Source organism: Herbaspirillum sp. Her2, assembly GCF_057961375.1.
In genome coordinates this window covers 1,769,784-1,885,126 of record NZ_CM176331.1, presented here as the reverse complement: position 1 = coordinate 1,885,126, position 115,343 = coordinate 1,769,784, and the positions used below count along the sequence as shown (strand labels likewise).

The 115,343-nt window shown below is 61.5% G+C and carries 97 protein-coding genes and 5 pseudogenes (1 of these 102 only partly in view); 58 read left to right on the top strand and 44 right to left on the bottom strand.

Annotated elements, in window-relative coordinates:
• Nucleotides 1-156 precede the first annotated feature (156 nt).
• From ACWHXP_RS08555 to ACWHXP_RS08545, 3 genes are all read left to right on the top strand, one after another.
• Nucleotides 157-429, top strand: coding sequence for a SemiSWEET family transporter (locus tag ACWHXP_RS08555; protein ID WP_489634009.1), 273 nt, complete (start codon nt 157-159; stop codon nt 427-429).
• 157 nt (nt 430-586) lie between these two features.
• Complete coding sequence (locus ACWHXP_RS08550) at nt 587-1,156, top strand: DUF4142 domain-containing protein (protein WP_121040376.1); 570 nt, start codon at nt 587-589, stop codon at nt 1,154-1,156.
• Nucleotides 1,157-1,298: 142 nt separating this feature from the next.
• Nucleotides 1,299-1,547, top strand: coding sequence for a hypothetical protein (locus tag ACWHXP_RS08545; RefSeq protein WP_121040142.1), 249 nt, complete (start codon nt 1,299-1,301; stop codon nt 1,545-1,547).
• Between the two features lie 385 nt (nt 1,548-1,932).
• Here the strand turns inward: ACWHXP_RS08545 and ACWHXP_RS08540 are convergent.
• From ACWHXP_RS08540 to ACWHXP_RS08525, 4 genes and pseudogenes are all read right to left on the bottom strand, one after another.
• Nucleotides 1,933-2,481 (bottom strand): annotated as a pseudogene (locus ACWHXP_RS08540) (type 1 glutamine amidotransferase domain-containing protein); the annotation flags it as partial.
• A 72-nt stretch (nt 2,482-2,553) separates the two neighbouring features.
• Nucleotides 2,554-2,772: a hypothetical protein gene (locus ACWHXP_RS08535; protein WP_121040144.1), complete on the bottom strand. Its 219-nt coding sequence runs from the start codon at nt 2,770-2,772 to the stop codon at nt 2,554-2,556.
• Nucleotides 2,773-2,919: 147 nt separating this feature from the next.
• Entirely contained in the window at nt 2,920-3,177 is a 258-nt protein-coding gene (locus ACWHXP_RS08530) for a hypothetical protein (protein ID WP_489634010.1), read from the bottom strand.
• A gap of 3 nt (nt 3,178-3,180) precedes the next feature.
• Complete coding sequence (locus ACWHXP_RS08525; protein WP_489634011.1) at nt 3,181-4,875, bottom strand: thiamine pyrophosphate-binding protein; 1,695 nt, start codon at nt 4,873-4,875, stop codon at nt 3,181-3,183.
• Nucleotides 4,876-5,104: 229 nt separating this feature from the next.
• On the opposite strand from ACWHXP_RS08525, the gene ku reads away from it, so the two are divergent.
• From ku to ACWHXP_RS08505, 4 genes are all read left to right on the top strand, one after another.
• Nucleotides 5,105-6,127, top strand: coding sequence for a non-homologous end joining protein Ku (gene ku / locus ACWHXP_RS08520; protein WP_489634012.1), 1,023 nt, complete (start codon nt 5,105-5,107; stop codon nt 6,125-6,127).
• On the top strand, nt 6,124-8,697 hold the full coding sequence (gene ligD, locus ACWHXP_RS08515) for a DNA ligase D (RefSeq protein ID WP_489634013.1): 2,574 nt from the start codon (nt 6,124-6,126) through the stop codon (nt 8,695-8,697). The genes ku and ligD overlap by 4 nt, the downstream gene beginning before the upstream one ends.
• Nucleotides 8,698-8,883: 186 nt before the next feature.
• Nucleotides 8,884-9,969, top strand: a complete 1,086-nt coding sequence (locus ACWHXP_RS08510; protein ID WP_489634014.1) for a nucleotide excision repair endonuclease — start codon at nt 8,884-8,886, stop codon at nt 9,967-9,969.
• A 106-nt stretch (nt 9,970-10,075) separates the two neighbouring features.
• Nucleotides 10,076-11,443, top strand: a complete 1,368-nt coding sequence (locus ACWHXP_RS08505; RefSeq protein ID WP_489634015.1) for a hypothetical protein — start codon at nt 10,076-10,078, stop codon at nt 11,441-11,443.
• Nucleotides 11,444-11,488: 45 nt separating this feature from the next.
• Here ACWHXP_RS08505 and ACWHXP_RS08500 read toward each other — a convergent pair whose 3' ends face one another.
• The 3 genes from ACWHXP_RS08500 to ACWHXP_RS08490 all read right to left on the bottom strand — a co-directional run bounded on the left by ACWHXP_RS08500 (nt 11,489) and on the right by ACWHXP_RS08490 (nt 13,068).
• Nucleotides 11,489-11,989: a hypothetical protein gene (locus ACWHXP_RS08500; protein WP_489634016.1), complete on the bottom strand. Its 501-nt coding sequence runs from the start codon at nt 11,987-11,989 to the stop codon at nt 11,489-11,491.
• An 83-nt stretch (nt 11,990-12,072) separates the two neighbouring features.
• Complete coding sequence (locus tag ACWHXP_RS08495) at nt 12,073-12,513, bottom strand: hypothetical protein (RefSeq protein ID WP_489634017.1); 441 nt, start codon at nt 12,511-12,513, stop codon at nt 12,073-12,075.
• A 69-nt stretch (nt 12,514-12,582) separates the two neighbouring features.
• Complete coding sequence (locus tag ACWHXP_RS08490) at nt 12,583-13,068, bottom strand: YncE family protein (protein WP_489634018.1); 486 nt, start codon at nt 13,066-13,068, stop codon at nt 12,583-12,585.
• Between the two features lie 549 nt (nt 13,069-13,617).
• On the opposite strand from ACWHXP_RS08490, the gene ACWHXP_RS08485 reads away from it, so the two are divergent.
• A protein-coding gene (locus tag ACWHXP_RS08485) for an IS3 family transposase (protein WP_489634019.1) occupies nt 13,618-14,717 on the top strand; the annotation gives its coding sequence in 2 pieces (ribosomal slippage) (nt 13,618-13,870 and nt 13,870-14,717; 1,101 coding nt in all).
• 4 nt (nt 14,718-14,721) lie between these two features.
• On the opposite strand, the gene ACWHXP_RS08480 is transcribed toward ACWHXP_RS08485, so the two are convergent.
• The 8 genes from ACWHXP_RS08480 to ACWHXP_RS08445 form a co-directional block, all read right to left on the bottom strand.
• Nucleotides 14,722-15,015: a hypothetical protein gene (locus ACWHXP_RS08480; RefSeq protein ID WP_489634020.1), complete on the bottom strand. Its 294-nt coding sequence runs from the start codon at nt 15,013-15,015 to the stop codon at nt 14,722-14,724.
• A 599-nt stretch (nt 15,016-15,614) separates the two neighbouring features.
• Nucleotides 15,615-17,801: a M23 family metallopeptidase gene (locus ACWHXP_RS08475; protein WP_489634021.1), complete on the bottom strand. Its 2,187-nt coding sequence runs from the start codon at nt 17,799-17,801 to the stop codon at nt 15,615-15,617.
• Between the two features lie 9 nt (nt 17,802-17,810).
• Complete coding sequence (locus tag ACWHXP_RS08470; protein ID WP_489634022.1) at nt 17,811-20,576, bottom strand: type VI secretion system Vgr family protein; 2,766 nt, start codon at nt 20,574-20,576, stop codon at nt 17,811-17,813.
• A gap of 290 nt (nt 20,577-20,866) precedes the next feature.
• Nucleotides 20,867-21,670 (bottom strand): transporter substrate-binding domain-containing protein, encoded by an 804-nt coding sequence (locus tag ACWHXP_RS08465; RefSeq protein ID WP_489634023.1) that lies wholly within the window; start codon nt 21,668-21,670, stop codon nt 20,867-20,869.
• A 60-nt stretch (nt 21,671-21,730) separates the two neighbouring features.
• Complete coding sequence (gene pdeM / locus ACWHXP_RS08460; RefSeq protein ID WP_489634024.1) at nt 21,731-22,387, bottom strand: ligase-associated DNA damage response endonuclease PdeM; 657 nt, start codon at nt 22,385-22,387, stop codon at nt 21,731-21,733.
• A complete protein-coding gene (locus ACWHXP_RS08455) occupies nt 22,384-24,942 on the bottom strand; it encodes a ligase-associated DNA damage response DEXH box helicase (RefSeq protein ID WP_489634025.1) in 2,559 nt (852 codons plus the stop codon). The genes pdeM and ACWHXP_RS08455 overlap by 4 nt, the downstream gene beginning before the upstream one ends.
• Complete coding sequence (locus tag ACWHXP_RS08450) at nt 24,923-26,626, bottom strand: ATP-dependent DNA ligase (RefSeq protein WP_489634026.1); 1,704 nt, start codon at nt 26,624-26,626, stop codon at nt 24,923-24,925. Before ACWHXP_RS08450 ends, ACWHXP_RS08455 begins: the two co-directional genes overlap by 20 nt.
• Nucleotides 26,619-27,689 carry a ligase-associated DNA damage response exonuclease gene (locus ACWHXP_RS08445; protein WP_489634027.1) on the bottom strand — a complete coding sequence of 357 codons (1,071 nt, stop codon included), beginning with the start codon at nt 27,687-27,689 and terminating at the stop codon, nt 26,619-26,621. Before ACWHXP_RS08445 ends, ACWHXP_RS08450 begins: the two co-directional genes overlap by 8 nt.
• 353 nt (nt 27,690-28,042) lie before the next feature.
• Here ACWHXP_RS08445 and ACWHXP_RS08440 point away from each other — a divergent pair, with 353 nt between their 5' ends.
• The 3 genes from ACWHXP_RS08440 to ACWHXP_RS08430 all read left to right on the top strand — a co-directional run bounded on the left by ACWHXP_RS08440 (nt 28,043) and on the right by ACWHXP_RS08430 (nt 30,580).
• Nucleotides 28,043-28,975, top strand: a complete 933-nt coding sequence (locus ACWHXP_RS08440) for an HDOD domain-containing protein (protein ID WP_121040171.1) — start codon at nt 28,043-28,045, stop codon at nt 28,973-28,975.
• Between the two features lie 522 nt (nt 28,976-29,497).
• Nucleotides 29,498-30,247, top strand: a complete 750-nt coding sequence (locus ACWHXP_RS08435) for a transporter (protein WP_051156555.1) — start codon at nt 29,498-29,500, stop codon at nt 30,245-30,247.
• Nucleotides 30,248-30,373: 126 nt separating this feature from the next.
• Nucleotides 30,374-30,580: a hypothetical protein gene (locus tag ACWHXP_RS08430; protein WP_039788137.1), complete on the top strand. Its 207-nt coding sequence runs from the start codon at nt 30,374-30,376 to the stop codon at nt 30,578-30,580.
• An 87-nt stretch (nt 30,581-30,667) separates the two neighbouring features.
• On the opposite strand, the gene prpF is transcribed toward ACWHXP_RS08430, so the two are convergent.
• From prpF to ACWHXP_RS08415, 3 genes are read right to left on the bottom strand one after another with little or no spacing between them, the layout of a single operon-like run.
• Nucleotides 30,668-31,858: a 2-methylaconitate cis-trans isomerase PrpF gene (prpF, locus tag ACWHXP_RS08425; RefSeq protein ID WP_209568978.1), complete on the bottom strand. Its 1,191-nt coding sequence runs from the start codon at nt 31,856-31,858 to the stop codon at nt 30,668-30,670.
• Nucleotides 31,855-34,476, bottom strand: a complete 2,622-nt coding sequence (acnD, locus tag ACWHXP_RS08420) for a Fe/S-dependent 2-methylisocitrate dehydratase AcnD (RefSeq protein WP_489634028.1) — start codon at nt 34,474-34,476, stop codon at nt 31,855-31,857. The genes prpF and acnD overlap by 4 nt, the downstream gene beginning before the upstream one ends.
• Before the next feature lie 53 nt (nt 34,477-34,529).
• A complete protein-coding gene (locus tag ACWHXP_RS08415; protein WP_134222347.1) occupies nt 34,530-35,252 on the bottom strand; it encodes a GntR family transcriptional regulator in 723 nt (240 codons plus the stop codon).
• A gap of 262 nt (nt 35,253-35,514) precedes the next feature.
• Between ACWHXP_RS08415 and ACWHXP_RS08410 the strand changes: the two genes are divergently transcribed.
• From ACWHXP_RS08410 to ACWHXP_RS08325, 18 genes are all read left to right on the top strand, one after another.
• A complete protein-coding gene (locus ACWHXP_RS08410; RefSeq protein WP_034332582.1) occupies nt 35,515-36,252 on the top strand; it encodes an IclR family transcriptional regulator in 738 nt (245 codons plus the stop codon).
• A gap of 138 nt (nt 36,253-36,390) precedes the next feature.
• Nucleotides 36,391-37,143 (top strand): glutamine ABC transporter substrate-binding protein, encoded by a 753-nt coding sequence (locus ACWHXP_RS08405; RefSeq protein WP_134136515.1) that lies wholly within the window; start codon nt 36,391-36,393, stop codon nt 37,141-37,143.
• A gap of 113 nt (nt 37,144-37,256) precedes the next feature.
• On the top strand, nt 37,257-37,922 hold the full coding sequence (locus ACWHXP_RS08400) for an amino acid ABC transporter permease (RefSeq protein ID WP_039788129.1): 666 nt from the start codon (nt 37,257-37,259) through the stop codon (nt 37,920-37,922).
• On the top strand, nt 37,922-38,695 hold the full coding sequence (locus ACWHXP_RS08395; protein ID WP_039788127.1) for an amino acid ABC transporter ATP-binding protein: 774 nt from the start codon (nt 37,922-37,924) through the stop codon (nt 38,693-38,695). The genes ACWHXP_RS08400 and ACWHXP_RS08395 overlap by 1 nt, the downstream gene beginning before the upstream one ends.
• Entirely contained in the window at nt 38,685-39,344 is a 660-nt protein-coding gene (locus ACWHXP_RS08390) for a HutD/Ves family protein (RefSeq protein ID WP_489634029.1), read from the top strand. The genes ACWHXP_RS08395 and ACWHXP_RS08390 overlap by 11 nt, the downstream gene beginning before the upstream one ends.
• Before the next feature lie 97 nt (nt 39,345-39,441).
• Nucleotides 39,442-40,908, top strand: a complete 1,467-nt coding sequence (locus tag ACWHXP_RS08385; protein ID WP_489634030.1) for a formimidoylglutamate deiminase — start codon at nt 39,442-39,444, stop codon at nt 40,906-40,908.
• 19 nt (nt 40,909-40,927) lie between these two features.
• Nucleotides 40,928-41,725 (top strand): N-formylglutamate deformylase, encoded by a 798-nt coding sequence (hutG, locus tag ACWHXP_RS08380; RefSeq protein ID WP_489634031.1) that lies wholly within the window; start codon nt 40,928-40,930, stop codon nt 41,723-41,725.
• Nucleotides 41,726-41,884: 159 nt separating this feature from the next.
• Nucleotides 41,885-42,322, top strand: a complete 438-nt coding sequence (locus tag ACWHXP_RS08375) for a universal stress protein (protein ID WP_039788122.1) — start codon at nt 41,885-41,887, stop codon at nt 42,320-42,322.
• A 223-nt stretch (nt 42,323-42,545) separates the two neighbouring features.
• Nucleotides 42,546-43,742, top strand: a complete 1,197-nt coding sequence (gene nhaA / locus ACWHXP_RS08370) for a Na+/H+ antiporter NhaA (RefSeq protein ID WP_209532807.1) — start codon at nt 42,546-42,548, stop codon at nt 43,740-43,742.
• A 491-nt stretch (nt 43,743-44,233) separates the two neighbouring features.
• Nucleotides 44,234-44,359, top strand: a complete 126-nt coding sequence (locus ACWHXP_RS08365; RefSeq protein WP_255475291.1) for a hypothetical protein — start codon at nt 44,234-44,236, stop codon at nt 44,357-44,359.
• Between the two features lie 427 nt (nt 44,360-44,786).
• Nucleotides 44,787-45,731 (top strand): sugar ABC transporter substrate-binding protein, encoded by a 945-nt coding sequence (locus tag ACWHXP_RS08360; RefSeq protein WP_039788120.1) that lies wholly within the window; start codon nt 44,787-44,789, stop codon nt 45,729-45,731.
• A gap of 92 nt (nt 45,732-45,823) precedes the next feature.
• Entirely contained in the window at nt 45,824-47,392 is a 1,569-nt protein-coding gene (locus ACWHXP_RS08355; RefSeq protein ID WP_134222354.1) for a sugar ABC transporter ATP-binding protein, read from the top strand.
• A 51-nt stretch (nt 47,393-47,443) separates the two neighbouring features.
• Nucleotides 47,444-48,430, top strand: coding sequence for an ABC transporter permease (locus ACWHXP_RS08350; RefSeq protein WP_121040189.1), 987 nt, complete (start codon nt 47,444-47,446; stop codon nt 48,428-48,430).
• Nucleotides 48,431-48,441: 11 nt separating this feature from the next.
• Nucleotides 48,442-49,455, top strand: a complete 1,014-nt coding sequence (locus tag ACWHXP_RS08345; RefSeq protein ID WP_121040191.1) for a LacI family DNA-binding transcriptional regulator — start codon at nt 48,442-48,444, stop codon at nt 49,453-49,455.
• Between the two features lie 36 nt (nt 49,456-49,491).
• Entirely contained in the window at nt 49,492-50,391 is a 900-nt protein-coding gene (rbsK, locus tag ACWHXP_RS08340) for a ribokinase (RefSeq protein WP_310157950.1), read from the top strand.
• A gap of 21 nt (nt 50,392-50,412) precedes the next feature.
• Complete coding sequence (rbsD, locus tag ACWHXP_RS08335) at nt 50,413-50,805, top strand: D-ribose pyranase (RefSeq protein ID WP_034341119.1); 393 nt, start codon at nt 50,413-50,415, stop codon at nt 50,803-50,805.
• Nucleotides 50,806-51,031: 226 nt separating this feature from the next.
• Entirely contained in the window at nt 51,032-52,777 is a 1,746-nt protein-coding gene (locus ACWHXP_RS08330; protein ID WP_489634032.1) for a methyl-accepting chemotaxis protein, read from the top strand.
• Between the two features lie 186 nt (nt 52,778-52,963).
• On the top strand, nt 52,964-54,976 hold the full coding sequence (locus tag ACWHXP_RS08325) for an AsmA family protein (protein ID WP_489634033.1): 2,013 nt from the start codon (nt 52,964-52,966) through the stop codon (nt 54,974-54,976).
• A gap of 12 nt (nt 54,977-54,988) precedes the next feature.
• Here the strand turns inward: ACWHXP_RS08325 and ACWHXP_RS08320 are convergent, their stop codons facing one another.
• A complete protein-coding gene (locus ACWHXP_RS08320) occupies nt 54,989-55,819 on the bottom strand; it encodes a VOC family protein (RefSeq protein WP_489634034.1) in 831 nt (276 codons plus the stop codon).
• Between the two features lie 236 nt (nt 55,820-56,055).
• Here ACWHXP_RS08320 and ACWHXP_RS08315 point away from each other — a divergent pair, with 236 nt between their 5' ends.
• Nucleotides 56,056-58,107: a response regulator gene (locus tag ACWHXP_RS08315; RefSeq protein ID WP_489634035.1), complete on the top strand. Its 2,052-nt coding sequence runs from the start codon at nt 56,056-56,058 to the stop codon at nt 58,105-58,107.
• Nucleotides 58,108-58,392: 285 nt separating this feature from the next.
• Nucleotides 58,393-58,806: a DUF2306 domain-containing protein gene (locus ACWHXP_RS08310; protein ID WP_209568972.1), complete on the top strand. Its 414-nt coding sequence runs from the start codon at nt 58,393-58,395 to the stop codon at nt 58,804-58,806.
• Between the two features lie 3 nt (nt 58,807-58,809).
• Here the strand turns inward: ACWHXP_RS08310 and ACWHXP_RS08305 are convergent, their stop codons facing one another.
• From ACWHXP_RS08305 to ACWHXP_RS08275, 7 genes are all read right to left on the bottom strand, one after another.
• Nucleotides 58,810-59,505, bottom strand: coding sequence for a VIT1/CCC1 transporter family protein (locus tag ACWHXP_RS08305; RefSeq protein ID WP_034341368.1), 696 nt, complete (start codon nt 59,503-59,505; stop codon nt 58,810-58,812).
• A gap of 424 nt (nt 59,506-59,929) precedes the next feature.
• Nucleotides 59,930-60,805, bottom strand: coding sequence for an MBL fold metallo-hydrolase (locus tag ACWHXP_RS08300; RefSeq protein ID WP_489634036.1), 876 nt, complete (start codon nt 60,803-60,805; stop codon nt 59,930-59,932).
• Nucleotides 60,806-60,892: 87 nt separating this feature from the next.
• Nucleotides 60,893-61,321, bottom strand: coding sequence for a YeeE/YedE family protein (locus tag ACWHXP_RS08295; protein ID WP_134222363.1), 429 nt, complete (start codon nt 61,319-61,321; stop codon nt 60,893-60,895).
• Nucleotides 61,318-61,767 carry a YeeE/YedE family protein gene (locus tag ACWHXP_RS08290; RefSeq protein ID WP_489625474.1) on the bottom strand — a complete coding sequence of 150 codons (450 nt, stop codon included), beginning with the start codon at nt 61,765-61,767 and terminating at the stop codon, nt 61,318-61,320. The genes ACWHXP_RS08295 and ACWHXP_RS08290 overlap by 4 nt, the downstream gene beginning before the upstream one ends.
• Nucleotides 61,768-61,769: 2 nt before the next feature.
• The gene (locus ACWHXP_RS08285; protein ID WP_121040210.1) at nt 61,770-62,087 is read right to left on the bottom strand and encodes an ArsR/SmtB family transcription factor; all 318 of its coding nucleotides are present in this window, start codon (nt 62,085-62,087) and stop codon (nt 61,770-61,772) included.
• Nucleotides 62,088-62,240: 153 nt separating this feature from the next.
• Nucleotides 62,241-62,456: a hypothetical protein gene (locus ACWHXP_RS08280; RefSeq protein WP_034329223.1), complete on the bottom strand. Its 216-nt coding sequence runs from the start codon at nt 62,454-62,456 to the stop codon at nt 62,241-62,243.
• Between the two features lie 202 nt (nt 62,457-62,658).
• Complete coding sequence (locus ACWHXP_RS08275; RefSeq protein ID WP_034329222.1) at nt 62,659-63,552, bottom strand: LysR family transcriptional regulator; 894 nt, start codon at nt 63,550-63,552, stop codon at nt 62,659-62,661.
• 98 nt (nt 63,553-63,650) lie between these two features.
• Here ACWHXP_RS08275 and ACWHXP_RS08270 point away from each other — a divergent pair, with 98 nt between their 5' ends.
• The 3 genes from ACWHXP_RS08270 to ACWHXP_RS08260 all read left to right on the top strand — a co-directional run bounded on the left by ACWHXP_RS08270 (nt 63,651) and on the right by ACWHXP_RS08260 (nt 68,623).
• Nucleotides 63,651-65,213: an NADH-quinone oxidoreductase subunit L gene (locus ACWHXP_RS08270; protein WP_489634037.1), complete on the top strand. Its 1,563-nt coding sequence runs from the start codon at nt 63,651-63,653 to the stop codon at nt 65,211-65,213.
• Between the two features lie 23 nt (nt 65,214-65,236).
• Nucleotides 65,237-67,756: a YbcC family protein gene (locus ACWHXP_RS08265; protein WP_489634038.1), complete on the top strand. Its 2,520-nt coding sequence runs from the start codon at nt 65,237-65,239 to the stop codon at nt 67,754-67,756.
• Between the two features lie 72 nt (nt 67,757-67,828).
• Nucleotides 67,829-68,623: an EAL domain-containing protein gene (locus ACWHXP_RS08260; protein WP_489625477.1), complete on the top strand. Its 795-nt coding sequence runs from the start codon at nt 67,829-67,831 to the stop codon at nt 68,621-68,623.
• Between the two features lie 77 nt (nt 68,624-68,700).
• Here ACWHXP_RS08260 and ACWHXP_RS08255 read toward each other — a convergent pair whose 3' ends face one another.
• Nucleotides 68,701-69,321 (bottom strand): carboxymuconolactone decarboxylase family protein, encoded by a 621-nt coding sequence (locus tag ACWHXP_RS08255; RefSeq protein ID WP_489634039.1) that lies wholly within the window; start codon nt 69,319-69,321, stop codon nt 68,701-68,703.
• A gap of 270 nt (nt 69,322-69,591) precedes the next feature.
• Here ACWHXP_RS08255 and ACWHXP_RS08250 point away from each other — a divergent pair, with 270 nt between their 5' ends.
• Nucleotides 69,592-69,960, top strand: coding sequence for a hypothetical protein (locus ACWHXP_RS08250; protein WP_039788085.1), 369 nt, complete (start codon nt 69,592-69,594; stop codon nt 69,958-69,960).
• A 25-nt stretch (nt 69,961-69,985) separates the two neighbouring features.
• Here the strand turns inward: ACWHXP_RS08250 and ACWHXP_RS08245 are convergent, their stop codons facing one another.
• Nucleotides 69,986-70,981 carry a site-specific integrase gene (locus tag ACWHXP_RS08245; RefSeq protein ID WP_121040226.1) on the bottom strand — a complete coding sequence of 332 codons (996 nt, stop codon included), beginning with the start codon at nt 70,979-70,981 and terminating at the stop codon, nt 69,986-69,988.
• A gap of 168 nt (nt 70,982-71,149) precedes the next feature.
• Between ACWHXP_RS08245 and ACWHXP_RS08240 the strand changes: the two genes are divergently transcribed.
• The 5 genes and pseudogenes from ACWHXP_RS08240 (at nt 71,150) to ACWHXP_RS08220 (ending at nt 76,086) form a co-directional block, all read left to right on the top strand.
• Nucleotides 71,150-72,211 (top strand): DNA-binding protein, encoded by a 1,062-nt coding sequence (locus tag ACWHXP_RS08240; RefSeq protein WP_489634040.1) that lies wholly within the window; start codon nt 71,150-71,152, stop codon nt 72,209-72,211.
• A 221-nt stretch (nt 72,212-72,432) separates the two neighbouring features.
• Nucleotides 72,433-73,266, top strand: a complete 834-nt coding sequence (locus ACWHXP_RS08235) for a MetQ/NlpA family ABC transporter substrate-binding protein (RefSeq protein WP_489634041.1) — start codon at nt 72,433-72,435, stop codon at nt 73,264-73,266.
• Nucleotides 73,267-73,416: 150 nt separating this feature from the next.
• Nucleotides 73,417-74,233: pseudogene (locus tag ACWHXP_RS08230) on the top strand (MetQ/NlpA family ABC transporter substrate-binding protein).
• Between the two features lie 31 nt (nt 74,234-74,264).
• Nucleotides 74,265-75,434, top strand: coding sequence for a methionine ABC transporter ATP-binding protein (locus tag ACWHXP_RS08225; RefSeq protein WP_489634042.1), 1,170 nt, complete (start codon nt 74,265-74,267; stop codon nt 75,432-75,434).
• Nucleotides 75,418-76,086 (top strand): methionine ABC transporter permease, encoded by a 669-nt coding sequence (locus ACWHXP_RS08220; RefSeq protein WP_489634043.1) that lies wholly within the window; start codon nt 75,418-75,420, stop codon nt 76,084-76,086. Before ACWHXP_RS08225 ends, ACWHXP_RS08220 begins: the two co-directional genes overlap by 17 nt.
• 310 nt (nt 76,087-76,396) lie before the next feature.
• On the opposite strand, the gene cydX is transcribed toward ACWHXP_RS08220, so the two are convergent.
• The 8 genes from cydX to ACWHXP_RS08180 all read right to left on the bottom strand — a co-directional run bounded on the left by cydX (nt 76,397) and on the right by ACWHXP_RS08180 (nt 83,366).
• Entirely contained in the window at nt 76,397-76,564 is a 168-nt protein-coding gene (gene cydX / locus ACWHXP_RS08215) for a cytochrome bd-I oxidase subunit CydX (protein WP_034334022.1), read from the bottom strand.
• A gap of 36 nt (nt 76,565-76,600) precedes the next feature.
• Complete coding sequence (gene cydB / locus ACWHXP_RS08210) at nt 76,601-77,740, bottom strand: cytochrome d ubiquinol oxidase subunit II (RefSeq protein WP_489634044.1); 1,140 nt, start codon at nt 77,738-77,740, stop codon at nt 76,601-76,603.
• A gap of 27 nt (nt 77,741-77,767) precedes the next feature.
• Nucleotides 77,768-79,390, bottom strand: coding sequence for a cytochrome ubiquinol oxidase subunit I (locus ACWHXP_RS08205; protein WP_489634045.1), 1,623 nt, complete (start codon nt 79,388-79,390; stop codon nt 77,768-77,770).
• A 3-nt stretch (nt 79,391-79,393) separates the two neighbouring features.
• On the bottom strand, nt 79,394-79,666 hold the full coding sequence (gene cydP / locus ACWHXP_RS08200) for a cytochrome oxidase putative small subunit CydP (RefSeq protein ID WP_489634046.1): 273 nt from the start codon (nt 79,664-79,666) through the stop codon (nt 79,394-79,396).
• A gap of 66 nt (nt 79,667-79,732) precedes the next feature.
• Nucleotides 79,733-80,527 (bottom strand): sulfite exporter TauE/SafE family protein, encoded by a 795-nt coding sequence (locus ACWHXP_RS08195; protein ID WP_489634047.1) that lies wholly within the window; start codon nt 80,525-80,527, stop codon nt 79,733-79,735.
• A gap of 10 nt (nt 80,528-80,537) precedes the next feature.
• Nucleotides 80,538-82,205, bottom strand: a complete 1,668-nt coding sequence (locus ACWHXP_RS08190) for a bifunctional protein tyrosine phosphatase family protein/NAD(P)/FAD-dependent oxidoreductase (protein WP_489634048.1) — start codon at nt 82,203-82,205, stop codon at nt 80,538-80,540.
• Between the two features lie 68 nt (nt 82,206-82,273).
• Complete coding sequence (locus ACWHXP_RS08185) at nt 82,274-82,468, bottom strand: YgaP family membrane protein (RefSeq protein ID WP_034337443.1); 195 nt, start codon at nt 82,466-82,468, stop codon at nt 82,274-82,276.
• A 22-nt stretch (nt 82,469-82,490) separates the two neighbouring features.
• Nucleotides 82,491-83,366 (bottom strand): MBL fold metallo-hydrolase, encoded by an 876-nt coding sequence (locus ACWHXP_RS08180; protein WP_489634049.1) that lies wholly within the window; start codon nt 83,364-83,366, stop codon nt 82,491-82,493.
• A gap of 373 nt (nt 83,367-83,739) precedes the next feature.
• On the opposite strand from ACWHXP_RS08180, the gene ACWHXP_RS08175 reads away from it, so the two are divergent.
• From ACWHXP_RS08175 to ACWHXP_RS08160, 4 genes are all read left to right on the top strand, one after another.
• The gene (locus ACWHXP_RS08175) at nt 83,740-84,978 is read left to right on the top strand and encodes a sigma-54 interaction domain-containing protein (protein ID WP_489635864.1); all 1,239 of its coding nucleotides are present in this window, start codon (nt 83,740-83,742) and stop codon (nt 84,976-84,978) included.
• A 307-nt stretch (nt 84,979-85,285) separates the two neighbouring features.
• A complete protein-coding gene (locus tag ACWHXP_RS08170) occupies nt 85,286-87,145 on the top strand; it encodes an IucA/IucC family protein (RefSeq protein WP_489634050.1) in 1,860 nt (619 codons plus the stop codon).
• Nucleotides 87,142-88,371 carry an MFS transporter gene (locus ACWHXP_RS08165; protein WP_209535904.1) on the top strand — a complete coding sequence of 410 codons (1,230 nt, stop codon included), beginning with the start codon at nt 87,142-87,144 and terminating at the stop codon, nt 88,369-88,371. Before ACWHXP_RS08170 ends, ACWHXP_RS08165 begins: the two co-directional genes overlap by 4 nt.
• 96 nt (nt 88,372-88,467) lie before the next feature.
• A complete protein-coding gene (locus ACWHXP_RS08160) occupies nt 88,468-90,570 on the top strand; it encodes a TonB-dependent receptor (RefSeq protein ID WP_489634051.1) in 2,103 nt (700 codons plus the stop codon).
• Between the two features lie 290 nt (nt 90,571-90,860).
• Here ACWHXP_RS08160 and ACWHXP_RS08155 read toward each other — a convergent pair whose 3' ends face one another.
• Complete coding sequence (locus ACWHXP_RS08155) at nt 90,861-91,769, bottom strand: LysR family transcriptional regulator (RefSeq protein WP_121045402.1); 909 nt, start codon at nt 91,767-91,769, stop codon at nt 90,861-90,863.
• A 123-nt stretch (nt 91,770-91,892) separates the two neighbouring features.
• Here ACWHXP_RS08155 and ACWHXP_RS08150 point away from each other — a divergent pair, with 123 nt between their 5' ends.
• From ACWHXP_RS08150 to ACWHXP_RS08130, 5 genes are all read left to right on the top strand, one after another.
• Nucleotides 91,893-92,390 carry a lactoylglutathione lyase family protein gene (locus ACWHXP_RS08150; RefSeq protein WP_489622859.1) on the top strand — a complete coding sequence of 166 codons (498 nt, stop codon included), beginning with the start codon at nt 91,893-91,895 and terminating at the stop codon, nt 92,388-92,390.
• Entirely contained in the window at nt 92,383-93,390 is a 1,008-nt protein-coding gene (locus ACWHXP_RS08145) for an alcohol dehydrogenase catalytic domain-containing protein (RefSeq protein WP_489622860.1), read from the top strand. The genes ACWHXP_RS08150 and ACWHXP_RS08145 overlap by 8 nt, the downstream gene beginning before the upstream one ends.
• A gap of 35 nt (nt 93,391-93,425) precedes the next feature.
• Complete coding sequence (locus ACWHXP_RS08140) at nt 93,426-94,808, top strand: MFS transporter (protein ID WP_489634052.1); 1,383 nt, start codon at nt 93,426-93,428, stop codon at nt 94,806-94,808.
• 377 nt (nt 94,809-95,185) lie between these two features.
• Nucleotides 95,186-97,459 carry a catecholate siderophore receptor Fiu gene (locus tag ACWHXP_RS08135; protein WP_489625557.1) on the top strand — a complete coding sequence of 758 codons (2,274 nt, stop codon included), beginning with the start codon at nt 95,186-95,188 and terminating at the stop codon, nt 97,457-97,459.
• A gap of 52 nt (nt 97,460-97,511) precedes the next feature.
• A complete protein-coding gene (locus ACWHXP_RS08130; RefSeq protein ID WP_489622862.1) occupies nt 97,512-98,198 on the top strand; it encodes a Fe2+-dependent dioxygenase in 687 nt (228 codons plus the stop codon).
• A 15-nt stretch (nt 98,199-98,213) separates the two neighbouring features.
• Here ACWHXP_RS08130 and ACWHXP_RS08125 read toward each other — a convergent pair.
• Both ACWHXP_RS08125 and ACWHXP_RS08120 read right to left on the bottom strand, forming a co-directional pair.
• Nucleotides 98,214-99,098: pseudogene (locus tag ACWHXP_RS08125) on the bottom strand (NAD(P)-dependent oxidoreductase); the annotation flags it as partial.
• 63 nt (nt 99,099-99,161) lie between these two features.
• Nucleotides 99,162-99,680: an SRPBCC family protein gene (locus tag ACWHXP_RS08120; RefSeq protein WP_489622863.1), complete on the bottom strand. Its 519-nt coding sequence runs from the start codon at nt 99,678-99,680 to the stop codon at nt 99,162-99,164.
• A 354-nt stretch (nt 99,681-100,034) separates the two neighbouring features.
• Between ACWHXP_RS08120 and ACWHXP_RS08115 the strand changes: the two are divergent.
• Nucleotides 100,035-100,366 (top strand): annotated as a pseudogene (locus ACWHXP_RS08115) (integrase core domain-containing protein); the annotation flags it as partial.
• A 127-nt stretch (nt 100,367-100,493) separates the two neighbouring features.
• On the opposite strand, the gene ACWHXP_RS08110 reads toward ACWHXP_RS08115, so the two are convergent.
• Nucleotides 100,494-101,324 (bottom strand): transporter substrate-binding domain-containing protein, encoded by an 831-nt coding sequence (locus ACWHXP_RS08110; RefSeq protein WP_489622864.1) that lies wholly within the window; start codon nt 101,322-101,324, stop codon nt 100,494-100,496.
• A gap of 298 nt (nt 101,325-101,622) precedes the next feature.
• Nucleotides 101,623-102,552, bottom strand: a complete 930-nt coding sequence (locus ACWHXP_RS08105; protein ID WP_489634053.1) for a LysR substrate-binding domain-containing protein — start codon at nt 102,550-102,552, stop codon at nt 101,623-101,625.
• Between the two features lie 100 nt (nt 102,553-102,652).
• Here ACWHXP_RS08105 and ACWHXP_RS08100 point away from each other — a divergent pair, with 100 nt between their 5' ends.
• The 5 genes and pseudogenes from ACWHXP_RS08100 (at nt 102,653) to ACWHXP_RS08080 (ending at nt 108,560) form a co-directional block, all read left to right on the top strand.
• Nucleotides 102,653-103,810, top strand: a complete 1,158-nt coding sequence (locus ACWHXP_RS08100; protein ID WP_489634054.1) for a trans-sulfuration enzyme family protein — start codon at nt 102,653-102,655, stop codon at nt 103,808-103,810.
• A gap of 63 nt (nt 103,811-103,873) precedes the next feature.
• The gene (locus tag ACWHXP_RS08095; RefSeq protein WP_034333493.1) at nt 103,874-104,524 is read left to right on the top strand and encodes an amino acid ABC transporter permease; all 651 of its coding nucleotides are present in this window, start codon (nt 103,874-103,876) and stop codon (nt 104,522-104,524) included.
• A pseudogene (locus tag ACWHXP_RS08090) lies at nt 104,521-105,292 on the top strand (amino acid ABC transporter ATP-binding protein). The gene ACWHXP_RS08095 and the pseudogene ACWHXP_RS08090 overlap by 4 nt, the downstream one beginning before the upstream one ends.
• A gap of 298 nt (nt 105,293-105,590) precedes the next feature.
• Nucleotides 105,591-106,349, top strand: a complete 759-nt coding sequence (locus ACWHXP_RS08085; protein WP_489634055.1) for a MotA/TolQ/ExbB proton channel family protein — start codon at nt 105,591-105,593, stop codon at nt 106,347-106,349.
• A gap of 54 nt (nt 106,350-106,403) precedes the next feature.
• Nucleotides 106,404-108,560: a TonB-dependent siderophore receptor gene (locus ACWHXP_RS08080; RefSeq protein WP_489634056.1), complete on the top strand. Its 2,157-nt coding sequence runs from the start codon at nt 106,404-106,406 to the stop codon at nt 108,558-108,560.
• 27 nt (nt 108,561-108,587) lie between these two features.
• Here ACWHXP_RS08080 and ACWHXP_RS08075 read toward each other — a convergent pair whose 3' ends face one another.
• The 3 genes from ACWHXP_RS08075 to ACWHXP_RS08065 all read right to left on the bottom strand — a co-directional run bounded on the left by ACWHXP_RS08075 (nt 108,588) and on the right by ACWHXP_RS08065 (nt 113,089).
• Complete coding sequence (locus ACWHXP_RS08075; RefSeq protein WP_489634057.1) at nt 108,588-110,174, bottom strand: tannase/feruloyl esterase family alpha/beta hydrolase; 1,587 nt, start codon at nt 110,172-110,174, stop codon at nt 108,588-108,590.
• A gap of 104 nt (nt 110,175-110,278) precedes the next feature.
• The gene (locus ACWHXP_RS08070; protein WP_489637768.1) at nt 110,279-110,689 is read right to left on the bottom strand and encodes an SMI1/KNR4 family protein; all 411 of its coding nucleotides are present in this window, start codon (nt 110,687-110,689) and stop codon (nt 110,279-110,281) included.
• A 261-nt stretch (nt 110,690-110,950) separates the two neighbouring features.
• Complete coding sequence (locus ACWHXP_RS08065; RefSeq protein ID WP_489634059.1) at nt 110,951-113,089, bottom strand: TonB-dependent receptor; 2,139 nt, start codon at nt 113,087-113,089, stop codon at nt 110,951-110,953.
• A 455-nt stretch (nt 113,090-113,544) separates the two neighbouring features.
• Between ACWHXP_RS08065 and ACWHXP_RS08060 the strand changes: the two genes are divergently transcribed.
• The 3 genes in view from ACWHXP_RS08060 to ACWHXP_RS08050 are tightly spaced (at most 58 nt apart) and all read left to right on the top strand, a layout consistent with a single transcriptional unit that may run on beyond the window.
• Entirely contained in the window at nt 113,545-114,147 is a 603-nt protein-coding gene (locus ACWHXP_RS08060; protein ID WP_489625558.1) for a GbsR/MarR family transcriptional regulator, read from the top strand.
• Between the two features lie 58 nt (nt 114,148-114,205).
• Nucleotides 114,206-114,388 (top strand): cytochrome oxidase putative small subunit CydP, encoded by a 183-nt coding sequence (cydP, locus tag ACWHXP_RS08055; protein ID WP_489622870.1) that lies wholly within the window; start codon nt 114,206-114,208, stop codon nt 114,386-114,388.
• Nucleotides 114,389-114,403: 15 nt separating this feature from the next.
• Nucleotides 114,404-115,343: the 5' portion of a cytochrome ubiquinol oxidase subunit I gene (locus ACWHXP_RS08050; RefSeq protein WP_489622871.1), read on the top strand. The gene runs 686 nt beyond the window's last position; only the first 940 of its 1,626 coding nucleotides appear in the window; the start codon lies at nt 114,404-114,406; its stop codon lies off the right edge, out of view.

Sequence of the window (115,343 nt, the reverse complement as noted above, 5' to 3'; positions counted from 1 at the left end):
GCAGGCCCGTGCGAATGCGCCGACCTGCGTTGCAGGGCTGCCGGGGAAACTTCCTACACCGCCTCGCGGCGCTGGCCGACTGTGGCCGCTGCCGGCTTGGTCCACCATCGGCACACCATTCGCTTGCCGGGCCTTCACGGGCTCATATCGACCATCATGTCCGATCAAATCACCGACCTCATCGGCTGGGGCGCGACCCTCATCCTTCTGTTCACCATTTCCTCCCAGGTCTATGAACAGTGGCGCAGCCGCTCCACCCAGGGGGTCTCGCACTGGCTCTTCGCGGGCCAACTGGTGGCTTCTACCGGCTTCGTCGCCTACAGCGTCCTGCAAGGGGACTGGGTGTTCGTGGTCTCCAATGTGTTCCTGCTCTTCACCGCATTGCTGGGCCAGGTGCTGTATCTGCGCAATCGCCGCCGACAGCAGTGAGTCACGAGAGAGCCAGGCGCCATGCGGCTCATCGATTCTTACATCGGTCATTGGCGCTGTCTGATGCAAGCCGCCGCGCTTCCTGACTACAGTGAAAACATGGCAGCCCCGAATGGGGCAGAAGCTGATCCATCATCCACACGACAAGGAGCCTTTCATGCAACGTACGCAGAATATTCAATCCCGCCCGCACACCTGTGCCAGCCGCCGCCTGATCGGGGCCGGCGTCCTGATGATCGCCGGGGCCGCCTTTTCCTTCAATGCAGCGGCCGAGTCCGTGAACAGCAAGGACAAGAGCTTCATGACCAACGCCGCCGAAGCCGGCCACGCTGAAATCGAAGCCAGCAAGATCGCGCTCGAAAAGAGCAGCAACCAGGCCGTCAAGGATTACGCCCAGAAAATGATCGACCAGCACACCACGGTGGATGAGCAACTCAAGCAACTGGCCTCGAGCAAGGATGTCACCCTGCCGGCCGAACCGAGCATGGCCCAGCGCGCCAAGATCGCCATCCTGGAGAAGCTCAAGGGCAATACCTTCGACAAGCGCTATGCCAGCATGATTGGCGTGTCCGCCCATGAAGATGCGGTCAAGCTGTTCCAGAAGTCGTCCAAGGAAGCCCAAGATCCGGATGTGAAGACTTTTGCCGCCAAGACGCTGCCGGGCCTGCAGGAACACCTGCAGATGGGCCGTGATCTGAAGAAAACCGTGGATGCCGCCAAGAAATAATCGTCATCCCTTCAGTCGATCAGCTCTGCAAATGAAATAAACCTTCCCTTGCGGCGTTGATCGACTAAGCTGTAGTCAGCTTCACTCCCGCCCCCTGTCATGCCGTCCCCCCCCTCACGCCCGTGTGCCCAGGAGACTTGCCATGAAACACTTCGCCCGCTCCGTCGAACAGCAGCAAGCCGGTCATTTCATGCCGCGTGTCACCAAGCTGGACAAGCACAAATACGTCGCCTACATCGATACCCGTATCGATGAACTCTGGCATATGGATTTGCTGGACCTCGGTGCGCAACCGGTGCGTATCTGCAAGAAACGTAAAGCGGCCGAGAAGGCTGCCCTGGCACTGCTCGCCGAAGCCATGCACAAGCATCAAGCGGAACAGAGGGGTTAGGCCGCCGATGGATGCCGGCCATTTGCCTGGCATCCTTGGTGGTGCCAATGCCGTCCGGCGTGGTCCGGGCGGCATGCTCGTTTTCAGGGCTGGCAGTTTTGGTCAATTCCTTCACGCAACAGGCGCGCGCTTCAGAGCCAACCCGTCGCCCGGCCATAAAAAATCGAGGGGCTAGCCCTCGATTTTCACTTTCCTTCATATCAGCCTGAAACCGTGCTTAACCATCGCTTTGCGCCGATTCGCCATGGGCGACCGCAAAGGCTTCGCTTTCATGGTTGGGCGGTGCGGCCGGGGCACTGCCTTTCTCCGACAATTGCGGTTTGGAGGAGCCGCCGGCAGAGATGGAGCCATCGCCTGCAGCGTCGGCGGGTTGCTGGCGCTGTTCACGGCGCTGCTGCTCATCCAGCAGTTTCATGAATTCATTGTTGAAGGCCGGGATATCGGCGGGTTTGCGCGAGGACACGAAGTTTTCGTCCCGCACCACTTCCTGGTCGACCCACTGGCCACCCGCATTCTTGAAGTCATCCTGCAAGCTGGGCCAGCTGGTCACGGTGCGCCCCTTGGCGATGCCCGCCGAGATCAGCAGCCAGCCGCCATGGCAGATGGAGGCGATGGGTTTTTCCGCATCATTGGCGGCGCGCACGAAATTGCGGGCTTCGGGTAGCAGGCGCATGGCGTCGCCATTGACCACGCCACCCGGCAGCAGCACGGCCGAATAATCAGCCGGATTGGCGCTATCCAGACTGCCATCGACACTGACCACTTCGCCCTTGTCTACGTGCTTGAAGCCCTGCACGCTGTCACTCTTGTCGGAGAGGATGTGGACCGTCGCGCCGGCGGCTTCCAGCGCCTTTTTCGGTTCCAGCAGTTCGGCCTGCTCGAAGCCATCGGTCACCAGCACGGCGACCTTCAATTGGTTGTAGCGATTGCTCATCATGGTTCTCCCTTCATCAAATAAAAAAGCGGCCGGCATGCACCGGCCGCCCAGGAATCGGGCGCAACTGGATCAGTTGGCCTTGGGGGTGTTTTCCTTGACCCGGTGGCTGTTCTGGTGATCGTCCTTGGCCTTGTCCATCTCGGGCGCCTTTTCGATGCGCGTGATGTTGGAGGTGGACACCGGATCGCTGCCGGGGAAGCTCATCTCATTGGCCTCATCCAGCGTTACTTCGGACGGCGTGTCGTACTGGTTGGGACGATGGTCCTTGCCGGTTTTGCTTTCGCTCATGCTGTTCTCCTTCTGGTCTGATGGAATAGGCTGGCAAGCGGTGCAGCCTGTGAGATGAAGCTTACTGCGCCTGCCGCTGCCCCCCTATAAGCGGGAGGCGCAACCGCACGTAAGAATGCGCGAGGAAGATTTCTCCCCGCGCAGATCTCACGGCCAGGGCGCTGGCGTCACGTCTTCAAACTGCGCTTGCTGCGCGCCGCTGGCGGGAATGCCGTCGGGTTTGCGGCCCGGGTGCAGCATGGTGCCAGTGAGCAGATCCAGTTCACGTTCGGCCGCAATGAACGCGCTGTCGTCCAGCGGCTGTTCCGCCACCGGCCAGTGCTCGATGGCCCAGCGCTTGTATTGCTCGAAACGCAGGCGCAGCTGCCTGGCGTACTCTTCTCGTTGTTGTTCGATGGCATCCATGGTTCATCCTCCTTGCATGGCAATCAGGCTTTCCTTGACCTTGGCCAGGCCGAATTTCCAGATCTGCTCCATCTTGATGTGCGGCATGACGGGCAGCTCCGACGGATCGATGAAAACATCCAGCACCGCCGGGCCAGGCGCGGCCAGCAGTTGCTGCAGGCTCTCCTGCAACTCTTCCGGGGCGCGCGCAGTGAAACCTTGGCCGCCACAGGCCCGGGCGAAGGCGGCAAAGTCGGCATTGGGGAATTCCGAGCCCTCGAAGGCAGGCATGCCGGCTTCTTCCATCTCCAGATGCACCAGGCCCCATTCACGGTTGTTGAAGACGATCACCTTCACCGGCAGCTTGTGCTCCACGCTGGTCATGAACTCACCCAGCAGCATGGTGAAGCCGCCGTCACCCACGCCCACGATCACCTGTCGTTCGCGGTCCAGTGCCTGGATGCCATTGGCCTGGCCAAGCGAAGTGCCGACCGCGGCATTGTTGAACGAGGCCAGCAGGCGCTGCTGGCCGCGCTGGCGGATCCAGTTGCCGCACCAGAGCGTGACCACGCCGGTATCGATGATGAAGCGGGCATCGTCGTCAGCCAGGTCGCTCAGGGCCCGGGCCACGCTTTGCGGCTTGATCTTCTTGTGATGGCGCTTGATCTCGGCGGCGCTGTCCAGCTTGCTGTTCCAGCGTTCACGATCGGCATTGGCTTTCTGCAGGAAACTGCCATCGGTCTTGCCGTCGACCTTTTCCAGCAAGGCTTGCACGGCCGGTCCGACCGAGCCGGTAATGCCCAGCGTGACCGGGGCGCGGCGGCCGAGTACGAAACCGCGTTCGTCAATCTGGATGATCTTGGCTTTGGTCGGCAGGAATTCCGAATACGGATAATCCGAGCCCAGCATCAGCATCACCTCTGCACCATGCAGGGCATCAGTGCCTGGCGCGCCGCCGATGAGGCCGACTCCGCCGATCCAGTGCGGATGGTCGTAAGCCACCAGATCCTTGCCTCGGAAGGTATGCATGACCGGAGCCTGCAGCTTGCTGGCCAGGGCCAGCACCTGGTCGATGGAACCGCGGCAGCCATTGCCGGCGAAGATGGCCACCGAGCCGGCGGCATTGATCAGTTCAGCCGCAGCGGCAATCTCGGCGGCCGGCGGGGCCAGTTCACTGCGCTCACGCAGCGTATGAATGCTGGGGACAGTGCCGCTGACCTTGGCGCCGATGATGTCTGCAGGAATGTTCAGGTGCGCTACGCCGCGCTGTGCATAGGCCTGGGCGATGGCCTGGTGGAACACGGCAGGGGCCTGTTCCGGGCTCGTGATGACCTGGCTGTAGGCAGCCACATCGCGGAACAGCATGTCGGGTGAATTTTCCTGCAAATAGTCGGTGCCGCGCTTGGCTGCGGGCACACCGCCTGAAATGGCCAGCACCGGCGCGTGGTCCTTGCGGGCTTCGTAGAGCCCGGCCACCAGGTGGTTGGCACCGGGGCCGGTGGTGCCGCAGCACACGGCCAGGCGGCCGGTCAGTTTGGCCTGGCCGGCGGCGGCCAGGGCGGCACCTTCTTCGTGGCGTACACCGATCCATTCGATGCGCTTGTCACGGCGGATGGCGTCGGTCAGGGGATTCAAGGCATCACCGACGACGCCAAAGATCTGGCGCACGCCGATCTCGTAGAGCGTGTCGATGAGGATGTCTGCAACGGTAGCGGGCATGGCGGCTCCTGGGAGGGGGAGGGAATCGCTCAAGAGTAAGTCCGGCAGTGCCGGGCCTGTATCGGCATGTGCGGTAAATCCATGTAGGAGAAGACCGGGCGGGAGGCAGCAAGGCGCGCCATGGCGGGCGGGAGCGGCACATTCCTACGCGGGCTTCATCGGCAGTCCGACTGCGCGGCGGCGGGGGCGATTTGATAATCGGCGCATCAGCGAACTTGCGGAGGAAGCGATGCGACGCGCACTGTGGAAGGGAGCCATCAGCTTCGGGCTGATCAATATCCCGGTCGAACTCTATACCGCCGAAAAACACGATGAGCTGGATTTCACCCTGCTCGACAAGCGCGACCTGTCCCCGGTGGGCTACAAGCGCTACAACAAGAAATCCGGGCGCGAAGTCCCCTGGGAAAACATCATCAAGGGCTACCAGTACGAGGAGGGCAAGTTCGTCCTCATGTCCGATGAAGATTTGCGCCAGGCCAATGTGGAGGCCACCCAGAGCATCGACATCCAGAGCTTCGTGGAGCGTGAGCAAGTCCCCATCCTCTACTACGAGCAGCCATATTTCCTGGCCCCGGCCAAGGGTGGCGACAAGGCCTACGCCTTGTTGCGCGAAACCCTGCTGGCCAGCGACAAGATGGCCATTGCCCAGATTGTCATCCGTACCCGGCAGCATCTGGCCGCCCTGATTCCCCAAGGCGACATGCTGCAACTGATCACCTTGCGCTATCCCAGCGAATTGCGGGCACCGGATGACTTGCCGGTGCCGTCACGCAAATCGAAGAAATCCGCCGTGACCAAGCAGGAAGTCGAGATGGCGCGGGCGCTGGTGGATCACATGTCTTCCGATTGGGAGCCCGGCCAGTTCCACGATACCTATCGTGATGACGTGCTGGCGCTCATCAAGAAGAAGATGATCAAGAGCCGCCAGACGCATGCGGTGGCCGAACCCGATGAGGCCGCTGCGCCAGCTACTTCGGGCGCGAAGGTGGTGGACCTGATGGCCTTGCTCAAGAGCAGTCTGGAGGGACGAGGCAAATCCAAGCCAGCCCCGAAAGACAAGGCTGAAGAAAGCACTGCCAAGGTCCACAAGATGGCCGACCGCAAGCCTGCTGCCAAACGCAGCAGCGCGGCCAAGAGCGAGTCCCGAACGGCGGCCCGCAGCAAGGCGTCGCCCCGTAGCAAGGCCGCCGGCAGCAAGAGTACGGCGCGCAGCGCGCCTGCGCGCGCCAACGCCAGGAGGGCGCAGGCATGAGCCGGACTTCTTCCGCACTGGCTCGTTACCATGCCAAGCGTGATTTCAGCATCACGCCCGAGCCGTCCGGCCAAGCTCAGTCTGCCCGGCGGCAGGGCAAGCAGGCCTCGCCGGAGGGCTTGCAGTTCTTCATCCAGCGCCATCATGCACGTCGGCTGCATTACGACTTCCGGCTGGAACTCGATGGCGTACTCAAGAGCTGGGCCGTTCCCAAGGGGCCGAGTCTGGATCCGCATGACAAGCGGCTCGCCGTGCGGGTCGAAGACCACCCTTTTGATTACGGCACGTTTGAAGGCGATATCCCGGCCCACCAGTACGGTGCCGGACATGTGGTGCTGTGGGATCGCGGCCAGTGGCAACCGCATGGCGATCCGCAGGCCGGGCTCAGGAAAGGCCATCTCAGCTTCCTGCTCACGGGTGAGAAACTGCAGGGCCGCTGGGCGCTGGTGCGCATGGGCAAGCCCGCCGAGGATGGCAAGGAGAATTGGCTGCTCATCAAGGAAGAAGATGACGCCGCCCGCACCGGTGCCGCCGCCGCCATCACCGACCTGCGCCCGGAAAGCGTGAAGGACCAGGGGGATACGCCCCCTGCTGGCAAGGCCATCGCGCCTTCGCCCGCGCAATCCACCAGCGACATGCCCGAACGCATGGAAGCGCAGTTGGCCACGCTCGCCGACAGCGCACCCCAGGGCGAGGAATGGCTTTCCGAACTGAAGTTCGACGGTTATCGCGGCCTGTGCCGCATCGAGAACGGCCGGGCTGCCATCCATACCCGGGAAGGACTGGACTGGAGCCATCGCTGGCCCATCCTGGTGGAGGCGCTGGCAAAGCTGCCGGTGGATCAGGCATGGATCGACGGCGAGGTGGTGGCACTGGATGCCGACGGCCATGTCAGTTTCGAGGCCCTGCAAAATCTGGTGCGCGGCGACCGCCAGCAGGCCAACGGCATCCGGCTGGCCCTGTACGCCTTCGACCTGCTGTACCTGAATGGCCATGACGTGCGCCAACTCCCGCTGCACCAGCGCAAGGAGCTGTTGCGCGACGTGATTCCGGGTGGCGATGAACAGGGCTTGCTGCTCTACAGCGAGCATATCGCCGGCCACGCAGATGAAGTATTTCGCCACGCGTGCCAGCACGGGATGGAAGGCATCGTGGTCAAGCGGGCCGATGCGCCCTATAGCGGGCGGCGCGACCGCAACTGGATCAAGGTCAAGTGCGAACATCGGCAGGAGTTCGTCATCGCGGGTTATACCGAGCCGGCCGGACAGCGCAGCGGCTTCGGGGCCATCCTGGTGGGTGTGCATGACGAGCAAGGACAACTGCAATATGCCGGCCGCGTGGGCACGGGCTTCGACGAACGCTTGCTGGGCAGCATGCTTAAGCAGTTCCGCCAGCGCGAACAGGACCAGCCTGCCTTCGTCAATCCGCCGACCGGGCAGCAGCGGCGTGGCGTGCACTGGCTGAAGCCGGAACTGGTGGCGGAGGTGAAATTCGCCCAGTGGACCAAGTCCGGCATCCTGCGTCACGGCAGCTTCGTAGCGCTGCGGGAGGACAAGGCACCGGAGGAGATCGTCAGGGAAACGCCGGGAAGCGCCTCTGATGAGGTCCATCCCGGGAACGCGGAAGCGAAGCCGAAAGCGCCCGCCCGCCGCAGCGAACAAGACCTGTCCAGGCCCGTGACGGTGGAGGGCGTCAAACTGACGCATCCCGGCAAGATCCTGTTCTCCGATACCGGCCTGACCAAGCTGGAACTGGCGCGCTACTACCAGAGCGTTGCGCCCTGGATCCTGCCCGAACTCAAGCAGCGCCCGCTATCCCTGGTGCGCTGCCCGGACGGCCATGCCGGGAAGTGCTTCTTCCAGAAACACACTGGCCAGGGCATGCCGGACGCCATCGAGACCATTGAAGTGCCGGAAGGCGAGGGCAAGGCACGCTACATGATGGTCAACGACGTTGCCGGACTGGTCGCCACCGTCCAGATGGGTGTCCTGGAGCTGCACGCTTGGGGGGCCACCGGGCGGGCGCTGGACAAGCCGGACCGGGTGGTGTTCGACCTCGATCCGGCACCTGATGTGCCCTGGGATACGGTGGTGGAGGGTGCGCAACTGGTACGGGGGCTGCTGGAGGAGCTTGGCCTGAGCTGTTTTTTGAAGACTTCCGGCGGCAAGGGCCTGCATGTCATGGTGCCAATTCGTCCGGAACACGACTGGGACGTCATCAAGGACTGGGCACACCGCCTGGCGGCGCATCTGGCGCGCCTGCTGCCGGATCGTTTCATCGCCCGCATGAGCAAGGCTGCACGCACTGGCAAGATCTTCATCGACTACCTGCGCAATGCGCCCGGTGCCACTACGGTTGTGGCGTATTCGGTGCGCGCCCGCGACGGCGCGCCGGTGTCGGTGCCGATCACCTGGGAAGAGCTGGAGCAGGGCGTGCAGGCCGACCATTTTCGGGTCTCCACCATGCGGAAAAGGCTGGAAAGCCTGTCCCACAGCGACCCTTGGGCCGATTTCCACAAGTCACCGCAGCGCCTGACGCGCGCCATGCTCGATGCCTTCGATCCGGCCTGAGCCGACCGGCAAGCTCAACAAGGAGGTGATGTCCTACACGCGGTTCATCTTCCTGCCGACTGTGGATGACAAGGGCAAACTTCATAATCCACTTTAACTTGATGGACGCGGCTAGCCGGTCCGTTTGCAACCTGACAGAGCACGCCCCGCCGTGACATGAACAACAAGAAGGATTTGGCCAGCGCCATGAATACCATCAGCCACCGCACTTCGCTGACCCAGCTGTTTACCCGCCCCTTGCAAGCCGTGATGCCGGGCCTGATGCCTCAGGCTCCCGCCGCGCTGCACGTTGCCCAGCCGCGCAAGTTGCCGGCGGCGCTGGTGGATCGCCTGCTGGAACAGGAAGGGCAGCGCGGCCTGCGCCACGCGGGCTTGCCCCGCGCCACCTTCAATGCACCGCAGCCGGCGGCCCATCGCGCTGCCACGTTCAGCTATCCGCTGCATATCGACCGCGCCAGCATTGAAGCCTTGCCCGCAGCCTGCGGCGTCTACATTTTGCGTGGTGTGAACGATCAGGCTTTGTACGTGGGCCGCAGCGTGAACCTGCGCAGCCGCGTGCTGGCCCATTTGCACAATCATGAAGAACAATTCCTGATCGGCCAGACCCGCCGCATCGAATGCCGTCGCACCGCCGGTGAGCTGGGCGCTGCCCTGCTGGAAAGCAGCCTGCTGCGTGATCTGCGTCCGTCGCACAACAAGAAGCAGCGCACCAAGCGTGGACTGTTCACCTTGCGCCTGAACGAGGTCGGCCAGCCGCAGGTGGCCCAGGTTGAGGAACGTGAATTCAGCCGTGCCGAGAATCTGTTCGGCATCTATACCAGCGAGCGTGCGGCGCAGGAAGCCCTGCAAAAGATGGTCGAGCGCCATGGCCTGTGCTCCATTGCCACCGGTCTGGAGCAGCCCGATGGCATCGGCATGGCCTGCTTCGGCCGCCAGATCCGCCGTTGCCGCGGTGCCTGCACCGGTGAAGAAACGCATGAACAGCACCAGCAGCGCCTGATGCAGGCGCTGGAAGACTTGCGCATCCTGCCTTGGCCTTACGCTGGCCCGATGGCCCTGGTAGAGCAGGGTGATGGCTGGCAGCAGGTGCATGTCATCGATCATTGGCGTTATCTGGGCTCGCTGGACCGGGACAACCGCCAACTGGCCAGCCGTCCGGCCGCCAGTCTCAAGGGTTTTGACCTGGACAGCTACAAGCTGATGATCCAGCCGTATCTGCTGGGCCAGTTGGAACTGCGTCCGCTGCCCGGGCTGCCGCTGGCGCAGGACTGAATTCGCATTGACTTGGGCCGGTCTTCCCGGCCCTTGCTGTTTTTGCCGGACCTGAAGTCCGCATCCCATTCCTCCCGCTTTTTCTGTATTGACTCCCTTCGATCCGATGCAACGACGATTCCCTCTCCCTGTCGCCGCCATCCTGCTGGCCGCTCCCTTCAGTCTGAACCCGGCCCATGCCGCTGATTCCGCAGGTTTCTGCAACACCGAGCAAACGCTGGACAAGGACCAGCTGGCTGCCACGCTGATCCGTACCTATCCCGTGAGTACCGCCTATCTGTCGGTCGGCAAGGAGCCAGCGCCGCTGAACTCGCCGCGTGCGCTGGTCGCCTGGCTGCTGCAAAAGCGCGCCACGGAAAAGTCAGGGGGACAGGCCTGCCAGGGCGACAGCTGCAACGTCGACCACATGGCGGCCGATGTGCAATCGCTGCTGGATGGCAAGGATGCCCGTTTCCAGCCGAGTGGCCGCAGCGATGTCATCGCCTTCTTCCGCGACAACAGCCGCGTGGCCTTGCGCTGCACGACGGCCGATGCCACTCCGCGGCTGGCCCATGCAGATGCCGCCTTGCGCATGGGCGTGGCACCGGCTCCTGCATCGACGCCAGCGGCCGCACCCGCCGCGCCAGCCACGGCGCAGGCTCAGGAGGCTCAGCAGGCGGGCTGGATGGACCATGTACGCATTCGCGGCAATCCTGACCAGCTTTCCATCGATCATCGCAACAAGGCGGCTTTCGCCTCGGTCGACCGGGCCAGGGTGTCGCTGGCCAATGACGATGTGGCGCAATCGCGTACCAATGATGTCGTGGTGTTTGCCGGGTATTCGCTGGACAAGCGGCCCATGGGCGAGCCGGGCAGCACCTATGAGGCGGTGCCTTATGTGGGCTTCAAGCAGAACCGGGTGACCACCTATGACACGGGCAATCCCGAGATCACCACGACGCGCACCAGCCAGGTCGGGATGCTGTCCGCCTTCCACTTCGCGCATGCGGATACGGCCAATACGGAGGATCTGACGGCGCGTCCCGACTACCTGGTCAACAATACCGACGGCAGCCGCCTGCTGACGGTCAACTTCACGCTTACGCCGGTCCGCCCGGGGGTGCTCAACGATTTCCTGCGCTGGAACAACGGGCTGGCGTTCAAGCCAATTCTGATCGGCCAGAGCCGTAACGGTATCTACATCAACCGGGGGGATCCGGATGTCTACGACCAGCACCGGGATTTCATCCGGCTGGGGGCACAGGCGGGGTTCACGCTGTCTTCCACCAATCCGGCCTTGCCATTTGATTTCACCACGACCTATACCGGGTTGAAGGCTTTGCAGGGCAATCGCAGCATTCATTACTGGAAGTCGGTGCTGACTTACAACTTCAACCAGAACGTGGGCCTGAGCCTGGATTTTTCGAACGGCTTGCTGCCCGATAGCGGGGATGCGGAACGCAAGTGGGGGTTGGGGGTGTCGAGCAAGTTCTGATGAGTGGACGCAGCGCTGACGGGGTCGGCGGCGCTGTCGCGATGCTTAATCGCATCCTGCGCCAAGCCCGTAGAGCAGCCATTTTCTCTGGTCGAGTCGGAGGCTGCGGCTTTCCACGCAGGCTTCGTCGGCAAAGAACATCACCTCAATTTGCTCATCGGTGACGGTTGTGGTGACTTGCCAGGCTTCACCGGCTTTCATCAGGTGATCGAGCAGCTCGTCGTCAACTTGAAGTACTTCTTGTATGTCCTCTTGGCCGCTTCCACTGTATTCGGCATTGACGTTGGGCGTGACATGTTGCTTGAGATAGGCCTTGCGGGCGGGGGTTTTGCTTGCGCAGAGCAAGGTCTCGATCAATTCATGCGCCTCGTGCGGCAGTTCGCGGCGCAGCTCTGAACGCTCAGGCGCTGTGCAGGCATTTTGATACGTTGTGCCTTGCACTTCCAGCGGTGGGAATGATTGTTCGACTTTTGTTGCGCTCGCAAGGAGCAGGGCCGTGGCGATGCCCAAAACGGTAGCCATGATCAGTAGAGCAGTTCTTTTCATGAAGGAAAGGCTGATTCAAAATATGCATTTATCAACGCTCCGGCATTCGCTTGAAGGCCGGGAGCTACAGCTGTGTGCTTAGGTCATTTTGATGCCACAAATTCACTGAGTACTTCTTTGATCTCGTCCTTGGTCAGATAGTCCGTGCTGAGGATCGTATCGAGATCCTTTCTGGTAAGGGGGCGATTCTTGAGAAGTTTCAGCAGCGCGTCCTGACGGAAAGGAGCTGCTTCTATCGGGGCGATCATGGTCGGATCCGGCAGGTTCTCCAGCGGCAGCGGCATGCGGTCGATGTTGACGTAGATCTTGTAGCGGGAAAATCCTTCAGGGAACGAGGTGTCGTAATAGAGCGTTGTGCCAACCGGTAAAAGTCCATTGGAAGCCTCCTTCGTGCCGAGTTGCAGCGGTGCGGCCAGGCGATGGATTTTTACGGTAGCGGGCTTCCAGACAAGGTAGCCGCAGAACAGCAAACTTGCGGCAGCGGCCCCGCCAAGGAAAGAAAGTATCGTGCCTGGTATTTTCATGATTCATAAATTTCTGAGCTTGAGCCTTTTGCGCCTCGACATCATGAGAGCAGCAGGAGTCGGTAATTGTTAGCCTGACTGCTTTCCGGGGAAAGGCGGGCAGGTCTCATCATCAAGTTTCATGTCGTAGATATACCCGACCACCTTCCCTTTGGCCAGATCCACGACTTCGTCATCGACGATCGCCATTGTTTGATCCTCGCTGAAACGGGCCTCATAAGGGCCACGCGTGCGCGTGAAGTGACCGACAGGCTTGCCCCGCCGGAGATCGATGACGTAGATCTTGTTGAATGGCGGGACGCCCATCGGTAGCTTGCGCTGGTCGATTCCCCAGACGATGGCGTGGGTCCGGGCGCAGTTGACGGCCCATTGATTCACCGGGATGTCCAGTTGGACGGCGACAGTGCGTCTGCCCGCTTCAAAGGCGAATTGGTTGCCGACAGCGCGGAAGGCACTGCGATGTTTGGGAGTTTCGGCTCCAGCGCTCGCAGGACAGCTGAAGAGTGCGAAAAGAAAGAGAGCTAGCGAATAGTGTGATGTCAGCATCGAGCGCATGGTTGGAGGTCTTGATTTCAATTGATCATGCGGTCACGGCGGAACAAGGCTGCGCAGATTTAAACTTCATGAAACGAGGCGGCAGCATACAGTTACAAGCGAATTCAGAATCATGCACTCTGTACCGACATGTTTGAGGAACCGATCGCTCCGTGCCGGAAATCGTATTGATATCTTTATTGTGCAATACGAACTTTTCCTAGCAATTGCTTGAAGCTTTGAAGTTCACCATAGTCCAAACACTGGGCGACGGTGACGCTCGTCTTTTCGTGGCCCTTGAATGCAGTGAAGCAACTCATGACATAACCTCTATCGTGCGGAGAAAAATATTCGATATCCTCTTCATTTATTGTCCAACCTCGCTCTGCGAGCGTCCGGATAGCTTTCCGCTTTGATACGGAATCAGGAGAAATAATCACTTCAAGCTTTGTTTGATTAAAAACGGGCTCTCCCGATTTAAAGCGAAATCCTGACTGTTTCAGCGACCTGAGACGAATTTTGTAGCCACCGGCTAAGTGAGTTCTTTATGCTAACGCCAAGGAGAACTCAATGAAGAAGCGATTTACGGACGAACAGATCATCAGCATCTTGCGAGAAGCAGAGAGCAAGGAGATTGCGACGGTAGATCTGTGCAAGCGCCACAACATTACTGAGCAGACCTTTTACCGCTGGAGAAACAAGTTTGGCGGTATGGATGTCTCGGACGCGCGGCGGCTCAGAGATCTTGAATCCGAGAATGACAAGCTCAAACGCATGGTGGCGGAACAGTTGCTGGTGATTGATGGCTTGAAGGAGTTAAGCCGAAAAAAATGATGACCTCCGCGGGCCGGCGCGAAGCGCTGGAAGTCCTTACTCGTCGGGGGCTGTCGCAACGCAAGGCATGTCGTTATCTGGAACTGAGCCGGCGGGTAGCGGGTTATCAGTTGCTACAACCTGAAAAGGATCGGAGCCTGACGCAGCAGCTGATCGCGGCATCGCAAGAGGTCCCTCGATTCGGCTATCGGCGTATGTCTGCCTGGCTGGCATTGGGCGAGTCCCGAGTGCGACGGCTCTGGAGCGCGCTAAAACTGGGCATTCCACGAAAGCGCCCTCGCAGGCGTCGATGCGGCAACGACATTCGGCTACCTGGAGCAACCAAGCCCAATTCGGTCTGGAGCTACGACTTTGTTCATGACCAGATGGTGGATGGACGCTCATTGAAGATGCTGTGCGTGATCGATGAATACACCAGGGAATGCCTGGCCATCGAAGTTGCTGCCAGTTTGCGCTCCCAGGATGTCATCCTGACGCTCTCGCGACTGATGCGGTTACATGGAAAGCCAGCCTACGTTCGGTCGGACAATGGAGCCGAGTTCACAGCGGCCAAGGTCATGCGCTGGCTGCGGGATGCCTCCGTTGGCCCAGCCTTCATTGCGCCAGGCAGTCCATGGCAGAACGGATTTGTAGAAAGCTTCAATGGCAAACTGCGTGACGAACTGCTTAACCGGGAGTGGTTCCGCAGCCGGGCAGAGGCAAAAGTGCTGATTGAAAGATGGCGTCAGTTCTACAACGAGCGCAGGCCGCATAGCGCACATCAGTACCAACCTCCAGCTACGGTCCGTCGAGCCTGGCTGGAATCGAATATGATCGACAACCGACTCACTGCCTGACTGGCTACAAATTACCGACGCAGGTCATCAGAAGATGTTGTTTGTCGGTTGATGTCGCGATGATGGCTCTTTCTTTATCAAATTCATTAGCACTCCCAGAGATTGATTCTGCGCGTTCATAAGTGGCATAAGTCACATTGTCTGACTGCGTGCAGTTTGTAAGCGTTAAGCTCTTATCCTTTATCTTTACCTGCTGACATGGTGAGAATGTCTGAGTCGACGACGTGGTTTCGCTTGCGTTTGCCTGGGTGGCAGCAAGGGTGATCAGGATCGCTTGCACGGTATTACGGAGTGTCATTCATTCTTCTCCAAATTGATGTTAATGGCCAAGCCATGGCTGCGCTTGCATTGGCCTGATGAGCAGCAAGGGCGATGAGAATTGCGTAGGTGGTGTTGCGGAGCTGACCTGCTTCGGAATTACTAATCAATTACTTTTATTCCGAATGTTTTCCGGGGAATGATGGACAAGCTTCAGTGGCTATCTTTACGTTATCCGTCATGCTCAGCACTTTTCCCGAATTTTGGTCTACTACATAGTCATCTACTATCACCGTTCTATGATCCGCGCTGAATGCGGCACTAAATGGACCACGTGTGATCGTGTAGTGATTAATGATTTTTCTGCTATCAAGGTTAATGATGTAAACCTTGCTTACTGACGGTACACCTGATTGACTTAGGCCAAGATCGACTCCCCAGACGACGGCCCGAGTTCTTGTGCAGTTGATGGACCATCCATTGACGTGGATGTCGAGATGAAATCTAACCGTCCGCCTTCCCTGTTTGAACGAAAACAAATTCTTCCCGCTGCTGAACGAACTGCGAGATTCGGAATTCGCGGCGTTAGCCGTGCCAGAAACAGGAAGCACTGAAAATAGTATTGAGAAAATCAAAATCTTATTTTTCATCACTTAATACCCGGTAGAAAATCAATGTTTCGGTCAATCGTCTCGGAGCTAGTGGTCGTTCATGAGGATTAACTAACCGAGTTACAGCGGAAGAGGCTTCTGCTGTCGCCCCACCATCTGCTGCTTTCAGGATATTAGTCTTTGCGCAGTAGAAGCCAGCCGTATCCACAGCGTTATATGGGACATCACTCACAATTTGAGGATTGCTAATCACCGGCCCTTTTCCTCCACTATTGGTCCAGTCTGCAACATAAGATTTACGATCAAGCCAACCACGAAATACCCAATACTCTGAATAGTTATAGCGCCCAGTTAATTGCTTCATGCCCCGTCCGCGGAACTTGATGCCGTCGCCCGTATCCTTGTTGCCCAAGTCAGTACGTCCCTCGTAGTAACCTTTCTGGCCACGTTCGGCAAAAAACATTAGTTGCTTCCGATTATCTGGTGTGATCTGAAGATATCCGGCTTCTTCGCTCTGTATCGAGATATGGTTTTCCTTTATCGCCCTGCTGGCGGTAATAGCCACCTCGCGTGTGACCATGAAGAAATAGCTCTCTTGAGCGGTTTGGCCGAAAAAATGGGCCATTCTGACGGGCGTATTGAGAAGATATTTCCGAAAGACGAGATTGAGACTGAGGCGGAATCTTTCTTTGACGCTTTCCCCGGACAGACCTACATCTCTATAGAGGCTCTCATTGTCCGCATAAATTCGCTTCATTTCCCCAATGCTTAGCCAGCCGCATTTCCTGAAGTGTTCAATGAATTTCCTAGGATGAAAGTGCCAATGTGCGGCGTCGATACCGTCGAGCACAGCATGTTCCCAGAATGCCAATGCCTCCACATGACGCTGAAAAGTAGGGAAGTCGGCGAGTGACAGGTAAGTACTTTTCGTCAGGCTTGGCGTTTTGCTACTCTCGGTGCTCGGTCCTTCCTTGGTCAGCCAATTCCACCGCTGCGCGACGCCCGCTCGTTGCCATTCGATCGGAAATTTACACACCATCCCTCGCATGAGCCGTTGGACCTCTATGTCTTTCATGCGGCGTTCCGCCTCGGCCCGGGTCGTGATCATGTCACCGTCTTCGTCCAGCATTTTGCGAAGCGCGTCAAGATCGCAACGGCTGTTCTGGTCTTCATAGTCCTTCAGTAGTTGCCAGCCCGCCCACTGGGGCGCATCGGCATCGCTGTACTTGAAAACGCCAGTGGCGTTCAGATTCACCCATCCTTTTGCATCCGCTGTGGAGATCTGCCGCCAGTGTGGCGTGTCACTTGGCATCAGGGGATCCGGTCCCAAGATCCGTCCGAATCGCAGCAACTCGTAGACTGCGCTGTGTGACGGTACTTGGCTGGCTCGTGCGGCTCTGTACGCCTGAACGATTTTTCCAGCCTGGCGGTAAAGTTCGTATTCAGCTTCATTTTCCTTCAGCACTGCGCCTACTCGGGTGCCATCCGTGCGATAGGTACTGACATGACCATGTCCACCTCCAAAACGAAGTCCCACGAGTAGGACTTCGGTCAATACAGTTCCACCGACGCCAGTTTTTTCATTCAGAGGAGGTCGCTGTGAGTAGAGCAGGGTATTGGCTGGTAACCTGAAGTAAATTTCACCAAAGACCGCATCGGCACGACCGTTTGTCGTGATGTTGAGGTCACCCGTATTTCGGCCGAGCAGTCTGTTAAGGTTGTCGTCGTCGCAGATGATCTCAAAGTGGATGATGTTGGCGTGCCCCTCAAATGAGCCAGCACTGCCCAACTCGGCCTTGCGATAAATTGTTTGGCCAGCCTTGATGCCGCGTATCGTCTGCAGATGCATGTAGATGGAGTAGAACCGTACTGGCGTTTCTGCATCGTTCTGGGCTCCGATCGTGGAATCGTGACGAATGATGATGCAGCCGTCATCTGTCCATCCCATATAGCCGAGTACATGCTTTTCATCTTCAGTAGCGGTGGCAGGGCGCGCTGTTGGTTGTCGAACGTAAGCGACGATGCCATCGGCAATGGCCCGAACAGGTTCTCGACCGTTGTTACGAGCTGGAGCTTCCAAATGCAAGCCTCCGTGCCACGAGAGTTTATGGCTGACCGGGAAATTCCCATGTTCCGGGCTACGCATGGCCCTCTCCAGATAGGCATCATCGGCTTGATCAAGATGAGGAGGAAGAAAAGGCGGGCTGATGAGCATATTGAATCCTTACCGCGAGAACGAGAATTTCCGCGAACCTTTTGCATCCACGGTGCTTTTCGGTAAAGGAGACAGGCTTGCCGCTGCACTTGCCCCACCAGGAAAAGCATGCGCTCCCCCCTTCACCGAAAACGTCCCCGGACAAGCAAACGTAATATTCCCACCCTCCAGCGTCACCGAAGCCTGCCCCGCCTGCAGCACGATCTTCTGGCGCGCCTTGATCTCGATGCCTTCATTGACGCTGACGACACTCACATCCTTGTCAGCCAGGATCTCCAGCGCATCGGTATGCGCCTGCAAGGAAACCGGGCCATTGCCGGCGAAGGCCTGGATGCCGCCGTCGTGCGCAAACAGCGTGGCTGCCTTGCCGGCCGCGAGGCTGGCGGTATCGGCGGCGGTCCAGTGGATATCCCCCTGTGAGGTCCAGTGAAGGTTTTCGCCAGCGTAGAGCACGGTGGATGCCGCACTGGCCCAGTTGACGTTGCTTGGTGACTCCATCAGTACCGCGGCTTTGCTGAACTTTTCGACCGGTTGCGCGCTGTCGCTCTCGCGGGAACCCGCCTGGCTCTTGAATGCGTCCTGACCATTGACGCTGGCCGGATGCTTGCCCTGATCCTGCGGGTCGATGACAGAGATGAAATCGGTCTTGGCCTGCAAGGCGTCCGCACTGTGCAGCGCCTGCTGCTGTGTGGCCGCCTCGCCCATGGTCTGCGCAAGTTGCTGCGCCCCCTTCAACTGCGCCACAGCTTCGTGGGCATCCATCTGCGTGCTGGTGACGCTGGCACCTGCAACCGGACGCGCCGTCGAGGAAATCAGCAAGCCCTCCGCACCGCGCACTACGCCCCAAGCGTCCGTGCGCAGTTCAAAGCCCTGGCCGCGATAGTTGCCACGCTGGGCTCCGGTATCTGCCTGATCGATCAGATGGCCGAGATTGAGCTGGGATTTGCCCTGGCTCGAGGCCAGACGCATGCGCAATTGCGACTGCGTGTCGTCCACCACCCATTGATTGAAACCGCTGCCATCATGCGCCGTGCTGTGCCAGCCTGAAATCGTGCCGGCATGGTTGGCGTCAGACTCGGCTCCTGCCGGGAAGGGCGGCACATCATTGCCGTTGTAAAGTTGTGCGACCACGACGGGACGATCAATGTCACCCTCGATGAAATCGATCAGCACTTCGCTGCCGATGCGCGGCGTGAACTGGCTGCCCCAGTTGGGGCCGGACTGCGCTTCTGCCACGCGCACCCAGGTGCCGGAGGCGTCGTTGCCGGGAGCATTGCCGTCCTTGTCATCGAGATTGCCGGTCTCGCGCAAGCCGCCCGGATTGGGCGACTTCCCGCGCTGCCAGTGGAACTGGACCCTGACGCGGTGATTGCGGTCGGTGGTAACGGCCGCATCCGGCAGGCCGGTCACCAGCGCAGTCTGAGTGCCACGCGCCGTTGGCTTGAGGCGCTCCGTGATTGCAGCAGGAACGATGGGGACTACCTCACGCACGGCCACGAAGCTGTTGCGGTAGGTCCCTGCCTTCAGGTCGTCCTCGGATACGCTGGCCGAAGAGGGCGTCTTGCCGAACAAGTTTCCCAGCGAGGAGGGGGCGATCTGATCGAGGATCTGGGCAATGTTGCTGTCGAAGTTGTTGCGGGCGCTGTGGCTGACCGAGAGCAGCTTGAAGCGGTTCTCGCCTTCGGGATAGCGCTCATGCTGGCTCAGCGTGAATTGCGTTCCTGCACTGAGCTGGCGTGCCGCACCTGCGCCCTCAAAGCGCTTGTTCTGCATTTCCAAGGCCTGCAGCATCAACTGCGCATGGGTCGCGGCCGCCTCCTGGTCTGCAAAGTCCTGCTGGCCGGTGCCGTCGTAGACCGCCAAGGCAGGGACTTCACCGGCATCCAGGCTGGAGTTCTCTTCGGCCGACGGTGAAGAAATCTTCTCGGGATGCCAACTGGCCAGCGCCACTGCGTTGGAACGCACGCTGCGCACGGCGCTGAAGTCGGTGATGGCGTCGCTGGCCTCGGTGGCAGCGATACGGTGAAAGCGGATGCGCGTATCGCCGTCGGGCAGATCAGGTGCCTTGGCCTCGCGGTCGAAGATGACCAGCTTGTGTCGCGCCTGTTGCTGGCCGGAGGCCTGGCCTTGCTCACCCTCCTGTTGATGCTCGAAGCGGAAGTTCAGGCCCTCGCTGGCCAGGATGCGGCGCAGGAAAGCGAAATCACTCTCGCGGTATTGGGTGCAGATGTCGCGCTTGGTGAGCGTCTGGGTGACATCCAGAGCGAAATTGGCTTGCGGGTATTCCTTCAGGACGGCGCTGGCGATGTCGGTAACGTTCATGTCCTGAAACAGGAAGCTGTCGCGGCGGCGGTCGAGGAAGGCGAGGAAGGATTCCAGCCGTAGCCTGTAGCGCGCCAGTCCCCCATCAGCACCCAGCCATGAAGCCTGCGTGCAGTAGCCATGCCAGGCGCGTCGGCTGCCGTCAGCCTGCAGCAGACGCAGGGTCAGCTCGGTGCCGATGAATTGCTTGAGATCGAGATCGGTGGAAACCGAAAGGGCATCGATGTCGAACTGGAAGTTGTCATTGACGCTCTCCTGGCCGTGGAAGCACTCCACGACCAGGGATTCAGACAGACCGGCTTCTTGCGCGCTGTCCAGCCTGATCAGGCGCGCGTGTTGCGACAGGCCGGGGCCGAAGAGCGAAGAGGGGAAGCCAGAAAGGAGTGTGGAAGGAAAGCGCGGTGCAACGGGCGCGCTGTGCTGCCTGCCGGGCGGTGCTGCATCTTGGGTCACGGGATAGCCTCATCTTGATGGTCCGCCATTCGCGCTGTACTGCGAATGAACGTGTGTTGGTCTTCAACACCACGCTGGCATCAAGTTGTCCCCGTGCTACCCCCGTATCGACTGCTGCATGGCAGCGGCGCTCAGCATTAAGCCCGCTCATTTTTGTGCCGTGCATTTTGCCAATCCTGGCCTTCACCCTCCATCGAAAAAGTTCGTTAATTCATGACTGAAATATGGGCAAGAAAAATAAAGCTTCATGCCGCAGCATGGCGACATGAAGCTTCAACCAGATTTGCTCTTTACTGGAACGTGCTGGCCATCTTCGCCGGTAGCGGCACATTGAGCCATCTCTGCACGATGGCATTGAGTTCGCCGCTCTTCTTGGCCGCCGTCAGCACCTCGTTGACCTTGCCCAACAAGGCCGTCTCGCCCTTGTTCAAGCCGACGTTGCAGGCCGATTCCTGGATGATGTACTTGAGCACCGGCTTGTTGTTGGGTGCCTTCTCCGCCAGGGCGTAGGCCACGAAGTCACCCGTGCCCACCAGCTGTACCTGGCCCGAGACATAGGCCGAGATCATGGCGTTGTTGTCCTCGTAGCGTTTGATGGTGGCGCTCTTGGGCGCCGTGTCGGTCAGTTGCAAATCCTGGAAGGTACCGCGTGCCACGCCCACGGTCTTGCCGGCCAGGTCCGCAGGGCCGCTCACCGCCACACTGGCCACACCGAACACGCTGTTGTTGTAGGGTGCATAGGGCTGGGAAAAATCGATCACCTTCTCACGCTCGGCATTCTTGCCCAGGGTGGAGATCACCAGGTCGGCCTTGTGGGTCTGCAGGTAGGCGATGCGATTGGCGCTGGCCGCCGGAACCAGTTGCACCTTGACGCCCATTTTCTGGGCGATCAGCTTGGCCACATCGATGTCCAGCCCCTGCAATTGCAGGTCCGTATTGACGGAACCGAAAGGCGCAAAGTCCTGCGGTACGCCGATGCGCACCACGCCGGCCTTCTGGATGTCGGCCAGTGCATCGGCCTGTGCCGGCGCGTTGGCCAGCACGCCCAGACTGAGTGCAATCGAAAGGGCCAGCAGGCGGTGTTTGGATGTCATTTTCTTGGTCTCCTCGTATGAATATCAGCGCGCCGATGATACCCCGTATTGGAGGGCGGTTCAGCCGGGCAGCGGCAAGACACAATCCTCGGCCGCCAGGTAGATGCGCTGCCCCGGCAAGGCATCGACACGATAGCCGCCCGTGAACGCGCCAAACGCCGGGAGCATGGCCCAGCGCCCATCCACCACGAAGCAGGGCAGCCGCAAGCTGTCGCCCGCCGAGGACAGGCGATACACCGGATGCACATGGCCGACAATGGCAAAGGCACCCTCCACCGTCTGCGGATGATGGCAAAAGGCCAGCGGGCCGACCCGCCAGGGTTCATCGACCAGCTCCATGCCCAGTGCTTCAGGCGGATCCCCCGCATGATGGTCGTGATTGCCGCGCACCAGCGTGAGCGTCAGTCCCGCGTTGCGGCCACGCCATTGCGCCAGCGCCGCGAGCGTTCCTGCAGCACGGCCCGCGCGAGCATGCAGGAAATCCCCAAGGAACACGATGTGACGCACCGCATGCTGCTGAACCAGCGCATCAATGGCCTCCAGGTTGGCGCGGGTCGTGCCGTGCGGGACGGGAATGCCGCCCGCCCGAAACGCCGCCGCCTTGCCGAAATGCACATCGGCCAGGATCAGCATGCCGCGCTCGCGCCACAGCAGGGCGCGTTCCGGCAACATGGTCAGGATGGCGCCATCGGCGTCGAAGCTGGGGTATTGCATCATGCGGCAGTCCGGGGCTTGGCCTTGCGCCGTGCGGCGGGCTGGGGTTGTTCACGAGAGGCGGTCTTGTCGGCGGCACCTTCCAGCTCGCGCAGCATGCGTGCGACGCGGTCCGCCAGTTTCTCGGTCGAGAGTTTCTCGCGGAAGCGTTCCACCATCAGCGGCAGCGCAAACGGGGTAGGGCGCTCCAGTTGCACCAGCGTCATGGCGCGCGCCCTCAGCTCGGCGAGGGTGCTGCGCAGGCGCTCCAGTTCCAGCTCCTGTTCCAGTACCTCGCGCTGGGCCTGGGTGAGCAGCAGATTGCCGGCATCATGCTTGCGGAAGACCTCGAAGAACAGCGCCGACGACGCCTGCAACTGGCGCGCGCTCTTGTGCTGGCCCGGATAGCCTTGGCTGACCAGTCCGGCAATGCGGGCGATCTCGCGGAAGCGCCGTTGCGACAATTCCGTCGCGTTCAGGCTGGCGAGCACGTCCTCCAGCAAATGCTCTTCGCTGAAAAGGTCCTGCGCCTGTTGCGGGGCCAGACGGGCCATCTCCACCTGGTCCGCCGCCAGCAATTCGAAACCATAGTCGTTCACGGCAATGGAAAAGGTGGCTGCGCGCGTGCTGGCCAGTCGCCAGGCCAGCAGCGAGGCCAGCCCCATGTGGACCAGACGCCCGGCAAAGGGATAGAAGAACAGGTGATGCCCTTCGCGGCTTTTGAGGGCTTCCACCACCAGCCGCTTACCCGTCGGCAGCGCCGACCAGGCATGCTGCAAGGCCAGCAGCGGCTGCACGGCCTGCATCTCGGGGCCGTCGAAGTGCTGTTGCTCGGCTTGTTGCAAACGATCCAGGACGGCATGCGCCAGTGTCGAGGACAAGGGCATGCGCCCGCCTTGCCAGCGAGGGACCGCGCCACTGCCGGCGGTGCTGCGACGGACCCAGGCCGTCATCTCATGCACCCGGACAAATTCCAGCACCCGCCCCCCGAAGAGAAAACGGTCACCCGGACGCAGGCGCGCGATGAAACCTTCTTCGATGGTGCCGATGCGTCCGCCCTTCATGTACTGCACATGCAGGCTGGCATCGGCCACGATGGTGCCGATGTTCATGCGATGCCGGCGCGCGATGGCGGGCACATCCACACGGTAGACGCCATCCTCGCCCTGGCACACCCGGTGATATTCGGGATAGGCGGTCAGGCTCTGGCCCCCGCGCACCACGAAATCCAGCGCCCACTGCCACTGGTCCTCACGCAGATCGCGATAGGACCACGCATGCCGTACTTCCTCTAGCAGCGCATCGGCCTGGAAGCCGCCGCCCAGCGCGATGGTGACCAGATGCTGCACCAGCACGTCCAATGGCGTTTCCGGTACCGGACGCTGTTCCACACGACCCGCTGCGATCGCATCCTGGGCCGCGATGGCTTCCACCAGTTCCAGGCTGTTGGTCGGCACCAGCGTGGCGCGCGAACTGCGACCCGGGGAGTGGCCGGAACGTCCGGCACGTTGCAGCAAGCGGGCCACGCCACGCGGACTGCCGATCTGCAATACCCGCTCTACCGGCGTGAAATCCACGCCCAGGTCCAGGCTGGAGGTGCAGACCACGGCCTTGAGCCGGCCATCGCGCAGGCCGTGTTCGACCCAGTCCCGCACTTCGCGGTCCAGCGAGCCATGGTGCAAGGCGATGATGCCAGCCCAGTCAGGCCGGGCGTCCAACAAATTCTGGTACCAAAGTTCAGCCTGGGACCGGGTATTGGTGAAGACCAGCGTACTGCCACTGGCCTCGATCTCCTGCACCACGGCCGGCAGCATCTGCATGCCCAGGTGGCCGGCCCAGGCGAAGCGTGCCGGTTGCGGCGGCAGAAGGGTGTCGATGACGATGCGCTTGCGCTGTTCGCCGCGTACCAGTACGCCTTGTTCGGCAGCTGCCGGACCCAGCAGGGCTTGCAGTGATTGCTCAAGATTGCCGAGCGTCGCCGACAGCCCCCAGACCACCATTCCGGGCCGCCAGCGCCGCAGTCGCGCCAGCGCCAATTGCACCTGCACGCCGCGCTTGTTGCCCATCAGCTCATGCCATTCATCGACGATGACGGCATCGAGCCTGGCAAAGCGCTGCCGGGCATCGGCTTGCGAAAGCAGCAGGGACAGGCTTTCAGGGGTGGTCACCAGCGCCTGCGGCAGGGATTTCATCTGGCGCGCACGTTCGCCGGAGGCGGTATCGCCGGTCCGCATGCCCGCCTGCCAGTGCGGCAGCAGATCGGCCAGCGGCGCTTGCAGGGCGCGCAGGGTGTCGGCCGCCAGGGCGCGCATCGGTGTAATCCACAAGACCCGCAAGCCAGGAGCGTTGGCGGGCAGGTCAGGCTGGCCGAGCCTCGGCTCGGCATGGAGCAGGGCTCCGAACCAGACGGCATAGGTCTTGCCGGACCCCGTGCCCGAATGCAGCAAGCCGCTTTGGCCGCTGGCAGCGGCCTGCCAGACGGCGCGCTGGAAATCGAAGACTTCCCAGCCGCGCTGGCTGAACCATTGTTCTGCGCGTTTCAGTGCGGGCGCACGGGAGTTAGTCGTCTTGCGTGGCACGATGCAGTTCTTTCTGTTTTTCTTCAGGCGGCAGGCTGGCCGACGGCCCCAGCAGCGCCCGCAGGCTGGCCAGGGTATCGGCCTGCTCGATGGTCTTGTCCAGACGCTGGCGCAGGATGCGCGGGAAGCGCACGGCGATGCCTGCCTTGTGGCGCGAGGACAGCGCAATTCCCTCGAAGCCGATCTCGAACACCATGCTCGGCTTGACGCTGCGGACGGGGCCGAATTTCTCGATGGTCGTCTTGCGGATGGCCTGGTCCACCACGGCAATTTCGGCATCGGTGAGGCCGGAATACGCTTTGGCGAAGGGCACGAGCTTGCGTTCGCCCTGGTCATCCGGTGCATCCCAGACCGCGAAGGTGTAATCGGTGTAGAGCGAGGCGCGTCGGCCATGGCCGGCCTGGGCGTAGATCAGCACGGCATCGATGGAATAGGGATCGACCTTCCACTTCCACCAGGTGCCGACATTGCGCGTGCGGCCGATGCCGTAGCGGGCTTCCCGTTGCTTGAGCATCATGCCTTCCACGCCGCGTTCGCGCGAGGTGCTGCGCAATCGCGCCAGCGCCTCCCAGTCGCCCGAGGCGATTTGCGGTGCCAGCATCAGCGCCGGGCTTGCATGGGCCTGCACCAGCGTTTCAAGCCGGCTGCGGCGTTCGTGCTGCGGCAGGCTGCGCAGGTCTTGCCCATCCTGCTCCAGCAGGTCGTAGGCAATCAGACCCGCCGGCAGGTCCGCCAGCAGGCGGGCAGTGAGGTTCTTGCGGCCGATGCGTTTTTGCAGATCGGCGAAGGGGGCCACACGCTCGGCCTGGGGGCCGGAATCGGGCAGGCGGATCACGATCTCGCCATCGATCACGGTGCCGTCCGGGAGGGCCAAAGCGGCCAGTTCGGGGAAGCGATCCGTGATCAATTCTTCACCGCGCGACCACAGCCAGTTGCTTCCCTGACGCCGCACCAGCTGGGCGCGGATGCCGTCGTATTTCCATTCGACTTGCCAGTCCGAGAGCGGACCCAGGGTGTCCGGTGTCTCCAACAGGGGATGCGCCAAAAAGAAAGGATAGGGCTGGCCGCCCTGCAACTGCGCATCCTGGCCGTCCGCCGGCGCGATGAGCGCGGCGAAACGGCGGGCGTCCGGACGGGCGCGGCCATCGGTCCAACCAACCATGCGTTGCGCCACCAGTTTGGGATCGAGTTGCGCGACGCTGGCCAGTGCACGCGTGACCAGCAGCCGCGACACGCCCACGCGGAAACCACCGCCGATCAGTTTGGCGAGCAGGAAGCGTCCCTGCCAGTCCAGTTCATCCCAGGCAGCAAACAAGGCGGTGCGGATCACGGCAGGATCGGCCCCGCGCAAGGGCGCGATGCGCTCTTCCATCCAGCGCGCCAGGCCCAGGTCGCTTGACCCCTTGGGCGGCGGCAGGACGTGGGCGATGGTCTCGGCCAGGTCGCCGACGCTGTGATAGCACTCCTCGAACAGCCATTCATCGATCTGCGCGAATTCCATGGCGCATTGCTTGAGCAAGCCCGTCGGGACGGCCTGGCGCGGCTTGCCGCCTGCCAGGAAATACACCGCCCAGGCTGCATCGGCGGCATCGGCGCGGCCGAAGTAATCCTGCAGGGCCGCCAGCTTGCGGGTAGTGGAGGTGGTGGCGTCCAGTTCGGCATACAGCCGTGAAAATTCACGCATGGCCGCCTTCCTGCGCCGTCACGGCGGCGGCGGGGCTGGGGTTCTCGTCAGTTTCTTTATCTCCGTATTCAGTCGCGAAGGCCCCGGCATCCAGACCGTTCTGACGCAGCCAGCGCACCATGGTCGCGACCTGGCCGTGGGTGACGATGACGCGTTCAGCACCGGTGGCGTGGATGGCTTCGTGCAGGGCCGGCCAGTCCGCATGGTCGGAGAGGATGAACCCGCGATCCACGCCACGCCGGCGGCGCGTGCCGCGCAAGCGCATCCAGCCGCTGGCGAAGGCATCGCTGTAGTCGCCGAAGCGGCGTATCCAGGGCGACCCGGCCGCCGATGGCGGGGCAATCACCAGACTGCCCGCGTAGGCGGCCGCCTTGCCGCGCTTGCTGGCTTCCGCTTCGCCGACCGTCAGGGTCTCCGGCAGGGCGATCCCGGCCTCGCGATAGAGGCGATTGAGCGGCTCTACCGCGCCATGGCACACGATGGGGCCGATGCTGGCATCGATGCCGTGCAGGATGCGCTGCGCCTTGCCGAAGGAATAGCAGAACAAGACGCTGGCACGCCCTTCGGCGGCATTGCTGCGCCACCATTGGTTGATTTCCTCGAAAATTTCCCGCTGTGGTTGCCAGCGGTAGATCGGCATGCCGAATGTGGATTCGGTAATGAAGGCGTCGCAGTGTACCGGCTCGAAGGGGGCGCAGGTGCCATCCGCTTCCAGCTTGTAGTCACCGGAGGCTACCCAGATGCGGCCTTCATGTTCCATGCGCAGTTGCGCCGAGCCCAGCACGTGGCCGGCCGGGTGCAACGACAGGCGCACGCCATTGTGGGTGATGGTTTCGCCATAGGGCAGGGGCTGCAGGTTGATCTCTGCGCCCAGCCGCGCACGCAGGATGCCGGCCCCCGGCGCAGCTGCCAGATAGTGGCCATGCCCCACGCGCGCGTGGTCTGCGTGGGCATGCGTAATCACCGCGCGCGCCACCGGTCGCCAGGGATCGATGTAGAAATCGCCGGGCACGCAATACAGGCCCTCCTTGCGTACCACGACCATGTCTTCCTTGCCTGCCATTGCTGATGTGTCCTCGCTCTGCCTTGTCGAAATCGTGCGGCTCCGTTGTGCCGTGTCCGGCGGGCTTTGTCCATGCCTGCCGCGTCCTTGTCCCGGCTTTGCCGCGAGTTATATGAAAATTCAGGCAAATTTGCCGCTACTTGTCACGCTCGGTCAGCTTAACGGCAAGCCGGTCCGGAAGCTGTCAGTGCCTGTCTTGCCTTTCTGTCAGCGTGAAGGTCGCGAGCACGCATGAAACTTGATTTCAGTTTGCAATGATGCAACGCACAACGGCTATTATTTGGGTATGCTTGTCGTCAATTCCAATTGGCTTTGCGCCAAGCATCGAACTCAAAAGAATCACACCAATCCTCATGTCTCATTACGTCGATCCCAAGGTTTTCCGTGAACTGCAAGACTCCGAAGTCTTGCCTGCGCCTTCCGGCGTGCGTCTGAAGATCATGCAGATGTGCCAGCAGGAAGACATCGCGCTGCCGGATCTGGTGGCGCAGGTGCAGGGCGACCCGGTGCTGGCTGGCCGCCTGATCCAGATTGCCAACATCCCCAACATCAACAAGGGGCGCATGGTTGCAGCCGTCAATGTCGAGCTGTTGCTGATGGTGGGGCTGCACGCGGTACGCCAGATGGCGCTGGCGATTTCGCTGACGGAATCGGCACGGCGCGGCGATTGCAAGGAATTCGATTACGACCTGTTCTGGAGCCGTTCCACGGCCATGGCCTGCGCCGGCCAGGCGTTGGGCGACCTGCTGCAGGTGGCTCCCCCGGCAGAAATGTTCACCATCGGCCTGCTGGCCGATATCGGCCGCCTGGGTCTGGCCTCGGCCCGTCCCAAGCGGTATGGCGAACTGCTGGCTAGCGGCGTGCAGGGCAGCCAGTTGCGCCAGGAAGAAAAGGCGCTGTTCGGATTCAATCACCTGGAGCTGGCCGCCGCGATGATGCAGGATTGGCATTTCCCCAAGCTCTTCTGTGAAACGGTGCTGTATCACCATGACGCCGACAATACCGGCATGGACGAGGAAGACCGCCAGCAGCGTCTGATTCGCTTGCTGGAACTGGCGGCCTGCGTGGCGGACGTCTGCGTGGCCAGCGATGCCGCACGGCCAGCTTTGCTGCCGCGCCTGCTGGCGCTGGGTGAGCGCTTCGAGCTGCCGCTCTCCAGCCTGGAGTACCTGTGCGGCCGCGTTTCATGGGACTGGAGTGACTGGGGAGCCTTGCTCAAGGTGCCGACCCGGGTGCTGCGCGAGATCGGGACCGAGCTGGCTGCCGCCGCGGAAAAGCCGGAGTGACGGATCTGCAAGAATCGTCAGATTTAGTCATGAAAAATCGAAGTTTTTTGTTGCTGATTTGTCAGTCGCCGATGGTACTATCCCCCTCGCTCTGGAAGTGAAGCGCCTCTGTTGACCGTCAGGATCGCTGCAGGAACCGCCTGCAGCCGACATTCCCCGTCATCATCAGACCCTGCCAAAACTTCGCTTCCAGCCGCATGCAAGGCTCGATGAACCCAGCCAGATTGATGTTCCTTCCGTAAAAGCCACGGCATTTACCGCAGCCACCAACGAGGACATATTCATCAATAGGGCCTTGCCTGCGCCTCTCCTGTCCGGAATGCCTGGCAAATTCCTTTGCTAATGTGTCCCGGCATGGCAGCGGCGCGATTTCCCTTCGGTTCGCTCCGACCACTTTGCTGTACCCGTCGCCTGCGGCGTGCTCCGTCACGTCCGTGGCAGGCACGGGTGTGTCAGCGTGGCCACGCGAATGCCGTACCGATCAAAACAAAGTACACAAAGTACAAGAAAGTGGGGTCTTTCATGAAAAACAACACCATCCGTCTGTCCTGCCTGACCGCACTGCTGCTGGCAGCCAGCCATCCCGCCTTCGCGGCCCATCCGCTGAACACCGACGATGCGGGCGTGCAGGGGGCCGGCGGCATCCAGCTCGAAATGAATACCGACTGGAGCAAGCAGAGTGGCGATGCCGGCCACGTCGGGGCATTTACGTTCACCTATGGTGTCACCGACAAGCTCGACCTGTTCTTCAACCTGCCACAGACCTTTCAGTCGCCTAACGGTACGGGGGTGGGCGATGTCTCCGCAGGAGCCAAATGGCGCTATTACGAGGCGGACGGCCTGGCCCTGGCGCTCAAGCCGGAATTGTTCATGCCCAGCGGCGAGGAAAGCAAGGGGCTGGGGAGCGGCCGCAACGGCATGGGCCTGACTGGCATCGCTTCCTACGAGACCGGCCCCTGGACCCTGCACGGCAACCTGGGCCTGCGCTACAGCCCGTACAAGCTGGAGACTGACCAGGAAACGAAGCGCAAGACCATCTGGCGCGCCTCGGTGGCGGTCTGGTATGGGCTGAACGAACAATGGCGTCTGGTGGCCGATACCGGCGTGGCACAGAATCAGGACGCGTCCAGCCGGAAATTGCCCTCGTATGCCCTGGTGGGGGCCATCTGGTCGCCCAACAAGACGGTGGACATTGATGCCGGCGCCAAATTCGGCCTGAACAAGGCCGAGGTGACGCGCCAGTTCGGTGTCGGGGTGACCTTGCACTTCTGATGAGGTAGTGAGCAGGCAGCGCACAGATCTTCATCTCTGTGCGCTGCAACATGCAATGCGCTGGAAAGCCGCGCCAAATCTGCTATCGTTGACCTTGGCGCTAGGCCACGACTAAGGAGACGACATATGGATCTGGTGGAAAAATTCGATGCCAAGGGCAAGACCGGCGCACCTTACCACGTAGAGGTGTATCAGACGCAACAGGACGAGGCCGATGAAGCGGCCCGGGCCTTCAGCCGCAGCTACAAGCTGGCCGATGGTCGCGCGCTGGATCCCCTGACCAACGAGAAATTCAGGATCGTCCAGACCGGGGAGAAAATCTACCGCGTCTGAGTCCACCCTGGACCCGCAAGCCGATCAAGCCGGCACCGCAAGGTGGCCGGCTTTTTCATGTCTGCAGCCACTGGCCGCAGCCTCGCCTCAGAACGCATCCCCCGGCACCCGCACCCACCCCTCCATCAACACCCGCGCGCTGCGGCTCATGATGGCCTTGGTGACGACCCACTGGCCGTCTTCCAGCTTCGCTTCCGCACCGACACGCAAGGTCCCGGACGGATGGCCGAAGCGTACGCTGGTGCGTTCACCGCCGCCGGCCGCCAGGTTCACGAGCGTTCCGGGAATGGCGGCTGCCGTGCCGATGGCCACGGCAGCCGTGCCCATCATGGCGTGGTGCAGCTTGCCCATGGACATGGCACGCACCAGCACGTCGGTATCCTGTACCGTGACGGTCTTGCCGCTCGAAGAGACATATTCCTTGGGCGGCGCAACAAACGCGACCTTGGGCGTGTGCTGCCGGGTCGCGGCTTCTTCCACCTTGCTGATCAATCCCATGCGGATCGCTCCATGGGCGCGGATGGTCTCGAAGCGGGCCAGCGCGGCGGGATCGCTGTTGATGGCGTCCTGCAGTTCGGTGCCGGTATAGCCGATCTCGTCGGCATTGAGGAAGATGGTCGGGATGCCCGCATTGATCATGGTGGCCTGGAAGCTGCCGACGCCGGGCACTTCCAGCGTATCGACCACGTTCCCGGTGGGGAACATGGCACCGCCGGCGCCTTCTTCCTCGGCCGCCGGATCCATGAATTCCAGCTGGACTTCAGCGGCGGGGAAGGTCACGCCATCCAGTTCGAAGTCGCCGGTTTCCTGCACCTGTCCGCCGCGAATGGGCACATGAGCCACGATGGTCTTGCCGATGTTGGCCTGCCAGATGGTGATGACGGCCACGCCGTCCTGCGGCACTTTGGACGGGTCCACCAGCCCGGCGGAAATCGCGAAGGGGCCGACGGCTGCGGACAGGTTGCCACAATTGCCGCTCCAGTCCACGAAATCCTTGTCGATGGAGACCTGGCCGAACAGGTAGTCGACATCATGGCCCGGCCGCTCGCTGCGTGAAATGATCACTGTCTTGCTGGTGCTGGAAGTCGCACCGCCCATGCCATCGATCTGCTTGCCATAGGGATCGGGACTGCCGATCACGCGCTGCAGCAGCTTGTCGCGCGCAGGGCCCGGGACGCGGGCGGCTTCGGGCAGGTCATCCAGCTTGAAGAAGACGCCTTTGCTGGTGCCGCCCCGCAGGTAGGTGGCGGCAATGCGGATCTGGGGGACTTGGCTCATGCTTGTTCCTTGGCGTTCTGGCCGGCGTTGGCGGAGGCTTCCAGGAAATCCTGGGCGAAGCGCTGCAGCACGCCGCCGGCTTCGTAGATCGACACTTCTTCGGCGGTATCGAGGCGGCAGGTCACCGGCACTTCCACACGCTCGCCATTCTTGCGGTGGATCACCAGCGTCAGGTCGGCGCGCGGACGGCGCTGGCCGATGACGTCATAGGTTTCGGTACCGTCGATGGCGTAGGTATTGCGGTTTTCGCCGGCCTTGAATTCCAGCGGCAGCACGCCCATGCCGATCAGGTTGGTACGGTGGATGCGTTCGAAGCCTTCGGCCACGATGGCTTCCACACCCGCCAGGCGCACGCCCTTGGCGGCCCAGTCGCGCGAGGAACCCTGGCCGTAATCAGCCCCGGCAATGATGATCAGCGGCTGCTTGCGTTCCATGTAGGTTTCGATGGTTTCCCACATGCGCATGACTTTGCCTTCCGGTTCCAGGCGCGCCAGTGAACCTTGTTGCACGCTGCCATCGGCCTTCCTGACCATTTCGTTGAACAGCTTGGGATTGGCAAAGGTGGCGCGCTGCGCGGTCAGGTGGTCGCCGCGATGGGTGGCGTAGGAATTGAAGTCTTCTTCCGGCAAGCCCATCTTGGCCAGGTATTCGCCGGCCGCGCTGTCGAGCAGGATGGCGTTGGAGGGCGAGAGGTGGTCGGTGGTGATGTTGTCGCCCAGCACGGCCAGCGGACGCATGCCCGAGAGCGTGCGCTCACCGGCCAGCGCACCTTCCCAGTAGGGCGGACGGCGGATGTAGGTGCTTTGGGGACGCCAGTCGTACAGCGGGCTGACCGATTGGCTGCGGTCCACGCGGGCGGAGAACATCGGGGTGTAGACATTGCGGAATTGCTGGGGCTTGACTGCGGTAGCCACCACGGCATCGATTTCCTCGTCGCTGGGCCAGATGTCCTTGAGACGGATTTCCTTCCCTTCGGCGGTCACGCCCAGCACGTCCTGTTCGATATCGAAACGGATGGTGCCGGCAATGGCATAGGCCACCACCAGCGGCGGCGAGGCCAGGAAAGCCTGCTTGGCATACGGGTGGATGCGGCCATCGAAGTTGCGGTTGCCGGACAGTACGGCAGTGCTGTAGAGGTCGCGGTCGATGATTTCCTGCTGGATCTTCGGATCGAGCGCGCCTGACATGCCGTTGCAGGTGGTGCAGGCGAAGGCGACGATACCGAAGCCCAGCTTTTCCAGGTCAGCGGTCAGGCCGGCTTCTTCCAGATACAGTTCCACCGCCTTGGAGCCGGGGGCCAGCGAGCTCTTGACCCACGGCTTGCGGGTCAGGCCCAGGCGATTGGCATTGCGCGCCAGCAGGGCGGCTGCGATCACGTTGCGCGGGTTGCTGGTGTTGGTGCAGCTGGTGATGGCGGCGATGATGACGGCGCCATCGGGCATCTTGCCTGGCTCGTTCTCCACCTTGCCGGCGATGCCTTGGGCGGCCAGTTCGGAGACCGGCAGGCGCTTGTGCGGATTGCTGGGACCGGCCAGGGTGCGGACCACGGTGGAGAGGTCGAAGCGCAGCACGCGCTCGTATTCAGCCTTGCTGAGGCTATCGGACCACAGGCCGGCCTCCTTGGCATAGGTTTCTACCAGCTTGACCTGTTCATCTTCGCGACCGGTCAGCTTCAGGTAGTCGATGGTCTGCTGATCGATGGAGAACATGGCGGCCGTCGCGCCATATTCCGGAGCCATGTTGGAGATGGTGGCGCGGTCCCCCAGTGTCAGGCTGGCCGCACCATCGCCATAGAACTCCAGATAGGCGCCCACCACCTTCTGCTTGCGCAGGAATTCGGTCAGCGAAAGCACGATGTCGGTGGCCGTGATGCCGGGCTGGCGGCGGCCGGTCAGTTCCACGCCGATGATGTCGGGCAGGCGCATCCAGGAGGCGCGGCCGAGCATGACGTTTTCCGCTTCGAGGCCACCCACGCCGATGGCGATCACGCCCAGCGCGTCCACTAGCGGGGTATGGCTGTCGGTGCCGACCAGGGTGTCGGGGAAGGCCACGCCATCCTTGGCGTGGATCACCGGCGACATCTTCTCAAGATTGATCTGGTGCATGATGCCGTTGCCGGGCGGGATTACGTCCACGTTCTCGAAGGCCAGCTTGGTCCAGTCGATGAAGTGGAAGCGGTCTTCATTGCGGCGGTCTTCGATGGCACGATTCTTTTCGAAAGCCTGCGGATCGTCGCCGCCACATTCCACCGCCAGCGAGTGGTCCACGATCAGTTGCACCGGTACCACCGGGTTGACCTTGGCCGGGTCGCCGCCCATGTCGGCAATTGCGTCGCGCAAGCCGGCCAGATCCACCAGCGCGGTCTGGCCCAGGATGTCGTGGCACACCACGCGCGCCGGGAACCATGGGAAGTCCAGTTCACGCTTGCGTTCGATCAGCTGGCGCAGCGAATCCGTCAGGGTCGCCGGATCACAGCGGCGCACCAGGTTTTCTGCCAGCACACGGGAAGTGTAGGGCAGGGTTTCCCATGCGCCAGGATGGATCGCTTCCACGGCGGCGCGGGCATCGAAATAATCCAGTCGGGTGCCGGGCAGTTGCTTGCGGTATTGGGTATTCATGGCGGTTGGCTCGTGTCTCGTTGATGGAATGGTTGTTGTGTGGAGGAATGCGTTCAGGCCTGATCGCGCTGCTGCCCGGTACTGCCGGGCCCGGTCTGGGCGATCTGGTGTTCGATGTTGCGGCGGGAGGCCCCGATGTGACGTCGCATCAGCAGGTCGGCCAGTTCGCCGTCGCCATCGGCCAGGGCATCGAGGATGCGGTGGTGTTCGGCAAAGGCCTGGCGTGGCCGGTTGGGAGCGGCCGAATACTGGATGCGATACATGCGCGCCAGCTGGTACAACTCGCCGCAGAGAATGCGCGTGAGGATCTGGTTGCCGCTGGCCTGGATGATCTTGTAATGGAAGTCGTAGTCGCCTTCTTGCTGGTAGTAGCCACGTCCAGCCTGGAAGGCTTCATCCTTCTCGTGGGTTTCCAGCACCCGGCGCAGTTCGTCCAGCTCGGCGCGGCTCATGCGCTGCGCCGCCAGGCGGCAAGCCATGCCTTCCAGCGATTCGCGGATCTGGAACAGTTCCACCAGGCCCTCGAGGGTCAGTGACACCACGCGCGCACCCACGTGGGGCACGCGCACCAGCAGGTTCTGTCCTTCCAGACGGTGGATGGCTTCGCGCAGCGGGCCGCGGCTGATGCCGTAGGTGCGGGCCAGTTCCGGTTCGGAAATCTTGCTGCCGGGCGCGATCTCGCCCTGCACGATGGCGCTCTGGATTTTGCGAAAAACGTGTTCGGAGAGGGTTTCTCCGTCACGTTCGGCACCAGGCAGTGCAATCAGCTCGCTCATGGGTTTTTCGCCGTGTCGACAATATTTTCAAAATGGTGCCTTTAATCATAGCACTTTGCCCTAAAAATGGAAGAAGTGTCGACACCGAAACAATTTCGGCACTACCCAGTAAAAAAATAGCATGAGGCAATTTTCGTTACAGGTGAGAAAATTCAGCCGCCCGCTGGGAATATATGAAAAAGTAGCTCAAAATTTTTCTATTTATTTCCTCATATACGGGAATCGTTCGCCCAAAGTGAGAATTTAACCTTATATTGCCGCCATGGACTCACCACAAACCTCTACCATCGTTGACCGCGTTCTCCACGTACTCGCCGGCGTGGCCCGTGCCGGCAAGCCCGTCAGTGCCAAGCAGATTGCTGCGATGGTGCAACAACCGGTCAGTACCGTTTATCGCCACCTGGCATCCCTCAAGAAATGGGGACTGTTGCAGGAACACATGAATTCCGGCACCTTCGAGCCGGGGCCGACCGGGGTACAGCTGGCGTGGGGGTTCGACCAGAACTCCAACCTCATCAGCCAGAGCCGCGAGGAAATCATTTCGCTGGTCCAGCGCAGCGGGGAGAGCGTGGGCCTGCTGGTGCCGATCAACGGCCAGATGGTGTGCATCGCCATGGAAGAAAGCGACCAGCCACTGCGCTGCTCCTTCACCAAGGGCCGGGCACATCCCTTGCTTAAGGGAGCATCGGCCAAGAGCCTGCTGGCCTTCATGCCACGCAAGCTGCAACAAAAACTGGTGGCCGACCAGCTGGGCGACAAGCCCGAGGAAGCCGCCGCGCTGGAAGCACAGCTCGATGAGATTCGCCGTCGCGGCTATTCCATCAGCGAGAGTGAAGTGGACCTGGGCGTGTGGGGCGTCTCGGTACCCATCATGACTTCCAATGGCCGCCTGGAAGGCACCATCACCCTGATGGCGCCGGCCCTGCGCGTGGGTAACCGCGAACAGGAGCTGGTCCGCATGACGGTGGAGTCCGCCCAGCGCATATGTAATCGTTTTTAAGCCAGTCAGGCTGCGCCGTCCGGAGAGACGGTGCTGGCTGGACGCGGGAGGGCCCCATCCGGGCCCAGGGATGAATAATCCATTACGCCGGTACCCCGGCGTCCAGTCCATGTCGTCGTTTCTACCGAGGAACTCATGATGAAGCTTTCCCGCCTGCTGTGCGCCGTCTCGGCCAGCCTGTTTCTGCTGGTGGCGGCCGCGCCTGCCGCCCGTGCCGCCGACAACGTGATCCGTGTCGGTACCGATGCCACCTTCCCGCCGATGGAATTCGTCAAGGATGGCAAACGTACCGGTTTCGATATCGAATTGATGGAAGCCCTGGCCAAAACCATGGGCAAGAAGATCCAGTGGATCGACATCGACTTCAAGGGCCTGATTCCCGGCCTCATTTCCAACCGCTTCGACATCGCTGCCTCGGCCATCTACATGACCGACGAGCGCCGCAAGGTGGTTACCTTCAGCGATCCCTACTATCGGGGTGGGCTGGCCGTGCTGGTGCGGCGTGACGACAACAGCATCAAGGTGCCGGAAGACCTGAACAAGGGAAAGCGCGTCTCGGTCCAGGTCGGCACCAAATCGGTGAGCTATCTGCGTGACAACTTCCCCGGCGTGGAACGCGTGGAAGTGGAAAAGAACCAGGCCATGTTCGACCTGCTGGCCACCGGCCGCGTCAATGCGGTGGTGACCGGCCGTCCGGCCGCCGTCGAATATGCCCGCACCCAGCCGCTGGTACGTGTGCTGGACAAGGGATTGACCACCGAACTGTATGGTTTTGCCCTGCGCAAGAACGATACCGCGCTGGTCGAGCATCTCAACAAGGCCCTGCAGACCTTGCGCATGAACGGCACCTACGATGCGCTGACCGAAAAGTGGTTTGCCAGGAAGGACTGAGATCCTGCGCACCTGGCCTGGCGTTGTCGCCGGGCTCCTCCATTCCTCTCTGCATGGCCGACCCGGTCCGCCAGCCGTGACCGGGCAAGCGACTCCTTTTGCCGGAGCACTTCATGAAACTGGATTTTTCGGGCGTCTGGGACAGTTGGCCCTCGCTCCTCCACGGCACCATGGTGACCGTGGAAATCACCGCCGCCTCGCTGGTGCTGGGGTGCGTGCTGGGCCTGCTGACCGGCCTGGGGCGGCTCAATCCGCAGCGCCGGCTGTTGTATGGTCTGTGTACTTTCTATCTCACGCTGGTACGCGGCACGCCCTTGCTGGTGCAACTGTTCCTGTGGTTCTTCGGATTGCCGCATGTGGGCGTGATTCTGCCGGCGTATGTGTGCGGCATCCTCGGGCTCGGCATCTACAGCGCTGCCTATATTTCGGAAATCGTGCGTGGCTCGATCCAGTCCATCGAACGCGGCCAGATGGAAGCGGCACGCTCGCTGGGCTTGCCTTATCGGATGGCGATGCGCCGCGTGATCCTGCCGCAGGCCTTCGTGCGCATGATTCCGCCGCTGGGCAATGAATTCATCGCGCTGATCAAGAACTCGGCACTGGTGTCGCTGCTGACCATTGCCGACCTGATGCATGAGGGCGAGAAGATCATCAGCATTACTTACCGCTCGCTGGAAACCTATCTGGTCATTGCCCTGATCTATCTTGTGCTGACCAGCGTGACCACGCTGGCGCTGCGCCGGATCGAGAAGGTCCTGCGCTCCGAAGGGAGGGTGTGATGGAACACAGCGTGGTCGATATCAAAGGCTTGCGCAAATCCTTCGGCAGCCATCTCGTGCTCAAGGACATCGATTTTTCGGTCTCGCCGAGTCAGGTGGTCGTCATCATCGGCCCCAGCGGCAGTGGCAAGAGCACCTTGCTGCGCTGCCTGAACGGGCTGGAGACCGCCGAGGGCGGCACCGTGGTGGTCGGCGGCCATACGGTGGTCGAGGGCGGGCGCATGATGCCTGAAGCCATGCTCGATGCGCTGCGCGCCGAGGTGGGCATGGTATTCCAGTCCTTCAACCTGTTCCCGCACCTGAACGTGCTGGACAACATCACCCTGGCACCGACCTGCCTGCGCGGCGTGCCGCGCAAGGCGGCGCAGGAGCAGGGGCTGCGGCTGCTCAGGAAGGTCGGGCTGGAACACAAGGCGAAGGAATATCCCGGCACCTTGTCCGGCGGCCAGAAGCAGCGCGTGGCCATTGCCCGTGCGCTGGCCATGGAACCGAAGGTGATGCTCTTCGACGAGCCCACCTCGGCGCTGGATCCGGAGTTGGTCGGTGAAGTACTGCAGGTGATGCAGGACCTGGCCAGCGACGGCATGACCATGCTCATCGTCACGCACGAGATGGGATTTGCGCGCGAGGTGGCCGATGTGGTGGTGGTGATGGATCACGGCAGCATCGTCGAGTCCGGTCCGCCCTCCGAGATATTTACTTCACCGCGCGAGGCACGTACCCGCAGTTTCTTGCAAACCATGCTGGCCCGCGAGGTGGGTCATGCCGGGTAAAGCCCATGCGGTGGCGGGTTCCGGAGTGCCGCAGCACGGCGCGATAGCGTTCGTCGGCGAGCTGGCCAGCGTGGCGGCCGTCCCTTGGAAGAACGAGGGCGGGCAGACCCGTGAACTGTGCGTGGAGCCGCCGGAGGCCGACTTCGCCAGTTTTATCTGGCGGGCCAGCGTGGCCGACGTCGGTAGCGATGCAGATTTTTCCACCTTCGAGGGTATCGATCGCACCATCGTCCTGCTTGAAGGCGGCGGTTTCACGCTGCACAGCGAGGGACGGCAGGTCCACGATCTGGCGCACTGCTTTGCGCCGTACGACTTCCCCGGTGAGCAATCGATCCAGGTGCGGATGCATGGTGCGCCCACGCTGGACTTCAACCTGATGGTGCGGCGTGAAGTCGCCGAGGGCAGGGTAGTGATGCTGGACGAGCGCAATTCGCGTTGCCTGCCCATCCACAGCGCTTTGTTGTACGTGGCAAGAGGCGCCGCCTGCCTTTCCGATGAAGACGGTCTGCAACAGGCCTTGCGCGCCGGCCAGTTCGCGCGGCTGCAACCAGGGCACAGAGCGCGCATGCCCGATCTGCTGTGTGCGCCGGGGGCGGTGGTGCTGCTGGTCTGCATCGTCCCCAAGCCAAAGGAAGGCCAGCACATGTAAGCGTTGAAGCGCCGAGGCCGTTCTGATTCCACCCGCTGCAAGCGGCACAACGGTGTCCGGCATCCACTACAAAACCGCCAGTATAAAAGGTGAGCATATGGCATCGCTTGGCGAACAAACACAGCAACACCTGCATGCACATCCACAGCCGCATGCGCACGCGCTCCCTCGCCAATCGGCGCGTGCCCTGTTTTGCCCGCTGGCCTTGCTGCCGGATGGCTGGCAGCATGACGTCCTGCTGCGCTGGGATGACTCCGGACGATTGATCGAGATCAGCGCCCGCAGCGCGCCTGGCACAGCAGCGCAGGCGTCCGGGCCGGTGATTGCAGGCATGCCCAATCTGCATTCGCATGCCTTCCAGCGCGCCATGGCCGGCCTGACTGAGGTCATGGGCAGTCCTTCGGATTCCTTCTGGAGCTGGCGCAAGCTGATGTATCGGTTTGCCCAGCGACTGCAGCCGGAGCATCTGCACGCCATTGCCTGCCATCTCTATATCGAGATGCTCAAAGCGGGCTATACCTCCGTCTGCGAATTCCATTATCTGCACCATGCCCCGGGCGGCAGCCCCTACGCCGACCGCGCCGAACTGGCGCTGCGGCTGATGCAGGCGGCGTCCGAGGCGGGCATTGGCATGACCCTGCTGCCGGTGCTGTACCAGTACGGCGGCTTCGGAGGCCAGCCGGGTTCGCAGGAGCAGGCGCGCTTCATCGCGACGCCTGACGACCTGCTGGCCCTGCGCGAGCGCCTGCTGCACGCCTTGCCGGAGAACCCGATGCGCCGCTATGGCGCAGCCCCGCATTCGCTGCGGGCGGTATCGCCGCAAGGCCTGGAAGAACTGGTCAGCGGCCTGCGCCAGCAGTCGGGAGGACGCGACGCTCCCGTTCACATCCACGTCGCCGAGCAGTGGCGCGAGATTCAGGATTGCCTGGCCTGGTGCGGCCAGCGTCCGGTGCAATTGCTGCTGTCGCTGCAGGAGGTGGATGCGCGCTGGTGCCTGATTCACGCCACCCACATGGATCAAGGGGAATACCTGGATCTGGCCGCCAGTGGTGCGATCGTGGGACTGTGCCCGACGACCGAGGCCAATCTGGGCGACGGCATCATTGATGCCGGGCAGCTTTTGCAGTCCCGGACTCCCTGGGGCCTGGGCTCGGACAGCAATATCGCCATCAACCCGCGTTCCGAATTGCGGCTGTTGGAGTATGGACAACGCTTGCATCATCGCCGGCGCAACGTGCTGGCCTCCGAAGCGTCACCGGCCACGGCCGACCGCCTGTTTGCCCAGGCCGTGGCAGGCGGTGCGGCTGCCAGCGGCCGCGCGGTCGCCGGACTGGCTGTGGGGCAGCAGGCGGATTTCGTGGTCCTCGACGGGGACGACGTCAACCTGGCCGATCGCAGCCCCGGGCAATTGCTCTCGGCACTGGTGTTTTGCGAGCATGATGGCCAGCCCATCCAGGATGTCTACGTGGGTGGCCGCCAGGTCGTGACCGCCGGGCAGCACCCCTTGCAGGATGATGCGCGCCGCGCCTATCGCCGCGCGATTGCCGAATTGTTGAAGGATTGAGGACCGCACGATGCCAGTAATGCCGCACGATATTTGCCAGCTGCACCAGGGCAGTTCGCCCCTGCTGATTTCCATGCCTCACGTGGGTACCCGTCTGCCGGAGGAGCTGCTGGCCTCCTATAGTGCGGTTGGCCTGCAGGTCGACGATACCGACTGGCATATCGCCGAACTCTATGAGTTTGCCCTTGGCCTTGGCGCTTCCGTGATTCGTCCTTTTCATTCACGTTACGTGATCGATCTCAACCGGCCAGCGGACGGACAGAGCCTGTATCCGGGGCAGAACACCACCGGGCTGTGTCCGCTGACGACATTCGACAACCTGCCGCTGTACCGCGAGGGCTGTGAACCGGATGCCGCCGAGATCGCACGCCGCCTGCAGGTCTACTGGCATCCCTATCATGCGGCTCTGCAGGCCGAACTGGCGCGCCTGAAGGCAGTGCATGGCTACGCGCTGCTGTGGGATGCGCACTCGATCCGCTCGGTGATTCCGCATCTGTTCGAGGGCGAACTGCCGGTCTTCAATTTCGGAACTGCCAGCGCTGCTGCCTGCGCACCTGGTCTTGGAGAAGACTTGCTGGCGCTGGCACAGCAACTGGCACCGCAGTTTCCCGCCGTACTCAATGGCCGCTTCAAAGGCGGCTACATCACTCGTCATTACGGCCAGCCCGCCCGGCAGGTCCATGCCCTCCAACTGGAATTGGCGCAGCGCAGCTACATGCAGGAGCACGCACCTTATGCGTTGCAGGCAGCGCTGGCAGATCAGCTCAAGCCGGTGCTGCAGGCGCTGGTGACGCGCTTCATGGCGTTTCATCCCTGATGCGAGCCTGCGCCCGTACCATTTGATCCAGCGCAAACGCAGGCCAGCTGCGGCGCTGCAGCCCGGGCGGCTTGATGCATGTCAAATCCGTTCATGCAGGCGAGGCTTAGTATGCAGTCATACCAAGTCAACGCAATCCAGTCACCTGCTGAGGTCATCATGTTCAAGAACATCCTGTTGGCAACCGATGGTTCCCGTCTGTGCAACGAATCCGTCAAGGCCGCCATCGCGCTGGCCAAGAGCTGCGGCAGCACCTTGGTTGGCTTGTCGGTAGCAGGCAATCTGCGGGCCTTGTCGATTCCTGAAGTCAGCGTCGGCGTGGATGTGGAGCGCACCGATGAAGCCGGTCGCGAACGTGCCCTGGCCAGCGTCGAGATGATCACCGCGATGGCCCGTGAAGAAGGTGTCCCCTGCACGGTGCAGGTGGCTCAGGGCGGACGTCCCTATGAAGAGATCATGCGCGTGGCCGAACGCGAGCACTGCGATGCCATCATCATGGCCTCCAAGGCCCGTTCCACGCTGGGCCGCTTGCTGCTCGGCAGCCAGACCCAGAAGCTGCTGGCGCATAGCAAGGTGCCGGTGCTGGTTTATCGCTGATTGGCCGAAATATGAAGAGATGCGCACCGCATGCATGCGCATCGGACGGTTGAAAGTGCCGTCATGAAGGTTTGTGGTGTGGAGGGTCGGGCCGTTCCTGTGGAGAGGGACGGCCCATTTTTTTTGTCCGCGCATCGCGAGCCCGGGGCCGAAAGTTTGGAGAAAGACCTCGGCCTTTGTTACAGTCAGGCCTTGTTTTGAAGACGACAACAAGGAGCCCGCATTGACCACATCCCCTCATCAGGCCCACGGCGGTAACGCATTTACCCGCTTCTTCGCGCATGAAGCCGCTGGCGGCATCGTGCTGGCCATCGCTGCGGTGCTGGCGCTGATCATCAGCAACAGCAGCTGGCGAGAAACCTACGAGGCCTTCACCCGGATTCCCGGCAAGGTCGACATCGGTGGTCTTGTGGTGTTGTCCAAGCCGCTGCTGCTGTGGGTGAACGACCTGTGGATGGCGGTCTTCTTCTTCCTGGTCGGTCTGGAAATCAAGCGCGAATTCGTCGAAGGCGAACTGGCCTCCCGCAAACAGGCCATCCTGCCGGCGGCAGCGGCCTTGGGCGGTATGGTGGTGCCGGCGGCGATCTATGCGCTCATCAACCTGGGCGATCCGGTGGCGCTGCGCGGCTGGGCCATTCCCGCGGCCACCGACATCGCCTTTGCGATCGGTATCGTGATGCTGCTGGGGTCGCGGGTTCCGACCTCGCTCAAGGTTTTCCTCACCGCCGTGGCCATCATCGATGACCTGGGCGCCATCGTGGTCATCGCGCTCTTCTATACCGACAACCTCTCACTGGGCATGCTGGCCGGGGCCGGGGTAGGGACGCTGGTCCTGTTGCTGCTCAATCGCAGCGGCGTGCGGCGCGCAGATATCTACATCGTCGTCGGTCTGGTGATCTGGGTGTGCGTGCTCAAGTCGGGCATCCACGCCACGCTGGCCGGGGTGGTCACGGCGCTGGCCATTCCCATGCGCGACGCCGACGACCAGCCGCTGGCGGGTGCCTTGGAGCATGGCTTGCATCCCTGGGTGGCCTTCCTGGTCCTGCCCATGTTTGCCTTCGCCAATGCTGGCGTGTCCTTTCAGGGGATGTCGCTGGGCAACCTGTTTGAGCCGATCCCGCTCGGTATCGCCGGCGGACTGGTGCTGGGCAAAACCATCGGTGTCTTCGGTGCAGCCTGGCTGATGATCCGCAGCGGACTGGCCGCGGCACCGGCCGGTGCCAGTACCCGGCAGTTCATCGGCGTCTGCATGCTGTGTGGCATCGGCTTCACCATGAGTCTCTTCATCGGCGGCCTGGCCTTCCAGGGATTGAGTCCGGATTTCGAAGCCAAGCTCAAACTGGGGGTGCTGGGCGGCTCCATCCTGGCGGGCTTGCTGGGCACACTGGTCTTGTGGCGCAAAGAGATATCACCAGCGTGAACATCACGGTGCGCCGCATTTTCCATGCGGCCACTGTGCGTGTTGTCTATCAAAAACCTCATCAATACGCTTGAGACACATTAAAAGTCGCCATTTGGCGACGAAATATCGACTTTCTGTTTTGCGATGCAAAAAATTATATAAAAAATAATTGTTTGCACACCATTAGTGCGATTCCGGCCGGAAACGGGCTCCCGACAGGCTTCCGCTTCCACATGACGAAGTGAATCCCTACGACAACGAAATGCCGACCAGCAGCTCGGCCATGAATTGCTGCTGCGCAGAACAAGCGATTGTTTACATCACCTTTTGGCAGTAGCAAGATACTTGCACGGGCCTGTAACGGCGCGGCGTGGAAGGGCGCCGATGCTGACACTACTGACAACAGCGCCCGCAGCAAGCCGGGGATATTGTCTTTTCGACATTTTCACCCCTTGGGACGATAAGCCAGGCGAATAACAGCCCGGCCATCAAAAGCAGAGGAGACAAGCATGAAACTGATGGAATTGCTCATGAGCTACGGTAGCCAGGCACTGGTGTGGTATGCGATGTACGTGATCGTGGGGAGCTGTGCCTTCGGAGCTTATGTCTGGCGCCGCACCCATTTCGGTCACTGACCTCCAAACATTCACCCTGACGCACGCCGGAATGAACGCCGGCGCTGCGTGATCGACGCCAGGCGAGGGTACCGGACCAGTGCTGGCCTGAAGCATGCCGCTTCCCATCCCGCGCAAGGGCGTGGACATGGGGGCGGTGCCGTGCTGGTCTTCCGCGCGTATCGTCGACTCGTCATTTGACACCTGCATTTGCCTGCCAGAACGGCGGGGAGCGTCTTGCCGGCGCTCCTCGCCGTTCGCCGTTTTGGCGGTGGAGAAGGGCTGCAGCGGGCTTCCTCACGCAATCTCCAAGGATGAAAAAAAAGCTGCACCGCAGCTTTATTTTCTTATTTTGCGGTGCTATTCTCCTTTCCGCGCAAACGTTTGCGCACTTATAACGGCGTCTATCTTCTAGGAAACGCCGGCAACATCAATACTGGAGACCCAGATGAACAAATTCACCCGCCGCCATTTCGCCATCGCCGCCCTGGCATGTGCAGTCCTTCCCGGTGCCGCCATGGCACAGACTCCGGCCAAGCCCAAGGTGGCCCTGGTCATGAAGTCGTTGGCCAACGAGTTCTTCCTGAACATGGAGAACGGTGCCCGCGAATACCAGAAGGCCAACGCCAGCAAGTTCGACCTGATCGCCAACGGCATCAAGGACGAGCAGGACACCGCCAACCAGATCAAGATCGTCGAACAGATGATCGTTTCCAAGGTCAATGCCCTGGTGATCGCCCCGGCTGACTCCAAGGCCCTGGTGCCGGTGGTCAAGAAGGCCATCGACGCCGGCATCATCGTGGTCAACATCGACAACAAGCTGGACGACGCCGCCCTGAAGGAAAAGGGCATCACCGTGCCGTTCGTGGGCCCTGACAATCGCAAGGGCGCCAAGCTGGCCGGCGACTACCTGGGCAAGCAACTGCAAAAGGGTGACAAGGTCGCCATCATTGAAGGCGTGTCCACCACCTTCAACGCACAGCAGCGCACCCTGGGCTTCCAGGATGCCATGAAGGATGTCGGTGCGAATGTCGTGACCGTGCAGTCGGGCCAGTGGGAAATCGACCAGGGCAACAAGGTCGCCGCCTCGATCCTGAACGCGCATCCTGACATCAAGGCCATCCTGGCCGGCAACGACAACATGGCGCTGGGCGCCGTGGCTGCCATCCGCGCCGCTGGCAAGACCGGCAAGGTGCAACTGGTCGGTTACGACAACATCAACGCCATCAAGCCGATGCTGAAGGATGGCCGCGTACTGGCCACCGTGGACCAGTTCGCCCAGCAGCAAGCCGTCTTCGGCATCGAGACCGCCCTCAAGGCCGTGACCGAGAAGAAGCCGCAAAGCGCCCTGGGTGGCGTGGTCGAGACCAAGGTCTCGCTGGTCACCAAGTAATACCGACGCTCTCTCGCGTCTTCTCTGCAAGGTACCTGCGCCCGTGACCGGGCGCGGGGCTTTGCCTCTCCCTCCTTGTGCGCTACAGAACCATGCAGCCCAACGACTCTCCCTCCCAAGCTTCGCCCTTGCTGACCTTGTCCGGCATCGGCAAGAGCTACGCCGCACCGGTGCTCGATGGCATTGACCTGGACCTGCGTCCGGGCCAGGTGCTGGCCTTGACCGGCGAAAACGGCGCCGGCAAGAGCACGCTCTCCAAGATCATCTGCGGCCTGGTCGATGCCAGCGCTGGCGGCATGACGCTGGATGGCCAGCCCTATCAACCGACATCGCGCACGCAGGCTGAAGGCCTGGGCATCCGCATGGTGATGCAGGAACTGAACCTGATCCCCACGCTGTCGATTGCGGAAAACCTGTTCCTGGAAAAACTGCCGCGCCGCTTCGGCTGGATCGACCGCAAGAAGCTGGCCGAGGCCGCTCGCGCCCAGATGGAAGTGGTCGGACTCGGTGAGCTCGACCCGTGGACGCCGGTCGGCGACCTGGGCCTGGGCCACCAGCAGATGGTCGAGATCGCCCGCAACCTGATCGGCAGCTGCCGCTGCCTGATCCTGGACGAACCCACGGCCATGCTGACCAACCGCGAGGTGGAACTGCTGTTCTCGCGCATCGAGCGCCTGCGCGCCGAAGGTGTGGCCATCATCTACATCTCGCACCGGCTGGAAGAATTGAAGCGCATCGCCGACCGCATCGTCGTTCTGCGCGATGGCAAGCTGGTCTGCAATGACGACATCGGCCGTTATTCGACCGAGCAACTGGTGCAACTGATGGCCGGTGAGCTGACCAAGGTTGACCTGGATGCCGAACATCGCCACATCGGTGCTCCGGTGCTGCGCATTCGTAGCCTCGGGCGTGCTCCAGTCGTGCAGCCGGCCAGCCTGGCGCTGCATGCTGGTGAAGTGCTGGGCATTGCCGGCCTGATCGGCTCCGGCCGGACCGAACTCCTGCGCCTGATCTTTGGCGCAGACCGTGCCGATCAGGGCGAGATCTTCATTGGCGACAGCCAGCAGCCTGCGCGCATCCGCAGTCCCAAGGATGCGGTGAAGGCCGGTATCGCCATGGTCACCGAAGACCGCAAAGGGCAGGGGCTGCTGCTGCCGCAAGCCATCAGCGTCAATACCTCGCTGGCCAATCTGGGCAGCGTGAGCCGCGCCGGCATGCTCGATCACGCGGCCGAGAGCAGCGTGGCGCAGGACTATGTGAAGAAACTGCGCATCCGCAGCGGCAGCGTGGCGCAAGCCGCCGGCGAACTGTCGGGCGGCAACCAGCAGAAAGTGGTGATCGCCCGCTGGCTGTACCGCGATTGCCCCATCATGTTGTTCGATGAACCCACGCGCGGTATCGACATCGGCGCCAAGTCCGATATCTATCGCCTCTTCGCCGAACTGGCGGCGCAGGGCAAGGGCTTGCTGGTGGTCTCCAGCGACCTGCGCGAACTGATGCAGATCTGTGACCGTATCGCCGTCATGAGCGCAGGCCGCATTGCCGATACCTTCAGCCGCGATGACTGGTCGCAGGAGCGCATCCTGGCGGCCGCCTTCAGCGGTTATGTGGGACGCCAGGAAGCTGCCGCAGCGGCGCACGTGGCCGGCAATACTGCCTGAGTGGCCGCACTCTTCGGCCCGACTATCAACTGCCAAGAATCAACGAGACAGATGCAAACTTCTTCCTCTACCCCCGCCGCCAGCCGGCAAGCGGCCTACCTGGCCGGTTTCAAGAACTACCTGGGCCTGATCGCGGCCTTGCTGGCCATGTGCGTGATGTTCGCCTTCCTGAGCGAGAACTTCCTCAGCGCGGCTACCTTCATCACGCTTTCCAATGACATCCCGCCGCTGGTGGTGATGTCGGTGGGCATGACCTTCATCCTCATCATCGGCGGCATCGACCTCTCGGTCGGCTCGGTGATGGCACTGGCGGCCTCCATGCTGTCCATGGCCATGGTGCGCTGGGGCTGGCCGTTGTACGCTGCGGCCCCGCTGGGCGTGGTGGTGGCGGCGCTGTGCGGCACGCTGACCGGAATGGTCTCGGTGCACTGGCGCATTCCTTCCTTCATCGTCTCGCTGGGTGTGCTGGAGATCGCTCGTGGCCTGGCTTACCAGGTCACCAACTCGCGCACCGAATACATCGGCAGCGCGGTGGACGTGATCAGCTCGCCGATTCTGTTCGGCATGTCGCCGGCCTTCCTGTCGGCCATCGCCATCGTGATCATCGCCCAACTGGTGCTGACCCGCACCGTGCTGGGCCGCTACTGGATCGGCATCGGCACCAATGAAGAAGCGGTGCGCCTGTCCGGCGTGAATCCCAATCCCAGCAAGATCCTGGCCTTCGCCCTGATGGGCGCGCTGGCCGGTATCGCGGCGCTGTTCCAGGTCTCGCGCCTGGAAGCGGCCGATCCCAACGGCGGCGTGGGCATGGAGCTGCAAGTCATCGCGGCGGTGGTCATCGGCGGCACCAGCCTGATGGGCGGCCGGGGTTCCATCGTCAGCACCTTCATCGGCGTATTGATCATCTCCGTGCTGGAAGCGGGCCTGGCCCAGGTTGGCGTGAGCGAGCCGATGAAGCGCATCATCACCGGCGCCGTCATCGTGGTCGCCGTGATCCTGGACACCTATCGCCGTCGCGGCCAACGCCACGCCCGCTGAGCGAATTCGCCATGGCCACCATCAAGGATGTCGCCAGGCTGGCCGGGGTGTCCTACACCACGGTCTCGCATGTGCTCAACCAGACGCGCCCGGTCAGCAGCGATGCCCGTGAGCGCGTACTGGCCGCCGTCAAGGAACTGGACTACGTCCCCAGCGCACTGGCGCGGTCATTGCGCAGCAAGGTCACGGGCAGTATTGGCCTGATCATTCCCAACAACACCAACCCGTACTTTTCGGAGCTGGCGCGCGGGATCGAAGATCATTGCTATGGCGCCGGCTACAGCGTCATCCTCTGCAATTCCGACGATGATCCCGACAAGCAGCGCGACTACCTGCAAGTCCTGCAGACCAAGCGCTGCGATGGCCTCATCATCGCCACCCTGAACCAGGCCGATCTCAATCCGGCGGGCAGGCTCGATATTCCGACGGTCCTGCTGGACCGTGCGCCCAAGGAGCTGGACATCGATCTGGTCAGCACCGACAACGCGCTCGGCGGCAGCTTGGCGGCGCGCCATCTGCTGGACTTGCAGCGCCGCCACGTGGCCTGCATTGCCGGGCCGGATGGGCTGGAACTGTCGGACGAGCGCGTGCAGGGCTTCCGCCAGACATTGCAGGCGGGTGGGCTGGCGCTGGCTGAGGGCGACCTGCTGCATGCCGACTTCAGCGGCATCGGCGGTTATCAGGCTGCGATGCAATTGCTGCAGGGACGAGCGCAGGGCGCACGGCCGGATGCCATCTTCTGCTGCAACGACATGATGGCCATTGGCGTGCTGCGCGCAGCCGGTGAATTGCAGATCGAAGTGCCGGGAGAATTGTCGGTGGTAGGTTTCGACGATATCGAACTGGCGCAATTCGTTCATCCGCCCCTGACCACGGTGGCACAAAATACCCGCAAGCTGGGCAACCTGACGGCGCAGTTCCTGCTGGAGCGCATCGCCGACCCCGGCTTGCCGGCGCGCCGCGAGACGGTGGCACCGCAACTCCAGCTGCGCGGCTCGACCGGCCCGCGCCGGAACCCGACCTGAACAAGAAACACTTCAACAGAGCACGAGAGAACACACATGATCGTCATCATCGGCAGCGTCAACATGGACCTGGTCCTGCGCGTCCCGCGCATGCCCTTGCCGGGTGAAACCCTGGCCGGCGAAAAATTCATGACCATCCCCGGTGGCAAGGGCGCCAACCAGGCCGTGGCTTGCGCCCGCCTGGCCGCACCGGGCACCTCGGTGGCCATGGTGGCCTGCGTGGGCGACGATGCCTTCGGCGGCCAGATGCGCCAGTCGATCACCGCCTGCGGCATTGATGACCGTTACATTGACGAAGTCGCGGGCGAAGCCACCGGCATTGCCTCCATCATGGTCGACGCCAATGCCCAGAACAGCATTGTCATCGCCGCCGGTGCCAATGGCCGCCTGGACGTGGAGCGCATCGAACGCGCGCGCCCCGTGATCGAACAGGCTTCCATCGTGCTGCTGCAACTGGAAGTGCCGATGGAGACCGTCATCCACAGCATCGAACTGGCTCACGCCCTGGGCAAGACCGTAGTGCTCAATCCCGCACCGGCACAAGCCTTGCCCCGTGCACTGCTGCAAAAGATCGATTACCTGATCCTCAACGAAATCGAAGCCGCCATGCTGGCCGAGGAGCAATCCGAGGACATCCCGCTGCTGGCGCAGAAGCTACACGGGCTGGGCGCGCGCAACGTGGTGGTGACGCTGGGCGAGAAGGGCGTCTACGGCTCCTTCGCCGACGGCCAGCAGCGTCATCTGCCGGCGCGCAAGGTACAGGCGGTCGACACCACGGCGGCGGGCGACACTTTCATCGGCGGTTTCATCGGTGCCATTGCGCAGGGCCGCGATCAGTTCGACGCCATCGCCTATGCCCAGGCGGCGGCCGCCCTGAGCGTGACCCGCGTCGGTGCCCAGACCTCCATTCCCACGCGCGACGAAGTCGTGCTCTGATCGCTTATCTTTCTGATTGCCATGAAAAAGACTGCTCTGCTCAACGCCGCCATTTCCCAGGTCATCGCCACCATGGGGCATGGCGATACGCTGGTCATCGGGGACGTCGGTTTGCCTGCTCCCGCGGGTGTCCCCGTGATCGATCTGGCGGTGACCCGCGGCGTGCCGGACTTCATGACGGTACTCAAGACGGTGCTCACGGAATTGCAGGTGGAATTCCACGTCGTGGCCGATGAAATGCAGACCGTCAGCCCTGCGTTGGCAGCACAGATTGCGGCGCTGGACCTGCCGCAAGCGCGTACCCTGTCGCATGAAGCCTTCAAGCAGGCGACCGCCGCTGCCAAGGCCTATATTCGCACCGGGGAATGCACCCCTTACGCCAATATCATCCTCGGCGCTGGCGTGGTGTTCTGAGCAAGAGATTTACAAACAAACACATTTATACATCTAGTTGTGTGATGACTTTGCGACACTTGCTGAAATAGTGTCGCGCAACGGTTGTACGATGGGTTGCCTTGGCGCATCATGCGGGCTCCAGAATAAAAATACAGAGGAGCTTGTTTCCCTGTTCGATAACAAGAAGCTGGATCTTCGAGGACTGGAAGAGACAGACAATAAATGAACAGCATAGGGAACCAGCATGTTTGCATATTTCGGGAATCTCAAGGTCGGCGCGCGCCTGGCGATCGTGTTTGCCTTCATCGTCGCCTTGCTGGCCGTGGTGAGCATCACCGCCTTCATCAAGATCAACAACATCAATCGTGCGATCGACCAGATCGTCAATGACCGCTACCTGAAGGTGCGCTGGGCATTCGACCTGCGTGACGGCGTCAACGAGCAGATCAAGTACCTGCGTGGCATGGCCATCGACATCGGCAATCCGGCCGCCAATGAAAAGCGCATCGGCCAGCTGGACGTTGCGGTCCGCGCCAGCAAGGAAGCCCTGGACAAGATCACGGCGCGCCAGGTGACTGCAGTAGGCCAGAAGAAGGCCAAGGCGCTGGATGATGCGCGCCAGCTCTTCGAGACCAGCCGGACGCAGTTCCTGGCGTTGATCCGGGCAGGCCAAGGCGATGCCGCCGACGAATTCGTCCTGCGCAAGATCACCGACAGCCAGAACGCCTATCTTTCCCTCGCCACCGCCTTCGCCGATTCCCAGGACAGTCAGCTGCGTGCTGAAGGTGCGCAGGCCGTCGCTGACGGTGCTCTGGCGATCCAGGTCACCCTGGCTTGCTCGGCGGTCGCCGTGCTGGCCGCGATCCTGCTGGGGTATTTGATGGTACGTTCCATCGTCAAGCCGCTCAACGAGGCCGTCCGTGTGGCCGAGAACGTCGCTGCCGGTGACCTGACCACGCGCATCGAACCGCATTCCAGAGATGAGACGGGCCAACTGATGGCGGCCCTGCGCAAGATGAACGACAACCTGGTCGACATCGTCTCCGGTGTGCGTCGCAGTACCGACTCGATTGCCACCGCCTCGGGAGAAATCGCCAGCGGCAACATGGACCTGTCGTCGCGCACCGAGCAGCAAGCCGGTTCGCTGGAAGAAACCGCCTCGGCCATGGAAGAGATGACCTCCACCGTGCGCCAGAACGCTGACAATGCCCGCCAAGCCAACCAGCTGGCTGCCACGGCCTCCGAGGTGGCCTTGCAAGGCGGTGAAATCGTCGGCCGCGTGGTCACCACGATGGAAGAAATCAACCAGTCTTCGCGCAAGATCGTCGACATCATCGGTGTCATCGACGGTATCGCCTTCCAGACCAACATCCTCGCCCTGAACGCTGCCGTGGAAGCGGCGCGCGCGGGTGAGCAGGGCCGCGGCTTTGCGGTGGTGGCTTCTGAAGTGCGCTCGCTGGCGCAGCGTTCGGCGGCCGCAGCCAAGGAAATCAAGGGCCTTATCAGCGATTCCGTCGCCAAGGTGGAGGGCGGCAGCCTGCTGGTGGCCGAAGCCGGCCACACCATGGAGCAGGTGGTCAGCAGCGTGCGCAGCGTTACCGACATCGTCGGCGAGATTTCGGCCGCCAGTGTCGAGCAGAGTACCGGGATTGAGGAAATCAACCGGGCAGTGGGCCAGATGGATGAAAGCACCCAGCAAAATGCTGCCCTGGTCGAACAGGCCGCTGCCGCTGCGGGAGCCCTGCAGGACCAGGCCGCCAACCTGGCCACCGCGATCAGCATCTTCAAGCTGGTGCAAGGCCCGCAGGTGACCGTGGCAGCGCCTGCCAAGCCGGCAGCACCCGTCCGGCCGCCGGTCCGACCGCCAGTTCTGGCCCCGAAGGCAGCGGCCGTCCCGGTTCTCCGTGCGCCTGCCGTGGCGGTCCCGGCGTCCACACCCGCGAGCAAGTCCGCAGCGCGCGCTGACGAAGACCTCTGGGAAACCTTCTGAGCGGTTCCTGACGGTGCTGCCCTCCGCGCTGCCGCTACTCTGACAAGCAGGTGGCGCAGCCTCCTATAGCCTTGGCGCGTCCGCCAGCTGATACTGTTGCGTTTGCAGAACGCAGATCAGTCGATGGCCAGCGGCCAGGGAGGAAGGGGAAACATGCGAGAGGGCGGGGAGACGGCAATCACCATCATGATGAGGCGGGGTTTCAGGTTCCTGACCTGGGTGGGCCTGACGCTGGTCGCATTGATAGCCACGCTCGCGCTGGCCGTTGCCCTGTTCGACTGGAACCTGGCCAAGCCCTGGATCACGCGCCAGCTCTCTGCTGTGCTGGCGCGCGAGATTCGTGTCGATGGCCCCATCACGCTGGGGTGGTCGCTGGCTCCTGCGCACAAGGACGGCAGCAGCCCCTGGCTCCCCCAACTGCATTTCACTGCGCGCGAACTGCATATCGGCAATCCCGAGTGGGCCAGTAGCGCCGACCACCTGCTACGCGCCCGCACGCTGGATCTGCACTTTTCTCCCTTGCCGCTGCTGCGCTGGCATTGGCACATTACCGACCTGCGCGTCGAAGGCCTGGACCTGGTCATGGAACGCGCCGATGAGCGTCGCAAGAGCTGGCGCTTTTCCGACCAGCCACGTTCACGCTGGAGTTTCGACATTCATCAGATCGTCTTCGAGCGCGCACAGATCCGTTATGTCGACCAGCCGCTGAACATGGATCTGCACTTCGATGTTCGACCGCTGGTCAGTTCGGCTAACCAGGCCGCGGAGGTACGCCAGGCAGAAGGCCCTGCCAGTGTCGGCCCTGCCAACCCATCGGCCATGGTGTTGCAGGCCGCGATCACCGGGCGCTTTGGAGATGCCAGCATTCAGGGCAATCTGCGCGGCGGAGCCTTGCCCGATCTCCTCAATGAAGACAGTATTTATCCCTTGCAGGCCGAAGGTGAGGTTGGCGAAGTCCATACGGCGTTATCGGGCAAACTCATCAATCCTCATCAATTGACCCGTGCCGAACTGCAGTTGCAACTCAGCGGCGACAGCCTCGACCGGCTTTACGCCGCCAGCGGTGTCCCGCTTCCCGCCACGCGGCCCTTCACGACCCAAGGTCAGCTCAGCATCACCCGCCTCGATACCGAGACCCGCGCCTGGGACTGGCACTATGCGCACTTCACCGGAAAGGTCGGTGACAGTGATTTCTCCGGCGATGCGCAGTACTACCGCGGCCCCCCCAAGAATCGCTTGCGCGTGACGGCCGAGGCGGGCCTGCTGCGCCTGTCCGACTACGTTCCCGATGCAGGGAAAAAATCCGGCGCGCATCCGGACAAGACCGCCACCCGCGTTCTTCCCGATCAGCCCGCCAAACCACAGCGCTGGGCCAAGCTGGATGCCGAGATCGCCTTGCATGCAAAACGCGTGCAGTTGCATCCGGACATCGACTTGCAGGACGCCAGCACCACGCTGCGCCTGCAAGACCAGGTGCTGACCGCCGCGCCACTGCACTTTGCCCTGGCCGGTGGCAAGGGAGAAGGAGAGATCCGCCTGGACGGACGCCAGACCGATATCGGCGCGAAGCTGCAACTGCAAGTGCAGGGTGTGCAGGTGCGTGAACTGTTCCCGCGTCTGGCCCGTATCGATGCCAGCTTCGGCAAGGTCGATGGCCGCGCCACGCTGACTGGTAGCGGCAATTCGGTCGCAGCCATGCTGGCCCATGCCAATGGCGAAATCAAGGCGGACCTCAGCCAGGGCACCATCAGTCAATTCATTCTGGAGGCGGCCGGCCTGAACCTGGCCAATGCAGTGTTCGCCAAGCTGTATCGGGACCAGCAGGTCAAGCTGCTGTGTGGTGCCGCCGATGTTGGCATCAAGGACGGACTGGCGCAGGTGCGTCATGGCATTCTCAATACCGAGGATGCCGCCATCGACATCAGCGGCCAGGTTGATCTGGCCAAGGAAACCCTCTCGCTGGACGTGGTTCCGCGCACCAAGCAGGTTCGCATCCTGTCGCTGCGTACGCCCTTGTATGTACGTGGCACGTTCGCAAAACCGGACATCGGTGCCAGCAAGGGGGCTCTGGCCGCGCGGGCTGGTGCGGCCGCCGCATTGGCACTGGTGGCGCCGGTGGCCGCAGTGATTCCATTGATTACGCCGGGACAGAAGATTCCCGACGACTGCGCGCCGCATGCCGCTGCGGCACCCTCTTGAAAGGATTACGTTTCAGTCGGTGAATTCGAAGACGGCATCAAAATCGGGCAGGGCCACCAGCACCCGTTGCGCATCCTGCTGCAACGGCAGTCCGAGCGCGCGCGCGCCCGCGGCGACAATGGCCCGGTCCGCCCCGAAGAAACGCAGCATGGCAAAGGCCGCCGGCCGCGAGGGAGCATGCTCGGCCAACGTGTCGAGACGTGAAGCGAGGGCAGGAGCATCCAGGAACTCCAGCTGGAAGCCATCTTCCCACTGGCCCAGCCGTGCATACGAAAGGCGGGTCGCCTGAGGATCGCGATCAACCACTACCATGCTGGCAACACCGCGCGCACCATTGGCGTGGGCCATCCACTGCGGACGCCAGACCAGTTCGGGCGTGAAGTGATGGCAGGCATAGACGCGTCCGGCGGCGAACTGGCCGGGAATCAGGCGGACCGTGGAGAAGCGCGCATCGATGGCCACCCCGTCCACTTCCACCGGCCGCGAGAAGTGCTGCACCGGTTGCACGGCCAGCCCCAGCGCCTGCCAGGCGTCGTGGCAGGCGGGGATGTCGTCGACGGCATAGACCAGGCCATCTAGGCCGAGCGGACTGTCGAGGATTTCCTGGCGGACTTTTTCGCTCTCGCGGGGCTGGCCGATCAGCTCCAGGTAACCGCCTTCGAACATGACCAGATGGTTCACCGAGCCCAACGTATGATGGCCGCGCGGTGTCAGCGTAAAACCGAGCGCATGCAGTTGCGCGTGGGCACGATCGATCTGGTAGTGGGTATTGAGGACCACGTGATCCAGCCGGGCAAGAATATTTTGCGAGGACGGGAGCGTTTTGGAGGAAGCGGTAGTCATAAAAGCCAATCAACAAGAAAGAGCGCGCCAACCAGCAGCGGGCTGCCATTGTAAGGGCAGCCACATGGACTGTCAGGGCGGGGGGATTTGTCCGGGAATCTGGCCGCAGGGGCAGGGTTTCCATTACTATGCCGACAAGCTCTACCGTAACGACGCAAGCGTGGTGGCGGAGGACGCTCAATCAGAACAGTGCGACGAGGAAGGGCGTAATCTTGGATCAGCAAGCGGCAACGGCAATGGAAAGCAATTCCCCTTTGAGCAGAGCGTATCGGCACGCCTTGCTGGAGGCGATCGATGACGGTTTCTGCATCATCGAATTCATCGATGGTCCGCATGGACCGCTCAGTGACTACGTCCACATCGAAGCCAATTCGGGCTATTACCGGCATACCGGCATCGAGGGCATTGTCGGCAAACGCCTGCGCGAGATCGAGCCGGACAATGCCCAGGTCTGGCTGGATGTCTATGGCCAGGTCCTGCTGACCGGCCAGCCGCTGCGTTTCGAACAGGAATTCCAGGCCGTGGGCCGGCACATCGAAGTCTCGGCCACGCGCGTCGGGCCGGTGGAGATGCGGCAGGTCTCGGTGCTGTTCCGCGACATTACCGTACGCCGCCGTACCGAAGCCGCTCTGCGCGAGAACGTCCAGCGCGTGCAGCTGGCCATGGAGGCCGGGGCCATCATCGGCACCTGGATCTGGGACATCCCCTCCGACCGGTTCAGCGTGGATGACGGTTTTGCGGCCGCCTTCGGCGTCCCTCCTGAGAAGGGCCTGATTGGCCTGAAGCTGGAAGATCTCATGCAGTCAGTGCATCCGGACGACCGTGATCTGCTTTCCATCCGCATCCGCGAAGCCCTGGCGCGTGGCGGTGCCTATGCCCACCAATACCGCACGCGCCGCCGCGACGGCCGCTACTACTGGCTGGAAGCCAATGGCCGCGTGGAGTTGACCTCGGACGGCCATGCCAGCACCTTCCCCGGTGTGCTGATCGACATCGAAGGGCGGCGCGCCGTCGAAGCCGAACGCGATCGCGCACTGGCTGCGCTGCGCGCCCTCAACGACACGCTGGAACAGCGCGTGCAGGAGCGTACCAACGCCTTGCTGGAAGCCGAGGAAGCCCTGCGCCAGGCGCAGAAGATGGAAGCCGTGGGCCAGCTCACCGGCGGCCTGGCACATGACTTCAACAACATCCTGGCCGGCATCAGCGGCAGCCTGGAACTGATGAAAGTGCGGCTGGCCCAGGGCCGCATCTCGGACATCGAGCGCCACCTCAATGGCGCGCAATCTGCCGTCAAGCGTGCGGCTTCATTGACGCAGCGGCTGCTGGCCTTCTCGCGCCGGCAGACGCTGGATCCGAAATCGGCCGACCTGAACCGCATCGTGGCCGACATGCACGAACTGATCGGCCGCAGCGTGGGCCCGGCGATCACGGTGGAAACCATCGCGGCAGGTGGCCTGTGGAACACCTTCGTTGACGTCGGCCAGCTGGAAAACGCCTTGCTCAATCTGTGCATCAATGCCCGCGACGCCATGCCGCACGGCGGGCGGCTGACCATTGAAACCGCCAACCGCTGGCTGGACGACATTGCCGCCATGCAGCGCGGTGTGCCGCCGGGCCAGTACGTGTCGCTGTGCGTGAGCGATACCGGCACCGGCATGTCGCCGGATGTGGTGGCGCGCGCCTTTGATCCTTTCTTCACCACCAAGCCGACCGGGCAAGGCACGGGGCTGGGGCTGTCCATGGTGTATGGTTTTGCCGGCCAGTCGGGCGGTGCGGTGCGCATTTATTCAGAACTGGGTCAGGGTGCGACGCTCTGCATCTACCTGCCGCGCCACTTGGGCGAAGCCGGGGAAGAGGACCTGCCGTTGCCGGACGACGGCTCTGCGGCGGCAGCGCCTGGCAGCAAGACCATTCTGGTGGTCGATGACGAACCGCTGGTGCGCATGGTGACGGTGGAGGTCCTGAGCGATCTGGGCTACAGCGTGCTGGAGGCGGAAGATGGTCCCTCGGCCTTGCGCGTCTTGGCCGCTTATCCCGAGCTGGATTTGCTGGTCACCGACGTCGGGCTTCCCAATGGCATGAACGGCCGCCAGCTGGCCGATGCCATCCGCGCACCGCGGCCCGAATTGCCGGTGCTGTTCGTGACCGGCTATGCCGAGAATGCGGTGCTCAATCATGGTCATCTTGAACGCGGGATGCAGGTCTTGACCAAGCCGTTTGCGGCCGATGTCCTGGCGCGCAGGGTCAGGGAGCTGGTGGGGCAGGAGAGTTCGGATCGCAGCGGGTGATACGGCACCGGGGCTGCCTCCGGCGGCGGGATCGGGTGCCCGAGTGGTGCGTCGTGTTTTCCGATCCCTACGTGCTCGCTCCGCCACCACCGCTGAGGACGGCCCATCCCTCGCGTAGGTGGTCGGGGTATTGCGGCAAGTGTTGATCGGACTTGGGCGGCCTGACGACACTAATTCGCTTTGCCGCTGCACTCTGCGGCATCCCATCTGCATTTCGTCGCATCCCGCTATCGTCCTGCCAGCAGCCTCAGCAGAATCGCTCCACCGATTCGCTGAAAGCCTGCCATGTCCCTCACACCTCTCATCGCACTCCATTTGAGCGTCGCACTCGCTGCGGTCGTCATTGGACCCTTCGCCTTCTGGGCCCGGCTCGGCCGCACGGTGCGGCCACGATGGCACCGCGCCCTGGGCTATGCCTGGTTCAGCTGCATGGCCGTTACCGTGCTTTCGGCGCTCTTCATCCGTTCGCATGACCTGCCCAACATCGCGGGCTATACGCCGTTGCATCTGCTGGTGCCAGCTACGGCCTTCCTGCTCTACCGCGGACTCGCGGCGGTGATGCGTGGTGATATCGCGCTGCATCGGCGCACCATGCAGCGGGTCTACATCGGTGCTTGCCTGGTGGCGGGGGCCTTCACGTTGCTGCCGTCACGCTATCTCGGCCAACTGATTTGGGGGCAATGGCTGGGTTGGCTTTGATGGCTAGACGGCCGCGCCGAAGAAAGACCCGATCGCCGCCGTACACCCCATGGCCAGCGAGCTCCACAAACTCACCCGCAAGGCTCCTTTCCACAAGTTGGCACCACCGGTTTTGGCCGCGACCGCACCCAGTACCGCCAGCGACAGCAGGGCGGCAATCACGATGGCCGGCAACAGGCTGGCGACCGGTGCCAGCAGCACCACCGCCAGCGGCAAGGCTGCGCCGACGGCAAAGCTCAGGGCCGAGACGATGGCTGCCTGGACCGGCCGCGCTGCCGTGGTTTCGGAAATGCCCAGTTCATCGCGCGCATGCGCATCGAGGGCATCGTGGGCCATCAATTGGGTGGCGACCTGATGCGCGGTCTCCTGATTCAGTCCCCGGCGCATGTAGATGCCCATCAATTCGCGATGTTCGCCTTCCGGATCCGTGGCCAGTTCTTCGCGCTCCTGGCTCAGGGCGGCGTGTTCACTGTCCGCCTGTGAGTGCACGGAGACATATTCGCCGGTCGCCATCGACATGGCGCCCGCGACCAGGCCGGCGACGCCGGTCAGCAGCACGTTCTCATGCGTGGCATTGGCCGCCACCACACCCACCAGCAGGCTGGCAGTGGAGACGATGCCGTCGTTGGCACCCAGGACGGCGGCGCGTAGCCAGGAGATGGCGTCGACCTTGTGATGTTCGAGATGGAATTTGGCCATGACACTTCTGTTCATATACAGGGTTGCGGAATGGCGCAGATTCTAGGGCTGTGCTGCGGCAAAGGCCACGACAATTAGCGAAAATGAGGGCAATTCGTATTTGATGGCGAACGGATGGCGCAGCTTGACCGCCGTTTGTCCCACGAGGATGACAGGCTTTCGGAAGGCCATTTCCAGGCTGGCGCTGATGCCGTTGCCCGACTCCGCTTGCTAGGGTGAACGCTTGCGGATGAGTCTTCATTCTGAATTTTGAGCGATCCGTCCGCAGACCCCATTACATCCATGCATCAAGGGAGATCTCATCATGGCTGATCGCAAGCCCAAAGCCGCCATCGCCATCGTGGCCGGCATCCTCATCCTGGCACTGATCGGCGGCCTCGCGCTGCTGGGTCTGTTCCAGTCCTCGGGACACAGCTGACCCTGCTCACACCGCGTTGAGCGGGATCTTCAGATAACGCACACCATTGCCTTCCGCTGGCGGCATCTGTCCGGCGCGCATGTTGACCTGTACCGAAGGTAGCAGCAGCACCGGCATGTCCAGCGTGGCATCACGCGCGCTGCGCATGGCCACGAATGCCTCTTCACTGATCCCTTCGCGAACGTGAATGTTGTGCTGGCGTTCTTCCGCCACGGTGGTCTCGAAGCGCAGTTCGCGGCCTCCCGGCTGGTAATCGTGGCACATGAAGAGGCGTGTCTGCGGCGGCAGCGACAGTACCGCATTGATTGAACGGAACAGCTGCCGCGCATCTCCGCCCGGAAAGTCACAACGCGCCGTCCCATAGTCGGGCATGAACAGCGTGTCACCGACGAAGGCGGCGCTGTGTCCGTCTTCTTCCACTACATAGGTGACACAAGCCGGCGTATGGCCAGGCGTGTGCATCACGCGCGCCTGCAGCTGGCCGATCCGGAAAGTTTCGCCATCGGTGAAGAGATGATCGAACTGGCTGCCGTCGTGCTCGAATTCGGTGCCGGCGTTGAAAAGCTTGCCAAAGACCTGCTGCACCTGGCGGATGTGCTCGCCGATGGCGATGCGGCCACCCAGCTTCTGCTTCAGGTAGGGCGCGGCGGAGAGATGGTCGGCATGCGCATGCGTTTCCAGAATCCATTGCACCGTCGCACCGAGTGCCTTGACACGGGCGATCAGATGATCGGCGCTGCGGGTGGAGGTGCGGCCGGACTTCGGGTCGTAGTCCAGCACGCTGTCCACCAGCGCACAGTGCAAGGTGGCGCGGTCCAGCACGAGGTAGCTGACGGTGCTGGTGATGGTGTCGAAATGACCTTCGATATGCAGATTGTCCATGGGTGATCCTGGTGTTTTTTCTTCACATTCAAACGGGCAGATTACGGCAAGAGGCCCCCTGTAAGGACACCCTGCGTGCAGCAACATTCATTTCGCCCAAAACCGCTCGCTCCAGCGGAACAGCAGCATGCCGGCCAGCATGGCCAGCACGAAGGCCAGACCTTTGCCCGATGCCATGCCTAGCAAGACCAATGCCGGTCCCGGGCAGATGCCGGCAATGCCCCAGCCGATGCCGAAGAGCAGGCTGCCCAGCACCAGTCGGCGGTCGATGGTGCGCGCCGTGGGCAATTGCATCGGTTCGCCCAGCAGTGTGCGCTGACGCTTGCGTGCCAGCGTAAAGGCCGGCAGCCCGATGGCGATGGCCCCGCCCATCACCAGGGCCAGCGATGGATCCCACTGGCCAGCCAGATCCAGAAATCCCAATACCTTGGCCGGATCGGCCATGCCCGAGACGATCAGGCCGAGGCCGAACAGCAAGCCGGCGGCCAGCGCGGCGAGGTTGCGCAGGAGCCTCATGACAGCACTCCTTGCAGCCCCAGCACGTGGCGCAACAGATAGACACTCAGAAATCCGGCCGCCATGAAGCACGCCGTCGCCACCGCCGAGCGTGGCGACAGGCGCGACAAGCCGCAGACGCCGTGACCACTGGTGCAACCGGCACCGTAACGGGTCCCCACGCCGACCAGCAGGCCTGCGAGTACGATGGCCGCATAGCCGGCGTCGATGCGGGGCGCGGGCAGGGCGCTTGCCAGTGACACCAGCAGCGGCGCGAGAAGCAAGCCGAGTACGAAGAGGGCGCGCCAGGCGCGATCCGATGCCGAGGGCGGCAGCAGACCGGCGACGATGCCGCTGATGCCGGCAATGCGTCCATTGCAGAGCACCAGCACGCTGGCGGCCGCTCCGATCAGCAGGCCACCGGTCAGCGAGGCGGCGGGGGTGAAGGCATTCCACGCAATGTCCATGCTCATTCCTTGGGGCAATAAAGTTGGTACATCAGTCCCAGCATCTCAAGCAACTTGGGATCGGCGACACGGTAGTACACCCGCTTGCCCTCGCGCCGCGTACTGACCACCCCTTCGTTGCGCAGCACGCCAAGTTGCTGGGACAGTGTGGGCTGGCGGATATCGAGTGTTTCCTCCAGCTCGCTGACGCACATTTCAGCCTGCGATAGCTGGCACATCAGCAACAGCCGGTCTTCATTGGCGAGTACCTTCAACGCGGCCACCGCCTGGCCGGCGGCGCGGCGCATCTGGTCGGCTTGTAGCGAGCTGGGGCTGGTCATGGCGAACACTATTCAATTCAATAATATATTAATTCATATAATAAATGCGCGACATGAAGATGGCAAGGCCTTCTGAACCGGAAGCGAAGCAAGAGGAGGGTGTGAAACGATGGGTGATTCGCTGAAACAGCTGTGGCAAGCGCGCTGCGCTGCTCAGTGGGAGGCGTGCAGCAGGTCGATCAGATGGCGGCTGGCCTGCTTGGCGGCCGCCATCGCCTCTTCAGCGAACGCAAACGGGGCATCTTCGCCACAGAATTGCAGTTCGCCATTGATATAGAGATCCCAGGTCCAGCCGGTGCCGGCGTCGCCCGGACACTTGAGCTCTATCCTGACCAGCTCGTCGCGATACCTGAAAAGTGCCTTCCTCATCGTGCCCGCCGGGTTTCTTGTCGTGAAGCAGCAAGCTCGACAACACTTGCCCCCTGAGTTGCCCAAGTGTACGCCATTACCACGTTGGCAATATTGGCATTAGCGTACATATATTTGCGCAAATCATTTTGCATTCTACCAAGGAGTAGCATTTATTTCAGACCGGTAACCCGCGTGCGGCTGAAACAATCTTCCTCGAAGATCAAGAAGGGACGGGACCGCCCGCCAGCAGCCGGTCCAGCAGTTCATCGTAGTGATGATGCGGCGTGGTGATGGCATAGAAGCTTTCCACCAGTTCGCTCGTCTGGCCGGCCACGACCAGGGCACCATTGCGCAGTTCGTCCTGCACCACCACTTCCGGCAGTACGGTGAGCCAGCCGCTGTCGCGGGCGATCAGGCGCAGCATGGCCATGTCGTCCACCTCGGCACGCATGCGCGGGCGCACGTCATTGGAGATGCACAGCGCGTCGAATTGCATGCGCAGGGCGTGACGCGGGCCGGGCAGGGCCATGTCGATGCCTTCCAGGTCTTGCGGAATGCGCAGGCTGCGTGCCTCCCAGCGGTGCGCCGGACCCACCACCGAGACCGCCTGGCTGCCCAGGAAGCGGCAGTGCAGGGGCCGATCCGGGTCGGAGGGCACGGTCTCATTGGCCAGCACCACATCAAGCTGATGCTGCATCAGCCGCTCCAGCAACCCTTCCAGCAAGCCCGACTCCAGCGTCAGAGAGACCGAGGGGTCAGAGAGCATGGGACGGATCCAGTTTTCCTGATAGTTACGCGACAGTGTGGCCACGCTACCCACTCGCAGGCGCGTCACCCCGGCCGAGCGGCCTTCCAGCCGGCCCAGCAGCTCCTGGCTAAGTCCAAAGATATTGTCGGCATAGGTGAACACCAATTGCCCGGTGTCGGTCAACGTCAGGCGGCGGCCTTCACGGATGAAGAGATCTTCTTCCAGCTGCTTTTCAAGCTGGCGGATCTGCGCGGACACGGCGGATTGCGAGGTGTGCAGTTCTTCCGCCGCCCGTGTCAGATGGCCGAGCTTGGCCACCCGCCAGAAATAACGCAAATGATGAAAGTTAAGCTGTTCTAGGCGCATCGTTCGATTTTATGAATGAATTTGTTCTGATAAATGTAATTTACAGAACGATCGATGGCAAGCATCATGATGCCATTCCAATGCATGAGGTTCTTGTCATGACGACCATCCCCCTGATTTCCTGCAGCGCCTGGGCACCGCCCGCGCTGACGATGGCCGCCGCTCTGGCGCTGTGTCTGTTCCGGCTGGCACCGCCGCGCGTCTGGACGCTGTTCCAGTCGCTCTCCCTGTTGGCTTTGCTGCTGACCTTGTTCAACCTGGTGATGGCACGCGACAGCGCCCCGTGGCAGGGCGTGCTGCATCCGTCCACGCTGGGCCTGGTGCTGGCCCTGCTGGTACAGGGACTGGGCACCGTCATCGGCAGTTTTTCAGCACGCTACCTGCAGGGTGAAGCCGGCCAGCGCCAGTATGCCGCGGCGCTCGCGCTGGTACTGACTGCCGTCCACCTGCTGTTGCTGGCCGATCACTGGGTGGTGCTGATCGCCGCCTGGGCCGTCGTGGGGCTGGCCCTGCAACGCCTGCTGTGCTTCTATCCGGAACGTCCCTTTGCCCGTCTGGCTTCGTACAAGAAAAGCATCGCCGACCGCATCGCCGACTGCCTGCTGATCGCGGCGGCCGCGCTGGCCTGGACGACCGTGGGCAGCGGCTCCTTCTCGGACCTGTGGGCCTACCTGAGCCAGCACGGCATGAGCACCAGCCTGCAGATCAGCGCACTGTGCCTGACCCTGGCGGTGATCCTGCGCACTGCGCTGCTGCCGGTGCACGGCTGGCTGATTCAGGTGATGGAAGCGCCGACCCCGGTCTCGGCGCTGCTGCATGCCGGCGTGGTGAATCTGGGCGGCTTCGTGCTGGTGCGGTTTGCACCCTTGCTGGAGCAGGCCGTCGCGGCGCGCGCCGTGCTGCTCATCGTCAGCGCCGGTACCGTGTTGCTGGCCGGGCTGGTGATGCTGACCCGCATCAGCATCAAGGTCAAACTGGCCTGGTCGACCGTGGCGCAGATGGGCTTCATGCTGCTGGAGTGCGCCGCCGGACTGTACCTGTTCGCCGCGCTGCACCTGATCGGCCACTCGCTGTACAAGGCACACGCCTTCCTGTCGGCCTCCTCGGTGGTGCGGGAGACCCGCCTGTCGGCCTTGCACAGCCCGGCGCTGCCGTCAGCCTGGAGCGTGATCCTCGCCCCGATGGTCAGCATCGCCCTGGTGCTGGGCCTGCACAGCCTGAGCCCACATGCGGCCTGGCCATGGTGGTGGAGCGGCATCCTCGGGCTGGCCTGGGCACCGCTGCTGTGGCGCTCCACGGCCAAGGGCAGTGGTGGCCTGCGCGGCTGGCTGCTGGGCCTGCTGGGTGCGGCCGGCCTGACCCTCGCGGCCCTGGTGGCCCACCTGCTGCCGCTGCACGTCAACGATTACCCGCGTGCCGTGTTCGGCGTGACGGCCTTGCTGGCGATGCTGGCCCTGTATGTCTGCATGGGCTTGTTGCAACTGGCACCGCAGTCGATGGCCGCCTGGCGACGCCGCAGCTACGCCGGCTTCTACCTCGATGAAGCCTATACCCGCCTGGCGCTGCAGTTGTGGCCCTCGAACTGGGCTCCCAGTGCCCGCCGGGCCGCTGCCGAACAACAAGTGAACAATCTCGCCGCCGATGGCCGTAGCCAGGGCTGAGCCCGCCTCACCGGAGAAACAGCATGAACGTATTAGCCCAAGATAGCCAAGGACCAGCCGTCGCGCCGATCGCTGCGTGGAGCGCCGAGCTGGAGCAGCAATTGCAGCAAGCCTGCCAGGACGCCTGCGGTGCCATCGCCCCGGCCTGGCCACTGGATCGTGCCATCGCCGTCAATCCGCACTGGTCGCGGGTCGGCATGCCGCTGCGCCAGGTGGCCGCGCGCATGACCCTGCTGGGCGGCATCCAGGTCTTTCCGCCCAAGGAACAGCTGCAGCAGGCCTGGGACCAGGGCCGGGTGACCGAAGCAGATCTGGAATACGCCCTGGCACACTCGATCGAGGCCCAGGAGCGCGGTTTCGACGTTGCCCACTGTCTGTCGGTACTGGCCGCCACCGGCCCGGCGCCAAGGCTGCCGCTGCTGATCGACGTGCTGGACAACGATCCCCAGCGCCACACCCGGCTCTCCTGGCGGCAGGCCATCACGCACCAGGTCAGCCAGACCTGTGCCGCCTATTTCGACCAGCACCAGGCCGACTGGCAGCCTGAACGCGGCATGGGCCTGTATGCCTTCTGGCGCGAGACGCTGGAGCACGACCACGGCATCGGCTTGCTGATGGGCCTGCCGCACATTGCCGATGGCGTCCGGGCGCTGCCGGCCTGCGCGCGCGAGGCCGAACGCTGGGTGATGCGGCGCATGGACCTGCCGCCCGAGGTCTGGGCCGACTATCTTGAATCGGTCCTGCTGACCGTCAATGGCTGGGCCTCGTGGTGTGCCTATCTGGGCTGGGAGGCCAAACTCGCAGGCGGCAGTGATGAACACCTGCGTGAATTGCTGGCCATCCGCATGGCCTGGGGTGCCTTGCTGCTGGAGTGCAAGGACGACGAAGCCGCCAGCCACGCCTTCCACACGGTGCAGCAGGCCTGGGCGCGCTCGCAGGAGCGTCTGGAACAAGTCCGTCAGGATCTGCTGGTCGATGAACTCTGGCAGGTCGCACTGGAGGCTGGCTACCAGCGCAAGCTGGCGGCAGCCTTGCTGCAACAGTCGGCCAATGCAGCGCCGCAGGTCGAGGTGCAGGCCGCATTCTGCATCGATGTACGCAGCGAACCGCTACGGCGGGCGCTGGAAGCGGTCCATCCTGGCATGCAGACGATGGGCTTCGCGGGTTTCTTCGGCCTGCCGGTGGCCTACACGCCGCTGGCCACCGAGGCCAGCCGTCCGCAGTTGCCGGGCCTGCTGGCACCGGCCTATCAGGTGCAGGATGTGGTCGCCCCCGCCGGAACGGTCGCCGATGGTGGCGTGCTGGCCAGTGCCGTGGCACGGGCGCGGCGCAAGACATTGGCCTTCAAGGAACAGTGGCAGGGCAATACGCGCTGGCCGGGGTCGGCGTTTTCCTTCGTCGAGGTGGCGGGTGTCACAGCACTGGGCGGTCTCTGGAAATGGCTGCAGCCTGGCCAGGCCGAACGTGCGCGCGATGACCTGGCCGGGCTGCCGTCGCGTTATCGCGAAGTGTGCCGGCCGCAACTGGTCGGCGTCGCGCTGGACGACAAGGTGGCACTGGCCGCCCGCGTGCTGCACGCCATGGGCCTGGATCGCCAGGTGGCCCCGCTGGTACTGCTGGCCGGGCATGGCAGCCAGTCCGCCAACAACGCGCATGCGGCAGCGCTGGACTGTGGCGCCTGCTGCGGCCAGACCGGCGAAGTGAACGCGCGCACGCTGGCCCAGTTGCTCAACGAACAGGAGGTGCGCCGCGGCCTGCTGGACCGGCAGATCTTCATCCCCGAAGACAGCCACTTCCTGGCCGTCCTGCACAACACCACGACCGACGAAATCGAAGCCTTCGATCTCGACCTGATGCCGGCAGCGGCCTGCGCGCGCTGGCAAGCCCTGCAGCCGGTGCTGGCCGAGGCCGGTGACCGTGTCCGCCGCGAGCGTGCGCTGCGCCTGGGGATGGAGCCGGCCCAGGCCGCGCCGGCCTTGCTGAAGCAACTGCGCCGCCGCGCCAACGACGGTGCCGAGACGCGTCCTGAATGGGGCCTGACCGGCAATGCCGCCTTCCTGATCGCCCCGCGTTCACGCAGCCGTGGACTGGACCTGGGTGGCCGCTGCTTCCTGCATGACTACGAGGCCAGCGAGGATCGGGACGGCAGCGTGCTGGAACTGCTGATGACCGCGCCCATGCTGGTGACGCACTGGATCAACTGGCAATATCACGCCTCCACCAGCGATCCGCAGCGCCTGGGCAGCGGCAACAAGCTCTTGCACAACGTGGTCGGGGGCACCATCGGTGTCTTCGAAGGCAATGGCGGCGATCTGCGCATCGGCCTGTCGCGCCAGTCGCTGCATGATGGCCAGCAGTGGGTGCATGAACCGCTGCGCCTGACCGTCGTGATCGATGCGCCGGCCGAGGCCATCGATGCCGTGGTCGCCCGCCACGCCATCGTGCGTCAGCTGCTGGAGCATGGCTGGCTGCACCTGTGGCGTTTCGGAGAGGCAGGCCTGGAGCAGTGGCGGCGCGAGGGATGGAAGTCAATCGGCTTGTGAAACTTCTGGTATCGTTGGCAAGATGCGGTAGCATAGATGCCGTTTTGCAACTAATGATTTACCGGAGAAAGCATGATCCCCATCATTCCAGACTCCAATGCCAGCCCGGGAGAGGACGCCGCGCGTCGCTCCTGCGAGGGCTGCTCGGACGACGGTAAGCTGGACATCGAGTTTGAATATGCCTATCAGCCCATCGTGCGCCTGTCCACGCGCTCGGTGTACGCCTATGAAGCATTGGTGCGCGGGCCGCAGGGCGAGCCCGCGTACACGGTGCTGAACCAGGTCAATGACAGCAACGTCTATCGTTTCGACCAGGCTTGCCGTACCAAGGCGGTGGAAGGCGCGGCACGGCTGGGCATGACGCAGTACCTGTCGATCAATTTCCTGCCCAATGCGGTGTACCGCCCGGAGGTATGCATCCAGAGCACCTTCAAGGCCGCACGCAAGCATGACTTCCCGATCGAACGCATCATCTTCGAGGTAACCGAAGGGGAGCGCGTGGTCGACCGCCCGCACCTGGTGAACATCTTCCGGGAATACAGCCGCTTCGGTTTTCGTACCGCCATCGATGACTTCGGCGCCGGCTATGCGGGCCTGAACCTGCTGGCCGAATACCAGCCCGATCTGATCAAGATCGACATGGACCTGGTCCGCAACATCGACACCGACAAGCCGCGCCAGGCCATCGTGGCCGGCATCGCCGCCATCTGCGAGGAGCTGGATATCGAGATCCTGGCCGAGGGCGTGGAGACCCGTGCCGAACGCGATCACCTGGCGGCGCTGGGGATCGACCTGATGCAGGGGTACTGGTTTGCCAAGCCAGCTTTCCAGACTTTGGCCATCGTGCCGACCCAGGCCTGGGACTGATCAGGTCGAAAAGAAGCAGCAAACAAGAAAGTAAAGCGGCATCCGGAGATGCCGCTTTTTTTGCGTCCTGCCAGCCCTTATTCGGGGAAGCGCACCAGCCGTTTGGCATCCTTCGGTGCCTGGTATTGCGCCGCGTTCATCTGCATGGCCAGCAGCGTGTAATAGGCATTGATGCCGGTCAGATCGACCACGCCCTTCTTGCCGAAACGCTTTTCGGCGCGGGCGAAGGTCGGATCGGAGACGCGCTTGTTGCGATGCAGTTCGAGCGAGAAGTCATAGACGATCTGCTCGTCCTCGCTCAGGCCCTCGGGACGGCGGCCGTCGGCGATGGCCGCCGCCACTTCCGGCTTGATGCCGGCTTTGATGGCGATGGGATAGTGTACGTACCACTCGTAATCCTGGGTCCATTCACGGGCCGTGATCAGAATCACCAGTTCGCTGAGGGTATTGCCGATGGCCGAGTTGTAGCGCAGGTAGTCGCCCATCGAGCGTGCCTGCGTCATCACTTGCGGGCTGTGCATCAGCGGTTCGAAGGGCCCGAACACCGGCACCTTGCGGGCGGCCAGGAATTCATCGGCGGCTTTTTTCTGTTCCGGCGTGTATTGATCGGGCTGGATCACCGGCAGGCGATCCGCAGCCTGGCCGACGGCGGCCGAGAGCAAGGTCGAGGCAAGGGCAATGCGCAGGAATCGTTTCATGAAGGTCTCTGTCTCTGGATGTTGGTCTGGTTATGGTGCCGACGCTGGCCTTGGCGGGCCACCGCGACGGCGGCTCTAGGATAGGGGAGCTTCAGCGGATTGTGTTGCTGAGTCTTCACTTTCGCCTGAGCCCATGTGAATGTCATGCAACATCGGCACGTCCTTGCCGATTTCGCTCCCGTCCGGAGGTGCTGCTGCGCGTCGTCATGGTGCCGGGACCCGTGCGCGGCTACAATCTCTGCCCACTGAACAAGCAACGAGACCTTACCGATGAAAACCTACGCCGTGCTCCCGTGGCTGGCCGTGATGCTGGCGCTTGGCGGTTGCGCCACCGAGGCCTATCGCGCCACCGAGAGCCAGTGCGCCCCGGCCGCCTATGCCCAGTACCCGATCATCCAGCAGACGCGGATGGAAATGCGCACCCGCACCATCCAGGTGCCGACCGGGCAGACGCGCTGCAGCTCGGTGGTCAACGGCAACCGGACCGATACGGTCTGCCAGGACATCCTGCGTACCGAGTATCAGCAATATCCCGTCTACGTGACGGTCGACATCAATGAATATGGGCGCAACCAGGTGATCGCCGCCTGCGCCCGTGCGCAATGCGTGAGAACGCACGGCAACCCCGACTGCGAGTAGTCCGGCCAGACCGGATCGCGGTGGTCTATGGTTCGGCCTGATCGGGCGTGCCGAGCGCCGCAGTCTGCTGCGGCAGCAGACGCTCCAGCATGGCGCGGTGGTAGGGATCCTGAGATTCCACATAGCGTGCCGCCGAATGAATGTTTTTCCATCCCACGTATTCCATCAGGGCGCGCATCTCCCAGCCATTGGCGCTGGCCCAGCTGGCAAAGCCGCGCCGCAGCGAGTGCGAGCTGTAGAGATGTGCATCATCAATCCCTGCCGATTTCAGGATCCGTCGCAGCAAGGGGATGATGCTGGCCGCATTGACCGCTTCTTCGCTGATGCGGCCCCAGCGATCGATGCCGCGTAGTACCGGTCCGCTGCTCAGGCCGCTCACCGCCAGCCAGTCGAGATAAGCCGCCACCGGGCACAACCGTGACAGCGCCGGCGTCTTGTAGGTGCTGCCTTTGAGGCTGCGGTCGGTCTTGGTGCGGGGCAGGTGGATGCGCATGCCTTCGCCTGCCACCGCCTCAATGCGTTCGATATCCAGCCGCGCCAATTCGTCGCTGCGAAATCCCCGCCAGAATCCGATCAGCAACAATGCCTTGTCGCGCGTATGCCGCAGCAGGTCGGCAAAGCGCGCCTGCTGGCGTGCCAGTTCCCGTTCGCGTTCCAGATGGGCGATGGTCTGCTCCAGCGCCTCCAGCTGCAGCGGTTTGGCGCGTTTTTCCTGGGCAGGATGCAGTTCCAGGATGCCGCGCAGCATCTTGCGCACGACCGGAGCCTTGGTCGGGTCCGGGAATCCCTGGTCTACATGCCACTGGCCCAGCGCGGAGATGCGCTGCTTGAGCGTGTTGTGCGCCAGCTTGCCGGCGTGCTCAGCCAGATAGCGCACCAGGCTGTCCGCCGTGGCTGGCAGAAAACCACCCCATTCCACTTCGAAATGCTTCACGGCCGCACGATAGCTGCGGCGAGTGTTGTCACGGGTGGCGGCGTGCAGATAGTCATCGATATTCAACGGTGCTGGTGCGGCTGGCATGGGCTCATTACAGACGGGTGAGGGCAGATTCGGAGGATTTTACGCGATCAGATTCGATAATCATCCAATATCCTGTGTTAATTATTTTCGACATCTGCATAAATATTCTTCAATATTAGTATGTAATCACGTATTATGTAATTCATCATCAAATAACGGATTTGGACCATGGCACGTACCGGCCTCTACAAATCGGAAGTGAAGAAAGCGCGCGATTCCTTGCTGGCATTGGGCCGGCATCCGTCGGTGGATGCTGTGCGGGTAGAACTGGGCAATACCGGCTCCAAGACTACAATCCACAAATACCTGAAGGAATTGGAAGAAGAGGAGGGCGGCCGGGGCCACCCGCGCAGCCTCAGCGAGGCTCTGCAGGACCTGGTGGAGCGGCTCGCCGTGCAGTTGCAGGAGGAGGCCCGGGCAGAGGTCAAGGCAGTGCGTGCGGAAACGGAGACGGTAACGGCCCGATTGGCGCAGGAATTGGCATTGCTGAAGGCCGCCCATGCCGAGCAGGGCCTGCGTCTGGATCAGACGCAAAAAGCCCTGATCGCCGAGCGCGCCGCCCATGAGAAAACCCGCGAGGAACGCCAGGAGCAAACCGCCATGGCACGCACCCTGGAAGTGAAGCTCGCTGCCTTGCAGGAACGCCTGGCCGAAAACGAACAGCACCGCCAGTCGCTCGAAGAAAAGCACCAGCACGCCCGCGATGCCCTGGAGCACTACCGCAGTGCCGCCAAGGACCAGCGCGACCAGGACCAGCGACGCCACGAGCAACAACTCCAGACCCTGCAAGCCGAATTGCGCCAGTTGCGCCAGGATGCAGTGGTGCGCCAGGAGGACGTCACCCGGCTCAATCAGGAAGGCGTGCGCCTGATTGCCGAGTTGTCACATGCGCGGCAGGCGCTGGCAGAACAGCACACGCTGGCCACGCGTCGCGAACAACAAATGGAGGCGCTGCAGGAACAGGCTTCCGCCAAGCGCGTGCTCGAAGCGCAGCTGGCTGCCAGGAACGAGGCCTTGACGCAACTGCAGGCCCGGGTCATCAGTGCCGAAGAAGAGGCCGCCAGCGGGCGCCGGCAATGGCAGCAGGGCGAGCGCGAGCTGGCGGCGGTACGCGCACGACTGGAAACGCACGAAGCGCTGCTCAAAGAGTGGCGCGGCCACTCCGCTGTGCAACAGGATAAAAAGGCAGCGCCACCGGTACCAAAAGACTCAGGCACCGACCCCGGCTGATACCGGGGCAGGGCAGTGGTGCCGTGCATGCGCTCGCTGCACGTCCGTGCTGCACTTCCATTCAGCCAGCCATGCTCGCCGATGAAGGCTCATGCAAAAAGCTGATATCCAAGCATGTTTTACTTTGTAGCTCCAAATGATCTGATCGCCCACAATCGGGGCTCGCGGCGGCTTTCGAGGCCGTGTCCGCTGCCTCCATTGAACGACTCCACGATCAGGTCATGCACGCAAAGAACTTCATTCGCCGCTTCCGGTTTCCGCAGACTCTGGCCGGTGCCATCCTGGCCTTGAGCGCAGCGTTTTCGCACGCTCAAGCTCTGACCATCGGCGTGACGCCCGGCGTGATCGCCGACTCCATCCAAGTGGCCGCAGCAGAAGCCAAGCGGCAGGGACTGGAGGTACGCGTGGTCGAGATGACCGACTGGACCACGCCTAATGTCGCCCTGCAATCCGGCGACCTCGACCTGAATTACTTCCAGCACACCGCCTTCCTGGAAAACGCCATCCGTGAACGTGGCTACGCCTTTGCGATTGCCGGTTATGGCGTGCTGCCCAACATCGGCCTGTTTTCCACCCGCATCAAGAGCCTGGCGCAACTGAAGGACGGTGCCACCGTGGCCGTGGCCAACGATCCCGTCAACCAGGGCCGGGGACTCCTGCTGCTGGAACGCGCCGGACTGATCAAACTCAAGCCCGGTGTGGGCGCCAAGGCCAGCCTGGCTGACATCGCCAGCAACCCGAAGAAACTGGATTTCAAGGAAATCGAAGGTCCGCAACTGGTCCGCGCTCTGGATGACGTCGATCTGGCGCAGGGTTACCCGGCGCATCTGGTTGCCGCCGGCAAGCCGGAGATCGCCAAAAGCGGCCTGCAATATTCGACCGTGGACGACCAGCGCTTCGCGATCGTTTTCGTCTCGCGCACCAGCAATGCCGCTGACCCGCGCATCCGCAAATTCATCACGCTGTACCAGCAATCGCCCGCCGTGCTGGCCAAGATCGATGAGCGCTATGCACACGACAAACGGCTTTACAGCCTGCCCTGGCAAAAGCCCTGAATGAAGCTTTGTGTCGCTGGCGAGTGATCATCTCGTGCCTCGCCGGCCGCAAGCCCGCTTCCAGCGGCCTCCCGTTGCGCCGACGCTGCCAGCGGCTGATTCACGACCTGAACTTTTTTTCCCAAAACCCATTTTTTTTCGGAGCCCTGCATGCAGCCTTCCCGTCTTTTCCGTCATTTGCTGGTCGTCCTGACTGTCCTTTCTGCCCATGCCGGTGTGGCGCACGCCGCCGACAAGCTGCGCATCGGCGTGGTGCCTGGGGCCTATGGCGACTCCATCGCAGTGGCCGCCAAGGAAGCCAAGAACCAGGGCATTGACGTGCAAGTCGTCGAATTCACCGACTGGACCACGCCCAATGTGGCGGTGGATGCAGGGGACCTGGACCTGAACTATTTCCAGCACCAGCCCTTCCTCGACAATGCCATCCAGAAGAACGGCTACAAGCTGGCCAGTGCCGGTACCGGCATCCTGGCCAACGTCGGCCTGTATTCGCTCAAGCACAAGTCCTTCGCCCAAGTGCCACAGGGCGGCAAGGTCGGCATCGCCAACGATCCTGTCAACCAGGGGCGCGGCTTGCTGTTGCTGCAGAGTGTGGATCAAGCTCAAGCCCAACGTCGGCTACCTGGGCAGTCTCAATGACATCGTCGAGAACCCCAAGAAGCTGAACTTCGTGGAAGTGGAAGGCCCGCAGCTGGTGCGCATCACGCCCGATGTCGACCTGGCTCAGGGCTATCCGCACTTCATCGTGGCGGCCAAGGCCTTCGATCCTTCCAGCGGCCTGGCCTATTCCGGTATCGAGGATGCCCGTTTCGCCATCCAGTTCGTCACCAAGGCCAGCCGCGTGAATGATCCGGTGATCCAGAAATTCATCCGCATCTACCAGAACTCGGAGACCGTCAAGGCCGACATCCATCGTGCCTTCAACAGCGACAAGCGTCTCTACACGCTGGCCTGGCAGAAGCCCTGAAACCGCCGCACCCGTCCCGGAAGGAAACCGCATGGAACTCTCGATCACGGCCAGACAATCCTTGACCGCTCCCAGCCGTCCCGAGGCGGAGCATGATGCTGCCGCGCAGGCCTCGGCCCCTGGCGGCCCGTGGCCCGGCAGCGGTCCCAAGGGCAGGGTGGCCTTGCGCCAGGTCGGCAAGACCTACCTCTCATCGGCCGGCCCGGTGCAGGCCTTGCAGGACATCGACCTGGAGATTGCGCCCGGCAGCATCTTCGGCATCATCGGCCGCAGCGGGGCCGGCAAATCCAGCCTGCTGCGCACCATCAACCGGCTGGAGACGCCCACCAGCGGGCGCATCGAAGTCGATGGGGTGGATATCGCGACCCTCGACGATGCGCAACTGGTGCAATTGCGCCGGCGCATCGGCATGATCTTCCAGCATTTCAACCTGCTCTCGGCCAAGACCGTCTTTGACAACATCGCCTTGCCGCTGCGCGTGGCCGGCGTGCCGCGCCAGCAGGTGGAGGGCAGGGTGCGCGAACTGCTGGCCCTGGTCGGTCTGCAGGACAAGGCCGATACCTATCCGCGCCGCCTCTCGGGTGGCCAGAAGCAGCGTGTCGGCATTGCCCGCGCCCTGGCCAGCGGGCCCGAGATCCTGCTCTGCGACGAGGCCACCTCGGCGCTGGACCCGGAAACCACTCACGCCATCCTGCAACTGCTGCGCGACATCAACCGCAAGCTGGGCATCACGGTGATCCTGATCACGCATGAAATGAGCGTCATTCGCGAGATCGCCGACCAGGTGCTGGTGCTGGAACAGGGACGCATCGCTGAACTGGGGCCGGTGTGGCAGGTGTTCGGTAATCCCGCCCATCCAGCCACGCAAGCTTTGTTGGCGCCACTGCAGCAAGGCCTGCCGCCGGAACTGCTGGACAAACTGCAGACCGTGCCGCCGTCCGGGCTGCATGAGCGCATTCTGCAATTGCAATACCGTGGCGGGGATGGCCTGGAGCCTGATCTGTTGCGCGTGGCGCAGGCGCTGGGCGGCAAGACGCGCTTGCTGCAGGCCAGCGTGGAGCGCATCCAGGGACATACCCACGGTCAGCTCTACATCGCCTTGGCCGACGTCACGGGATCACCAGACTGGCAGGCCCTGACACAGGGACCCACGGCGATTGCGCATCACATCAAGGAGTTGGGATATGTCACTCGAACTTAGTCTTTCCATTCCCATCGAGCGCTACGGCAATGCGCTGGTCGATACGCTGCAGATGGTCGGCATCTCGGGCACACTGGCGCTGGTGGCGGGCATTCCGCTGGCGGTGCTGCTGATCGTGACGGCGCCGGGCGGCTTCCTGGCCTCGCCGCGCGTGCACCGGGTATTGGGCAGCATCATCAATGGTTTTCGCGCCACGCCCTTCATCGTACTGCTGGTGGCGCTGATTCCGCTCACGCGCCTGGTGGCGGGCACCACCATCGGCGTCTGGGCCGCCATCGTGCCGCTGGCCATCAGCGCCACGCCTTTCTTTGCGCGCATCGTCGAGGTGAGCTTGCGCGAGGTTGATCCCGGTCTGGTCGAAGCAGCGCAGGCACTGGGCTGCAAGAAATGGGACATCGTGCGGCATGTCTATCTGCCCGAGGCTCTGCCCGGCATCGTGGGGGGCTTCACGATCACGCTGGTGGCCCTCATCAGCTCTTCGGCCATGGCCGGTGCGGTGGGCGCGGGCGGCTTGGGAGATCTGGCGATCCGCTATGGCTATCAGCGGTTCGATACGCAGGTCATGGTGATCGTCATTGCGGTGCTGATTTTGCTGGTGTCGGTGGTGCAGCGTATCGGGGACGGCTACGTGCGCTGGCTGCGTGAACGCTGATGGGACTGTAGCGCTGACCAAGTCCTGAGGCTTGCTGTTGATTTCGCGGGCCCCTGCATGCAGGGGCCCGCTGTTTTGTATGGCAGCGCATGTTCATACTGGCAAGCTCGCCACGATGAACATGCGCTGGAACGGCAGCAGCGTGCTGCCGTCCGCGCCGGGCGGGTAAGCCTGTTGCATGCGGCGCGCATATTCGGTGCGGAAGGCCTGCAATTGCTGGCCTTCCAATCAGACAGGGAGTGCCGCAAAGTGGCCAGAAGAAAATAATGCCATCTCTTTGATCTGAATAATTCCCTCAGATCAGACCCGCTCAGCGTCCCTGACGGCTTTCGGCGTGATTGCGCGCATCGACGAAGCGCGCATGCGTTTCTTCAGCCTTGCGGCGGCCGAAGGCATAGTTGGCTTCCAGCCACATGACGTTGATGATGCCGAAGGCCAGGGCCAGGCCGATACCGAGTATCCAGGCGAAATACCACATGATGTTCTCCTCGTTGCAGTTTGCGATTGCGCGTAATCAATACGCCGTGTGTTCGTTCTCGTGGATGTCGCGGGCGGTGACCTTGCCCTTGACCACGCGATAGACCCAGCCGGTATAGACGATGATGAGCGGCAGGAAGATCAGCACCATCCAGAACATCAGGCCCAGGGTCTTGTGGCTGGAGACCGAATCCCACAGGGTCAGGCTGCTCTTGGCGTCCAGCGAAGAGGGCATGACGAAGGGGAACAGCGACATGCCGGCGGTGAGGATGATGCCGGTCACCGACAGCCCGCTGGCGATGAAGGCCAGGCGCGCACTGCGCACCAGCGCCAGCAAGGCCGCCAGTACCGCACCGGCCACGCCCAGCGCCGGGAACAGCATGGTCACGGGCCACTTGGCGTAGTTGTCGAACCAGGCACCGGCGACCACTTCCACCGTCTTGGCCAGGGGAGTGAAGGCGCTGTTGGCGTCCGGCATCGAGGTGATGCGATAACCCGGCATCTGGGCTACCCAGAAGCCGCCAGCCACGAACAGCAGCACCGTCACCAGCGCCGCACCGATGACGGTCTTGCGCGAACGCTCGCCCACGGCAGCCTCGGTCTTGACGAAGGCGAAGGCCGCGCCGTGCATCAGCAGCATGGCCACCGACAAGAGGCCAGCCAGCAAGCCGAAGGGATTCAACAGGGCAAAGAAGCTGCCAGTGTATTCCACGCGCATGGTGTCGTCATAGTGGAAGGGCACGCCCAAGAGCAGGTTGCCGAAGGCCACGCCGCAGATCAGTGGCGGCACGAAGCCACCGATGAACAGGCCCCAGTCCCAGGCATTGCGCCAGCGTGGATCGGCCACCTTGCTGCGGTAGTCGAAACCCACCGGACGGAAGAACAGCGAGAACAGCAAGACCATCAGGGCAATGTAGAAGCCCGAGAAGGCCGTCGCATACACCAGCGGCCAGGCTGCGAAGGTGGCGCCGCCGGCGGTGATGAACCAGGTCTGGTTGCCCTCCCAGGTGGGGCCGATGGAATTGATCAGGATGCGGCGCTCGGTGTCATTCTTGCCGGCGAAGGGCAGCATCATGCCCACGCCGAAGTCGAAGCCGTCGGTCAGGGCGAAGCCGATGATGAGTACGCCCACGAAGGCCCACCAGATCAGCTTGAGTGTTTCGTAATCGAAGATCATTCTGCTTTCCTCATTTCTTCTGGTGGCTTAGTGGCTGCCGGCATTGGCCGACGGATTCAGGGGCGGCGGCAGGACATCGTCGGGGCCGCTTTGCTTGCCCTTGGTTTCCCAGTAGTACTGGCCGGTATGCAGGCTGCTCGGCCCCAGGCGGGCGTACTTGACCATCAGGATCATCTCCACCACCAGCAGGAAGGTGTAGAACAGGATGAAACCGGCCAGGCTGAAGTACAGGCTGCCCGGTTGCAGCGAGGAGGCCGACAGGTGGGTCGGCAGGATGCCGGCGATGGTCCAGGGCTGGCGACCGTATTCGGCCACGATCCAGCCCAGCTCGGCGGCGATCCAGGGCAGCGGGATCGAGATCACGGCCAGGCGCAGCAGCCAGCGCTGCGGCGCCAGCTGCTTCTTGGCCAGGAACCAGAACGAGGCGGCGAAGATGAACAGGAATAGGAAGCCCAGCGCCACCATGCCGCGGAAGGCCCAGAACAGCGGCGCGACCTTGGGGATGGTGTCGTTCACAGCCATGCTGATCTGCTCCGGCGTGGCATCGACCACGTTGTTGGTGTACTTCTTCAACAGCAGGCCGTAGCCCAGGTCCTTCTTGAGCTTGTCGAACTCGACGCGGGCCTCGGGCGACTTGTCGCCGGATTTCAGCCGGGTCAGCGCGGCATAGGCCAGCATGCCGTTGCGGATGCGGACTTCATGCTCCTTCTTCAGATCCTTGATGCCCAGCACCTGGGTATCGGCCGAGCGGGTTGCGATCAGGCCCAGCACGTAGGGAATCTTGACGGCGTAGTCGGTGCGTTCTTCCTTGTCATTGGGCAGGCCGAAGAGAGTCAGACCGGCGGGGGCAGGGTGGGTGTCCCACTCGGCTTCGATGGCGGCCAGCTTGACCTTGTTGACTTCACCGGCGGTGTAGCCCAATTCATCCCCCAGCACGATCACCGAGAGCGTGGCGGCCAGGCCGAAACCTGCTGCCACCGCAAAGGAACGCAGCGCGAAGGCGGTGTCGCGGGCCTTGAGCAAGTACCAGGCGGAGACGCCCAGCACGAACATCGATGCCGTCACGTAACCGGCGGCCACGGTGTGTACGAACTTGACCTGCGCCACCGGGTTGAAGATCACCTCGGTCATGCTGACCAGTTCCATACGCATGGTCTCGAAGTTGAATTCGGCGCCCACCGGATTGTTCATCCAGCCGTTGGCGATCAGGATCCACAGCGCCGACAGGTTCGAGCCCAGCGCCACCAGCACGGTGACGATCAGGTGCTGCTTGCGCGAGAGCTTGTCCCAGCCGAAGAAGAACAGGCCGACGAAGGTCGATTCCATGAAGAAGGCCATCAGGCCTTCGATGGCCAGCGGGGTGCCGAAGATGTCGCCCACGTAGTGCGAGTAATAGGACCAGTTGGTGCCGAACTGGAATTCCAGGGTGATGCCGGTGGCCACGCCCATGGCGAAGTTGATGCCGAAGAGCTTGCCCCAGAAGCGGGTCATGTCCTTGTAGATCTGGTTGCCGGTCATGACATAGACCGACTCCATGATGACCAGGATCCAGGACAAGCCCAGGGTGAGGGGGACGAACAGGAAGTGATAGAGCGCCGTGACGGCGAACTGCAGCCGCGACAAAGAGACGACTTCATCAATGGGAACCATGTCTTACTCCGGTTTGGTAATTGTTTTAGATGCCTGTTGCATGTCAGCCGACGATGCCGATACGGAAGTTGGCGCGAGCATGCGTTGCTCCACCCGCTGTACCGGCATCTGCATGTGCTTGGCTTCGGGATGTGCGAAAAAGGTCTTGGCCAGCCCAGTAATGAGGGCCACTTTGACGATCAGCAGAATGGAGATTTCCGCCGCCAGCGGCATGCTTGTCAGCCGTCTGGAAGTGCCCCCTGGATTACACTTTTGCCCCAAAAAATGCTTCATCATCACCTCTATTTTTTATGTGGGTGTGTAGGAAAGCCGATTTGAAATGAAAGCATGGACGCCCAATGATCAGTAAATAGACTTCATGATCAGGCCAGCAGACACTACCATGCAAACTATCGAAAATGCCAGTTTCAGATGGGCTGGGTGCCAGCGTACTGCAAGCTTCCCGCCAAGCAACATACCAGCCATCGCTCCCGCAGAAAAAGGTAATCCAATACCCAGATCGAAGTGACCACTGACCATGCTGGTACCGACGCTGACCAATGAAATCAACGCGATCACCGCCAGCGAAGTTGAGACGACAGACTGCATGGCCAGGTCGGTCACCCGCTGCAAGGACGGTACGATGACGAACCCGCCACCCACGCCGAGCAGCCCCGAAAGCACACCCGCCAAGCCACCCATGACGGCAAGGCGACTGGCACAACGTGGTGTCCAGACGAAGCGTCCGCTCTGGTCGCGCAGGCAGGGGCAGTCATCTGGTACGGTAGCCGCGGCCGTCCTGCCGCGCCGGGCATCACGCATGCCCTTGATGGCCACCCACACCATGACAATGGCAAACAGCAGCGTCAGGTAGCGGGTATCGAGCTGATGGGCCAGCCACGTTCCCAGCGGGGTGAGAACAATGCCGACAACGGCGATCAGCGCGGCGGCGCGATAGCGTACGATGCCGGCCCGCAAACCGATCACCGCCCCCATCGCCGAAGCAATGCCAACGGCCAGCAAGCTGATGGGACCGGCCTGCGGCACGCTCAGATGCAGGCCGAACACCAGCAGCGGAATGGCCAGGATACCGCCACCGGCACCGGTGAGCCCCATGATGCAGCCCACCAAGGCACCCAGTAACAGGCTCATGCTCATCTCTGTCTCCTCAACCGACCATTTCGGGTTGCGCCAGCCACTCGTGTCCCTTGAGCATGCCTTCCCAGTACAGCGGCGGCAGAATGCGCTCCTTGAGCAGCCAGGCCAGGCGCGATGGACGTGTGCCATCCAGCATCCACGCCGGGAAGCTGGGCGCCAGCTTCCCGCCATAGTTGAATTCAGCCAGAACGATCTTGCCGCGTTCCACCGTCAAGGGGCAGGAGCCATAGCCGTTGTAGCGGGCCTGAACGGATTGCCGGCCCAGGTTGTGGAGCATATTGTGGGCGACCACCGGCGCCTGTTTGCGGGCCGCAGCGGCGGTCTTGGCGTTGGGCGAGTTGGCCGCATCGCCCAGCCCGAAGATGTTGGCAAAGCGCTTGTGCTGCAAGGTCGATTGATCGACATCGATCCACCCGGCCGGATCGGCCAGAGGGCTGCTGCGGATGAAGTCTGGCGCGGTCTGCGGCGGCACCACGTGGATCATGTCAAAGGGGACTTCCACTTTCTGGGAGCTGCCATCGGGGGAGCTGACTGCAAAGGTGGCGATCTTGCGTCCACCATCGATGGCGGTCAGGGTCTGTCCGAAGTTGAGATTGATGCCATAGGCCTGCACATACTCCATCAAGGCTGGTACGTATTCGGCCACGCCGAAGAGCACGGCGCCAGCAGAGCGAAACTGCACATTCGATTTCTTGAGCACGCCAGCGTGCCGCCACGCATCGCAAGAGAGATACATGGCCTTTTGCGGGGCGCCAGCGCATTTGATGGGCATAGGCGGCTGGGTGAACACGGCATCGCCTCCTTTGAAACGCTCCACCAACTCCCAGGTGTAGGGCGCCAGATCATAACGATAATTGGACGTCACGCCGTTGCGACCCAGGGTATCGGTGAGGCCTTCGATGCCGTCCCAGTTCAGTTTCAGGCCGGGACAGACCACCAGCTGCTCGTACTTGACCACACGGCAGCCTTCCAGCAGCACCGCATTGCGCTCAGGCTCGAAACCTGCCACGGCCGATTTGATCCAGCGTACGCCGCGCGGGATGAGCGATCCCATCACCCGGGCTGTCTGCGCGGGCTTGAATACACCGCCGCCAACCAGGGTCCAGCCGGGTTGGTAATAATGGACATCGGCCGGGTCGATGATGGCGATATCCAGTCCAGGCTGGCGCGCCAGCAGGCTCGACGCCACCGAGATCCCTGCCGCGCCACCACCCACGATGACTACCTTGTGCGTCGAGTCGGCCACATCGAATGGGGTGGCATTGCTCTGGTTGATTCTGCGCACCAGTGCGCTCAGGTCGTAACCCGCCTGTTCGGCACGGGTCAATATCTCCCCCGTGGACATGCGGCCGGCGCGCGAGAGCCCCCACAGCGTGGTACTGCGCATGCCACTACGGCAATAGGCCAGCACGGGCTTGGGTAGCTCTTCGAGAAGATGGTCGAATTCGTCCGCCTGGGCATCGGCCACCTGACCAGGGATCACCGGCAGATAGTGCGCCTGGATGCCCGCAGTCTGAGCTTGTTGTTCCACCTCTCTGAAACTGGGTTGGTCGCCGGCTTCCCCGTCCGGACGATTGCAGATGATGGATTTGAAGCCGGCCGCCGCGATCTCTGCCATATCGGCAGGCATGACCTGGGCCGAGACGGACAAGTTGGCCGTCAGTTGCTTGATGTTCATGGAATGTCTCCTTGATTGATGTGCCCCTGGCGGCGACGCCCCGGCGTCGGCCAGTAAGGGGAGGGGGATCAGCGATCCCGGGTAGCGCAACTGCTGATGCCCAGCAGCGGATACAGCGGACAGAAGCGGAACAAGCCGGTTCCTATTGCGATCAGGCCCAACCAGCCCCACCATCCTACGGTACCGGTCGCCGAAAGGATGACCAGGACGACGCCAATGACGATTCTCAAGATGCGGTCGATACCGCCTACATTGCATTTCATGATGACTCCTCAGGGTTGGTGATCAGACTGCGTCCAGCGGGATCTTCAGATAACGCATGCCGTTGGCTTCGGCCGGTGGCAACTGCCCCGCACGCATGTTGACTTGCACCGACGGTAGCAGCAGTACCGGCATGGCGAGGGTGGCATCACGGGCACTGCGCATGGCCACGAATTCCTCCTCGCTGATGCCATCGCGGACATGGATGTTATTGCTACGCTCTTCAGCCACGGTGGTGACGAACTGAAGCTGCCGGCCGTTGGGCTGGTAGTCGTGACACAGGTAGATACGGGTATGCGGCGGCAGGCTCAGGACCTTGTTGATCGAATGGAAGAGCGTGCGGGCGTTCCCGCCGGGGAAATCGCAGCGTGCGGTCCCGTAGTCGGGCATGAACAGGGTGTCGCCGACGAAGGCGGCGATCTGATCACCTTCCTCCACGACATAGGTGATACAGGCCGGCGTATGGCCGGGGGTATGCATGACACGCGCCTGCAGAGCGCCGATCCGGAAGTGCTCACCATCGGCGAACAGGTGATCGAACTGGCTGCCATCGTGAGCAAATTCACTGCCGGCATTGAAAAGCGCCCCAAATACGTTTTGCACCTGTCGGATGTGCTCACCGATAGCGATACGTCCGCCCAGCTTGCGCTTGAGATAGGGTGCCGCAGACAGATGGTCGGCATGGGCATGGGTTTCCAGGATCCATTGCACCGAAGCCTCGAGCTCCCGCACGCGCCTGATCAGGTGATCGGCGCTACTGGTGGAGGTACGGCCGGATTTGGGATCGTAGTCCAGCACGCTGTCCAGCAGTGCGCATTGCCGGGTTGTGCGGTCCAGTACCAGATAGCTCACAGTACTGGTGGCAGGGTCGAAATGACCTTCAATATGCAGGTTGTCCATGTTGTCCTCCTCTGATTGTCAGATATTTTGTTCATATCAAAACTTGTGCCAGATCGTGGGAATTTTTCAACCAACTGATTTATAAGGAAATTTTTACAAATGCACTTCATATGCAGTCCGAATGACTGCCAGTGACACTGCCAAGTGGCAGTGTCATACTGCCACTTGGCAGCGCATGTGCGCCGCCCCAGATCAGCGGGAGGTTCCCGCATGGACTTGCTGCTGAGGTCCATTTGCCAGAACCGCCTGGATGCGGCATTTGCCTGAATTTGTCTTGAAGAAAGCGAGAGATTTCGTGGAGTCGCTACCCGATGTTTTGCAGTCGTTCCAGGTACAGGCCCTGATTTCCTATCTGGACCATGAGCCCACGCCGATGATCGTGATGAATACGGAGTACGAGATTCTGGCTGCCAATACCGCCTACAAGAGGCAGTTCGCCACAGCTGGCAGGGCGCCCATTGGCCACAAGTGCTATGCAATGTCACACCATTACCAGGTTCCTTGCGATCAGGCAGGAGAACATTGTCCTTTGCAACGTGCACTGGCCACCAAGGGGCCGGATCGAGTACTGCACATTCATCACACGCCGCGCGGACCAGAACATGTGGATGTTGAGCTGCGGCCCATCATCGATCACCAGCATCGCGTGGTGGGATTCGTCGAGCGTCTGCAGACTGTGCGTCATGCCTCGGTACAAGCCAGTCGCCAGGGGCTGGTTGGCAAGTCTGCAGCCTTCAATCGTGCCCTGGGCGAATTGCAGCGGGTGGCGATGTCGGATCTACCGGTTTTGCTGCTTGGAGAGTCAGGTAGTGGCAAGGAACTGTTTGCGCGCGCAGTGCATGAGGCCAGTCCTCGGGTGCATGGGCCGTTCGTGGTGGTGGACTGCTCGGGATTGACGGAGACCCTGTTCGAGAGCGAGTTATTTGGATACGAAAAGGGCGCCTTTACCGGCGCCCATGTTCGCAAGGCAGGCCTGGTTGAAACAGCCAAGGGTGGTACCTTGTTCCTGGACGAAATCGGCGACGTGCCGTTGGCGATGCAAGTGAAGCTGTTAAGGTTGATTGAATCTGGCACGTTCCGACGCGTTGGTGCAGTGGATACGCAGCAGTCCGAATTTCGCCTCGTGGCTGCCACCCATAAGCCGTTGGAGGAAATGGTGGCCAGAGGCGATTTCCGTCAGGATCTTTACTACCGCATCAGTGCCTTCCCGATTCATCTTCCGCCATTGCGCGAGCGGCCCGATGACATACCTTTGCTGGTCGAGTCATTACTTCAGAGGGGGGCAGGGGGAGAAGGCAAGTCGCTGAAAATCTCTACGGAAGCCATGGCGCAGTTGTTGCAGCACGACTGGCCCGGAAATATCCGTGAACTTCGCAACGTGATCGAGCGGGCGCGCCTGTTTGCGGACGATGGCATGATCAAGAAAGAGCATCTGGCATTGGATCGTTTCAATCCGCCGCGAACTCCTGGGATCGACAAGCGTGCCCCCCAAGTACATGATCTTGTACAGATAGCACGCGAATTCAATGGAAGCCGCAAAGAGCTGGCAGCAAGTTTGGGGATGAGCGAACGTACGTTATATAGACGTATGAAAGAGGCAGAATCTGATTAGCGCTGGGCAAGGTAATTCTCAGTCTGTACACGGAACGGATCGGTTTTTCCCCGAAGGCGCTCGCTGAACACTGACCAACGTCGAAGCTGGCGCTTGGTTTTCATCCGGTAGGCCCGACGGGAAAGGCGACCGCGATGCACTTTTACTTCAACGAATGACCATGCAGCAGCTTGCCTTAATCAGGCAATCTGCAAACTATATTTTACATAATACAAATTATACGAATAAATATCCCTCGAATAAATACGAATAATAGCTATTCTCATTTGATACAATTTAAAAACACTTTGTTACATGAGGCAACAATATGCGTACTTTGAATCTCATTCAGGACCTAGGTGAACCCCAAGATGTCCATCTCAACCGAGCCTGGCATCAAGCCCGGCAGCGCAGCCTGCAACGCACCCTGCAAGCGCTGTTCCGCGAAAAGCTGCTGCAGCGGGAACACCTGATCTTCGATGGGCACTACGCCTGGCTGCCTTTGTGGAAAGCACAAAGCATGCTGCGCATCGAGGGCCTGCACCTGGGTGTGGCGGACAACTGCCAGCTCCACGGTTCCATTGCACACTACAGTGTCGGAAACCCGGTCCCGCAAGCCTTGCTGAGCTCGTCCATGTTGTTGGCAAAGGTGGCTCGGGCGCATGAGGACATTTCCGAAGCCAGCCTGCAACGGCTGATCATGGAGCTCTCCAACAGCGCAGAAAATGACGCCCTTTGCCTGAATTACCGCCAACACTGGGGACTTCGATTGCGTGCCGAGTTCAGGCATCAGCAGACCAATTTTGTCGCCGCATTATTCCGTTCAGCGCACCCCAACCCGAGCCTGCTGCTGGAACAATGGGGCACGCTGGGCCATCCCTGGCACCCCAACTACAAGACCAAACTCGGCCTGAGCAGCGCCGAGGTCATGGCGCTCTCGCCCGAATTTGAAGCCACGATCACGCTCTCCCTGGCAGCAATGCACGTCGATGTCGCCTGCATCACCGGCGGCCAGGACCACGCCGAATACCGGCAATGGTTCGCTACCCACTACCCGCAAGCCTGGGAAACGTGGACAACAGCCTTGCAGCACCGAGGTGAAGACGTTTCACACTGGCTCCCCCTGCCCTTGCATCCCTACCAGCTGGATCGCGCCATCCCCGAACGCTTCGCTCAGGCATTGGAAAAGCGCCAGCTCCTGCTGCTGCCCGAAGCGAGCCTGCCAGCCCGGCCGACCATGTCCTTCCGCACCGTGGTCCCTGAAGGCTCGCCGAGACAGCCGCACATGAAATTGCCCGTATCGCTGCGCCTGACCAGCGTCGAGCGTACCGTCTCGCCCAAGTCTGCCGTGATGGGCCCGCGCCTGACCAGGCTGCTGCGCGACATCATCGCCAGGGAAGACGGTTTCGGCGGACGGCTGGCCATCCTCGGTGAAGAAGTCGGCCTGTATTACCGCGCCCCGCAGGGCAATGACGATGTCTCCCGCCACCTGGCCGTGCTCTACCGCAGCAACCCCATGACGCAACGCTGCAAGGAGCGCATGCCGGTACCGGTGGGTACCTTGTTTGCAGATTCCCCTCTGAGCGGGCGTCCGCTGGTCTGCGATCTGGTCAGCGCAGCGTGGGGAGACGACGCCGATGCTGCCGAACACTTCTTTGCTGCCTATCTGGACGTCGCTTTGCCGGCAGTGCTGGGAGCTTATCTGCGCTATGGCATCGCCTTTGAAGCCCATCAGCAGAACAGCTTCGTGATGGTGGATGCCCAACTTCGGCCCGTGCAGATGCTGTTGCGCGATTTTGGGGACCTGCGCATCCATGCCCCCGCCTTGCGCCACAGCAGACTGGCGCTGGAAACTTACAGCAGCAAGCACACCCTGTTCGAAGACAACGATTCCGTGCGCGACAAATTTCTGCACGCCTTCATGCTGTGCCACATCATCGAACTTGCCTTGCTGCTCTCACGCGCCTATCAGAAGCCGGAAGCAGCATTCATGGCGGTACTGCGCGAGCGTCTCGAAGCCTGCTTCGCGGAACTCAAGCCAAACACCGAACCGCAGCGTTGGCAAACCGAGTATCGGGCACTGCTGCAGGATGACTGGCCGGCCAAGTCCTTCGTCCGCATGCGCCTGAGCGACACCTCCGAGGACGTCGTCCTGCGCATGCCCAATCCCCTGCTGGGCGCAGCATGAGCGTGTTGATGGGCCGCAGTCCGGCTGTGGCGTTGCGCTATCTGATGGCCATCCAGCTGCTCTCGATGGGCGCGATGGAAATGAGCGGCCCCTTCTGGCCTCTGCATTTGCGGGAGCTGGCTCCCATGTCGGCTGCCACGCTGGCCTGGGTCAGCATGGCGGTCTATGCCGGCCCCTTGTTGATGACCATGCTCACTGCCCCCTGGTGGGGCCGCTTGGGCGACCAGACCGGCCACAAGCCGATGGTGGTGCGGGCCTTGCTGGCGCTGGCGGTCAGCCAGCTGATGGCGGCCTGGACCGACAGCGTCACCGTAGTACTGCTGGCACGCCTGATCCAGGGCGCGCTGGGCGGCTTCATCGCTACGGCGCAAGCCTATGGTGCGGGTCTGGCCACCCCGGCGCAGCGCAGCTCACTCATGGCACGATTGCAAGTAGCCACCGCCATGGGCTCAGCCCTGGGCCCATGGCTGGGCGGCATCCTGTTTGACCTCTGGGGGTTCTGGATCGTCAACCTGACGACCGCGCTGGTCTGCGTGCTGTGCGCGCTGCTGGCTGCGGTGGCCCTGCCCTTCGTCAAGCCAGCCGCGCCGACTGATCGACAGCGCGCATCATCAAAGCCGGTTGCTCCAACGGCGGCAGAACGCCCTGCACTGCAGGCGTTTCAAGGCTTGTTGCTGGGCATCTTGCTGGTGCAGGCGGGCAAGATCATGCCGCAGGCTTTCTTTGCGGTGTATGCCGATCAGGTCCTGCATGCCAATGCCAGCTTCACCGGCCTTTGCTATGGCGCTACCGCACTGGGCCTGTGCATTGCGGCTCCGCTCTGGGCACGCGCCTTCGCTGCACTGGCACCGGAGCAAGTCCTGCAGCGGGTCAAGTGGATCACGCTGGCCTGCGCTGCCACGCTGGCCTTGCAGTCCATGAGTCATGTGCCGGCATGGTTTGTCGCGGCACGCTTGCTGTGGGGCGTGTTCCTCGGCGCATTGCTGCCGGTGTTCTACACCCTGCTGTCACGCCAGGCCGATGGCCACCGCCAAGGCTGGGTACTCGGCGCCGGCAACAGCGCGGCCAAGGCCGGTGCCCTGCTCGGAACAGCTGCCGGTGCCTTGGCCATGGGCTGGCTGCCGATCAGTGAAGTGTTCTGGCCCAACGCTGCCGTCTATCTGATCGTGGCCGCCGCCCTGCATGGTTTGCAGCGACGTTCCGACACCCGCGAGGCCGCCAGCTGAAACACCTCCCTTGCCGTCACAAGCTTTCCCTCCGCCAGCCTTCCGCCAGCCTCTGCAACAGAAGTTCGTCCATTCACAACGTAAAACAATATTGCTATGAACACCAAACTGTGTGCCCTCAGTGCCCTGCTGGCCCTGGCCTTCGACAGCTACGCGCAACAAGTCCAAACCAATGCGCTGCCGGAAGTGACCGTCAAGGCGACCGCAGATGACAACAGCGGCTACCGGCCCAAGAACTCCTCGGCGGCCACCAAGATCGACGTACCGCTGCGCGACGTGCCGCAAACCGTCAACACCGTCACCAAGCAGGTCATGCGCGATCAGAATGCCCTGTCGCTGCAGGATGCCCTGCAGAACGTGGCCGGTCTCAGTTTCAGTCTGGGCGACGCCCAGCGCGACCAGGTCATCATCCGCGGCTTCAGCGCCATCACCGATCAGTTCATCGATGGCGTGCGCGATGATGCGCTGTATTTCCGCGACCTCTCCAATGTGGAACGCGTGGAAGTGCTCAAGGGTCCGGCCTCCGTGCTGTACGGACGCGGCTCGGCGGGCGGCATCGTCAATCGTGTGACCAAGAAACCGAGCGACGATCCGGTCAGCGAGATCGGGCTCACCGTCGGCAGCGAAGGACAGAAGCGCACCGAATTCGACGTAGGCCGCAACAGCGCCGACGGCACGCTGCTGTTTCGCCTGACCGGCGCGGTGGAAGACTCCAGCAGTTTCCGCAACCAGTATTTCCTGGAACGCCAGGCACTCTCCCCTTCCCTGACCTACAAGCCGGATGCGCAGACCAGTTTCACGGCGCAATTCAATTATCTGCACGACAGGCGACTGGCCGACCAGGGCATCCCCAGTTACCGGGGCCGTCCCGCCGATGTGCCCATTGCCACCTATTACGGTGCGGCCAACGGGCGCGACAGGGCCTTCGTGCAATCCGAGGTGAAGGACGCCACCTTTACCCTCGACCACAAGTTCAGCGAAAGCCTGGCCTGGCGCTCGGTGCTGCGCACCTACGATTTCGATCTCGACCGCAACTACACTACCATCAGCCGGGTCACCCAGACCGCCAATCCGACGGTGACGATCGCCCAGGCCCATCGCCAGCGTGCCGAGCGTGGCTTGTTCTGGCAAAACGAACTGACCCAGAAACTGCAACTGGCGGGCATGCACCACGAGCTGTTGTATGGCGTGGAATACAGCTGGCAAAACAAGACTGACTGGCAGGTCACGCGCAACAATGCGGCGACCTATTCCCTGTTCAATCCGGTGCTGGCCAACTTGTCGCCCATTGCGGCCAACGCCGTGCCGAACATCAATGCGGAGACCCGGATCAATACGCTGGCCACCTATGTCCAGGACCTGATCAGCCTGACGCCGCAATGGAAACTGCTGGCCGGTCTGCGCTATGAGCGCCTGTCCCAGGACCGCGATGACAAGGTCGCCAGATCCAGCCTCAATCGCGTCGACACCCCGCTGTCGCCCCGTGTGGGCTTGGTCTATCAGCCCGATGAGCGCACCTCGCTGTATGCCGGCTACAGCCGTTCCTTCCAGCCGCTGGCGGACTCCTTCGTCTTCTACGGCAACAGCGCCCAGCTGGAACCGACCAAGACCGAGAGCAAGGAGGTCGGCATCAAGTACGAGCTCAACGACAAGACCAGCCTGACGGCCGCGCTGTTCGAGATGACGCAGAACAACATCCAGGTTGCCGACCCGAACCGGCCGGGCTTTGCCATCAACGTCGGTCAACAGCGCACACGCGGTGTGGAATTGTCCGCCAGCGGCGAGCTTGCACCGCACTGGAATCTCATCGCCGGCTATGCCTACATGAATGGGCTCATCGTTCAATCCAGCGGGCTGACCTCCGCTGGCACGCCCTTCCAGGGTAACGTGTCGTCCCTTACGCCGCGTCACACCTTCAACCTGTGGCTCAAGCGCGATCTGCCTGATGGCTACTGGGTGGCGGCGGGCGCGCGGGCCGAATCGGCGCGTTTCGCTTCCTCTGACAACCTGACGGTATTGCCCGGCTATGCAGTCATCAATCTTGGCGCAGGTTATGTAGCCGAGAAGTTTGACGTCACGCTGTCACTGAAGAATCTGCTGGATCGCCGCTACTTCATCTCCGCCCACAGTGCCGCCAACGATTACAACATGCCCGGCGAGCCGCGCAGCCTGCTGGTGAGTACGCGTTACCGGTTCTGATAGCGGAGCGGCCGCGTGCGTGCTTTGCCCGCATCGGATCCTGTCCCCTTGCAGACAAGAGCCGATGCGGAGGCGAGCAAGTCGCGGCCGGCCTGGCCCGGATCTCCAGGACTACCGATGATTCGAGAAGTCTGCCTCGGTACGGGATATATTCCCTCGGCCATCATGAAATGGATTCAACCCTCAGCCTTAGCGGGGTGGCTTGAATTGGCCGGCCATCTGATGCTGTCGTTATGCTGTATCGAGGCGCAATGCACTGGCTGGATCCGGCGCAGCTGCCGCCAAGGAAGTCAGCCGGGACGACCATTGTTGATGCGGTGGAGCGCCAGATTCATCATGGTCTCGCGGAGGAACTCCACCACTCGTCGCGCACTCGGCGACAAGGGCCACTCCGCCCGATGGATCAGCCACAGGTTATCGACCACCTGGGTGCCATTCTGGATGACCTGCAACTGATCCTGTCGCGCGAACGCCTGACGCGCAAAGCGCGGGATCACCGTGAAGCCCAACCCGCGGCTCACTGGTTCCAGGATCAGGCCAATCTGGTTGCTGAAGCCATGGCAGGGTAGCTGCCGCACCCCAGGTGCGTCCGGGAAGCGACGGCTGAGCAGACGCGTGGCCATGGCCTGCCCGTCCGGATGATCGATGAAACCCAGTCGTGCAAGATCATCCCACTGATCTGCATGACGGCCGGCGGGTACCACCAGTTCGAGCGGCTCTTCTGCGAAGTGCGTCACACTCAGACGCGCATCATCGGGCCGCAGCGCCAACACCCCAAGTTCATAGCGGTTCTCCAGTACCTCACGCAATACTTCGGTATCGGGAGCAAAGCGGTGGCGCACTGACAGCCCCTGCCAGCGCTGCTGCAAATCCATCAGTAGCGGATACAGGCATAGTCCGATGCTGCCCGGGGTGATGAGAGAAACCTCGCCCGGCGTATGGTCCGCCTCTACCAGACGCTGACGCAAACGGCGCTCGGCATGATCAGCCTCACGGCAGTATTCCAGCAACAGCAGGCCGGCTGGCGTGAACTCGAGGCGGCGCGGGCTGCGAATCAGCAAGGGCCCCAGCTCAAGTTCCAACTGACGCACGTGCTGACTCACGGCCGCCTGCGTGAGGCCCAGACGATCGGCACTACGGGTGAAGCTGCCCTCCTCGCCCAGTGTGGCAAAGGTTCGCAGCCATTGCGGATTTAGCATAAGCAAAATTTATGGCACTGATAATTTGCACGTCATTTTAATGATTCGGGGCAGGTCCTACACTACGACCCTCTGGTCCGTCGCAAATCTCCCGCTGCGCCCTCAGTCTGGAAAGGAAATCTCGTGCCCCGCTATCCCCGGAATTTTTCTCACATCGGCCTCTCAGTCACGGATCTGGATGCTGCCGTCAAGTTCTATACCGAAGTGCTGGGATGGTACCTCATCATGCCGCCCACCACGATCAGCGAAAATGACAGCGCCATCGGCGTGATGTGTACCGATGTCTTCGGCGTCGGCTGGGGCTCTTTCCGTATCGCCCATCTCTCCACGGGTGACCGTGTCGGCGTGGAAATCTTCGAGTTCCGCAACGCTGAACGCCCGGCTGACAACTTCCAGTACTGGAAAAGCGGCGTTTTCCATTTCTGTGTGCAGGACCCGGATGTCGAAGGGCTGGCCGCCCGGATCGTGGCAGCCGGAGGCAAGCAGCGCATGCCCGTCAGGTATTACTTTCCCGGCGAAAAACCCTATCGCATGGTCTACATGGAAGACCCTTTCGGCAATATTCTGGAGATCTACAGTCACAGCTACGAGCTGACCTATTCGGCGGGGGCTTATGCCTGAGATCGCCTTGCCGCCACTGCCACCGGACCACCTCGCGTGGGGTTGGTATGCAGGTTTTGACACGCGGGCCTTGCGCCCCGAGCGGCAGCCGCTGCCGCAGGTCGGGACGGGCCAGGTGCTGGTGCGCAATCGCGTCGTCGGTCTCAACCCGGTTGACTGGAAAGTACTGGGCCGCATGGGCGCATCCTGGGCCCCCGGACATGTGCCCGGGGTGGACGGTGCGGGAGAAGTCATGCGCTTGGGTCCGGACGTACCGTACAACTGGCTGGGCAGCCGTGTGGCCTATCACCAGGACCTGCGCCGTGGTGGCAGCTTTGCCGAGTACACCGTGGTCGATGCGCGTGCGCTCATGCGTATTCCGCATGCAATGAGCTTTGCTGATGCAGCAGCCTTTCCCTGCCCTGCATTGACGGCTTGGATGGCGCTGCAGAAGCTGCCTGCGCCTGCGGGCCGGAGGTTGCTCATCAGCGGAGCCGGCGGATCGGTTGGCCACTATCTGGTGCAGCTGGCGTGCCGTCAAGGCTGGCAGGTAACCGCCATGGCCCATGCGCGTCATTGGCCGCGCCTGCATGCGCTGGGAGCGATCAACTGCCTCGATGGCCCCCTGTCGCCGACTCATGGTGCATTGATCAATGACCTGCACGTCACGGCCATCATCGATTGCATCGGTGCACAGCATGCCGCCCTGCTCGCCTCCGCCCTGGATGCCAATGGCCATCTGGTCTGCATACAGGGTCGCCTTGAACACTGGCCTTGCGCGCCATTCGGCCGCGCGCTGTCGCTACATGAAGTGGCGCTGGGTGCCTTGCACGTGCATGGCAGCGATGCCGACTGGAATACGCTCACCGGCGCTGGCCAGCAGATGTTGCAGGATCTCGCCCGGAGGGACTTGCAAGCCGAGCAGCATCTGCTGCATGACTTCGATCAGCTGCCTAAATCGCTCGAAGGACTCAAGCAGCGCAATTTCACCGGCAAGTCGCTGGTCCACGTCAGTTCATGAACGCCGCTACGGCCTTACGGGGAAACGCCGCCCGGATGCGCTGGATTACGTGGCTGGTCACCGGCGCCCTGTTCATGGAGATCCTCGACGGTGCCATCACGACGCCGGCCATCCCCGCCATGGCGCGCGACTTCGGTGTCACGCCACTGGCCCTCAATGTAGGCATCAGTGCCTATCTGCTGGCCGTGGGCATCTTCATCCCTGCCAGCAGCTGGATCGCCGATCGCTTCGGCTCGCGCCGGGTCTTCATGTCGGCTATCGCCCTCTTTACGCTCAGCTCAGTGCTTTGCGCACTGGTGCAGCATCTGGAAGCCTTCGTTGCGATCCGCATCATCCAGGGCATCAGCGGCGCCCTGATGGTCCCGGTCGGGCGATTGGTGATACTGCGCCAGACCCCGCGCGAAAATCTCATGGCTGCGATGTCCGCACTGATCTGGCCGGCGCTGGTGGCCCCGGTGCTCGGTCCACCATTGGGCGGCTTCATCAGCCAGCATCTGGGCTGGCAATGGATTTTCCTGATCAACGCCCCCCTCGGTCTGCTGGCGTGGGTGGTGGCGTGGCGCATCCTTCCCGACGTCCGTGGCGAACAGATCACTCGCTTCGACTGGACCGGCTTCCTGCTCTGTGGCGGCAGCATCTCGCTGTTGCTGATCGCACTGGAGAAGTTGGAGGCCAATATCGACGCAACAAGCCTATGGTCCGGCCTGGCCGGAGTGATTCTGGGCGGACTGTCATGTCGGCATTTCTTGCGCAGCAGCGCGCCGATGCTGGACCTGGCAGCACTGCGCATTCCTACTTTCCGCTTTGCCATGTTCAGCGGCACACTGGCCCGCATGGCCATCGGTGCTGCGCCTTTTCTGCTCACGCTGATGTTCCAGCTCGGCTTCGGTGCTGATCCAGGTACGGCCGGCCTGCTGGTACTGGCACTGTTCGCCGGCAACCTTCTGATGAAGAGCATGACCACCCGCGTGTTGCGCGAGTTCGGCTACCGCCAGGTCCTGTTGTTCAATGGCGCGCTCTGTGCAATTGCCTTGCTGGGCTGCGCCCAACTGCAGCCACACGACTCTCCGGTCCTGCTAGTTCCGCTGCTGATCGTTGCCGGAATGACGCGCTCGATGCAGTTCACCGCCCTCGGCACCATCGGTTTTGCCGATGTGCCCAAAGCCATGATGGGGCATGCCAACGGACTGTCCAACACGATCAATCAGATTGGCATGGCAGCCGGCATCACCGTCGCTTCACTGAGCGTGCGCCTGGCGCACGGCGGGGTGAACCGTAACCTCGTTACTCCCACCCTGGAAGATTTTCAGATGGCCTTCATCGTACTGGCACTGATGGTGGTGGTGAGCCTGCTGGGCGTGCTGCGGCTACCTGCGCATGCAGGGCAGGAGTTCATTCAACGCGGCGGGCAGGGCTGAACCCCAAGTTGGCATTTTGTCGCGCGCAGGTTTCCATGATCATCTCGGGCGTTCTATCGCGCATGGATCATCTGATTCAACGCAGTCCCCCCTGACAAGAGGCCTACCCATTAAATTCGGATCAACGTTGTTGCAATACACGCGCAACGATTGAAGCGCATCCGCCTGGTATTTCCTGTTGCTGCAAATCCAGGTAAAGGACATCGAATGTGTTTTAAATATAAATAATTCTTATTTAAAATATTTCAGTTCTAGCAGTCGCTTGCAGACTCCATCCACGGCTTGCACCTGCATCTGCCAGATACTCCGCGAAATCCCGCCAGCCGCCAGACTCGCCCCCTCCCTTCAAACCAGGAATCTTCGCCACCTGCATGTCAATGCGGGCGGTGGCGATTGCCTTTCCGCTTCACAGAGGACGCTTCGTGTCATACATAAAAAGTCGCAAACGCGCGCCAAACGATTTCCCTGTCTCACCGCTCTCTCGCGGCAGTGCTACCGTCATCACCGGACTGGCCATGACACTGTCGGTGTCCGTGACCCACGCCGCTGATACCGGCACCGGTGCTGACAGCAGCACCGCTCTGCCCGGTATCACCGTCGAGGCAAGCGGGACCAAGGTCCTGTCTTCGCCGAAGTACACTGCCCCTCTGGCAGAGACCACCCAGACCATCCAGGTACTCGACAAGGAAGTGCTGAAATCCGAGGGCGTGACCACCCTCACCGAGGCCATGCGCAACGTGCCAGGCGTCGGCACCTTCAACGCCGGCGAAGGCAACGGCGGCCCGAATGTCGGTGATGCGCTCTACATGCGCGGGCTGGATATTTCCAACAGCATCTACGTCGATGGCATTCGCGACCTCGGCTCAGTGACCCGCGACATGTTCAATATCGAACAGGTCGAGGTCACCAAGGGTGCGGCAGGTACCGACAATGGCCGTGGCTCGGCGGCTGGTTCCATCAATCTGGTGACCAAGCAACCCAAGCTGGCTGACAGCTTCGATGCTTCCGCAGGCGCGGGTAGCGGCAGCTACCGGCGCACTACCCTGGACTGGAACAAGAACCTGGATGAATTCAGAAGCGGTACGGCTTTCCGCCTGAACCTGGTTGGCGAGGATTCTGGTGTAGCCGGTCGTGATCAGGTCAGGAACCGCGGTTGGGGTGTCGCTCCCTCACTGGCCTTCGGCCTGCATACCGATACCCGGGTCTACCTGAACCTGCTGCACGTGGAAAAGAACAACCTGCCCGAAAGTGGACTGCCCACCATCGGTATGGCCGGCTTCTCCGGAACCGTCGCCGGACTGTCCTCTGCAAGCCAGGTCAACAGCAGCAATTACTACGGCAGCAGCGATTCGCACGACAACTCCATCGCTACCATGGCTACTGCACGTGTCGAGCACGATATCAACGGCTCCACCATGCTGCAGAACACCACGCGCTGGGGCAAGAACAGTGTCGACTACCTGGCCGTCACGGCCGGCGTTCCTACCACCAGCAACGGCACCATTACCCGTCTGGGTGCAGCCAAGCAACTTGACGACGAGATCATCTCCAACCAGACGAACCTGACGACGAAATTCACGACGTTCGGCATGGAACACAGCCTGAGTTCCGGCTTCGAAATCTCGCGGGAGAAGCAAACCAATTACGGCTTGAACAAGACCGGCACCCTGTCTTCCCTCAGCCTCTACGATCCGCAACTGACCTCCAGCGGCCTGACCATTACCCGCAACGGGCAGGACGCTGTGTGGCAGACCGATACCGCCGCGCTGTATGCGTTCGATACGCTCAAGATCAACCAACGCTGGCAGGTCAATGCGGGTCTGCGCCTGGATCACTACAAGACCACTTACAACGCCATCGCCACTACCGGCAACACGAATATCGAGGGCAGCGGCAACCTGTTCACCTACAAGCTGGGCGCACTCTACAAGCTGACCAGCAACGGCAACCTCTACGTCAACTACGCGCTATCGCAGTTGCCGCCGGGCAGCACCAGCAGCTTCGGTGCCTATTCGCTGTCGAGTTCAACCAGCAGCGCCAGCAATCCGAGTATGGAACCGCAGAAGTCCAAGACGTTGGAAGCGGGCACCAAGTGGGAATTCTTCAACCAGAATCTCCTTCTGACCGCGGCGCTGTTCAGGACCGATGTCTACAACGAAGTCTACGAGAATGACGATGGCACGTATTCCCAGATCGGCAAGAAACGCGTGCAGGGTGTCGAACTGTCCGCTACCGGCAAGATCACCCGCGACTGGGACGTGACTGCGGCCTATACGCATCAGAAGACCGATATCGTGGTCGGAGCGGCGACCGCACAGGATGGCTCGTCCACCCTGCCCTATGCCCCCGAGAACGCGTTGAGCCTGTGGAGCAGCTACCGCATGCCAATGGGACTGACCGTCGGCGGCGGCGCGCGCTATGTCGGCATCGTCAAGCGCCAGACCAAGCTGGCCACCACGCCGGACCACATTCCTGCGTACTGGGTGTATGACGCGATGGCAAGCTACAAGGTCAGCAAGAACTGGGATCTGCAATTCAACGTCTACAACCTCTTCGACAAGCACTACATCACCGCCATCAACTACCTGGGATATCGCTATACCCCGGGCCTGGAGCGCTCGGCGCGTGTGACCGTCAATTATCACTTCTGACGGAAGATGTCCCCGGGGCTGAAGGCCCCGGGATTTTTATGAGGTCTGGACGATGTTATTGCATATTCCCAACGTACTGAGCCGGGAGCAGGTCCGAGCGATGCGTGACGCCATTGATGCAGCCGACTGGATCGATGGTCGCGCCACGGTCGGCAGCCAGGGCGCTCAGGTCAAGCGCAACCATCAACTGCCTGAAGATTGCCCGGTGGCACGCGAACAGGGACAGCTCATCCTGCGCGCCTTGCAGCAGAATCCGATGTTCTTCCGGGCAGCGCTGCCGGCGCGCTACATGCCGCCTCTGTTCAACCGCTATGCCAGCAGCACCGGGGAAACCTACGGCCTGCATGTAGACGGCTCGCTGCGCGGGGTTCCCCATTCACCGATGTGGCTGCGCACCGATGTCTCCAGCACGTTGTTCCTGAGTGATCCCGAGGATTACGACGGCGGCGGTCTCGTCATCGTCGACAGCTATGGTGAACATGAGGTCAAGCTGCCTGCCGGCGACCTGATTCTCTATCCGGCCACCAGCCTGCACAGCGTGGAGCCGGTCACGCGCGGAGAGCGCGTATGCTCCTTCTTCTGGACGCAGAGCCTGATCCGGGATGATGCACGGCGGACCCTGCTGTACGAAATGGATCGCTCCATCGACAGCCTCCGCAGCCGCGTGGGCGAATGCAAGGAAACGCTCACGCTGACCGGCAATTATCACAACCTGCTGCGCATGTGGAGTGAACCGTGACGTCGGATCACCGGCTCAAGTGCTACGCGCAGGCTCCGTGAACAACTTGACCACGGCAGTCATGTTTTCCTTGCCCAGGCCACACTCCATTGCGGCACGGAAGACTCCGCGCGCGGCAGCGATGGTTGGCACCATCAGCTCCGACGTTGCAGTGTCCACGGTATAGGTAAAGTCCTTCTCGATCAGCTCGACCGGAAACTGCGGGGCAAAGCCTCCCGCGAGCATCGAGCCGGCCACACGCCCTGCAACCGGACTCCATACGGGCGTCGCCGCAACGGCTTCGAGTACCTTTGCCACGTCCGCGCCGGCATGACGGAGCAGGCCTATCAATTCGCCAAGGACGCTGACCTGGATACCAAGCAAGGTATTGGTGGTCAGCTTGGTCAGTGCCCCCGCCCCGAGCGAACCCACGTGCTGGATGACGCTGCCCATCGTCTTCAGGACGGGTTCGGCGCGGGCCAGCGTAGCAGCCTCGCCACCGACCAGATAGACCAGTTGGCCCGCCTCGGCCTGGGGCGTACTTCCCGATACCGGTGCCTCGAGCAGGCCGATCGACCGGTCGGCAGCTTGGCGTCCCAGATTACGTATCCAGTCCGGAGTGAGCGTCGAGCTCTCGATCGCAATGGCACCAGGACTCATGCCGGCCAGCGCACCGGTGGCTGCATCCAGCCACACCTGCCGCGAAGCCTGATCGTCACGCACCATGGCCATGACGAAGTCCGCGCCCATGGCGGCTTCCTTGGGCGTGCCGGCCCATCTGGCGCCGGCGGCTACCAAGGCGTCGGCGGCAGCCGGGCTGCGATTCCAGACGGTCACGGTGTGACCTGCCTTGATGAGATTGGCGGCCATGCGCGAGCCCATCGCACCCAAGCCCAATACGGCGATTGTTGTCATGTGTCTTTCCTTTTGGCGGGCGGGCTTACTGCAGGGGCCCGGCCCTGAATGAACAAAATGGCGACGCCGTTACGGGCGACGTGCCTGACGTGCTGCTGCCACCAGGCCATCCAGCCAGTCCTGGTGTCCGTTGATCATCGGGTTGGGCTTGGTATTGTGCAGCACCTCGGCCGGCTTGCCTTTCTGCGTTTCCTGCGTGAGGATCCGCACCCGCCCTCCGTCCAGGTCTTCCACCAGCCATGCGTGATGCACATCCAGGCGATCGTCGCTGCCCACCTCCCCGGCCCAGCCGTGCCAGGCGATACGACCGGCTTGGCCGGCGGTGGGGGCCACGTATTCATTGCATTGCGCCTCGACCGGGAAACCGAAGGTTTCGAAATAGAAGCGGTCCCCGTCAGCCAATTGCGGACCCTTGCCGTCGTAGAAACGTACATTCGCCGAGTTGGCGTAGTAGGTCGGCCATTGCGATGGCACGGCAAGCAGCGGCCAAACGTCGGCCGCACTCAGGCCAGCGACGATGACTTCGTTGGAAGCAAAATTCTCGGTAAAGCCCGGCACGTAGCCTTCGGGCCAGATGATGGCGTTCATGTCACATTCCTTTTCATGGTGCAGTTGAATGAAGATGAGGCAAGCTACCAGCGTGTCGGACTGGCATTTGCCGACGGTCGCAGAGGATTGCCTCATCACAGGAAGGTCATGATGCGAACAAATCAGATATAAATCCAATCCTGTTTTCTTATTATTGTCATCAGCTCAAATGATATGAGAAATGATCCCTCCCCTCAGTTGGCAGCTTGTTCTACCTGTGTGTGGATCCATGCAAACAACCCATCGTTAGGTAGCCCTGAAATTTCCGGACACGCCTGTTTGTTAAACTTGACCAACAGGAGCAAGCAATAAGCAAATCAGAGAAACAGAGATACACAAGGGAGCTCCGCACCGAGACGCCCGGCACATGGCCTGATTCATCACACGGACCGTGGCAGTCAGTATTGCTCCCATGCCTTTGGTCGTTTGCTGAAGAAGTTTGGCGCGCGGGCATAGATGTCGCGTAAAGGGAACTGCTACGACAATGCGCCGACGGAGAGCGTCTGGGCAGCTTGAAAAACGAACTGATTCATCGCCAACGTTACACAACGCGTGCAGAGGCTGGGGTGTCGATTCGGGAACACATCGAAATTTTTTATAACCGCAAGCGGCGTCACTCTCGTCTTGGCAACATTGCCCCCGCTCGGTTTGTTGAACAATTCAACAGGAAACTGCGGACCGCATAAAACAAGAGTGTCCGTTATTGACTGAGTTGTACCGAATTTTGCAGCGAACCTGTCCGACTACAATGCACTAGCGGCAAGCCTGCTGGCCTGCCGCTGAACACCCGTTACCGATACGGCAACAAGAAAATCAAGGTTGCTGCAAAGCCCGCTGGATATCCCCCACCATATCGAAATCCGCACCCACCCAGCGGCGCGCCAGCTTATCAATGGTGCCATCGCGCGTCATGTCGCCAATGGCCTTGCTGACGGCCTCCTTCAATGGCTGCTGGCCCTTGGCCATGGCCGGTGCCGACAGCTGGTAGATCAGTACTGGTCCGACTTCCTTGATCGGCAACTTGTTCACGTTCGCGTATTTCATGCCACCGAAGTGCGAACTGATGACCGCATCGATGCGCCCATTGCCCAGGTCATTGAAGACGAAACCGCCATTGTCATAGGCGCGGATATCCGATTCCTTCAGATTGGCCCGCGCCCAGCTTTCGTTGGTGGTGCCGGTCGTCACGCCGACCTTCTTGCCCTTGAGATCGGGCTTGTCCTTGATGCTGGCATTGCTGGCCAGTACGAAGATACGAAAATCCTCCACGCCATAGGGTGCCGCAAAATCGACCTGCTTCTCCCGTTCCGGCGAAGGGGTGAGGTCGTTCATCACCATGTCGTACTTGCCCGCCTTGAGTCCTTCCACAAAATTCTTGAAACTGTCGGCCACGAAGATCACCTTGGCCACGCCGATGCGGCGCGCCACTTCCTTGGCCACCTCGACGTCATAACCGGCCGGTTGCAGCTTGTCATCGATCAGGCTCCAGGGCGGGCTGCTCTGGGTATTGGCGATGCGGATCACGCCCGATGCACGGGCATTGGCCAGAATGTCGGCCGGAATGTTCTGGGCTGTCACGGCAGCCGCTGCGCTGCCCAGGAGCGCTGCCAGCAGGCAGGCGGGAATGAAATGATGCAACTTCATGGTGCTGTCCCCTCTTGATCATCAATGAAATCGGAAGCCCATTCTGTGCGCAGGCCGGGGGATCAGCAATCCGTACACGTTTCTTGAGTGATAAGCAGAACTTATACTTTCCTCGATCAAACTGATGGATCGACAAGATATGCTGCACCAATCCGGAACAGCAAAATGATAAGGGCCAACAGTGTTTCACCCCCTGTCCCAGTTATCTCGGGGCTGACTGCTCTTCTTGCGGTCTCGTGCAGCATGGCCTTGCCCCAACCTTGTGCGCAGCGCTCAAATCGGTGCATTGCCGGGAAGTTCAGAACGTGCCGGGTTTCTGGTACAGCACCTGGCGCAGTGAGCTCATGTCCGACTCCATCTGGATCCGCATCACCCGCAGCAGTTCCTTGGCATTCTCTGACATAGGCACACCGGGCCGGAACACCAGCAGCGCCGTGAAGCTGGCCGTCACTTCCATCGGCTTCAGGCGCAGGCCGCGCGTGACGTAATCCAGTGCCAGGATCGGATGCGCCATCCCCATGCCAACCCCGCGCATGGCGAATTCGCACACCGAATTGGAATAAGGCGTCTCCAGGATGGGACGCAAAACCTTCCCCTGCAGCATCAGCTCCTGCTCCAGACGCCGGCGGCTGGCATCTTCCGGATTGAGGGCAATAAAGGGATGTTCCAGCAGATCGTCAGCCGTGATCACCGGCTTGCCGGCCAAGGGGTGCCGGTCGTTCATCACGATCACACCCGGCACGCTCATGAATTGCGAATGCTCCAGCCCGGAGACTGACAGCTCATCGGCCATCAGTCCGAAATCCAGCTGCCCTGCGCTGACCTGCTGGTAGACCTCGCGCGAGCTCATGATCTGGAACGACATCTGCACACGCCGCTCACCCAGTCCGAAGGCGGCGATGGCGCGCGGCATGAAACCATTGCCCAGTGCGGGGAAGGAAGCGATGGCCAGACGACCCAGTCCGAACGAGCGCAGGCTGCGGATGCGGTGCTCAATCATCTCGAAGCCGGCAAAGCAACGATCCACCTCCACGATCAAGGCCAGCGCCTCCTGCGTAGGCACCAGCCGGCCACGGGTGCGCTCGAACAGCCGCAGTTCGGAAGTCGCTTCCAGCTTGCGGATCGACTGGCTGATCGCGGGCTGGGAGACGTTGAGCAGGGCGGCGGCCTTGCTGGTGGTTCCGGCGCGCATGACGGCGCGGAAAACCTGGATATCTCGCATGTCCATATATAAGTACCACTTATAGAGTTAGTCCCGCGTGCTGTTGATGGCTGCGGCGCGAATTCGGATACTGGGTTCCTCTTTTTTAGATTAACAAATTAATCGCATGAGCCACCCTATTTCATCGCAACCCGCGTTCGCCAGTCTCTCGCCCCCGGTGATGCGCGCCTCCACCGTGGTATTCGACACCTTCGAGGACTTTGTCCAGCGCAAGCAGCGCCAGCCCGATGGCTTCAGCTATGGCGTCACCGGCACCCCCACGGCGCGCCTGCTGGAGCAGCGCGTGGCCGCGCTGGAAAACGCCCGCCACTGCGTCATTGCGCCCTCCGGTGCGGCCGCCCTGATGACCACCGTCATGGGCTTCGTGCGCGGTGGCGACCACTTGCTGGTTTCGGCCGCCTGCTATGGCGCGCTCAAGACCTTTGCCGAGAAATGGCTGGCGCACATGGGCGTGGAGGTCGAGCTGTATCGGCCGGACATCGGTGCGGAAATCGCCGACCTGATCAAGCCCACCACCCGCATGATCTGCATGGAAGCGCCCGGCACGGTCACCATGGAAATGCAGGAAATCCCGGCCATCACGGCCGTCGCACGCGAGCGCGGTGTACTGACCATGCTGGACAACACCTGGGCCAGCCCGCTGGGGCTGAGAGGCCTGGATCTGGGCGTGGATTTCAGCATCCAGGCCGCCACCAAGTTCCTGGGCGGTCACTCCGACGTGCTCATGGGATGCATCAGCATGAATGACCACGGCCACTACGGCATCCTGCGCGAGACCCAGAGCATCCTCGGCCAGCAGGTCAGTCCCGAGGATTGCTTCCTGGTGCTGCGCGGGCTGGAAACACTGTCACTGAGGGTGCATGCGCAAGGAGCGGCAACCCTGCAGGTGGCACGCCATCTGGCCCATCACCCGATGGTGGCGCGCATGATGTATCCGCCGCTGGAAAGCGACCCCGGCCATGCCCTCTGGAAGCGCGACTACAAGACCCCTGGCTGCCTGTTCTCGATGATCCTGCAACCAGCACCGGAGAGCGCCTTTCACGGCTTCTTCGACGCCCTGCAGCACTTCGCCATCGGTGCCAGCTGGGGCGGCGTGCACAGCCTGGCGGCCTATTATCCGGCCGCGCTGCAGGCCAATCGCGCTTTCCCGTCGACCGACCAGCCGGTGGTGCGCCTGTCCATCGGTTTGGAAGATCCTGCCCTGCTGATCGCCGATCTGGATCAGGCACTGGCCCAGTACGCAAGTGCGGCAGCCCAGGCGTGATGCCCGCATCAATGAACACTGAAGCAGCGCCCCAATGCAGGCGCTGCAACCGGGAGGAGAACCATGATTGATCTGTTTGTCAGGGCGCTACCGCTGCTGGAAAAAGCGGTAGTGGTGACCATCGGGCTGGGTATCGGCTCGTTCGTGCTGGGCTCGGCACTGGGCATGCTCATTGCGCTGGCCCGCATTTCCGATGCGCGGCCGCTGCGCTGGCTGGCGTTCGCCTATGTGTCGGTGTTTCGCGGCACGCCCTTGCTGATCCAGATCCTGCTGATCTATTTCGGCCTGCCCAACTACGGCATCACCATCGATCCCATCCCCGCCGCCTTGCTGGCGCTGACCTTGTTCTCGGCGGCCTACCTGAGCGAGAACTTTCGCTCCGGCATCAATGCGGTCGATCGCGGACAGTGGGAAGCCGCCTGGGCCATGGGCATGGGTTACTGGAAGACGCTGTGGCGCGTGATCCTGCCGCAGGGCCTGCGCATCGCCATTCCGCCCGTGGGCAGCCGCCTGATCGCGCTGATGAAGGACACCTCGCTGGCCTCCACCGTCACCGTGGTGGAGCTGACACGCGTGGCCGACCAGCTGGGAGCGACCACCTTCCGCTACATGGACATGTTCATCATCGTCGGGACCATCTACTGGGTCATCAATCAACTACTCACTCTCCTGCAAACCTGGCTGGAAGAGAAACTGTCGAGGCGCTATCAATGAATCCGTCTTCTTCCTGTACCGTGCGCGTGAGCGCCTTGGCCAAGGCGTATGGTGCCAATCAGGTACTGCGCAACATCAACCTCGAAGTCGCGCGGGGCGAAGTGGTGGTCATCATGGGACCATCCGGGTCCGGCAAGACCACCTTCATCCGCTCGCTGAACCTGCTGGAATTGCCGGATCGCGGCAGCATCGAGATCTGCGGCGTGGCGCTGAACGATCCGGCGACGCTGCCCGCCCGTGAACTGCGGCGCAAGACGCTGCAGATCCGACAGCAGACAGCCATGGTGTTCCAGTCCTTCAACTTGTTTCCGCACATGACGGCGCTGCAGAACGTGATCGAAGGGCTGATGTCGGTCAAGGGGGGGTGCCAAGGCGGAGGCCCGTGAGCGAGGCCTGGCGCTGCTGGGCAAGGTCGGGCTGGCGGAGAAGGCCGATGCCTATCCGGGCAAGCTCTCCGGTGGCCAGAAGCAGCGTGTGGCCATTGCCCGCGCACTGGCCATGGATCCGGAAGTGATCCTCTTCGATGAGCCGACCTCGGCACTGGATCCGGAACTGCGCGACGACGTGTTGAACGTGATGCGCGCGCTGGCGGCGGAAGGCATGACCATGCTGGTGGTGACGCACGAAACGCGCTTCGCCCGGGATGTAGCCGACCGCATCCTCTTCATGGAAGGTGGACACGTACTGGAAGATACCACCCCTGCCCTGTTCTTCGGCGCGCAGGGCAGCGAGCGCTCGCGGCAGTTCCTGGGACGCCTCCACGAATGATGTGCGCAGGCTGGCGAGGCGCCGTGACCTGGGCCGACAACGCGCGGCCCAGGCTCAAGGTGTCATTGAAGTTGGAGGCCGAACCACCCGTGTCATCGCGACAATTGAGCAGGTTCAGGATAGTGAGCTGGATCTTCCATGGGCCGGCCTGACAGGCGAGCATGCGATCGGCATGGCATCGGTAAGCAGAATGTGACAATTTGTCGCACGCGCCGCGCCTGGTCCTGCGCGCATAATTCGGGTCTTCTCCCATCCAGGGCGGCCCGGCACGGCCCGCCTCATGAAGGCTTAAAACATCATGGAAGTCAGTCCTTACGGCCTTCAGAGCTTGTGGGCGCAGGGTGACTTGGTCACGCGCGCAGTCGCGATTCTGCTGATAAGCATGTCCATCGCCTCCTGGTATGTGATCCTGACCAAGGCACTTGCCCTGCTTCGTCTGCGCAAGTCCGGCGAGGCCGCCCGCAGTGATTTTTGGACGGCAGGCGATCTGGAGAGCGCTCTGAGCACTTTGGGACATGACAATCCATTTTTCGCGCTGGCCCATGCCGGGAAGACGGCGCTCCTTCATCATCAGCAGCACCAGGGACATTTGCATGAACAGCTGGCGATCAGCGACTGGATCACCCTCGGTCTAAGGCAATCCATTGATGAAGCTGCTGCGCGTCTGCAAGCGGGCATGGCCGTTCTGGCCTCTGTGGGATCGACGGCACCGTTTGTTGGCCTGTTCGGAACAGTCTGGGGGATCTATCACGCACTGGTCTCCATCGGCACCACCGGCCAGTCAAGCATCGACAAGGTTGCCGGCCCCGTTGGGGAGGCGCTGATCATGACCGCATTGGGACTGGCCGTAGCGATTCCCGCCACCTTTGGCTATAACGCGCTGGTACGCGGCAACAAAAGCACGCTGGCACGCTTGAACAAGTTCGGTTTCGACTTGCACGCATTGTTCGTCACTGGCGCTCGTGCAGGCGAGGACCAAGTCCATGCGTTGCCCTTGAGCGGCTCGCCGTCCCCCCGGGAGAACCTGCGCAAGCCAGGCAGGTCGCTCAGGCGCTAACCCTGCTGAGCAGTTATCAGGCTTCCCGAGTTCGTCTCCAATTAACTTTAAACGATGAAAAAGACTTCCCTGGCAGCCGCCATCGCATTGATCTATCCATTTGCAACAGTCGTCATGGCGCAAACCAGCAACGCCACCTCGACTGCCATCACCAATGCAGTTGCTGCTGAAAGCATTTCAAACAAGCCGCCCGTGTCTTCGGAGCTTCCTGAGGTTGTCGTTACGGAAGAGAGCCCGGGCTACGCTGCTTCACGCTCCAGCGCGGCGACGCGCACGGAGACACCGTTGCTTCAGACACCGCAGTCCGTCTCCGTATTGAAGCGATCCCTCCTGGATGACCAGGACGTCCACAGCCTCGCTGATGCACTCGTCAACGTTTCCGGAGTGGTACCGACCAAGCCGGAAGAAGCATTGCTGATCGCTCCCATCATCCGCGGATTTCCTGCGGAGACCTATCTGGATGGCCTGTCCATCTTCGGCGGGAATCAACATGCATTCAATCCGGCAGGGCTGGTCGGCGTCGAACGAATCGAGGTGCTGAAGGGACCGAGTTCGAGCTTGTATGGTGGTGGACTGGGCTCTCCCCTGGGCGGACTCATCAACATTGAGTCGACACGTCCTGAGATTGGCAGAAATGGAGGCTTTGTCGGCGTACGAGCCGGTAGCTACTCCACCACCAACCCCTATGGTGACTACAACGTAACGCTGAGCGACAAGCTTGCAATACGCCTTGAAGGGGAATACCAGGAAAATTACAGCTGGATCGACAAGGTCCACGGGAAACGCGTTTTTTTCCAGCCCAGCATCCTGTTCAAGCCCGACGCGCAGACCGAGATTCTTTTCTCTGGCCAGTACAACCGTACGCAGCAGCTTGAGTACTCAGGGCTGCCCGCTCAACAGGCGCTGGCGGGTCAGCTTTATCGCAATGCCTTTCCAGGTGCGCCCAATGGCCAGCCCATGACGGATATCAACAATCGTCTCGGAAAGATCGAGTTGCGCCACAAGTTTGATGACGGCGTTCGCCTGGAGGCGTCCGCACAGTACTACACCAGTAACGTTGGCGAATACGGAAGCTTCATCTATCCGGCACTCGCAGCGCCCAGTGCATCTACGCCCACCACCTATCCCATCTTCCCGCTCACCATGAACACCAGCACGCGTGAAACCGCTCTCGACGCGCATTTGATCGCGCCATTCAACATGCTGGGGGGACGTCACGAGTGGGTCGCTGGGGTTGCATACGACCTGACGAAGTTTTATTCGGGGATGGGCTTTGATGGGACGAGTGTCGGCTCGATTGATCTTTCCAACCCTCAATACAACCTCTCCTTTGGTGACAAGACCCCCATCAACTCGACGCAGACGGATCGCTACCGCACCCTCGCAACTTACGTGCAGGACCAGGCTCACTATGGCCGCTGGCACTTCACAGGGGCCCTGCGCCTGACTCAGCTTGAGTTTCAAGAGGCCGAACAGGGGACCGACAAAACCTACCACCATGTCTCGCCGCGGGTCGGCGTCAATTACGACCTGCTGCAAGGCCTGGCCCTGTATGCCGGTTATGCAACTGCATTCCGCGCACCTTTCGGTTTCATTGGTTCATCGATACCCAAGCCGGAGAGCTCCAGGAACATCGAGCTGGGTATCAAGCTTGACGATAAAGCGCGCAAGTTGTCGGGCACGCTGGCCGTGTTCGAACAAACTCGTGACAACGTCGCCACCGCCGATCCCGCCAATCCCCTCGTGTCGATCCAGACGGGACAGCAACGCGCACGCGGATTCGAGGCCGACATGACCTGGGAACCGGTTCGAGCGTTGTCCTTGCTGGCGAACTACGCCTATACCCAAGCGGTGGTTACGCAAGACAATACGATCCCGGTTGGTGACACACTGGCCCGTGTGCCCAGACATAGCGGACGCCTGGCCTTCCGCTATCGCGTACTGGATGGCGCCGCTGAGGGATTGTCATTCGGAGCCGGTATCACGGCACTCGGCCGCCGTCAGCTGACCTTGCCCAATACCGTCTCCGTGCCAGGCATGGCGACAGTGGATGCTCAGGCCGCCTATGACTTTGGTCGGTACACTCTGCAGCTCTCGGGGTACAACCTGACGGGCCGGCGAAGCTACGAGTCCTATCAGTATTTCGGTTTTCCGGTCGTCATTCCGACACAGCCGAGATCGTTTTACCTGACCCTCAAAGTCAATATCTGAGCACGGCGGGCACTGTCGTCGCGAACATCACGGATTTGCGCAGACGTAATTCGAAGAAGACTTGATTGCCGCTGCATCGTGCTTTCGGCCGGTGTAGCGGGGATACTGCGGGTACTGGCAAAGCGGGAGGGATCGAAGTACCTTCCCGCTTCCATCAAGTTTTTGCGCCATCAAGGTGCCGGGTTCGGCCCCTCTTGAAATCCAGTGGTCCAGTGCAGACAGCAAATCGGTATGATCCGGACCAACGCCACCCTCGCAATGGTTGACGCCTGGGGCAATGTAGAGTCGGGTTGAATGATCGGCGTTCTTTGCGCCCACCGCTTGCCGCATCTGCTTCATGTATTCGATGGTGGAGTTCACGCTCAGCGCTGGATCTGCCCCTCCTTGCCAGACAATCAGCTTGCCTCCGTGTCCGATAAAAGGCCGGATATCGGGATCAGTCGCATCATTCAACTTGGCCATCGCATCGAGGGCCGCCGGTTTTTTATCCCAAGGTCCGTACGCTAACGAGTCGGCGGATTCGTCCTTCGCGAGATAGTATTTCACAGCGGTATCCTGCATCACGTACTGGCCAGCCGCCTTCAGATCACCGTTTCCGGATACCCAGACGCCAAAATTCATCGGATCATCTTCGTTGCCGGTCAAGTGATAGCCCTTGGCAACGTAGGGTTTGCTACCCTGGAATTTGACATCGGTGATCCACTGGTTGACCACGGCCAGCTGAGCGTCCGATAAACAATGTTCACCGTTATCCTTTCCGCTTGAGCAACGAAGTGCGGGGAGGTTGACACGGCGTGTGGTACACGCTGCCGGATTGGCGACGATGCCATCAATGACTCCGTCGAGATGGTCGCAAGCTTGCCTCACGTGTCTGGCCAGTAGTGATATCTTCGCCGCATTGAATTCGGCGCCGGGAACTGAGAGTGCCTCGGCGATGCGGTGAAATGCGCCGTTGAAGCCTGCCCAGTTGAAGGCTGGCGCACGAGCAATGACGCCATCAAATAGCGCCGGGTTGCGCTGAACGGCCATCAACCCCTCCCTGCCGCCGGTGGAACAGCCTTCAAAGTACGACCTGACCGGAGGTACGCCATAGGCCTTGGCGACTACCTTCAATGCGATGGACATGACTTCCGGAATCGCTTCGCTACCGAACAGCCTGGCTGCAAGTTCGTCGTTGAGAACAAACGCTGCAGACATCCCGTCGCCCTGATGACCGGAATCACTGGCAACTTCCACATAGCCCTGTCGTAGAGGTGCTGCTACGGGAGGAGGAATGAAACCGTTGTAACCACCGCCGCCATAGTAGAGTTTTCCGTTCCAGGTCTTGGGAAAACGAATCTCAAAGTTCAATGAAGGCGCGATCGTGCCAGTGACCTTGCAGTAAGCTGGCATGTCAGATTTCGCCAGAATCGTTGTTGCGGTCAGAACGATGCTCCCGACAAGCTGACCAGATAAAGCTGCGCAATCTGCTTGAGCGTGCGTTGCTCGGCTGGTGACTCCCGGATCCGCATCAGTTGGCGGTTGCGCAGCATGGAGCACGCCAGGCAGCCAAAACGCCAGCGCTGCTCCTGCCAGCGTTGCCACCCAAGTGCTTGTTGATTCAGCGCTTTTCATTGGTCGACAGAGTTTTTTCGCTTTGCTGAGGTAGCAGACATGCAGGCCACGGGGACGCAAACGGCAGACCAGACATTGTGGTGCTTCGGCACGTCCACAAATGCTCAAGAAGCTGAAAGAGATTCAAAAAGTTTGCTGCGCTCTGACCATAACTGCTGGAGCGACACGTCCAGAAAGAACGGCTCGCCACCGTCTTCTGGCCACCATTCGAACACACGTCCCTCCGCGGTCATGCCCCAGGTAGACCCGATACCATAGTCCCCGAAGGCCACCGCTGCGTTCCACAATGATGCCGCGGTCGGCAAGCCGCGCAGAACTTGCGTTAGCCTTAGCATGGTCACCAAGGAGAACGCCTCTCTTCGCGCCAGCGGGTAAAGAAACCGGGCTTCGGACGGCCCGGTAAAGCCGTTGGCGTTGAGATAGGCATTGCGCAACTCGGTCGGCAGTGAAAAACCAAGCATGCATTCCGCATCGAGGATTTCCCGCTCAGTACAAGGCTGGCCGCTCTCCAGCACTTCCAGATCCGACGTCAAGAACATAAGAAAACAGCGAGCCCGAAGCCCGACTCAGAATGCAAACCAATCTTCAGCTGCCGACTGGTCGCGAATTGATTCATTCGGATACCATCTGCCTGCCTTGCAGGTATTGATGATTGTGCGACCAATCGAACTCCTTGTACCGGATTTCATGTGCGACATATTGTCGCTATGTCCGCCCCTGTCAATGAATGATGGGACCTCGGGAGCGGGACCAGCCAACATGACCAGTTCATGCGGTCAGAAACGATAGCTTGCATTGAGATAAACCCCACGGGTCTCGCCGGGCAGGATATAGCGACTTACGTGCAGATGACTGGCCACGTAGTATTCCTTGTTCATCAGGTTACGAACGGCCAGTTGTAACTCGACTGTACGATCCTCACCCAGTTTGAGGAGGTAGCGCTGGGTCAGGTCAATCCGTCCGTAGCCGGGCATGATGGTGGTGTTGGTCTCGTCCGCGAAGCGTCGTCCCTGGGCATAAAGGCCGACGCCACTGCGCCATTGATCGTCCCAGTCGTAATGCCCGAATACGCTCAGGGTATGGTCAGCAACGTTGGGAATTTTCTTTCCATTGAATTCAGAGCCCGAGCCAAATCGTGCGTTGGTATAGGCGTAGGCGGCCACGACTGAAACCTTCTCGGTCACCTGCCCCGACAGAGATGCTTCCAAGCCTTTGGACCGTCCCGTACCTGCCAGCGTCTTGTCGTAGATGTACGCGGTACTGGGATCATCGGCCAGCATATTGTTCTGCTTCAGCCAGAACAAGGCCACGTCACTATTGAGCCGGCGGTTCAGCCAGCTTGACTTCCAACCTGCCTCGTACTGGCGAGAGGTTCTCGACGGCAACGACTGTCCTGTCGAGGATGCGGCCTGGTTAGGTGCGGTCCCGGTGCTGTAGCTGGCATAGACAGTTTGTTCTGGCGTCAGATGGCGTAGCAGCGCCACTTTGGGCGAAACCTTGTTCTCATCGACACCCGCACCGGAGGTTCCGTAGAAGAATCGCTGTTTCATGAACTGCACGCCGGCAACCAGGGTCCAGTCCTGCCAGTCGATCGCATCCTGCACGGAAAGATTGAAGCTCTCAAGACTTTCGCGCGTCAGCGTGGTTGAGTAGGATGCCGGTGCCTTCACGAGACCATAGAGCGGATTGTAAATGTTGATACTCGGCGCCGTTACGCCGCCACCAGGCTGGGACAGATTCTCCCGATAGTACTCCAGACCTGCATAAAGCTTGTGGGTTGTCTCAGCCAGCTTCTGCTCACTGGTCAGCGAGGTGGAAACGGAGTCGATGCGGCGGTTGGTATCGGGTTGCAACGATGTAAAGCGGGAATAATTTCCGGTGGTCCCCACTGCAGCTGACAGTGACTGACTCACGTAGGTCGAATTGGCCTCCAGATGCGTCCAGTCAAACGCCCAGCGAGACTGCCCTCCAACAGCTACGTCAGCGTGTACATCGAAGATGTCGTTACGGGTAGTTGAATCGGTCCAGGGCTCATTGAGCTGACGGTTGACCGGAATGTTGGCAGGACGCCCGTTAACGCCAGGTACCCCGTAATCCGGTCGGTAACGCTGATCTGTGCTCTCCACCCCGACACGCAGGTGGTATTTATCGCCATCGCTTTTGGAGATTCCCAATTTGACGCCGTCAAGCCTGTCCGGGACTCCGCGCCACTCCGAATACTCGGAATGCGTAGCGATCAGGCGAGCTGCCAGCTCGTTTTCCTGGGACAGGACACGGTTGATGTCAATCGTCGTCTCGCGCGCGCCATACTCACCGACGCCAGCGCTGACGCTGCCGAAATTTCGCAATTGCGGCTGTTTGGTGATGATCTGCACTGTTCCACCGGGCTCACTACGGGTGCCGACCGCAGCACCTGGGCCACGCAATACGTCAACGCTTTCCACGAAAGCGGGAACAAAAGCATAGTTCGAAAGACGGGCACCATCCCGTAATACACGGCTGGCCCCGGTCCCGCTATCGGCGAGAAAGCCTCGCAGGACAAATACCTGTGAATGACTACCGGTAAAGCCGAGGTCAGCCGTCGCACCCGGCACATTGCGCAGAATATCCTGAAGAGTCTGGCCGCCTTGATCCTGAAGTACCTTGATATCCACCGAGGTCACCGAGGCTGGGGTATCCAGTACGTCAGCGTTGACACCCAGAGCAAGTCCACGCCTTGTTTCGTCCGGCTTTTTCTCGCTGATCTCCACGCGTGGTAGCGCGCCTGCCGTCGATTGTTCGGGGGAATCGGCTGCCTGCGCAGGGGACAAAACCATCATCAGGGATCCCGACCCAAGGATCAACGGCAGCACTCTGAGCGAGGTGGCGGCAGATGGATGGTAGAGCGCAGAAATGACTTGCCCGATTTTCTTCATTCTTATTCCCCCAGTTTAATTTGGGAGGAACTCTACGGGATCGTCCGTTGAGTCGATAGTGACAAATTGTCGCATCTCGAAGTCCAGCGCCCAGCGGGAGATTCAGTTGAATCTTCTCTTCAGCCTGGCAACGAAAACATGACGGATGAATTCCCTGCGATCAGATCTTGCACTACTCAAAAGAACACTGTTGGCATGCGCCAGCAAGAAAATAAGCTGCGCGACATATTGTCGCAGCATGGTTTGCCCGGCAATGAATGCGATTGAGTGTGACAAAGCAGCACTGTCATACGCACATGGCGACGGCATCTCATTCATCAGTAGAAGAGGGAAATTGCAAGTTCATCGTCCAGCTGCTGTTATCAATCAACCTGATAACAGATATCACCACACTAATTGATGAATCCCGGTCGCGCCCCTTTAGATTTCAGACTTTCCTGAAATTTCGGACAATCATGCGAGACCGGACATTGCCCCCACTCAAGCAGCGTTTCATCCTCCACTTCGGCGAAATGGGTAGTCGCTGGGGCATCAATCGTACCGTCGGACAAATCTACGCACTGCTCTACATCAGCGGACATGCGCTCAATGCCGATGAGATCGCAGAAAGCCTGCATTTCTCCCGTTCGAACGTCAGCATGGGGCTCAAGGAGCTCCAGTCATGGCGGTTGGTGAGACTACTGCATCGCCCCAATGACAGACGAGAGTATTTTGAGCCGCCTGGCGATATCTGGGACATCTTCAAGGTACTGCTGGAAGAACGACGCCGACGCGAAGTCGAACCTACGCTGTCCATGCTGCGCGATGCACTGCTGGAACCGGCGGCAACCCCTGAAGATCATCAGACCCAAGAACGCATGCGGCAGATGTATGAGCTCATCGAGCTCTCCAGCTCCTGGTTCGACGAGGTTCAGCGCCTGTCGCCTGAGACGCTGGTCTCACTCATGCGGATGGGCGCAAAGGTACAGAAACTGATCAAGGCAGGCGACAAGCTGCGCTTTGGTCGCCGAAGCGGGCAGACCGAGACCTCCCTGCCGCGCAGGCAGGATGAGGCCTGAGATGCAGCATTCGGCTCCATACCGGCGCTTGCTCCGCCTTCCTCGTTTGACGTTGGGCGTGGAGATCACGCTCCTGCTGCTCGTCAAGATCGCCCTGATCACGTTTCTGTCCCGAACCTTCTTCGCGCATCCGGAAGCCAAGCAGATGACGATGCCCTTGAAGCGCGTCGAAGAACGCATCCTGCCCGTGCCAGGAGCGTTACGCAGTCCAGATTCCGTAACACCTGAAACCAAACAATGATTGGAGTAGAACAACATGGTTCCCATCGATGAAGTCGTGTCGCTGTCGCGGCTGCAGTTTGCCGTCACGGCGCTCTATCACTTTCTTTTTGTACCGCTTACCTTGGGACTGTCCTGGATCCTGGTCATCATGGAGTCTGTCTATGTGATGACAGGGAGTCAGATCTACAAGGACATGACCCGCTTCTGGGGCAAGCTGTTCGGCATCAATTTCGCCATGGGGGTGGCTACCGGCATCACCCTCGAATTCCAGTTCGGCACCAACTGGTCCTATTACTCCCACTACGTAGGCGATATCTTCGGCACACCGCTGGCCATAGAAGGTCTTGCTGCCTTTTTCCTTGAGTCCACCTTTGTCGGCCTGTTCTTCTTCGGCTGGGACAAACTCAGTCGCAAGCAGCACCTGATGGTGACTTTCCTGGTCGCCTTGGGCTCCAGTCTTTCAGCACTGTGGATTCTGATTGCCAATGGCTGGATGAATAACCCGGTGGGTGCAGAATTCAACTTCGAGACCATGCGCATGGAGCTGGTGAGCATGACCGACGTCATCTTCAACCCCGTGGCCCAGGTGAAATTCGTGCATACCGTCGCTGCTGGTTACGTCACGGCCTCCATGTTCGTGCTGGGCGTATCGGCCTGGTACCTGCTCAAGGCGCGCGATACTGCCTTCGCGCTGCGCTCGTTTGCCGTAGCCGCCGGCTTCGGGCTGGCTTCGACGCTGTCGGTAATCGTCCTCGGTGACGAATCGGGCTACACCGCCGGCGAGGTCAACAAGGTCAAGCTGGCCGCCATCGAGGCGGAATGGGAGACACATCCTGCGCCTGCGGGTCTGACGCTGTTCGGTCTGCCTGACGATAAGGCAGAACGCACTGATTACGCCGTCAAGATTCCCTATCTGCTGGGTATCATCGGCACGCGCTCGCTTGAACACCAGGTCATCGGCATCAAGGATCTGA

Bases quoted from the DNA above. Each gene is read 5' to 3' on its own strand.
- ACWHXP_RS08555 (WP_489634009.1), top strand. From the start codon at position 157: ATGTCCGATCAAATCACCGACCTCATCGGCTGGGGCGCGACCCTCATC.
- ACWHXP_RS08550 (WP_121040376.1), top strand. From the start codon at position 587: ATGCAACGTACGCAGAATATTCAATCCCGCCCGCACACCTGTGCCAGC.
- ACWHXP_RS08545 (WP_121040142.1), top strand. From the start codon at position 1,299: ATGAAACACTTCGCCCGCTCCGTCGAACAGCAGCAAGCCGGTCATTTC.
- ACWHXP_RS08535 (WP_121040144.1), bottom strand. From the start codon at position 2,772: ATGAGCGAAAGCAAAACCGGCAAGGACCATCGTCCCAACCAGTACGAC.
- ACWHXP_RS08530 (WP_489634010.1), bottom strand. From the start codon at position 3,177: ATGGATGCCATCGAACAACAACGAGAAGAGTACGCCAGGCAGCTGCGC.
- ACWHXP_RS08525 (WP_489634011.1), bottom strand. From the start codon at position 4,875: ATGCCCGCTACCGTTGCAGACATCCTCATCGACACGCTCTACGAGATC.
- ku (WP_489634012.1), top strand. From the start codon at position 5,105: ATGCGACGCGCACTGTGGAAGGGAGCCATCAGCTTCGGGCTGATCAAT.
- ligD (WP_489634013.1), top strand. From the start codon at position 6,124: ATGAGCCGGACTTCTTCCGCACTGGCTCGTTACCATGCCAAGCGTGAT.
- ACWHXP_RS08510 (WP_489634014.1), top strand. From the start codon at position 8,884: ATGAATACCATCAGCCACCGCACTTCGCTGACCCAGCTGTTTACCCGC.
- ACWHXP_RS08505 (WP_489634015.1), top strand. From the start codon at position 10,076: ATGCAACGACGATTCCCTCTCCCTGTCGCCGCCATCCTGCTGGCCGCT.
- ACWHXP_RS08500 (WP_489634016.1), bottom strand. From the start codon at position 11,989: ATGAAAAGAACTGCTCTACTGATCATGGCTACCGTTTTGGGCATCGCC.
- ACWHXP_RS08495 (WP_489634017.1), bottom strand. From the start codon at position 12,513: ATGAAAATACCAGGCACGATACTTTCTTTCCTTGGCGGGGCCGCTGCC.
- ACWHXP_RS08490 (WP_489634018.1), bottom strand. From the start codon at position 13,068: ATGCGCTCGATGCTGACATCACACTATTCGCTAGCTCTCTTTCTTTTC.
- ACWHXP_RS08480 (WP_489634020.1), bottom strand. From the start codon at position 15,015: ATGACACTCCGTAATACCGTGCAAGCGATCCTGATCACCCTTGCTGCC.
- ACWHXP_RS08475 (WP_489634021.1), bottom strand. From the start codon at position 17,801: ATGCTCATCAGCCCGCCTTTTCTTCCTCCTCATCTTGATCAAGCCGAT.
- ACWHXP_RS08465 (WP_489634023.1), bottom strand. From the start codon at position 21,670: ATGACATCCAAACACCGCCTGCTGGCCCTTTCGATTGCACTCAGTCTG.
- pdeM (WP_489634024.1), bottom strand. From the start codon at position 22,387: ATGATGCAATACCCCAGCTTCGACGCCGATGGCGCCATCCTGACCATG.
- ACWHXP_RS08450 (WP_489634026.1), bottom strand. From the start codon at position 26,626: ATGCGTGAATTTTCACGGCTGTATGCCGAACTGGACGCCACCACCTCC.
- ACWHXP_RS08445 (WP_489634027.1), bottom strand. From the start codon at position 27,689: ATGGCAGGCAAGGAAGACATGGTCGTGGTACGCAAGGAGGGCCTGTAT.
- ACWHXP_RS08440 (WP_121040171.1), top strand. From the start codon at position 28,043: ATGTCTCATTACGTCGATCCCAAGGTTTTCCGTGAACTGCAAGACTCC.
- ACWHXP_RS08435 (WP_051156555.1), top strand. From the start codon at position 29,498: ATGAAAAACAACACCATCCGTCTGTCCTGCCTGACCGCACTGCTGCTG.
- ACWHXP_RS08430 (WP_039788137.1), top strand. From the start codon at position 30,374: ATGGATCTGGTGGAAAAATTCGATGCCAAGGGCAAGACCGGCGCACCT.
- prpF (WP_209568978.1), bottom strand. From the start codon at position 31,858: ATGAGCCAAGTCCCCCAGATCCGCATTGCCGCCACCTACCTGCGGGGC.
- acnD (WP_489634028.1), bottom strand. From the start codon at position 34,476: ATGAATACCCAATACCGCAAGCAACTGCCCGGCACCCGACTGGATTAT.
- ACWHXP_RS08415 (WP_134222347.1), bottom strand. From the start codon at position 35,252: ATGAGCGAGCTGATTGCACTGCCTGGTGCCGAACGTGACGGAGAAACC.
- ACWHXP_RS08410 (WP_034332582.1), top strand. From the start codon at position 35,515: ATGGACTCACCACAAACCTCTACCATCGTTGACCGCGTTCTCCACGTA.
- ACWHXP_RS08405 (WP_134136515.1), top strand. From the start codon at position 36,391: ATGAAGCTTTCCCGCCTGCTGTGCGCCGTCTCGGCCAGCCTGTTTCTG.
- ACWHXP_RS08400 (WP_039788129.1), top strand. From the start codon at position 37,257: ATGAAACTGGATTTTTCGGGCGTCTGGGACAGTTGGCCCTCGCTCCTC.
- ACWHXP_RS08395 (WP_039788127.1), top strand. From the start codon at position 37,922: ATGGAACACAGCGTGGTCGATATCAAAGGCTTGCGCAAATCCTTCGGC.
- ACWHXP_RS08390 (WP_489634029.1), top strand. From the start codon at position 38,685: ATGCCGGGTAAAGCCCATGCGGTGGCGGGTTCCGGAGTGCCGCAGCAC.
- ACWHXP_RS08385 (WP_489634030.1), top strand. From the start codon at position 39,442: ATGGCATCGCTTGGCGAACAAACACAGCAACACCTGCATGCACATCCA.
- hutG (WP_489634031.1), top strand. From the start codon at position 40,928: ATGCCGCACGATATTTGCCAGCTGCACCAGGGCAGTTCGCCCCTGCTG.
- ACWHXP_RS08375 (WP_039788122.1), top strand. From the start codon at position 41,885: ATGTTCAAGAACATCCTGTTGGCAACCGATGGTTCCCGTCTGTGCAAC.
- ACWHXP_RS08365 (WP_255475291.1), top strand. From the start codon at position 44,234: ATGAAACTGATGGAATTGCTCATGAGCTACGGTAGCCAGGCACTGGTG.
- ACWHXP_RS08360 (WP_039788120.1), top strand. From the start codon at position 44,787: ATGAACAAATTCACCCGCCGCCATTTCGCCATCGCCGCCCTGGCATGT.
- ACWHXP_RS08355 (WP_134222354.1), top strand. From the start codon at position 45,824: ATGCAGCCCAACGACTCTCCCTCCCAAGCTTCGCCCTTGCTGACCTTG.
- ACWHXP_RS08350 (WP_121040189.1), top strand. From the start codon at position 47,444: ATGCAAACTTCTTCCTCTACCCCCGCCGCCAGCCGGCAAGCGGCCTAC.
- ACWHXP_RS08345 (WP_121040191.1), top strand. From the start codon at position 48,442: ATGGCCACCATCAAGGATGTCGCCAGGCTGGCCGGGGTGTCCTACACC.
- rbsK (WP_310157950.1), top strand. From the start codon at position 49,492: ATGATCGTCATCATCGGCAGCGTCAACATGGACCTGGTCCTGCGCGTC.
- rbsD (WP_034341119.1), top strand. From the start codon at position 50,413: ATGAAAAAGACTGCTCTGCTCAACGCCGCCATTTCCCAGGTCATCGCC.
- ACWHXP_RS08330 (WP_489634032.1), top strand. From the start codon at position 51,032: ATGTTTGCATATTTCGGGAATCTCAAGGTCGGCGCGCGCCTGGCGATC.
- ACWHXP_RS08325 (WP_489634033.1), top strand. From the start codon at position 52,964: ATGATGAGGCGGGGTTTCAGGTTCCTGACCTGGGTGGGCCTGACGCTG.
- ACWHXP_RS08320 (WP_489634034.1), bottom strand. From the start codon at position 55,819: ATGACTACCGCTTCCTCCAAAACGCTCCCGTCCTCGCAAAATATTCTT.
- ACWHXP_RS08315 (WP_489634035.1), top strand. From the start codon at position 56,056: ATGGAAAGCAATTCCCCTTTGAGCAGAGCGTATCGGCACGCCTTGCTG.
- ACWHXP_RS08310 (WP_209568972.1), top strand. From the start codon at position 58,393: ATGTCCCTCACACCTCTCATCGCACTCCATTTGAGCGTCGCACTCGCT.
- ACWHXP_RS08305 (WP_034341368.1), bottom strand. From the start codon at position 59,505: ATGGCCAAATTCCATCTCGAACATCACAAGGTCGACGCCATCTCCTGG.
- ACWHXP_RS08300 (WP_489634036.1), bottom strand. From the start codon at position 60,805: ATGGACAATCTGCATATCGAAGGTCATTTCGACACCATCACCAGCACC.
- ACWHXP_RS08295 (WP_134222363.1), bottom strand. From the start codon at position 61,321: ATGAGGCTCCTGCGCAACCTCGCCGCGCTGGCCGCCGGCTTGCTGTTC.
- ACWHXP_RS08290 (WP_489625474.1), bottom strand. From the start codon at position 61,767: ATGGACATTGCGTGGAATGCCTTCACCCCCGCCGCCTCGCTGACCGGT.
- ACWHXP_RS08285 (WP_121040210.1), bottom strand. From the start codon at position 62,087: ATGACCAGCCCCAGCTCGCTACAAGCCGACCAGATGCGCCGCGCCGCC.
- ACWHXP_RS08280 (WP_034329223.1), bottom strand. From the start codon at position 62,456: ATGAGGAAGGCACTTTTCAGGTATCGCGACGAGCTGGTCAGGATAGAG.
- ACWHXP_RS08275 (WP_034329222.1), bottom strand. From the start codon at position 63,552: ATGCGCCTAGAACAGCTTAACTTTCATCATTTGCGTTATTTCTGGCGG.
- ACWHXP_RS08270 (WP_489634037.1), top strand. From the start codon at position 63,651: ATGACGACCATCCCCCTGATTTCCTGCAGCGCCTGGGCACCGCCCGCG.
- ACWHXP_RS08265 (WP_489634038.1), top strand. From the start codon at position 65,237: ATGAACGTATTAGCCCAAGATAGCCAAGGACCAGCCGTCGCGCCGATC.
- ACWHXP_RS08260 (WP_489625477.1), top strand. From the start codon at position 67,829: ATGATCCCCATCATTCCAGACTCCAATGCCAGCCCGGGAGAGGACGCC.
- ACWHXP_RS08255 (WP_489634039.1), bottom strand. From the start codon at position 69,321: ATGAAACGATTCCTGCGCATTGCCCTTGCCTCGACCTTGCTCTCGGCC.
- ACWHXP_RS08250 (WP_039788085.1), top strand. From the start codon at position 69,592: ATGAAAACCTACGCCGTGCTCCCGTGGCTGGCCGTGATGCTGGCGCTT.
- ACWHXP_RS08245 (WP_121040226.1), bottom strand. From the start codon at position 70,981: ATGCCAGCCGCACCAGCACCGTTGAATATCGATGACTATCTGCACGCC.
- ACWHXP_RS08240 (WP_489634040.1), top strand. From the start codon at position 71,150: ATGGCACGTACCGGCCTCTACAAATCGGAAGTGAAGAAAGCGCGCGAT.
- ACWHXP_RS08235 (WP_489634041.1), top strand. From the start codon at position 72,433: ATGCACGCAAAGAACTTCATTCGCCGCTTCCGGTTTCCGCAGACTCTG.
- ACWHXP_RS08225 (WP_489634042.1), top strand. From the start codon at position 74,265: ATGGAACTCTCGATCACGGCCAGACAATCCTTGACCGCTCCCAGCCGT.
- ACWHXP_RS08220 (WP_489634043.1), top strand. From the start codon at position 75,418: ATGTCACTCGAACTTAGTCTTTCCATTCCCATCGAGCGCTACGGCAAT.
- cydX (WP_034334022.1), bottom strand. From the start codon at position 76,564: ATGTGGTATTTCGCCTGGATACTCGGTATCGGCCTGGCCCTGGCCTTC.
- cydB (WP_489634044.1), bottom strand. From the start codon at position 77,740: ATGATCTTCGATTACGAAACACTCAAGCTGATCTGGTGGGCCTTCGTG.
- ACWHXP_RS08205 (WP_489634045.1), bottom strand. From the start codon at position 79,390: ATGGTTCCCATTGATGAAGTCGTCTCTTTGTCGCGGCTGCAGTTCGCC.
- cydP (WP_489634046.1), bottom strand. From the start codon at position 79,666: ATGATGAAGCATTTTTTGGGGCAAAAGTGTAATCCAGGGGGCACTTCC.
- ACWHXP_RS08195 (WP_489634047.1), bottom strand. From the start codon at position 80,527: ATGAGCATGAGCCTGTTACTGGGTGCCTTGGTGGGCTGCATCATGGGG.
- ACWHXP_RS08190 (WP_489634048.1), bottom strand. From the start codon at position 82,205: ATGAACATCAAGCAACTGACGGCCAACTTGTCCGTCTCGGCCCAGGTC.
- ACWHXP_RS08185 (WP_034337443.1), bottom strand. From the start codon at position 82,468: ATGAAATGCAATGTAGGCGGTATCGACCGCATCTTGAGAATCGTCATT.
- ACWHXP_RS08180 (WP_489634049.1), bottom strand. From the start codon at position 83,366: ATGGACAACCTGCATATTGAAGGTCATTTCGACCCTGCCACCAGTACT.
- ACWHXP_RS08175 (WP_489635864.1), top strand. From the start codon at position 83,740: ATGATCGTGATGAATACGGAGTACGAGATTCTGGCTGCCAATACCGCC.
- ACWHXP_RS08170 (WP_489634050.1), top strand. From the start codon at position 85,286: ATGCGTACTTTGAATCTCATTCAGGACCTAGGTGAACCCCAAGATGTC.
- ACWHXP_RS08165 (WP_209535904.1), top strand. From the start codon at position 87,142: ATGAGCGTGTTGATGGGCCGCAGTCCGGCTGTGGCGTTGCGCTATCTG.
- ACWHXP_RS08160 (WP_489634051.1), top strand. From the start codon at position 88,468: ATGAACACCAAACTGTGTGCCCTCAGTGCCCTGCTGGCCCTGGCCTTC.
- ACWHXP_RS08155 (WP_121045402.1), bottom strand. From the start codon at position 91,769: ATGCTAAATCCGCAATGGCTGCGAACCTTTGCCACACTGGGCGAGGAG.
- ACWHXP_RS08145 (WP_489622860.1), top strand. From the start codon at position 92,383: ATGCCTGAGATCGCCTTGCCGCCACTGCCACCGGACCACCTCGCGTGG.
- ACWHXP_RS08140 (WP_489634052.1), top strand. From the start codon at position 93,426: ATGCGCTGGATTACGTGGCTGGTCACCGGCGCCCTGTTCATGGAGATC.
- ACWHXP_RS08135 (WP_489625557.1), top strand. From the start codon at position 95,186: ATGCGGGCGGTGGCGATTGCCTTTCCGCTTCACAGAGGACGCTTCGTG.
- ACWHXP_RS08130 (WP_489622862.1), top strand. From the start codon at position 97,512: ATGTTATTGCATATTCCCAACGTACTGAGCCGGGAGCAGGTCCGAGCG.
- ACWHXP_RS08120 (WP_489622863.1), bottom strand. From the start codon at position 99,680: ATGAACGCCATCATCTGGCCCGAAGGCTACGTGCCGGGCTTTACCGAG.
- ACWHXP_RS08110 (WP_489622864.1), bottom strand. From the start codon at position 101,324: ATGAAGTTGCATCATTTCATTCCCGCCTGCCTGCTGGCAGCGCTCCTG.
- ACWHXP_RS08105 (WP_489634053.1), bottom strand. From the start codon at position 102,552: ATGGACATGCGAGATATCCAGGTTTTCCGCGCCGTCATGCGCGCCGGA.
- ACWHXP_RS08100 (WP_489634054.1), top strand. From the start codon at position 102,653: ATGAGCCACCCTATTTCATCGCAACCCGCGTTCGCCAGTCTCTCGCCC.
- ACWHXP_RS08095 (WP_034333493.1), top strand. From the start codon at position 103,874: ATGATTGATCTGTTTGTCAGGGCGCTACCGCTGCTGGAAAAAGCGGTA.
- ACWHXP_RS08085 (WP_489634055.1), top strand. From the start codon at position 105,591: ATGGAAGTCAGTCCTTACGGCCTTCAGAGCTTGTGGGCGCAGGGTGAC.
- ACWHXP_RS08080 (WP_489634056.1), top strand. From the start codon at position 106,404: ATGAAAAAGACTTCCCTGGCAGCCGCCATCGCATTGATCTATCCATTT.
- ACWHXP_RS08075 (WP_489634057.1), bottom strand. From the start codon at position 110,174: ATGAAAAGCGCTGAATCAACAAGCACTTGGGTGGCAACGCTGGCAGGA.
- ACWHXP_RS08065 (WP_489634059.1), bottom strand. From the start codon at position 113,089: ATGAAGAAAATCGGGCAAGTCATTTCTGCGCTCTACCATCCATCTGCC.
- ACWHXP_RS08060 (WP_489625558.1), top strand. From the start codon at position 113,545: ATGCGAGACCGGACATTGCCCCCACTCAAGCAGCGTTTCATCCTCCAC.